This window comes from Paenibacillus sp. P32E (genome assembly GCF_001909085.1).
Classification (GTDB): Bacteria; Bacillota; Bacilli; order Paenibacillales; family Paenibacillaceae; genus Paenibacillus_AQ; species Paenibacillus_AQ helianthi.
This window is the reverse complement of record NZ_LVYY01000076.1, coordinates 1-114,510: the sequence shown is the minus strand read 5'-3', so window position 1 is coordinate 114,510 and position 114,510 is coordinate 1. Positions and strand designations below refer to the sequence as shown.

The following is a 114,510-nucleotide window of genomic DNA, read 5'->3' as shown; positions in this document are numbered from 1 at the left end:
ATTCGTCGCCCCGGTCCTGATCTTTGCCAGCTATTTCATGGGCAACACGATGGACATTGTCTTCACCACGATAGAGATTGTCGCGATCGCCGTCTCGGTCTTCATCGCCAAATCCATCATTCAGGATGGGGCGACCAACTGGTATGAGGGATTACTCCTGCTTGCCGTATACATGATTCTCGGCGTTTCTTTTTATCTCGTCTAAGACAAAAAAGCACATGGCGGACATAGGTCCTCATGTGCTTTTTTATAAATATAAGGATTATTTGTTGAACACCATACATTATCCTGCTTAAGATTACAGCATCTCGCGCTCTTCAGCTTTCTTATTCAGCGCATCGTACAGTACAGCCAGATTACGCTCCAGCTCGCTCAGTATCAGCTTACCCGAAATTTCCGGCACCAGGCCTGCTCTGACTGCAAAATCCACCTCTCTGGAGAAACCGTACATCTGGGTATCCAGCACTTCCTCATAGAGAGGACAGTAGCGTGTCGCCAGATTCTCCATCTGCACTTCAATGAGCTTCTGAATTTTATCTGCATCTTCTTGTAGAAGAGTGACTGCTCTTAGATTAAGCTGTTCCTGTAAATCCGATGAAGTCATGCATTATCCCCCCCATGTCCAAAAGTTACAGCTGCAATTGCTATTTAGTTTAATATTAGTCGAAATCGGAACCCAATACAAGAATGCAGTTTATAATCAAGCAGAAATGCACCATATTTTAGTTATATGTTTATAGAAAAAACGCCCTGCACAGGCAGGACGTCCTACGGGAATAATTGAATTATTCCGCTACCACTGTAAATTTCAATCCATGTTTGGCAAACACTTCGCTCATTGCCTTCTTTGCTTCTTCGGCATCTGCGCCATGAACATGCAGCTCGTAGCTTTGGCTGGATACAAGAGTTGTAAACAAACCAAGAATACTCTTAACATCAATGTACTTGTTCTCTGCTTGAAGAACGATAGATGAGTTGAACTGGCTTGCCGTTTGGGCAATATCCACGATTGCCGCATTGTTACTGGACATAGGAATCCCTCCGCAACTTGATTATGAAACTTAAGTCTTTTGTAACCAATTCCATGATACATTGAATCCGCTTACTCGTGCAAGGAATTTTCCTGAAAATAGAATGTAAGCCGCTAAATTCGCTTATGAACCCATTTTATTTCAGGTTTTCGGGGTTCAGACCTTTCAGTTCAGGAAGAACAAAAATCCCATCCTTGCGGATTAGCACATCGTCAAAATAGATTTCGCCGCCACCGTATTCTGGACGCTGGATGAGAACCAGGTCCCAGTGAATCGAGGACCGGTTCCCGTTATCCGTTACATCATAGGCTTGGCCCGGGGTGAAATGCAGACTGCCGGCGATTTTCTCATCAAACAAAATGTCTTTCATAGGGTGCAGGATATATGGATTGAAGCCGATCGCAAATTCGCCAATATGGCGGGCACCATCGTCAGAATCCAGAATCTCGTTCAACCGCGCGGTATCATTGCTTGTAGCTTCAACAATTTTCCCGTTTTCGAATTTGAATTTGACATTTTCGAAAGTCACTCCGTTATACAGTGTGGCAGCGTTATAGCTGATTGTTCCATTCACGGAGTCACGGACTGGAGCGCTATAAACCTCACCGTCTGGAATGTTTTTCTGTCCGGAGCATTTCTCTGCACCAATCCCCTGAATGGAGAAAGTAAGCTCTGTACCTGGTCCGGCAATGCGGACCTTATCCGTTCTTCGCATGAGGTCAGCAAGCGCGTCCTGAGCCTTATCCATTTTGGCATAATCCAGATTGCAGACCTCAAAGTAGAAGTCCTCAAAGGCTTCCGTGGTGGTATTGGCTAATTGGGCCATACTAGCATTGGGATACCGAAGAACAACCCATTTTGTGTGCTTGACGCGTTGTTCGCTATGTACCGGATGAGAATACAGGGAATTATACAATTTCATATTTTCTTCAGGCACGTCCGAGAGGTCATTAACGTTCTCCCCGGCACGTATTCCGATATAGCAATCCATTTGTTTCATCCGGTTCAGATCGATTTCCGCCCAGGCTTCAAGCCCTTCACGTGTTGCATATTTAAGCATGCTTCGCAGGACTGTACGGTCGGTAAGCTGCACAAATGCACGGCCTCCGGCTTTACCCACTTCCTCCACCACAGCTTTGATCAAATCTCTCTCGCTGCCGATCATTTCGACTAGCACGTTTTCGCCCGGCTGCACGTTTACAGAGTAGCTTACAAGGTTTTCCGCAAGCTTTTGAATCCTTGGATCCTTCATTCTTTTCTCTCTTCCTTCCTCATGCTAAATAGTAGACATACCGTTTCATTGTAGCACGCCTGTACTGGAGCGCAAGGCATGGGGGACACCGAAATTCAGCGGTAGCCATAAAAATTGACCTGTGTTAGATAAATTTCTTCTACGGTACTGCCACTTACGGTTTGGACTCCAGGACGGCTTACTTTTCGGCTGCTGGTCAGGCTCTTTGGAAGGTTGCGTTTCTTATCCACCTTAAGATAGTACACCGTCTTGACGGATACCTGCTTAAGCTTCTGCTGAAGTTCATTGTTCTTCTGCTCCCATACCAGCTGCAAAGACTCCAATCCCTTGTCCGCTGTCTTAAGGTTTATCGTGGACCCTTCTGGGCGGATGGCATCCATCTGATGCTGGAGCTCTGCAGCTAGCTGTCTCTTCGCTTCCGCTTCACTAAGCTCGATGCGCAACACCCTTGTTCCTCTTGCTGTACCGGCTTCTTCCGTCACCTTTTTTTCCAGATTCTCCAGTTCGTCGAGCTGGCGGATCGGATTAAGCGCAGGCAGCGGATTATCTCCCTGGGCAGAACCCTTCTCCGACAGCAGGGTCCATTCGCCATTATTCTTCTTGAGCTTGGAATAGTAGGCTGGAGTTCCTGCCGGGCTTGATTTCAGCGTTACCTTTTCTCCCCTGGCCGCCGTGCGAGGTGTCCCCCTATCCGGCAAAACAGTGTAAAGACTTACCTTGTTATGTTCTGCAACAGATCCTCCATAGTATAGCGAAGCTTCCGGAGCAGGTTTGCCGTTAAGCAGCAGGGAAGAAGCCCCTTCGAAGGATACCCCGTCGCTCCCGTCCATCCCTGCTAGCGCCAGATTCAGATTCTCAGCCGCAGGTTTGTTATTTATGGGTCCACAGCTCGTGCATAGTATCGCGGAGCCCAGCAGAAGAGTGCTCAGGACCATTTTCTTAACATTTGTTTTTCTCATAGTATTCAAGCCCTTCAGGTTAAGAGTGTTAATATTTCTTTAGAGTCTCCTACGCACTGAGGCTTATACGCCCAAGCCAAACACAAAAAAGAATCCTCAGGCTTACACCCAAGGATTCTTCGCACCAACTTCGGCTTTTTTATTATCAATTACGACCAGGTTTCTGCCGTTATTCTTCGCATCATATAGCGCCATGTCTGCCCGATAGAAAAGCGATTCCACGCTGACCTTCTCGTCGGTCCAGCTCCACTCTGCAATCCCACAGGAGACGGTAACACGCGGCTTGGTCTCACCCATTACCCGATTGCGGATGCGTTCCGCTACAAATACAGCCTGCTGAACGCCAAGCTGGGGCAAATAGACCGCAAGCTCCTCGCCGCCCCATCTCGCGGCAATATCTCCCTGACGGATAGATGACTTGACGATTTCGCTTACCTGCTTCAGAATTTTATCGCCCTGCTGGTGTCCGTATGTGTCATTGACCATCTTGAACTGATCGATATCGACAACAATTAAGGAACCGCAAAAATCTGTAACCTGCTTGTCCTTAATTACTTCGTCCAGATAATGCCTCGCATACAATCCGGTCAGAGTATCACGGTTTGCCAAACGCCGAACCTCGGCATGCAGACGTGCATTGCCTACTGCAAGTCCGATATGGCCAGCCATCGCCTGAAGCAGCCTGTAGCTGTCATAAGAGAAGAAATGCGGATCACGGTGGGTAAGCATAATTGCGCCGCGAACCTCTCCGCCGACACTAAGTGGAGTAGCGATGATTGAATTAGACCCGGTAGCATCCATCAGACGCGAATAGGTACCCGCCGAATTCTGATAATCGGATAGAATAAGCGCCTCGCCCGTGGCATACACCTTGCCTCCAAGACCTGCACTCTTCTCAATAATTTCGCCCAGCAGAGGATGATAGTTGCAGGCGATCGCCTCCAGCCCGCCCTTTTCTTCATTCATATGCAAAATACAGCAATAATCCGCATCAAACATATCAAGCAGCTCTTCAAAGGCATATTGAAAGATCTCCCCGAGCCGCAGGCTTTGGTTCAGACGCTGAGTGAGTTCATTGCTCATGCGCAGTTCTCGAATCAGCTGGTTGGAACGTTCATACAGTTTGGCATTTTCAAAAGCAGTCCCTGCAGTATCAGCTACCATGGTTAGAAAGCGCAAATCGACCTCCGGAAAAGAGGGCTTGTCCATCACCATATGAAATACGCCATATACCCCTTGCTTCCCGCCGAGCGGAAGGCCAATCTCAACGGAATGGCTATCATCGCGTCCGGCATACAAGGCAACTCGCCCATCCTTGAATGCCTTGGCGCACACATCATCATTGGCCCAGCACAGCGGGAGCGGTTTGACCTGAGGATGAGTGCTCCGGTGGTCCTGTGACATGAAGAGTTCCAGTCTGGCTCCCGGGTACATGGCCGAAATACTGTCAATAACCTCATTAAGCACAGCGTTCACATCTATATTGTCATGCATCCGCTGCACAATTTGGAAGAGCAGTGAACGCCTGTTGCTCTCACGCTCCGCATGAAGATGCACACCAGCCAAGTCAGACACGAACACATGCTCAAATCTGCGGTAAAAGCATGTCTCATAATGTGCCGCCATGGCTTCCGCAGTATGCAATCCGCCTTGTTCATATTGATCTTGCGGCATGGCGCAGCCGAGCAGAGCAAAGATTTCCCGTTTACCACGCGAGAATATCGGCAGAACTAAAAAGGACATTTGATGTCCATCAGCCTCTTGATGTGCCGTATATAGCTCTTTTGATTCGAGGGCAAAAGCTGCCGCAGCCTCCCATTGAACCTTCCAGCTTTGCTCCGAATGGCCTATAAAATTTGTATGATCAATATATTTCCCTTCAAAATTAAGCACACCCCAGTTCCAGGACTTCGCGAATGCCGGTCCAGCCAGACTTCGCCATTCCCTGAAGCTTTCCACAATCAAACTGGCAGCATAAGGGAAGTCATAGGATACAATATCCATTTCCCTGAGCCATGCGGCGGGATCTTGATTCTCTCCGCTTGATTGCATGGTGTCCTGTAACAGCACACGATTATCCTTGCATTCGTATGCTTCCCGCTCTGACATAAAGAGGATCCCCTTTGCATCTCAAAACAAGCAGAAACGACTTTGCCGCCCTCTAATAGGCCTGTAACGTTTCAACAAGAAAGAGAAGGATAATTTTAAAATAGCTTTCCGATAACATCTAATTAGTTATATTTTACTCCCTTTCTTTAGGTATTGCATTATATTTTCCTCAAAACCGGGATTTTTTTTAGGACCAAAGAACTAACGACAAAGATAGACAAAAACTCTTTTAAGTTGCTCTTGACTTTACCTGTCATTTTCATATAATATTTATTGTTGAACAAGACTGTAACAAGTCTTAATTGGGCGTAACGTTGTGTCACCCTCACGCATCTCGTTACTGCCAGGGCAGCGGCTGAACTTCCCCGGCAGTGTGAAACCATCTAACGCTTTCACGGATACGATTTGCGGCGCAAATAGGCCCTAACATGAAATTTCAATTATAAAGGAGTCTACTATAACATGGCACGTTACACCGGACCTAAATTCAAACTCAGCCGCCGTCTGGGCATTTCCCTTAGCGGTACAGGCAAAGACCTGAAACGCCCTTTCCCACCAGGACAGCACGGCGCTAACCAACGCAGAAAAGTAAGTAACTACGGAATGCAGCTTTTGGAAAAACAAAAACTGCGCCACATGTACGGTTTGGGTGAAAAGCAGTTTAAGACTCTCTTCACTAAAGCACAAAAGCTCCAGGGTATTGCGGGCGAAAACTTCATGTTCCTGCTCGAAAGCCGCTTGGACAACCTGGTATACCGTCTTGGTTTTGCTAACTCCCGCGCTGGTGCGCGTCAGCTGGTATCCCACGGACATGTTACCGTTAACGGCAAAAAAGTCGACATCGCTTCTTACCGTGTAAGCGTGGGCGACGTTATCGGACTTCGTGAAAGAAGCCGCGCTATGGCTTCCATCAAAGAAGCTCTGGAAAACCGTTCCCACCTTCCAGGCTATCTGGAATATGCTGATGGCTCTTTCGAAGGCAAATACATTCGTTTGCCAGAACGTGCCGAGCTGTCCCAAGATATCGATGAAAAGCAAATCGTCGAATTCTACAACCGTTAAGATTTCGCTTATTGCGAAAACGAGTAAAGCCTCCAGAGCAATCTGGGGGCTTTTTTCATTTCCATTGAACAAGAGTACAGCGGGGAGAAATTCCTTCGCTGGTTATTCAGCATGGCTAGACCAAGTGCAACTTAATGAACCTCCGCTTGCCCACCTGGATAATATCTCCGTTTACCGGCATGAATTCACCATTCATTTCTTCCTGTTTCACTTCGTTTAATTTTACTGAGCCTTGCTTAATGCTTCGTTTGGCTTCACCTTTTGAGCCTGCAAAACCAATTCGGGTCAGTAGCTCGGCCAGCTGAATCTTGCCATTCTCAAGCTCAGCAGCTGCAAGATTATAGATCTCGATATTCTCGGGCAGCAGCCGCTGCTGAAAGACAGTGATGAAATGCTGCTGCGCAGACTCCGCTACTGCTGAACCGTGGTATAGGCGTACAAAGGTATAGGCCAGCTTCATTTTGACATCCCTTGGATGTGCCTTCCCTGACGACAGAGCTTCCTTCAGTGCAGCCAGTTCCTCACTGCTGAGGTCCGTAACCATTTCATAGTATCTCAGCATCAGCTCATCCGGAACAGACATGGTCTTCCCGTACATTTCATTCGGATCTTCATCGATACCAATGTAGTTGCCGAGACTCTTACTCATTTTCTTAACTCCGTCGAGCCCTTCGAGCAAAGGCATCAGTATGACAACCTGCGGCTCTGCACCGTATTCCTTCTGCAGAGTACGCCCCATCAATATATTGAACTTCTGATCCGTACCGCCCAGCTCGATATCAGTCTTGTTCTCAACCGAATCCATTCCCTGCATCAGCGGGTAGAAAAATTCATGAATACTGATGGCCTGGCCGCCCTGGAAGCGTTTCGTGAAATCGTCACGCTCCATCATCCGGGCCACGGTTACTTTTGACGACAAATTTACTACTTCTGCAAAAGTCATCAGACTCAGCCAATCCGAGTTGCATAGTAACTGTGTCTGCTCAGGATTAAGAATCTTGAAAATTTGCCGCTTGTACGTCGCCGCGTTGCGTTGCACATCTTCTTCACTAAGCTGCTTGCGTGTCTCGGATTTACCTGTAGGGTCACCAATCCGTCCAGTGAAATCCCCGATAATCAGCTGGACTACATGCCCAAACTCCTGAAACTGACGCAGCTTGTGGAGCACAACCGTATGCCCGATATGGATGTCCGTAGCCGAAGGGTCCAGTCCCAGCTTAACGTTAAGCGGAACCCCCGTCACTACAGACTTCATCAGCTTGCCTCTCAACTCCTCTTCCGGCACAATCTCTACCACTCCGCGTGAGACCACTTCCAGCTGCCGCTCGACTTCCTGCTGCTGTGCACGGGTCAACTCTTCCCATTTCATAATTACGCCTCCTAAAAAATCTGTTAGTGCATCCTTCGTTCCATGTTCAAATAACGCAAAAAGAGCCTTTCACTCATCCCACAAGGGACGAGCAAAAGACTCGCGGTACCACCCTAATTAAAGATCCGCCGCGCTGGACGCAGCTGTAATCCTCCACTTCATTAAGATAACGGGATCATACCCGGTACCGGACTACTGGACAAGCCAGAATTCAGATTGTCTTTCCTCCGGTCAGCTCCAGACTGTAATTCAAAGGGGCCTGCTGCCGGTTCGCACCACCCACCGGCTCTCTGAAACACATGGCTTGCCTTCTACTGATGTCCTTCCACGCCTTTATGATATCTAATTGAATCTATTTGTATCACAGCCGCTTTTCAAAAGTCAACTACAGGCTGAAAAGCCGCCTAACGCAGGGGCGCATTCAAAATCGCCAAATTGTGCTATAATAGTTCCGTTAAAAGGAGGATTAACGTCGATGGTTGAGGAGAACAAAAAGAAGAACGTAAAGCAGCGTCCACCCCGTAGATCCTGGCTCCGCAGGTTCGGTTCCGTCGTGAAGTGGATGTTTATACTCGGCATACTCGGCATACTGTTTGCCGGTGGTGCTGTGGCAGGCTATGTCACTTCCATAGTGAAGGACGATCCTGTCCGCTCCGAAGAATTGATCCAACAGCAAGTCAGCCAGAATTCCATTACCGGCTTTGCGTATTTCCGCGATGGCCAACCGATTGGCCAGCTCCGGACTGAAGAGGACCGAAGACTTGTAGAATTCAACAATATTCCGCAGCTCGTGATTGATGCCGTTCTCGCTATAGAGGACAATAATTTCTACAATCATAAAGGGGTCGATTTCAGCGGCACTCTGCGTGCCGTTAAGCAAAAGTTGCTGAACGAATCCGTCCAGACCGGCGGGAGCACCCTGACCCAGCAATTGGCGCGGCGCGTGTTCCTAAATCTGGACCGGACAGAGGACCGCAAGATCAAGGAGATCCTGCTGTCTCTAAGGTTGGAACGCTATTTATCCAAGCAGGAAATTTTGACGGCCTATTTGAATAAGGTTCCTTTCGGAAACGGATCCAACGGCTACAATGTGTACGGTATCAAAGCTGCAGCTAAAGGGATTTTCGGATTAGATGACCTGGAAAAGCTGAATATTGCCCAAGCTGCTTATTTAGCCGGACTCCCCCAGCTCCCCTCCAAGTATTCCGCGTTTAATGGAGTTGGTGCATTTAATGAAACCGCATTTAAACGTGCCATGGAGCGCCAAAAGCTTGTACTTCGCCGGATGCTGGAGGAGAACAAAATCACTGCCTCCCAGTATAACGAAGCACTCCAGTTTGATATCAAGAGTTCTTTAGCGCCGCATACGAAGAAGGCTTACGCCACATATCCTTATTTGATGCTAGAGACGGAACGCAAAGCGGCCGAGGTCCTACTGTCCATCAATGAAGGCAATAACGGTGTGGTCGATCCGAATTCCCCTTCTACTGAAGATAACAGTGTGCAGCTGGAGGAAGCGCGCCAGCAGCTTATGACCGGAGGCTACCGCGTATATACAACGATTGATAAAAAGGTATACAGCGCTATGCACGGCATCTCCGAGGACAGCGGAAACTTCACAAAGGACAGCAAGGCGAGAGGCAAGGAACAGACGGCAGGCATGATGATCAACAACAAAACCGGGGCTATCCTGGGCATGATTGAAGGCAGAGACTTCAACATTGAGCAAATGAACTATGCTACGCAAATGGTTCGCCAGCCGGGTTCGACCATGAAACCGATAGCTGCCTACCTCCCTGCGCTGGACGCTGGATTCATTCAGCCTGCTGGCATTCTGGATGATGCGCCGATTATTCTCAAAGACGGAGGTAAAGGATTCCACATACCGAAAAATGCCAACAACCGGTATCAGGGTCTGGTCACAGCCCGTTATGCGCTTAACAAATCCTTGAACTTGCCAGCCCTGAAGCTGTTCAATGAAAAGGTTGGAATTGAGAAGGCATGGGCTTTTGCCAAGAAACTGGGCATTACCACCATACAGGATAATGATTACAACGCCCAGACCGGGGTTATCGGCGGGTTACGCTATGGGGTTACAGTTGAGGAATTAACAAATGCCTACTCCTCTATTGGGAATCAGGGGGCATTCAATGACGCCTATATGATCGAGAAGATTGTAGATTCCCAAGGTAAAATTATTTACCAGCATAAAGTAAATCCCGAGCAGGTCTACTCCAAGCAAACCGCTTATCTGATGACGGATATGCTGCGCACGGTTATTACCGAAGGAACAGCAAGTACGGTTAAGAAAAACTATAAGCACTTCAAAGATGTGCCGATTGTCGGCAAAACCGGTTCTACCCAAAATTATGGGGATGTGTGGTTTATGGGTTATACACCGGATGTGACCCTTGGCATGTGGGTGGGCTACAAGGAGCAAATTCATACTCTACAGGGCGATACCCAGAAACGGCAGGCACAGACCCTATGGACGAAAGTGATGAATGCCGTTATTGATAAGCAGCCTGAGCTTTTTGTCACGAAGGAATTCCCAAAACCTGAAGGAATCGTCAAAAAGACAGTGTCTGCATACAGCGGTAAGCTTCCTACTGACTTGACCGACAGGTTCACTACAGATGTATTCAATGCAAAATTTGTGCCGACCGCAAGTGATGACGGAATCTCCAAAGCCAAGTATATTAGCTATAATGGAGTGAACTATATCCCTCTGGATGGCACACCTGAGGACTTCCTCAAAGAAAAAATTGTCGTCAAGCGTGAAAAACCAATTCAGGATCTGGTAAAGGAACTGCTTGCCGCTTTCCCATCAATGAAGGAGCATGAACCGCTGGAATATTATATGCCTGAAGATGCCAAATCCGACTTCCCTACCGAGGTTGATCCCCGTGTGGATGATGGCAGTGCACCAACAGCTCCAAGCGGAGTCAATGTATCCTACAGTACGGGCAAGGCTGTCATTACCTTTAATCCGAGCGGTTCACCGGATGTAGTCGGCTACCGCTTGTACCGTTCGCTGAACGATGGTTCGTTCAAGAAGCAGGCTGTTCTGTCTGTTGGTGAAGGGACTACTTTTACACCAGGTACTCCGGCTAACGTAAATGCCTCATTCTATGTGGCTGCCGTAGATGTTGCCGGTCATGAGTCGGCATCCGGCAGTGTAGCAGGAGGAGTTACACCTACCCCGGAATCGACTCCACCACCGGCAGATATTCCGGATACAGAAGCGACACCCGACCCGGGAGCCGGGCCGTCAGCTACAGAGGATCCCGGGATGATTATTATCCCGCCATCGGGTGGCTCTGACGTTCCTACCGGATCGGGCACTAATGCCGCTGGTGAAGAAGTCAATGCCACAGGTAGAGGCAATGCTGCTGCTGGCGGAGGAAACGCTGCTGGCGGGAATGCCGGAGCTACAACACCTTAATATTGGTCTGCAGAAACTGTCAGACTCTCGAAACCCAAAAAACACCGCTACCGGTTCATGGCCGGCAGTGGTGTTTTTTGGTATACCTATATCGTTCTTTAATCCTCAATGGTGGACAGATCACCTGCGGGGAGATGCAGCTCCCAGGCTTTCAGAACGCGGCGCATAATTTTACCGGATCGGGTCTTGGGCAGCTTTTCCCTGAATTCGATTTCACGCGGCGCTGCATGAGCGGATAATCCCGTTTTGACAAAAGCCGCAATTTCCTCCTTCAGCTCGGCCGTGGGGAAATAACCATCCCGTAAAGAAATGAACGCCTTAATAATCTCTCCCCGCATAACATCCGGTTTACCGATAACCCCGGCTTCAGCTACCGCAGGATGCTCTACCAGCTTGCTCTCCACCTCGAAAGGTCCGATCCGCTCACCAGAGGAATTGATGACATCATCGATACGGCCCTGGAACCAGAAATAGCCGTCCTCGTCCATGTAAGCAGAATCTCCGGAGATGTACCAGCCGGGAATGCGGAAGTACTCCTCGTATTTCGCTTGGTTATTCCAGATCTTACCCATCATAGAGGGCCAAGGGGTCCGAATGGCCAGGTTGCCCATGGAATAAGGCGGTAACAGATTACCCCGGTCATCCAGTATAGCAGCTTCGATACCGGGCAGTGGCCGCCCCATGGAGCCGGGCTTGATATCCATTCCAGGGTAATTACAGATCAGCTGTGCTCCGGTTTCCGTCATCCACCACGTATCATGAATGCGCTGCCGATAGAATTTATCTCCCCAGCGCACCACTTCGGGATTCAGCGGTTCCCCTACTGACAGGACATGACGCAGACTGCTAAGATCCATCCCCTGCAGGCTTGCCTCTCCTGCCCCCATGAGCATGCGGAATGCGGTAGGTGCACTGTACCATACAGTAACCGCAAACCGTTCAATGGTCTTATACCAATCCTGCGGACTGAAGCGGCCACCACGCACAACATTGGTCACACCGTTCAGCCAAGGGGCAAAAATCCCATAAGAGGTTCCCGTGACCCATCCTGGATCGGCTGTGCACCAATAAATATCGTCAGGACGCAAGTCAAGTACAATCTTTCCTGTATAATAATGCTGAATCATTGCTCTTTGCACATGGTATACACCTTTGGGCTTGCCGGTTGAGCCGGAGGTATAATGCATAATCAGCCCATCCTCCAGACTAAGCCATTCGGGATCAAGCTCCACTGACGCTGCAGCGGTTTCTTCTTCATAGCTTACTAGCCCATGTTCAATATCTGCAGTGCCTCCTACCACAAAAATATGCTTCAGCGCAGGCAGCTCTTCACGTTTGACCCGATGCAGCAGCTCCGGTGTGGTTACTAGAGCTACGGCGCCGCTATCCTCCAGGCGGTCCTTAACAGCCGTTTCCATAAACGCCTCAAACAACGGTCCCGCTACCGCACCCACCTTGAGAATACCCAACAGACTGAAATACAGCTCCGGCTTGCGGGGCATAAAAATAAATACCCTGTCTCCCCGGCCAATACCGTGCGCACGCAACACGTTTCCGAAGCGGTTGGACCTTTCCCGCAGATCGGAGAACGTGTACATTTCTTCCCTTACCGCATCACTGTAGATCAAAGCCGTTGCTGCTCCGCGGCCTTCGAGCACATGCCGGTCAATCGCTTCATGAGCCATATTCACCTTGCCGCTCTCATGCCAGGAGAAGTTTTTCTCCACATCCTCCCACCGGAATTCGCTTACTGCCCGGGAATAATCCGCCATATTGGCTTGCTTCACGCGGCCCGGTAAAATTTCGCTGTGGACTTGCCCCATTACTCTTGCCTCCCTCACTCGTTTGATTTAAGCTTTAAGGGCGAGACTCTTCTCTTAAGCAATGCTGTCAATGGATCAATTGTGAATATTTTATGTCGGACCTAGTATATCACAGGAAGCGGTTACATTCTAGATTATAGTGACTGAAGGGAGCCTGGCCATGGAGCACCGCAAAATTCCTGTATCCCATATCCTTCATCAGCAAGATAGTATACTTACCGTTAGTGGACCTCTATCTCCAGACACGCTGAAAGGCCTGCAGATGCATCCTGATCTGGATGCCTTCCGTAAACCGCAGGAACAGTTGGAAGCGCTTATAGAGATTGCTGGATTGCCTGAGGGCCGTGTAATAGCTGCTGTTGCAGGCAACTTGATCGCAGGATATGTTACTTTTCACTATCCTGATGAACTGGAGCTGTGGTCCCAGGGCGGTATGGTAGATCTTATAGAGCTGGGTGCTATTGAAGTAGCGGATGGATATCGGGGGATGGGGCTTGCAAAGCTGCTGATTACCAGCGCTTTTGAGCAGGAACAGTTGGAGAATTGCATCGTATTTACAACCGAATATTACTGGCATTGGGATCTTAAAGGCAGTGGACTTGATGTATGGGCTTACCGCCAGATGATGGAGAAGCTTATGCAAACCGTGGACATGGTGTGGTATGCCACAGATGATCCGGAGATCTGCTCCCACCCTGCCAATTGCCTCATGGTCCGTATCGGCCGTGAAGTGCCGATGTCTTCGCAGGAAACCTTTGACCGGGTGCGGTTCAGGCAGCGTTTCATGTACTAACGCGGCAGATCCATCTCCGGAAGGAATGTTTTACATCGCCTTCAGCATATATTCAAGGATAGCATGGGAGCATTCGGCGGCGGTTACCGTAAACTCGTGATAATTCGCATGTGCCGAACCATCTGCTTTATCAGACATGGAGCGGATAATCACAAAAGGAATATCGTTCATGAAGCAAACCTGTGCAACGGCGGCCCCTTCCATTTCCGCGCATGCCCCGTTGAAATGCTCACGGAGCCCAGCCACAACGGCTGCGCTGGCAATAAATTGATCCCCTGACAACACTATTCCCGTAATCCACTTTTGCTTCAGACTCATACAGGCCTCTTCTGCCAACTGAACAAGAGCAGGGTCTGCGGGGAAAGAGGATACCGCCTGATAGGGGATCACCCCCCGCGGGTAGCCAAGAGCGGTAACGTCCATATCATGCTGAATGCAGTCCGTTGAGATCACAATATCCCCAATGCCCAGATCCGGATGTACCGCTCCCGCAACACCTGTGAACAACACACGTGCCACGCCAAAGGTATCGATCAGAATTTGTGTCGTTACCGCAGCATTCACTTTGCCGACCCCCGATTTACAGAGAACGATCTGTTTGCCGGAGATTGTACCAGTATAATAAACAATACCCGCCTTAAGAGTGCTCACTTTGTCATCCATGCTGTCGAGCAGCAGTTTAATCTCCTCGTCCATCGCTCCAATTAATCCAATGACTTCGTTCATATGTATCCTCCTACGGTCAAAATCAACGATATAAAACATAAAAAGCCCCAAAAGGAGCTTTCTACGCACTGATATTCAAACCTATTCGAATGCTTACTTGTTCACATGATTGACAGACAAACGGAGAATCGTCTCATGCGGCAAAATAACCCTCGGGTTCTCAACAGTTTCCTTCTTCATTAGCTTCGTCAGCAGTCTCATTGCTACAGCACCCAGATCGTACATTGGCTGTGCTACTGTGGTCAGCAATGGACGAACCATGGATGCCATGCGGATGTTATCAACACTGATAATTGAAAAGTCATCTGGAACCTTAAGACCTTCATCCTGAATACTGTGGATTGCTCCAATCGCCATCTCATCGGTTGCAGCAAATATAGCCGTCGGCTTCTTCTTAAGCCCCAGGAAATACTTCATGGCTTCGACACCGGATTCGTAACGATAGTTCCCGATGCGGACCAGGTCCTCCTGATACTCAATGCCTGCCGCTTCCAGTGCTTTCTTATAACCTTGAAAACGGGCATAGCCGTTGGCAGGGTCCTGCAGTGTACCGCTGATCATCGCAATTTCGCGGTGACCATGACGGATCAGTGTGTTCACAGCATCAAATGCCGCCGTCTCATGGTCGATGTCAACTGAAGGATAGGTTCCCTTCTCATCACGTGTAGCGCAAAGCACGATTGGCACAGCAGACGTCTGGAACGCTTGAATGTGCTCTTCAGTTACCGTCCCGCCCATGAAGAGCAGACCGTCCACTTGCTTCTCCAAAAGCGTATTGATAACACGAATTTCCTTCTCTTTGCGTTTATCCGCGTTACACAAAATAATGTTGTAATGATACATGTTGGCAATATCTTCGATCCCACGCGCAATTTCTGCAAAAATCGAGTTCGAGATATCGGGGATAACAACCCCAACGGTTGTCGTTTTCTTGCTGGCGAGACCTCTCGCCACGGCATTTGGACGATAGCCCAAACGCTCAATCGCTTCAAAAACTTTCTTCCGGGTCTGCGGTTTCACGTTCGGGTTATTGTTCACAACCCGTGATACCGTAGCCATAGATACGCCTGCTTCTCGAGCTACATCGTAAATGGTTACCGTCAAATTACTCTCTCCATTGCGATAAATTTTATCGTTCGACTAATTAAAATTATGATACGACACTTTGTACAATTGTGCAATGATAACGCTTCATTTTCCTTTCAAAATTTCTTTCAAAAGGCCGAGAACGCTATCGCTATACGGAATAAAGGCCTGCTGTTGCATCATTTTCTCCGAATGATTGCTTCTAATGAACTTGTCGCATTCATAGGTTTGTCTGATATGATTCTATCGTATCAAAAAGCGCGTGAAAAATCCAACATTCGTGAAAGATTTTCATTGATTTTGCAGAAAAAATTTCAGAATCCGCTTTATTCTGCATTTATTTTGCTCTTTCTGCCGATTGAACTGTCAATTGAGATATTCTTTTTCCAGTTTCGTCCATCCACTTACGATCAAGAAGATCCGCTGCCACCCGGTAGACATCCAGCAGTAAGTCTATGCGTCCCTGTATGCCGCTCCGGATCGCGTCCTCTACCTCGGACATACCACCCGCGAACAATCCAGCAGCAAAAGTTTCTTTAAGTACACTTGCCCATTCATTCTTGTCCGCAAACGAAATATGTCGCTTAGGCGGTGATTCCCCGAGTTCGTGGATCAGCTTGCCCAGATCGCTTTTGATAAATGGTAGAGGCTCGTAACGGCCGCATTCTGTACAGGTGTAGACTGGAACATGTGTTATTTTTATCTTTGCACTATAGATCAGCGTATGCATATGTATGGTCTTGATACCGCCGCAGTCACACGGTTTCTTCATTAATTGTTCCTTATGCATCTCCCACACCTCAGACTTAGTAATAAGATTCCCTGAACGGCTATCTTTAAGAAAAAAAACGAAAACTCTCCTGTTCAATTGCTATATTCGACCTGCTTCCCCTTAATCCCTTCCGATTTGCAAAAAATGATTTATTTGGCAATTAAGCAAAGTATTCCTACGCCCGGGATGACTTCATATTTCAAATTTGCTAGAATGAACTGAAGTCAAGATTGATGAAGGGAGCTGCAAAGCATGAGACTAACCGGAAAAAAGGTCATAGCACTCGTTGACGATGAGTTCGAAGATTTAGAGCTGTGGTACCCGGTGTACCGTGTCAGGGAGGAAGGTGCCGAAGTGCATCTGGCCGGACTGGAAAAAGACAAAACTTACGTTGGAAAATATGGCGTACCCGCCAAAGCCGAATATTCCTGGGATGAACTGCACGCCACCGATTATGACGGCATTCTGGTGCCGGGCGGCTGGGCTCCCGATAAAATCCGCCGATATAGCGCAGTGCTGAAGCTGGTGCAGGATTTCAACGCCGCCAAGAAGCCAATCGGCCAAATCTGCCATGCCGGCTGGGTGCTGATCTCTGCGAAAATACTGGACGGTGTGACAGTTACATCTACTCCCGGCATCCGTGATGATATGGAAAATGCCGGGGCGATCTGGAAAGATGAGGCTGTCGTCACTGACGGACATATCATCTCGGCCCGCCGCCCACCGGATCTTCCGCCTTACGGCAAAGCCTTTTGCGATGCGCTGGCGGGAGAATAAAATCAATAAGCCCTGCACCTTCAGCTAGAAGGTCAGGGCTCTTATTATGCTTATGCGGCTATTTGCGGATAGAGAGGGAAACTTGTTCTTTTATCGGATTGGGGTAGCTGTTAATCTTGAATGTTAGAGGCTCTGGCAGCGCTTCATTACCTATATTGTAATAATACAAAACAGGAATGGCTCCCTGAAGAGTGCTCTCCTTGCGCATAGGCACACTGATGTCTTCAAACCTTGTGGTATGCTGAGTCCCCGAGCCATCTGTAAAGTCCTCGTCCAAAATCATGTTTACATCGTCAATTGCCCTGACTCTTTGCTTAGACGGATAGACTTCCAGCAGCATGGTCCGCTTACCCGAAGCATCGGTATTAACAGAAACCTTTATTCGTTCATCCGGCCCTTTGATTACCTGCTTCTTATCCGTATCAATCACAAGCTCCATTGCATTTTTGTCCAGAGCCTGGATTCCATTGATTCTCAACTCCAGCGGCTCCTTGGAGGTATTAACGTTGTCAAAAACGAGCGTTCGAATCCTGTCTTGGGAAATCGAGCGTTTTGTATGTAACTCCGTAAGGTCATTGCTCCTGCCCAGCATTAGCTGGGGCGAGATCAATCCGAAGATTTCTTTGGAGTTCCGCTCATCATATTCTGCTTCCACATAAATGCCGGATGCCGCAATATACACGCTGTTTATTTTAATGTTCTGGCCTGCAAGAATCATATTTTGATCTATTTTGAGGGTTTGTCCGGCTTTGGCTAGAGCTTCTTGATTCAGAGCTACCGGCACGGACAGTTCTGCTGCATAGTCTTCTGTTGTGAAGCGCGCTACATCCCGTTCGTTCTCGTCATAGAGTCCCGCTTTTACGAACAATTGATCCGGCAATTCCGTATATTCTTCGTCCCACAAAATGTGCTGATATCCGCGCGTGATACCCGGCTTCGAATTTTGCGCACTCCTGGGCCCATACCGATCTACCATTGCATCCTCTTCGTTGACCATGGATATTCTAAACTTTCGCGTCTTCTCCAGTGTATGGTTCTGCAGAGAGTAGAGAATGATAATCCCCTTCTGGTCGGCTGCGATGCCGTCTACAGTCAGTCTGTATCCGCTCCGTTCCGCTGAAGTCCCGTTAACCCGCTGCACCAAGCCTGCATCAAGGGCTGATGACACCGTAAGATTACTCCCGACAGCCGTACGGAATACCTCAAACTCCCCCCAGTCGTGCACGGAGCCAAGCTGACTTTGAATAGTACTGTTAGGCAGCCCCTCACGCCCGCCAATCCACGGAACCGCAAACATCAGTACAATGGCCAGCACAGCTAATCCGCCCAGGAAGTAACCCCTTCTGCCCGGAATCCGCCCGCCTCTTGAACCATGGACCCCGCTGCGGATAGCCGTAAGCAGCTTAACCTCGGGTACCTCCGCTGCCTCCAGAGACAGCTCGTCAAAATAATCCTTCAGCAGCTTTTCCTCATTCTGAATCATGCTCCCATGCCCCCTTCCGTTTTAACTTATCACGCAGCTGCTTCAATCCTTTGTTCAGCCAGGTCTTGATGGTTCCTTCCGGCCGGTTCAGCACCTCGGCTATTTCGGATACAGTCATATCCTGGTAATATTTCAGCACCAGCACCTGGCGGTATTTCAGCTTCACGCCGTCCAGCGCCTGCTCCATATCCAGCTTGCGGTCACTGGTCATTTCCATAATCCTGCCGCCGGGGTTTACAGGTTCAACCGGGGTAAGCCGTTTCCTGCGCTTCAGCTCATCCTTGCAACAATTGATCAGGATGCGGGTCAACCAGGGGGCAAACCGCCCGGGGTCCTTGAGGCTGTTGCGTCTGATCCAGGCCCGGTATGTACTTTCCTGCAGTACTTCAAGTGCATCTGGTTCATTTCTCAAGTAACTGTAGGCGATCCCGTAGAGGATTTTCCTCTGCTCCGCGACCTGGCGGATAAACTGCTGTTCCTCCTCTTCCACAGCAAGCACCCGCTCCCCCTCCAAAAGATTCTCCATGCTCTGACTTCTCACCCTCTCTGCTCTTTATTAGAATTTCTATATATACTGACTACATTAGCAGGGAAACGGTTTTACTTTTTTTGAAAGCACAGCAAAAATAACCCCACAAAGTGGGGCGCTGGCTTCAATACCGGGGCTAATACTTGCAAAAAATCCGGCGGACCCGCCGGATTCTGCTCACTGTCACTATGGGTTCCCTTGAATACTCAAGAGGTTTTTTCTTTCGAGTCGGCACCTGTCCCAAGCGGAACCCCGCTCCGTCCAGCAAAGGCTGTCAGCAGCTCCTCTGTCTGTGTGCTGGTCCGGTGCTTGAAACAGAACTTGGCCGTTTCTCTGGCTTCAGAAGCCAGCGTGTTCAAGGCGCGGTGCTTCACCTTCAGCAACGCTTGAGGCGACATGCTGAGGTTGCTGATTCCCAGCTCCAGCCAAAGTGGCAAAGACCGTTCATCTGCTGCCATTTCACCGCATACACTAATTTCGATGCCCACACTCTGCGCTGCTTCCACGGTCATCCGGATCATCCGTAGTACTGCAGGATGGTATGGATGATACATATGGGCAATCTGTTCATTCATCCGATCTACCGCCAATACATACTGCACCAGATCGTTCGTGCCGATACTGAAGAAGTCAACCTCTTCTGCCAGAAGATCTGCAATCATCACCGCTGCCGGAACCTCAATCATAATGCCTACAGGCATGTTGCGGTTATACGGAACGCCAAGTTGATCGAGTTCTTCCTTGACCTCGTTCAAGACTGCTTTGGCAGCCTGTACTTCCTCAATGGAAGAAATCATCGGGAACATCATTTTCATATTCCCGTAATGACTGGCCCGCAGTATAGCTGTTATCTGGGTTTTGAACATGTCCTTACGGTCCAGACTGATGCGGATTGCCCGGTAGCCAAGAAATGGATTCTGCTCCTCGGGAAGCTGGAAATAATCCAGATGCTTGTCTCCCCCAATATCCAGTGTGCGGATGACCACCGTTTCGCTTCCTACTTTTTCCGCAACCAGCTTATAGACTTCGAACTGCTCCTCTTCCGTCGGGAAAGAAGTACGGTCCATATACAAAAATTCGGTCCGGAACAGTCCGACACCCTGCGCCCCGTATTTGAGCGCCATATCCAGCTCCTTCACGGAGCTGATATTGCCGGCCAATCGCAGCGGAACGCCATCTTTGGTCACGGCCTCCACGGTAGCGAGCAGTTCCAGCTGCTCTTTTTTGCGCTGCTGCTTCGCACGTCTGGATGCATAATCCTCCACGGTCTGTTCATCCGGGTAGAGCTGAACGACTCCGGCTTCACCGTCCATGACCAGCATATCGCCGGTCTGAATCGGAGTCAGGATCTTGTTCTCCAGCCCTGCTACCAGCGGAATACCGAGGGCCCGGGCCATAATGGACGAATGTGAGGTTTTCCCCCCCATCATGGTTACGATGCCAAGCACATAGGTAGGATTCAAATGGGCCAGCTGAGAAGGTGAGAGCTCCTTGGCCACCAGAATATAAGGCTGCGTATCTGATGGCAGTGTGACCTCCGGCGCTCCCAGGAGATGCTTCAGCAGACGGTTGCCGACATCCTTGATATCGACCGCCCGTTCCTTCATATATTCATCGTCCAGCAGATCAAACATGGCGACAAAGTGGTCAATTGCTTCCTTGACTGCCACTTCGGCCGCCTTGTACTGACGCTCGATAATACCGCGGATTTCACTCATGAATACCGGATCATCCAGAATCGCCAGATGGGCGTCGAAAATGCTGGATTCCTCCGGCCCGACAACCTCACGGAATTCTCTTTTGATAAACTCAATCTCATCCTTAGAGGTACGGATGCCTTCGTATAGACGTTCAAATTCCTTCGCCAGATCTACAGGGTTCACCTGTGTGTCCGGCAGGCTCCATTCCCAGTTCGGCAAGACAAAGGCCTTCCCGATGGCTACACCTGCTGCGGCGCCTATGCCTTGTATCATGCTTCAATCCCTCCAACATTGCTTTCATGTAAAACTACGGACATCACAGAAGACTGTCCTTTTTTAACATTTTTAAATGGAGCATAGCTCCAGGATTTTACACGGTCCGGGTTGGTGATGACCATCGGGGTAGCTAATGAGGCTGCATGGTCACGTAAAAAGGTCAGGTCAAATTTGACCAGCAGCTGCCCTGGCTCCACACTGTCCCCTTCCTTCACGAGCGCCTCAAACGGCCCTTTTAGCTGTGAAGTATCGATCCCTATATGCATAAGCACCTCCAGCCCCTCTGGTGTAGAAATGCCTACTGCATGCATGGTTGGGTATACGTGCATGACTTTGCCGAAGACCGGCGAGACGAGCTCTCCCTTTTCCGGGAAAAAGGCCACCCCGTCTCCAACCAGCTTCGCGGCAAAAATATGGTCAGGCACCTCTTCAATCGGCATCATCCGGCCCTGAATCGGCGAACTGAACAGCACTTGAGGCAGATCACGGAGCAGAAGCTTGTTGATCTCTTCACGGATCAGCTCCGAATAGGTCCCGAATACGACCTGAACATTTCCGCCGCCCAGCTTGATAATACCTGCCGAACCCAGGCCCTTCAGCGCCCCCGTATCTACATTTCTGTCATTGTGTACCGTTAATCTTAGCCTTGTGATACAGGCTTGCACCTGAACGATGTTTTCCTTCCCGCCCAGCGCTTCAAGGATCAATGGTGCCTGGTAAGGAATGTTACCCGCCCAGTCGCCAAGCTCCGAGCCTTCCTCACGTCCCGGAGTCGGAATCTGAAAGCGCCGGATTGCCCAGCGGAACACATTATAGTAGACAATGCCGTAGCCGATCCCAATCGGAATGAGCAGCCAGGCTCGCTGTGACAAATGCAGATTAAGGAAGAAATCAATGGCCCCTGCAGAATAGGAGAAGCCGTGATGAATGCCGAGCGCATAGGTCAGCACCATCGCCAGGCCGGACATGACCACATGAAGTGCGAACAAATAAGGAGAAGCAAACAAGAAAGCAAACTCGATCTGCTCCGATACTCCGGTCAAAAAGCAGACCAAAGCGGCGCGCAAAAACGTCTTCTTGATTTTGGGCTTCAAATCCTCACGCGCTTCCTGAATAATGGCAAACGCAATTGCCGGCAGCGCGAACATCATAATCGGAAACAGACCGGCCATAAATATACCCGCTGTAGGATCTCCGGCAAAAAAACGCGGCAAATCCCCCTGCACGACCGCGCTGCCGTCAGGTGTAGCATAGGTTCCCAGCTGAAACCAGAACAGATTATTCAAAATATGATGCAGTCCAAATGCCGTAAGCACCCTGTACAGAACCCCGTAGACGAAGACTCCGTATCCGCCGGTCATCTGAATATCCCGGAACATAATATCCAGGCCATGCTGCAGCACCGGTGACAGTCCAAGCATCACCCAGGCGAACAGCGCGGAGAATAGTCCCATGAACAGCAAAACAAAACGCGATCCTCCAAAAAACTGGATCGCCTCCGGCAGCTTGATATTTTTGAACCGGTTATGCGCCACACCGGCAACAATTCCGAGGATAATTCCGATTAGTGTTGCAGGCTGTACAGCCCCGTCTCCCATGTTGGAAACAATCCGGTCATAAGTGAACATCCCCGCGAGTGCCGCCATCCCCGCCGGTCCGGCCTGATTGGACAACCCCCACGCCACACCGACAGCAAACAAATAAGGCATGAAATAAAATATCCCCTGCCCCGCGTAAGTAGTCACTTCGGATACCGAAGAAAGTCCCCATGCAGACCACGGCAAGCTGCCCAGACTCAGCAGAATAGCCGCCGCCGGAAGCACCATGGTAGGAAGCATAATGGCTCTGCCCAACTGCTGCAAAGATCCGAGCCAATTCAAGGTGACCCTCTCCTTTCATTCTATATTGAATGGTAAGCGCTACAGCAGCTTTTGTCAAAAGATTCTGAGCGCAAAGTTACCGGAAAAGTGAGGAATTTCATGTGGAAGACTGGTGCCGGTTCACCTAATGTACTTGATTAATCAGAGTGATGAAAAGCGGTTTGATTCTGAGAATATTATACCCCTTCGTTGACTCCTTCCCCGGAAAAAATAAAAAAGAACGTCCCGCTCCAAAGTGAAATGGAGCAAAGGACGTTCCTCGTCTTCATTAAGTATAACAATACCGCCTGAAAAAACGACGGTTCCGGTGAAAATGATGCAGCGGATTCACATTTGCCGAACCCAGCGCAACCGTGAGGAAGGAAGAACCCTTAGGTTCAGAGGTCCCGCAGATTGGCTTCACCTTAAGCACTTACAACCGGCTGCGGCCTTTCATCGTGATCGCTTCCTCGACCTTAATGCAGCGGTCCATGATCGCAATCATATCGTGCTCAGCTGCGATGTCGGCAGCCTCCTGGCTGACAATGCCCTGCTGAAGCCAGAGGACACGCGCGCCAATGCCAGCGGCTTCCCGGGCTACGTCCGCGCAGTATTCACTGCGGCGAAACACATTGACAATGTCCACAGGCTCAGGGATTTCCGCCAGTGTATGATAGCATTTCTCGCCCAGAATCTCACCATCCACCGATGGATTGACCGGGATTATGCGATAGCCCCGGCTCTGCATGGCACCTGCCACCATATAAGAGGTGCGGTCTGTTTTGTCGGAGAGCCCGACTACAGCTATATTGCCCGCGGCAGCAAGGATTTCTCCAATCTGCTCCCGGCTTGGGTTCTCAAAGCTCATGTCTATTTCCCCTTTCTGTTTATCGTGCCGTTGTAATAGCCTAAGCTACATGGATGCTTCTTCCACCCGGCACGTAGTCATTTACTATTCCATCATACAGCGCAGCGCAAAAAGATCCAAATTATCAGTTTCAGCTAAAATCGCTTACTTTGCACAACCAAACCATGTGAACAGAATCGGGGCCCCAATAATCCTTAACCGTTATATAGGGTTCTCCAAATTTCTGCAGCCATCTTGTCTGTGCTCGTGTGTAGCCGCTGTCGAGGCAAAACTGATCCAGTCCTTGTTTGCGCAGATACGCCATCAATTCCTTAATCAGGGCTGAACCTACACCTTGCCCCTGATACCTTGGCAAAATGTATAAACTCCCGAGCTCGCCAACATCATCAAGCTGATGTCCGGTACATGATTGAATATCCTCACCACAGGGTGCAAATGAAATCGTGCCGACGACAGCCCCGTCTAGTTGGGCAACGAGGAAATAGGGATCTGAATGTTTGGAGTCCAGAGAAGCTTCAGCCATTAATTTCTTTTTTTCAACTTCATGTTGAATATCTTCTTGCAAATGTCCCAGTCCTTCTTGTTCAAAGGCATCCGAGATCGAAGCTTTAAAAAGCTGAAGTACCGACTGTATATTATCCTGAGTAAGCGAATTTATGCTTAATTGACTAACTTCAGTCATAGTTATGAACACCTCTGTTCAATTATCTCTATTCTACCCACTCCACATTTGCTCCAAGCGACCGCAGATGGTCGAAGTACTGCGGATATGATTTGGCAACATGGTGAGCATCTTTGATCCGCAGGGGCTGGCGGGCGCGGAGGCCAACTACGGTCAGCGCCATGATCACCCGGTGATCATAGTGTGCATTGATTGTCACACCGCCCTCAACGCCCTCCGGCTTACCGTGGACAATGATCTCATCCCGCCGCTCCTCTACACTTGCTCCGGCCCGGGTAAGTTCAGCCAGATAGTCAGTAATGCGGTCGCATTCCTTGTATCTCAAATTCTCTACATTATAGAAACGTGAGGTTCCTTCAGCAAAAACGGCAGCTGCCACCATCGCGAGGACCGCATCCGTTGCCGCATCACCATCGAATTCCACAGCCTTTAGAATACCGTTGCCCTGTACATGCACCGTACCATTCTCATGGGTAAGCGGTACTTCCATCATGCGCAGTACATCAACAATCGCTCTCTCCCCTTGCTTGCTCTGTTCGGCAAGCCGGTGGATTTTCACATCCGATTTCGTGACTGCCGCCGCTGCAAGGACAGCTGCCGATCCAGGGTAATCCCCCTGTACTGTATAGGATTTGGCTTCATAGGCCTGGCCGCCCGGCACCTTAAATGACATATAGTCCTCAGCAGCGTGAACGACAATCCCTGCCTGTTCCAGAACCTCCAGCGTCTGTCCTACTACCACTTTAGACTTCAAGTCATCCAGCACAATAATTTCGCTGTCTTCTTCAAGCAGCGGAGTCAGGAACAGCAAGGCGCTTAAATACTGCGAGCTGACCGCACCTGATACTGTGATCCGTCCACCCGCCGATTTGCCACCGCGAATCGTGATCGGTAATCTGCCGTTATTATGTTCTACCTCTACACCTAGCTGACCAAGCGCAGTAATCAGATCGTCATGCGGCCGTTTGCCCAAGGAATCGGGATACGTATTCACAAAGGTGACCTCAGGACTGAGGGCAGCCACAGCCATCAAAAACCGCAGCACCGCACCGGCATTGCCCACGTTCAGTTCTTTCACATCGCGGGGATGACGGCCAAAGCCCTGAATGACGATTTTCTCCTCATCCTCCGTAAGCACAGCTCCCAGATCGGCAATGCATCTGCGGATCGCATCACTGTCTTCGCTGTGTGCCGGGTGATAGATTGTGCTGACTCCTTCCGATAATGCGGCGACCAGCAGGTAGCGTGTAGTGTAATTTTTGGAAGACAGGGCTCCAAATTCCCCTTGCAGGGTGGGTGTAGGCCTAACAATAACATCCATGATCTAAGCTCTCCTTATTGTATAGAATATATATTATGTATTGCTCGGTTTGACAGGGTAATCCGCAATTGTGTTATCATGAAGGCATTCTTCTAATGAAAAGAGGTCACAACCATGAATGAGATTCCCCAAATCACAGCAGGACAATTGCGGCAGCGTCTGGAGTCAGGTGAAGACCTTGTACTGATAGACGTCCGTGAAGACGACGAAGTCGCTTTCGGGATGATTCCCGGAGCACAGCACATTCCTATGGGTGAGATTCCGCAGCATACGGACGAGCTGCCTAAGGAAGCGGAGCTCATCTTCATTTGCCGCTCTGGCGCGCGCAGTCAGCGTGTCTGCGAATACTTGCAGCAGTTCGGCTTCAAGACATCCAACCTCAGCGGCGGAATGATTGACTGGAATGAAACTGCGGATGCCTAAGTCTATCACACATACGCTTAAAAGCTCAACCGCGGTAGTGCATTAAAATATACTCCGACACTTCTGCCACACTCCGCTTCGTTGTATCGACCGTGCAATGTGCGAAACGGTAAGCATCCCTGCGCTGTTCCAGAATCGCACGTACCCGTTCCTGTGCATTGCCGGCGAGCAGCGGCCTGTTCTCATCTCCGCTGACGCGGGCGATAATCTCTTCCTCAGTAGCTGTCAGCGCGACTACAAGTCCTTTTTGCAGCATGATTTCCGCATTCCCCGGAGCCAGCACGGCGCCGCCGCCTGTGGAGATAATACGGCTTTCCCCTTCCAGCATTTCCTTCAGCACAGCCGATTCGATCTTGCGGAAATATTCCTCCCCGCCTTCAGCGAAGAGTTCGGCAATACTCCGTCCTTCATTCTGTATGATCACATGATCCAGGTCAATCAGTTCATAGCCCAGCTCCTCAGCCAGCAGTGCGCCCACCGTCGACTTCCCCGTGGCCATCATCCCGACCAGAATGATATTTTTATTGGCGTAATTCATAACGACCCTCCAACCGCGACATTTGTCATATCATAACACAGGGTGAAAACATTGCACAAACGCTAAATCTCTGAGCAGAAACGGCTTCGCGATCATCAAATAGAGACCCCTTCCGCAAAAAAAGGCCCGAAAGCCCCCGCATTCACACGAGTAGCCATTCGGGCCGCTGTCTGCGGCTTATGCCTGAATTTATTCAGACAACCAGTTGTGGTGGAAGACGCCTTCCTTATCCACACGTTTGAAGGTGTGAGCACCGAAATAGTCGCGCTGTGCCTGAAGCAGATTCGCAGGCAGGCGTTCTGTACGGTAGCTGTCATAGTAAGCCAGGGCACTGGAGAAGCCTGGAACCGGAACCCCTTGCATTACTGCAGCGGACACCACTGTCCGCCATGCGGACTGGTAGGAGTCCATGATGTCCTTGAAGAACGGATCAAGAAGCAGGTTCTTAAGCTCCGGATTGTTCTCGTAGGCATCGGTGATGTTCTGGAGGAAGCGGGAGCGGATAATGCAGCCGCCGCGCCAGATTTTGGCCAGGCTGCCGTACTTCAGATCCCAGTTATATTCCTCGGAAGCTACACGAAGCTGTGCAAACCCTTGAGCATAGGATACAATTTTGCTGGCGAACAGAGCTTTGCGGACATTCTCAATGAACTCGGCTTTGTCGCCCTGGAATGGCTCGGTTGCCGGGCCGCTCAGCACTTTGCTCGCTGCAACACGTTCTTCCTTCATAGCAGACAGGAACCGTGAGAATACGGATTCGGTAATCATGGACAGCGGCACGCCGAGATCCAGTGAGCTTTGGCTTGTCCATTTGCCTGTACCTTTTTGACCGGCAGCATCGAGGATTACATCCACCATCGGCTTGCCGGTTTCTTCATCATATACTGCAAAAATGTCCTTGGTAATCTCGATCAGATAGCTGTCCAGCTCACCGTTGTTCCAGTCCGCGAAAATGCTGTGAAGTTCTTTGGCATCCAGTCCAAGAACATCCTTCAGCAAATGGTAGGCTTCGCCAATCAGCTGCATGTCGCCGTATTCGATACCGTTATGCACCATTTTTACATAGTGTCCGGCACCGTCAGGTCCAATATATGTACAGCAAGGCTCTCCGTCCACTTTGGCCGAGATTGCCGTAAGAATAGGTTCAACCAGCTTATAGGCGCTTTCTTGACCGCCAGGCATAATGGAAGGTCCTTTGAGTGCACCTTCTTCACCGCCGGAAACACCTGTACCGATGAAGCGGAAGCCTTTTTCCTCCAATTCCTTATTGCGGCGAACCGTGTCAGGGAAATAGGCGTTGCCCCCGTCGATGATGATATCGCCCTGATCCAGATGTGGCAACAGCTGCTCGATTGTAGCATCGGTTGCTTTACCAGCCTGAACCATGATTAGAATTTTACGCGGCACTTCCAGCGATTCAACAAATTCCCCGATGGAAAAAGTACCTACAAGGTTTTTGCCTTCCGCTTCGCTGATAAGGTCATGAGTCTTCTCCGGGGAACGGTTATATACCGATACTGTGAAGCCTCTGCTCTCGATGTTAAGAGCCAAGTTTTTACCCATTACTGCCAAGCCAATCACACCGATTTGTTGTTTTGCCATCTGGTTCTCCACCCTTTGCATCTTATATTTTTGTGAAATCCATTTCTCGCAGTATTAGAATACCATCCTTTATCAGAGACAGCAAAGTTCAGCCTGCTTGAAAACGATCAATTTCATTGACAAATTCCTGCGTAAATCGTGGAAATTGCTCACAACGAGTATTTTAACGTTTTTGCCGCCAGAAGTGAACCCCCGTTCAAAACCGAAACCGGTCCTTGCCCAAACGAGTATGCGGGTGCGTGAAAGCGGGATAAAAATCTAATGGTTGTGAGCGACGCCAAATAAGTGCGCATACAACCGTTAGTAAAGAAACCTCCGTTAATGGGGCTGATTAAGCGCTTTGACCATTAGCGCAGCAATGTTCCAAACAGTTCGCTCATTCGAGGCAAATCCGTTGATCAAGCACCACTTCCAGGTTGAGCCGGAAATCCTCCAGCTAACTCTTGTTATTCTTAAGCCGATGTTTTATATTGACATAAGAGCAGGTCAATAATAAAAGAGGTGAACGGACGAGATGACTCCACGCACGAAGGAACAAAACGAAGATATCCGGCTGCGGCGTCTGGCACAAATCCGTAAAGCGGCTGCCGATGTCTTTTTGAATAAAGGGCTTTTACTGGAAATCCGCGATGTGGCCGCGCAGGCGGGACTCGGCTATGGCACGGTGTACCATTATTACAGCAATAAGGGCGATTTGCTCCACGATCTGCTATGGGACGCGTTGGAGCGGTCCGGGGAAGGGCTGGAGGCCGCGTTAGAGGCTCCGCTGAAGCCCCCGTTGGCGGCTCCACTAAAGGTTCCGCTGGAGGTCACGCGCGCTTCGGCTTCGTTGGAAACGCCGGCGGGCGGGCATTTGGGCTTAGCTGCTGCGGCGGACACGGGAAACTCGGCTGCGGCGGATTCCCGAAGCCGAAACCCCGAAACGGCCGCTGCCGCAGAGCTTGGCCCCGTCGCCGCTGCCAGTGTCCGGCTGCTGCAGCTTTGGGCGGAGGACCACGCCCTGTACCTGCTGCATAAGCTGGCCGGTGAGGGCTTTGCCTCGCTGCCTGAAGCACGCTCGGCCCTGCTCTCGGCCGCTTTCCGCCGGGAGGTGCTCGCGCCGCTGGCCAAGCTGCTGGAATCCGGGCGTGCGGCGGATGGGGCTGCCGCTCCCGGAGGAGACACGGCGGAGCTGCCGTATCGGCTACAGCGCGCGGAAATGCTGCTGGCCGCCTTGGTCGGCTGCGCCTCGCTTTCGCTTCGCCGCGGAAAGCTGCATGAGGAGGCCAGGGATATCGTCCTGTTTTTAAAACTGTAAAATGGAAAAGGAGCGAACAAATACAAGATGATTATTTTAAAATCACCCAGGGAAATCGAAGAAATGAAGCCGGCGAGCCAAATCATCGCGGACTGCTACCGCGAGGTAACCAAACTGATCCAGCCGGGGATCACCACCCGGGAAATCAATGACTTTGTTGCAGGGCATATCACCAAGCTGGGCGGCAAGCAGTTTACCAAAGGGTACAACGGCTTCCCCGCCGAAACCTGCATTTCGGTCAACGATGTGGTGGCCCACGGTATTCCTTCGAACCGGGTGCTTATGGACGGCGATTTACTGAAGCTCGACATTGTCGTGGAATATGGCGGATGGTTCGGCGATTCGTGCTACTGCTATGCGGTGGGCACTATCCGGCCGGAGGCGCAAAAATTAATGAAGGTGGCAAAGGAATGTCTGGAGCTGGGGATCGCCCGGGCACTCCCCGGGGGCCGGCTCGGCGACATAACGTCGGCGATTCAACAGCATGCGGAAGCGAACGGGTTCTCAGTCGTACGCGATCTGCTGGCGCACGGGATCGGGCGGAGTCTGCACGAGGAGCCGAGCTACGAGCATATCGGCGTAGCCGGCAAAGGCATTCGGTTAAAGGAAGGCATGGTGTTTACGATTGAACCGATGATCAACGAAGGTACGTTCCATATCACGATTGACGACGATGAATGGACGGCAAGAACGGCCGACGGCAAGTTGTCAGCGCAATATGAGCATACGATCGCTATCACGCCGGACGGACCGCTGATTTTAACTGCCCAGTAAGTAAACAAGACACCCCTTAAGCGGGATGCCCTGGCCTAATCTGAATTACGGCTGTATCACCATTCAAGCATATTCAGTTCCCTTGTCAATACCAGAAGCCTGGCTTTGCATGCTGCTATCCGTTCCGTATCCTTGGCCTGAATGGCCTTGTGGAGCTGGTCCAGAACCTCATCCACCTCTAGCCTGCGGTCGCGGATCCGCTCTTCCCCATCCACAGAGAAGAACAGCTTTGTCAGCTCCTGATCAGAGAGCAGCGGGCCTTTCTGGTAGAGCACGCGCTGCTGGTAGCCGGAGATTTCCACCAGCCGGATCACTTCGCCGAACAAAATATTTTCAATAATGATCTGGCGGTCGCGAAACCGCTTAACGACGGCATGCCCCCGCATATCACCAATCAGCTTCTCCATCCACTCAGACAGGCGCGCATCACGGATCATATAATCTCCCACCAGTTTGAAGCCTTCCTTAATCCGCTGGAAACGCAGCTTCACAAGCTTGCGGCCGGTGCGCACCGAGATAAGAAAAACCGTTTCATTCTCGCTCCAATAAAGGGAATAGCCTTCCTTAATCAAGTCCTTGATCAGATCCTGGAGATGCTGTCTGTCAAAGCGCAGCTCCAGATTGCAATACTCGACTTCGTCGTTTTTGTTCACGGCACTCCCCCCTAACTGCTTTGTTACAGCAAAGCCAGCTTCATTAGCTTAACTTAGAGCAGAACCGACTGCCGGACCTCAACCTGCTTTATAAAACTTTGCGTTCGTCTTGCTCTTATTTTATACTTCATTTTATGTAGCGGTAACTTGGTTTATTGACTATTTTTACCCGCTTTCCACCTTTTCCAAACGCTTTACTTCAGTTTTGCTCCAAATAACTTGTCTGTAATGCAAGTACAGAGGGCTATGCAGACTTTAATCTGCTGTTTTATGATATCTCACCATTATTCATACGAGGAGACGCTGCAATGCCATTTCAAGGATTTACCACTGATGATTTTGATGTATTTCAGATTGACGGTCTGGATCCGCGCATGAATGCGCTGATCGCAAGAGTCCGGCCTAAGCTGAACGAGCTGGGCGATGAAGTCGCCCCTCTATTATCCTCACTTACGGGGGAGGAAATGTTCCCGCATGTAGCCAGACATGCCCGCCGGACCGTTCATGCGCCGAATGATACCTGGGTGGCATGGGGTCCGAATAAAAGGGGATACAAGGCGCTGCCGCATTTTCAGGTTGGCATGTTTCAGAGCCATCTCTTTATTGTGTTTGCCATCATTTATGAAAGCACTAATAAAGTGACTTTTGCTGAAGCGCTGCTCCGGAACATGGACGACATCCAATCAGAGCTTCCAGGCGGGTATTTCTGGTCCACAGATCATTTGGATTCAAAGGGAATACCGCATGCCGGCATGGGTAAGCCCGCATTCACCGAGCTCTCGCGCAAGCTTAAGGAGGTTAAGAAAGCCGAGGTCACGTGCGGACTTCGCATCGATAGAGAGGACCCGCTGTTATCCGATGGCGGTAAACTTCTCACCGTAGTCCGGCAGACTTTCGAGACTCTGCTTCCGCTCTACCGCATGTCCTTCTAAATTTCCGTGCGTTGTCATTCTCTGCTTAGTGCCTGTTCTGCCCGCTTCTAGTCGGCAAAAAAGCCGCTGCTTCCGGAATTCTCCGGTGGCCAGCGGCTTTTGCAGTTTTTAAATACTATATCTAATCACATCTAGCTTGTCCAGGTCTTCCGCCCGGTTCTATGGACAATAAGCAGATGCAGCCCGAACAGCAGCACCATAACAAAAGCACTGGCCAGAAAGGGAGCGCTGTGCCCTACTGAATCCCAGAGTTTCCCTGAGATCACAGGACCAGCCACCATACCGGAGCCCTGCAGCGTCAGGAACAGTCCCCATACGGTTCCTCTCTCTCCCTTAGGTACCTGCTTGGCCAAAAAAGCATTCCAGGCCGGGAGAATCAAGGCATAGCTGATCCCTACAAGCGCTACTGCACAGAAGGCGAGCGGCAGCCAGCGCACCTGTGAAAAAAAGGCTAGCGAGCCCGCGGCGAGCAGGAATCCGATGTTCAGGAAAATGGTTGTTCCGATCCGGTCCACCAGTTTGCCGGCCGGAATCAGTGCCAGTACGGTAATGCCGCCCCCTGCAATCAGCAGCAGGCTGAATTGGTTCGGCGTCACATGCAGCTCGGAACGGGCAAACAGGGTGACTACAGGGGTCATGAGGCCTATCGCAAAGGCCTGCAGAAAGAGTGCAGGAAACAACAAGCGGCTGACCTTCAGCGAGGTTCTGACCTGATGCCATGTCCGCTTCAGACTTTCCAGCGGTTTCATCCGTCTGCCCACGACCGCCGCTCCCTCTTCTCCCCGATCCCGCACAACCGCATGAGGCGCATGACTTCCTATCCTTGACGGCAGCAGCAGTGCAACGGCCGCGACAGCTGCGGCACAGCCCATAAGCACCAGAAACACGGCCCGGTAGCTCTGTCCGCCATGATCCATCAGAAAGTTGACTGTGATGGGGCCGATCCCGGTTCCAGCTAGTGAGGCCATCTCCACAGCACCCATGGCCGCCCCGCTGCTTCCGCTTTTCGTCGAACCGGCCAGCTCGGTAATACCAGTCATGGTACAAGGCCAGAGCGGTGAGGTGCCAATGCCCAGAATCAGACAGGCAACAGATAACCAAAGTGCATCTTTGGCATAAATGATCAGTCCAACCGCCACCAGAATCAGCAGCAGAGCCCCTGTCATCGTCCAGCGGTATCCAATGCGTTCCATGACCCAGCCCGACGGGCTGCGGAACAGATTGTCTCCCAGGTATTGCATTGCAAACGAGAAGCCAACGACTGTTACTGAAAGTCCAAGGATATTCTCCATATAAACCGGCAGAAGGGCTACCAGTAGTGATCCTTTTACAAATTCCACCAGAAAAATAATTACCCACATCTCCATAATGAACGGAGAGGCTAAATTGATATGCATACGTTCAGCTACTTTGCCAGACATTCCATCACATCCTAGTATTATGGTGATTGATTTGTTATACTGATGCTTGCTTGAAAAAATTACTCTTCACGAAAGGTTGTGACAGCATTAAATGGATCAACATGTAACTCCCCTCTTCACCGCTCTCAAAAAGCATGCCGCCGGAAATCCAGTTCAATTTCATATTCCCGGGCATAAGAAGGGGCTAGGAACCGATGCCGAATTCCGTGAGTTTATCGGCGATAACGCTCTATCCATAGATTTGATCAACATCGCACCGCTTGATGATCTTCATCAGCCTACCGGCGTAATTCTTGAAGCTCAAAAACTGGCTGCGGAGGCTTTCGGCGCCGACTATACCTATTTTAGCGTACAAGGCACGAGCAATGCCATCATGACTATGATCCTCTCTGTCTGCTCGGAAGGAGACAAAATTATTGTACCGCGCAACATTCACAAATCCGTGATGTCAGCGATTATTTTCTCCGGAGCCAAGCCTGTTTTTGTCTCTCCTGTACAGGATGAGAATCTTGGGATAGACCACGGTATTACCACCAGCGCACTCGAGAAGGCCTTAAGGCGCCATCCCGATGCCAAGGGTGTACTTGTTATCAATCCAACATATTTTGGCGTTTGTGCCGATCTGCGTTCGATTGTCGACCTGGCCCACAGTTACGGCGTTCCCGTACTGGTGGACGAGGCACATGGAGTATTGATTCATTTTCATGAGGATCTCCCGGTATCGGCCATGCAGGCCGGAGCGGATATGGCAGCCACCAGTGTACACAAGCTTGGCGGCTCCATGACACAGAGCTCGGTGCTCAACCTGAATGCCAAGACCGGCCTGGTCAACCCGCAGCGGGTTCAAACCATTCTCAGCATGCTGACTACAACTTCAACTTCATACATCCTGCTGGCATCCCTGGATACCTCCAGACGTAATTTGGCCCTGAACGGCCACGAGATGGCTGCAAGAACCATTGCCCTATCGAACTATGCCCGTGATACCATTAACAGCATTGAAGGCCTCTACAGCTTCGGCAAAGAAATTCTGGGTACGGAAGCAACGTTCAATATTGACCCGACCAAGCTGAACATCCATGTGCGCCATCTCGGCATCACCGGTTACGAAACCGAGAACTGGCTGCGCCAGAAATACAACATTGAAGTTGAGCTTAGCGACATGTATAACATTCTTTGCCTGATTACGCCAGGAGATACCCAGGAATCGGTAGATAAGCTCATTGCCGCACTGAAAGTACTCTCTGCCATTCATTACAGCAAAGGTGAAATCTATGAGCTCAAGGTGCAGGTGCCGGAAATTCCGCAACTGGCACTGATTCCGCGGGATGCATTCTATGCCGATACCCAGCTGGTTCCTTTCCGTGAATCCGCTGGCTACATCATCGCAGAATTCATTTACGTATATCCTCCGGGGATTCCGATTCTGCTCCCAGGTGAAGTAATTACCCAGGATAACATCGATTATATCATCGATCATGTGGAAATCGGGCTGCCGGTCAAAGGTCCGGAGGACCGCAGTATCACGAACGTCAAAGTCATCGTGGAGGCGGACCCGATCTCCTGATCGCCTCCCCTTCATACATTCAACATACAAAAACCCGATACTTCTTCAGTATCGGGTTTTTGTATGCAAGCCTCGCAGGTCTTGTCCAATATCGAGAGGCCCACTTTGCTTCATGAAATCTATTCTTGCTGGGCAAGCAGCTCGTTGTAAGCTTCTTCAACAGCTTTCCATTCAGCTTCATCTTCAATGTTGTAAAGCACCATTTCTTCATCTTCTTCTTCCATGCGCAGAATGATGCCGTCTGCCTCAGGGTTTTCGCGTTCCAGCAGCAGTGCATATAACTTCTCGCCTACGTCGAACGTTTCCACCAGCACCATTTCCACATCTTCGCCCTGCTCGTTCGTCAAGGTCAGCACAAACTCCTCGTGCTCATGGTCGTGATCATGTCCGCAACCGCATGCTTCACCATGTTCATGGCCATGCTCATGTTTGTGATCGCTCATTGTAATACCTCACTTTGAATTGAATTATCCTACATTTGGTATCGTAACACGTAAGATAAGCAAGGTCAATTTGAGGGTGCTCTGAATTGATCAATCCAGCGCAGTGATTACTTTCTCTGACACAAGTACATAATCCGTACCTTTGGAAGGTTTGATATAGAAGCCAACCCGGTATTTTCCGGAATCCTTGAAATCATAGGTGAACTCCGAAGTCGGAAACCAGAAGTCCTCTTTCTTCGAGCCGCCCAGTTCCTGGGACTGGATATCCTTCACGTTGCCCGACGGGTCCGTGATCGCAACCTTTACCGCCGCAACATCCTCGGTCAGACTGTCTACCTGGGTCAACACCTTGATCTTTAGCTTGCCTACATTCACATTGCCAAAAACATTATCACCTTTAAACAGAACAATATGCACATTGGGTCTCAGGATGCTCAGTTTACCAGAACCATCCCAGCTGACAATACCCCCTGCTTCTCTGGCGGGAATGTAGGCTTTGCCGTCAATCAAGTAACCGCCATCCGATATTTCCTTGCCGTTGCTCCATACTCTGATCTTCTGATTAACGGCATCTGCAAATAATAATGAACCGCCCATTAAGGAAAACACAACCATACACAGCGCTATTTTTTTCCATCTCATCACTAGAGACCCTCCAAGTAATTCATGCTGTTAATGTATACTGTAAAAATTGCGACAAGTTGCGGAATGACAGGGAATTATTTCATTCCTTTTGTGAAGAATGATACGATAGAATAAATAGATTCGGCTATGAATTCCAGGAGGGTTTTTCACCATGACAATTGACTTGCAAATGTTGGGCACAGGGGATGCCTTTTCCACAAAATACTATAATAACAACGCGTTGCTTCAGGTTAACGGATATACACTGCTGATCGACTGTGGAGTGACCGCACCCAAGGCTATGAAGGCACTAGGGAAATCTTTCCATGAGGTGAACGAAACACTGATCACTCATATTCATGGCGATCATATCGGCGGATTGGAAAATCTGGCCCATACCATCAACCGGGAACCACACGGCGGCAAAATGACACTGCTGCTGGCAGAGACCCTGATAGAACCGTTATGGCAGCACCCTTTGCTTCATAAACTTCATGAGGAGGGTAACCGGTCCCTGTCCGATGTTTTTGATATCAAACCGCTTGAACCGGGTATCCCCTATCCTTTGTCGCCCGCACTAACTGTGGAGCTGATTCGTACACCGCATATCCCCGGAAGGGACAGCTATTCACTACTGCTGAATGAGAAGGTTTTTTACAGTGCGGATCTGACCTTTCAGCCTGAGCTTCTGCTCAGCCTTGTCCGTAAGCGCGGGATCGCAAGAATTCTGCATGATTGCCAACTTCGCGGACATGGGCAGGTCCACACTACCCTCAAAGAGCTGATGTCCTTGCCGGAGGAAGTACGGAAACTCATTCTGCTGATGCATTACAGCGATGAGAAGCCGGGTTTTGAAGGCCTGACGGGAGAAATGGAGTTTTTGGAACAGCACAGGATCTATAGCCTTTAATGGAGTTTGACATACAAAAACGGCCGGGCAGCAGCGTCAACGTACGCCTGTCCGGCCGTTCCTATCTATACCGCCTTAAAACTGCGGAAGCTGATCCAGATTGTTGGTGGGATCGCCGTCCGCATCTCCGCGGATATACATCTCGCCATCTTTACCTTTGAACACATTCACTCCGGCAATAGTGCCTGCCTGAACCTCCTGCAACGCCTGCTGATAATCCAGCACCCGCCCTGAAGAGGTCTGGAAGCTGGTCAAATCTCCGTCACCGTTACGCTGAGCCGCAATAAACCGTTCGCGTGTACTGCTCATTTGGAATCTGCTCCTTCGCATTTGGATTGTCCATGGTCAGACTCACCTTAGCGTGTCCTCCGAAGCAACATAGTATGTACCCACTTGCCCGTTTACAGCGCCTTTTCCATCCGCACATGCAGGATACCGGCATCATAGAAAGGCTCCTGGGAAATTACCTTGTAACCCAGCTTCTTGTAAAACTCTTCTGCGTGGCACTGGGCGTCCAGAATGGAGGCTTCAAGACCGATCTCCCGGGCCAGCTCTTCCAGCGCCAGTAAAAGAACCCTTCCGTACCCCTTGCTGCGATAAGCTTTATGGACGGCTATCCGCTGCATTTTGGCCGCTCCGGCTTTATAATAGATCAGTCTTCCAGTTGCTACCGGAATCCCCTCATCCACAAGAAGCATATGATGGGCGTTGTCCCCCACTACATCATATTCATCAAGTTCCTCTTCCACTGGAACCTTCTGTTCTTCTACAAATACCTTTTTACGGATATCCAGCCCCATTTGGAGTTGTTCATCTGTAGTTACATGTACAATTTCTGCTGCCATTGTCTTTTGGGTCTCCTCTCCATAGGTCAAAATGATAGTTGACCCATTATACAGAAATTCCATTTCTCTGTACAGAGCAAGAAAGCAGGCCTTCCAGACGCCGCTATTGCGTGGAATAGACATCTTCCGGGATTGAACGGCTATATACATCCTCTAGTACCGGGGACAGCCTGTTGTCGGCCGGGTTAAGCGGCCCTTCCAGGTCAGACATCCGGTGGAGCTCCACCACTCCGGGCGCCTCATCCCGAACCGCACATCCCGCCATTCCCATAAGCACAAGCAAACAGACTGCGGCTCTCACCAGTAATCTTCTGCTCATAAGCATACTCCTCCTATCCTTTAGCTTTTTACAGCTTTGACGGTTTGGAGTGCTGCTAAACGGGGGATCACAGATTTACATTTCCCACTACATGCACCAGGTACATCAGGAAGCCGATACATCCTGCAAGTGCAAAATAGGCTGCACCGAATTTCCAGCGCGAGCTAGCCGGCACCTCATAATATTTATCGTTCTCAAATACCGTATATTGGACCTCACATTGTGCATTCAAGTGCAGTCCGTTCTCTGCAGTCACCTGGTCAAGTCCGGTCAGTTTGACCTTCTCAATGATGCACTGTACAGGAAGTCTGGCGGTTCCGTAATAATCCAGGCTTTCGTAACGGATGCCGAGATATTGCTGGCGCTCCAGATCACTGTAGGTAGTAAACGGCAAGTCCCTTTTGTGTTCGGGCCCCGGAATCAGATACCCTTGTTCCCGCAAATGCTCTACAGGAATCAGGAATCTGAAAACAACCGTTCTCACCTGACTGTTCTTGCGCCGGCTGATATATTTCTTGTACAAATCATAGGCAAACAGCACCCAGATAATCAGGAACAGGATCGACTTCAGGTACAGAATCACACCCAAACCGCCAATCAGCCCTACCAGCCAGAGCCAGCGCGTGACCGCAGTCGCAATACGCCCTCCATCCAGTGGATGGATCGGCAGCAAATTCAGAAGGTTGAGGAGAAATCCGATATAGGCCAGCGAATACAACAGCGGACTGTGATAATAATAGGCGAATGCAAAAACAACTGCCGCTCCTGCGCTGCCCAAAAGCGGACCGCCAAAGGCTACATAAGCCTCCATTTTTGCATCCAGCGGCTGTTTTTTCATGGTAATTAAAGCCCCCAGAAAAGGGATGAACAACGGAGCACTCACCGGCAGACCAATCCTCTTGGCGGCGATTACGTGTCCGAGCTCATGGACAAACAGCAGCAGGACAAATCCGATGGCGAATTGCCAAGGATAGATCAGTGCATAGGCCCATACGGAAACCATCATGGATATCAGCGGACCGGCGATTTTCCCCAGCTTTAAAAGTGACAGTATCGCCTTTCCTTTCAGGAGCAGCATAGCTGCCCCGCCTCCCAGCCATTTTAGTCCGGCGGAAGTTTTTTTCTTTTGTTCATTGGGCTCTGGCAAATTCTTTGCTCCTTTTCTTCGTTTGATTCAAGATTATCATGTTGACGGCAGTGATTCCACTATTCCGGAGGGAGCAGGAGAACGAGACAAAAAAAACCTCCAGCAACCGATTACCATCAATCAAGCTGCGGAAGGGAACGGAATTCAGACTCTATTAATAGAAGAAACCGGCACCGCATCATGGGCATTCCATAGCTCCTCTCTAATCCGGAGAACCGTTCCCGAAAAAAATATTGCCTTTACCTTACATCCTGTGGTATTATAAATTTCGTTGCAGGACGGTAGCTCAGCGGGAGAGCACTATCTTGACAGGGTAGGGGTCATGGGTTCGAACCCCATCCGTCCTATAGAGAAAAACCCTTGATATTCAAGGGTTTTTTGTTTGTTTAGGGATAAGTTGGAGTGTGGCAAGAGGAGTAAAATAAGTCTTTGGTCAAGAATAGTTTTTTTAGAGAGATTTTAGGGTAAGCATTACTTTATCAGTGGGTTTTACTCTTGGATAAATTAAATTCATGTAGATGAGAAAAGCCGACCGCAATGGGTCGGCTTTTCTATGTTTTGTTCATTACAGCGGCTTTAATTGTTCGAAGAAAATAAAGAATTAGTCTTCCACTGTAAGATTAAACTCTCGTTTCCCGTAAGCGTAGTCTTACTTTATCACAATTTATTTATATAAAATCTTTTTGCCATATTTCTTTTGAATATTCTACTAAGAATCCTATGGAAAGGTAAAACTGTTGATCAGAACCGACATACATCTTATCCGCGCCTTTTTTCTTGACTCTATCAATTCCTTCGTAAATAACTGCTCTTCCAAGACCCATTTTTCTGTACTTGGGTATAGTTCCTACCGGTTCTAATATTCCTATTTGATTCAATTCGTCGTACCAGACGTTGGCAAATGAAGCAACCTCATCAAACTGATCAACTATGGCTAAATCCAATTCCGGCAAATAACCAGGCGCCTTTCTTAAAGATCTAAAGCAACGTTCCGCATCATCATCATCTGAAATATCTTGCTTATAGTAACCAAAGGCTCTTCCATGTGCAAAGCCTTTCTGATAATCGTTAATCTCATTCGCGTCGACAATCCTAAATCCATCTGGCAGTTCCGCTTTAAACTCATCAGCCAGGTTCATGCTGGACATAGCTTCTCTCCATTCGAGTAGCATATAATCTCTGTTTCTCAAAATTTCCTTAAGCTGCCATGAATCTTCGTTTACTCTAAGAGCGATGGACCATCCTGACTCATTCTGTAGAGCTAATTTCTTTTCCGCATGATCGACCAACTCATTAAGGAATTCATTTGAGAATTCTTTGTCCGCAAGCTGGAAAAATGCTGCGCCCGTTTTTCTCCCTATCCTGTCTCCTTCCGAATTCACAATTGCAACTATGTCATCGTTCTCATCTTCCCATAATCCAACAGTTTCTGGCCAAGTATGAAAGGTATCATGCATGATTTGTCCCCAATATCGATTGAAGATCCAACGGTCTATTAACCAATTTTTCCGAAAGGGGGTATGTTGACAGGAGTTTTTCAAAAAATCTCTAATTCTTAAAAAATCACGATCTTTAAATTCTTTTCTGATATATTTCATAAGGTCACTCCTTTTCAGAAAATGTAACAAAGATACAGATGCCAATCCTGCTTTAGCCATTTTATGCAGGTTATTTTATCATTCCCTGTATGTTGAATGGATTGTTGCTTCATATACCTTTATAACCTTCTAAATCAGTACAGAGGTAAAGTTTAGATAATCCTAATTTTCTTATCTCTCTGATGGCATGTTCTAATAGGACAGCTCCCAGTCTATTTCCTCTTAAGAATTATCCAAAACAGCAATTTAAAACCTTGGTAAGTCAAATAGCTTCATCAAAATATTCCAATACTTTAACCATTATTGACAACTCCTATTTGGGACATATTTACAACTATACAATGGGTTGAGATATCGTTCTAGGTATATTTTGAATAAAACCATTTGTCCATATACGATTTGTACTTCTGGGAAGCACAAATAGACCAAAATATAATTTGGTCGGATTAATTATTTGTATCATTTTATGGATGAGTTAATTTCCATATAAGGCTCACATCGAGGGTAATTTTCACTGAAGCATGACCTAGACGTTCAGATACGACTTTAGGATTAACACCTTGTAACCGCAGTAGGGTTGCATGCGTATGTCGCATACCATGAAACTTCATTTTCTTTAGACCAACTTTCTCTAGGGTAGGGGTCATGGGTTCGAACCCCTCCGTCCTATACGCAAAAAGCCTTGATATTCAAGGATTTTTTGTTTTTTATGGATAGAAAATAGACATGCCAAAGAAACCGTTGACCCTTTGTGGTCACGGAGCGTATAAATCTGCACAAATAAAATAAGCGGCCTCCCTGATTTTCGGAAGATCGCTTATTTATCTAAATCGAAACTGAAGAAGCTCAAGCTTCATACTTTGATATTTAAGGGGAATACTCATAAATGAGGAATACTGATGATGAGCAACAGTTGATAAACAGCAGATTTAGTCTATGCAGCCTCCACTAGTCCGTCACCAGCGAGCATTAGCTTATCGAAGTTTTAAGATCAAAATGATACGATTAAGAAACGCCAGCAGTACACTTATTGTTCTCACTGCCAAATATCCGTTTGAATACAAAATCTACCCGTGGGTCCAGCAAATCCATCGCCATCCGCTCCATCCGTTATTATTACAGACTGAACCCTTATTGGAGAATTTATTGCTCAAATATCAATCTTGGGTATTGGATGATCATGGTTTCATTCCACGCACTACAAACAGCATATAAATTTGAAAATCCCATACTCTTTTCTGGCTTATGACTAGGTCTTTACGCTTATCATAACGTTGGTGGATCAGCAATCCGAGCTCCCCAGCATGTTCATATTCTTCATCAAGTTGGTTTAAACCAATCTCTAGTCCTTCTATGGCCTGCTGTCGCTCTAACTCTACCATTCTTAGCTTTTGCTCGCTGGAAGTGCTCGAGTTATCCAGGACCACCGGCAAAGTAATTGCGTCCACTTCAATATGAACAAAACCAAGTTCTTCGAATAGCAACGGTAATAATGAAGGGTCTAATGCATAATTGCCAATTCCTCTTGAAGAATCTTTCCTGGACCAGATTTCATGAATCGGTTTCCATAACTCCTGTTCCCTGACTGACATCTGTGCTTGTGAAGCAGACAACGGCGTGGAGATAATGCTTTTCTCAGGTCGAGAACTCATCACTGAGACCGTACCTCCTGATCTACATATCCGCTGTTGTTCAAGCAAGAAATCACGATTGGGAACATGCTCAATCACAGTATGCGATATGCACGCATCAACAGAATCAGAGGGGAGCGGAACTTTAAGTATATCTCCTTGGATGTATGTAATATTATTCATACCTTGCTCTCGAGCTTCTTTACTGGCGTACTCAATAAAAGCAGAATCGCGATCAATGCCCATGAGAGAAACATCATGATTTAGCCACTTCGATATTTTTCTGGTCAATGTTCCAGGACCACATCCAAGATCGACAATACTCATTCCAGGCTGTAGTCCCAATGCTTTGATAAAACAATCCCTTCGTTCATCGCTAAATCTGAGCTCCCTTGTATAGTCCAAAGTCTTAGGGCCTTGAACAAGGGTTGACCAATAGTTATCCATAACTTCACCTCTATCTTGAAAACTGAAATACAGTTCCACTAGAAGATTATATTATTAAAACTCTTATTTTAAAATGTTACCTGCATCATCAGGAAAACCAAATGCAAGGGCTGAATGCTATCACGGCCCTCAGCATCCCATATTCCCCTTTGAAAACATGAAAAAAGACACTATTTAAGGTATCTACTTCACTCCATATGGAGCCGAGAGGAGTCGAACACCTGTCCGAAGATAACGGCACATAAGCTTCTACGTAGTTACAGTTTTGATGTCACTCTAGAAGCCCCCCACAGGCAAGATACTTCTTGGTGGATGCAGTAGGTAAGCAGGAAGATCACCGCCTAGATGTCGCAAAAGAAAGGGAGCATCCGCTAATAGGATGCTCCCACATTTTTACTTCCTCAAAGCACTGATCTCCTGCTCTGTTAATCCAGTGGCCTTTGTAATAGTCTTTATGTCTATATTCATAGCAAGCATATTTTTGGCCACTTTCTTTACACCTGCCATTTCGGCACTTCCCAACATGGAAGCTTCGTCATGCAAGTACTTCTGTCTGGCCTCATACAACCGTCTGGCTTCTGAATCTTGACTCAAATATTGCAGAGTATCCATTGCCTTCTCCAATCCAGGCTCATTCATCTTCAGCACCTCCCAGTGTGATGTATCGGCACCCTTTAAGAACAACAGCCAATTGATCAGTCCACCCTCAGACGGAACGCTATGCTCATCTAACTTCGGCAACTCCAGGAAATGCACCTCAATATCGTCAATTAAGGATATCCCCGTCCGGTCTTCCCGCAGATGAAATACGTTATGATATTGCTCATTCTTCAAGAACGAATAGTTTAAAATGTTAATCGTCACCCATTTCTTCAGCTCCGGATATTTGTCTCCCTCGCTGAGTTGACTCGCATATCGTTTGCTCCAATAAAAGAGCGTCCGTTTCTCGATGTCGTACTTATTAAACAACTGCATCTCTATATCAATCAGCTTGCCTTCAGAAGTCTTGGCGTAAACATCGAAGATGGACTGTTTGTCGAGTGGATCATCTTTATCCGTATAAGGATTCATCAGGATGATCTCAGTCAACGGCGGCTCGCCAGCTTCCGTAAAAATGCGGTTAAGAAACGCCAGCAGCACATCCTTGTTATTCTCGCTGCCAAATATCCGTTTGAATACAAAATCCACACGTGGGTCAAGCAAATCCATCGGCATCAGCTCCATTCATTATAATTATAGCATTTCCCGAAGGTTTTGAACCCAACAAAGATGCGTAGAACCCCTCAGATTGAATCATGTTGTCGTTTTGAAGCATTGCTGTAAACACGTCTACAGTATGAGTAGTTGAAGAACTGAAAAGCTTTGAGAGCTTTAGAGAAGTAGTTTAAGCTTAGTAATGCCGATGGTGACGTATGGAAGGCGGAAACAAACGCCGAAGGCGAAGCCTTCCGTTATAAAACTTCCACTCTTAGTTTGTTTAGTGTAATATGGCACGCTAGAAAAGAGCGATATCATCACTACCAACGCGGGGTATGGAAGGTATTGTGGCTACGCCCTGCGGGAATTATCGAGCTTGGGGCATCCGCGCTGCATAAGCAGGCGTTCCGAGGCGTGGCCGGCCAGTTGGTGACTGGGGAGGATAAGGAGTTTGTACATCTGGAGTCCCGGCTTCGCGCCAAGGAAGGATGAGGAATTGGACTAAATGCGGCATGCTACGGAGTCCAGTATTTTCAGAGTTTATCTTATAACCAGAAAAAGCCCGCCGACTAGTTAGGGTTAGGGCATTCGACGGAGCAACTGACACTGCTACCCGATTAGAGCAACTACGAGTGAACCTAGCTTCATTACCATTTTCTCTATTTAGTAAATCCGCCAACGTTGGATGCTGGTGGAATGAACATAGGTTCGGTTATTAGTTTTGAAGATTAAATCAAGAATGATTTAGAGATGATTACCAGCAATATGAACAGAACCAGAATTGCAGTGGTAGAAGTAAATCCTCCACCCCAACCTCAAACGGTGAGATACGGTTTACTTTCTCCACGTCTATACCTTTCAAGATTTACTGATCAGGAATAACCTATTACATGTTCCATATCAGTAAAAGAAAGGGGGAATAAACCATGAACTTTCGCAAACAAGCCAAATTACTACAGGGAAAAACCATACAGGTGACAACCACTGGCAGTATTTATACCGGAACTCTCTTATCGGTTGGCACAGATTTTCTTATTCTAAGTTCCATCATTAGAGGGCGTAGAAGACGTCGCATCATTCGATTGGCAGAGATTATTCTGCTGTCTAGGTTATTCGGCTAAAAAATATCAGTTACAGAAACTAGGGGATCTCCCGAGATCTCTTGTATAAACAGGAATAACCCGTCAGGCACAAGCCCGGCGGGTTATTTTATGTATGCTCTGAATTCAAATCGTTCCCGGATAAACCGTCCACCGGCTATCTTGATACTATTCGGGGAATATCCCTCTACTATCCCGCCATAATCCATGATATGTTCCTTCTGGATCATCTTCAGGCTGGAACCATACAGATACCTTAGACTGTGCCAGGGCAGCAGCCAGAAAGTCGGTATCGCTCTCCATGACTTTGTATGTTTTATTCATCTCCCCGATACCCAAACTCCCCAATCTTCTCTCCGTTTTCAAACACCTCTATAAAACGTAAGTGACCTTCTTCGGCTGAGGCGGCAATCATTCTCGCTGTTGCCTCTTGGATCGTTGCCCCCGCAATTGTCTCTTCAGGCTTGTCGTCGCGAAAAACATATCAATAACCGCGTACACCGCATCGTCAATCTTAACCTCGGTATGTCCATGTACATCCCTTCGTTTTACTTTAATATAGCCTATTGGTAATATTGTGAAAATACGTTTGGAAGTCAGGTTGTAAATATGGAATTTGAGGTGTTAGAACCTGTGAAAGAGCTAATTTCCATATAAGGCTCTGCCAAGCTGTTCAGCTGTTTCTTTCTGCATACTGGGTGTTGCATGCGTATGGCGCATACCATGAAATTTCATTTTCTTAGACCGACTTTCTCTATGGTTTTATTAAATGCCCTCCTAATGTTGCTCTTGTTGGTCGGTAACAAGCGCTATAACTCTCGATGAAAAAGATTCATTAAGCTCTAACCGGCAGTTTAGCGTCGTGTCTATGTTCTAAAATATAGAGGAGAATTCGTATCATCTAACGAATAAGTTGGCGAAGTTGCTAAGCTGAGCAATAGTTAAAACATTTGAGGTGGGAAACAATGCTTAATAATCAAGTTATTTATTGGATAGGTGGTTCCTCTTGTGCTGGTAAAAGCACACTAGCAAAAATGTATGCAGAAAAGTACGAATTGGAGCTATATTCATGTGATGAATATTTTGATAGACATTTGCAGGATGTTTCAACTAGTGAGTACCCGGCGATGCATAAAGTTTCTACGATGAGCCCTAATGAAGCTTTCTATACAAGGGAAGTCCAAGAACAGCTAAGTGTGTATATACAGGTTTTTATTGAGGACTTTTCGTTTGTCATAAAGGACCTCGCAAAGAGAAAAGATAAACCTGTTGTTGTTGAAGGCAATCAATTATTACCTTCGCTCGTATCAGCACATTTAAATGAACATCATAAAGCTATCTGGATTATTCCGACAGAGCAATTTCAAAGAGAACAATATTCCAAAAGGGAATGGATACAAGGCATATTGCAAAACACTGAAAACCCCGCTTTAGCTTTTAACAAATGGATGTCTCGCGATGCATTATTTTCAGAATTCGTCCAAAAAAGTGCCTTTGAATTACAGCTAAATGTATTAGAAGTAGACGGCAGTAAAACTCTACAGGAGAACTTTAGACTGATTGAAAATCTCTTCAGTGAAATCATACATGATTGAACTATCGGGAATCCTTAGTTGATGCGTCTACTATTCGTTAATTTACTGTATACATAGGTAGGCAGCCAACATCCAGAATATCAGCATCTCAAGCTTTGCAAATTGTAGTGAAAGTCAAGAGATATGATTCAAGAAATCAGCAATGATCTTATATATTTTGTTTATTTAATGGCTAAGTCCTTGCACTATTACTGGAGGTATTTATATGGCTAAATTACAGGACCATTATGACACCAATAAATTTTTAAATATGGAATTTATTTGTCGTGACAATAGACCCGATCAGGGCTGTAGCTTTAAAATAACAAATTTTGAACACGGAAGTGTCATTGCTAGTGATATAGGGTGGACAAACGCTACCTTAAATAAATTTATTGAAATGCTTACTAATTTCCCTATGCCTTCATATGAAGGCTATTTTTCTCATTATGATGAATCATTTGAATGGAAATGGGAACAGCAATCTGAAACCGAATTATATCAATTATCAATTTCCGTCTCAGGAAAAGTATTTTCTTATTATGCGAGTATTAAAGACTTCCAGGAATTTGGCACGCAGGTTTCTCAGGAAACTGAAAATGCTCCAAATTTTGATTCATGAACCTTTTGAAGAGTTTATTTTAAATAATCTTTTAATACCGCCCCAAGCTCGGCTGTATACTTGGTCAGCCTTAAGCTTATCTCTGTACGCATCACATCACGGGTCAGGCCAAAGCGTTCCTGATATCCCCGGCAAAAGATTTTGTAATACACCAGGAATTCCTCCTGTTCATCTGCCAGTACCCGGATATTCCGCTGCTTCAGCTCTTTTTGCAACTGATAGGTATCCCGCATGATACGGCGCTGGATGGTTTGACCGGCCATTAAATAGGCGCGTTTGAGGATATTGCCGGAGTTCTCGATCTCCTTCAGGCTTTTGCCAACCATTGTATCTATGTAAGGGAGCAAAATGAGGTCACGTACCATCGTCCGCTCTCCGATCGTTATCATTTTATCTCCGGGATCCCGCTGCTGCTCCTCGTACTGTTCCACATGCTCCGTCATAATCATCTTGGTTTTCCAGCGTTCGTTGCCTTCAAGTTTACTCATTTATAATGCCCTCCAATCTGTTCAGCTCTCTCCAGGGCAACTCCGGATTCAAGTAAAGATGATGCTCTAATAAGGGCCTGGTTTCCGTACCGGGCTTTAATTCCGTCGATGGCCCGTTCCTTATTGTAAGAGCGGACCCGGTCATCGAACAGCGTAAGCTGGACCACACGGTCATCCGAAAGGTGGGACAACGTGATGGCTAAGCGCCCTACAGGCAGTCCGGACCAATGGTCCACGAACAATTTCAGCGCCGCTGCGGCTACTTCATGCGTCAACGATGAAGGCTCGGGCAAGGTCATCTGGCGCTCGTAGGCGTGTGAACGCTCTCCGTCCGTCTCCAAAACGGAAACAGATACCACAGCCCCCATGTAACGATACCGCCGTGCCCGCTGGCACACCTCGATGACGAGCTCAAGCAGCACAACCTCGATATCTATAAGCCGGGTGTATAAATTCCAGCGCAGCGCCTTGCCATGCCCCACGGATTTGATCTGATGACGGATCCCCGTGACCACAGGGCTAGGATCTAGCCCACGCGCAGTTTGCCAGTAATATTCCGCCTGGATATCACTTTGCTTGCCCATAGTTATACGCATTCGTTGTTTAAACTCCGGCAGCTCCATCCGGGCAATATCTCCGATTGTGGATATACCCATACGCCAGAAATTCCTGGTCATTCTAGACGCCACCATAAACATATCCTGGACCGGCAGTCTCCACAGGGTGGACTCTAATTGGTCGAAGGTAAGTTCGTATATTCCCTCTTTCGTCTTTTTGGCATAATTATCTGTAGCCATCTTTGCCATAACTTTAGTAGATCCAATGCCTACCCGGGTCCAGACCCCTGTCGACAGCAGAACATGGTGCTGGATTTTTTGAATCATATATTTCAGTGATCCCCCAAAATAAGCGAGTGAGCCTGTGATATCCAGAAACTGCTCATCGATGCTGTAGGGTTCCACCAGATCCGTATAGGTCCGATAGATTTCTGATATCAAAAGCGAGACCTTAATGTAAGTTCCCATGCGGGGACGTATGACGATTAGCCCAGGGCATTTTGTCATAGCCTCCCCCACTCGCGATGCCGTTGTTACTCCCTGAGCTTTGGCAATGGGGCAGGCTGCCAGCACAATCCCGTTCATACGGGTAGGGTCTCCGATTGCGACAGGTTTATCCCGATGTTCGGGATGAGCTGCTTTTTCGACGCTTGCATAAAAGGATTGGCAGTCGGACAGTAAAATAACGCGATTCTTAGGCATAGCGCTTCTCCTCTACCCGCTGCCAAGCGAGAATATTAGCAACAATGAACACTCGAGGTGCCCCGGCGGCAAGACAATGGGCCCGGATCCGCCCGTCCCTGATTCCCAAAACCTCAATCTTCCGCTGAGATATGTTCCCCGACTTATCCATATATACAATTTCAATCATTTGACCGTTTCGAATCTGCATAAGATCCGCCTCCAGAACAGGAACATTTGTTTGTATTATAACCACGATCGAGATTTTTAAGCAATGGTAAAATAGAACAAACGTTCCTAATTCCCAGCAATCACCTAACTTAGGATGGCATATTAGGCCGGCAGAACTCTTACGCCCTTCACAAAGCAGGGAGCGCGCGCCGTTCATTACAACAACTGCATAAGTTTCCCCATACCAAATACCCCGCCAATTCTGGCAGGGTACAGGGGTTACTTAATATTTAATTTATTATCATGACTGCCTAATTTATTTGTAGTATGAAGTAGTCAGGGGGATAAAGACGGAGGAGCCCTCTTGAACATCCCCGGTTACAAAAAGTTTACTTACTCCCGAAATATTCACTTCTATCGTTATGAGTCCCTCCTCAGCGGTAATGTTCTGTTTCTTAAGCACCGTGTCGGTATCACTGTCTATAATGGAAAAGTCTTTAATATCGTCGCCGATCGCCGCAACCTGGAGATACAGCTTCTGATATTTTTTATTGGGGTAGAGCATGAAGGAAGAGCCACGGGTTCCATTGCCGTTATCGAAATGGACATCTTTATAATCCTTGTCTTTATACACCGTTTTGTCCGGATCTTTGGTGTGATAGGACGAATCAAATCCGGCAGCAATGGATACTCCCTCTGTTTGTTCTCCTAACAAGATGGTGTTGGCTGCGGCATTAAAATTAACGGTAACGCCTAACAGATCCGATACGGCTCTAACAGGTAAGTACGTTGTATTGTTATAAGTAATCGGAGCTACGACTGCACCGCTGCTATTCTTAAGCTGGACGGGCTGGCCATCGACCTTGAATTTGATTCCGGGATTGAGGAAAGCCTTGATCTCTTGCAGGTTGGCACCGGCATATACACCTGTCCCCATCCCTCCAAGTACAGCAAAAACAGTTAGCGCGGCTGTTATTTTCTTTTTCACTTGGTCAAACTCCTCTCCGATATTTCAAATTTCGATTTCCTATATTGGAAGTATAATGAATCATCCCCTGGTATGCAATATTTTCCGGGTCTCTCCTTTTCGTAGCTGTATCAGAACCCAATATATGGTACGATTACAGTCCATAAAGATAATTACCATACTGCGGACGAACCTCTTTCGCGAGCCGCATAGCATATCTCAAATATTACGGGAGGTATGTTTTATGACACGGTTACTTGATGCAAGGACTTCGCAAAATGTAAGTATTGCCGGCAGCATGAATGGTGTGGGACTAACAGCCAACCAGAATGTGCTAATCGGACAGATTGGACTAACCACCGCAGGAGCGGAAGGTCCAATCAGAGTACAACTTAACGGTGTTGCATCTTTTTTTGTGTTTTCAGGAGGATTTATCACGTTAACCCTGTTTGCAGTTAGAGGGAGTATAGCTACTGATCCCCTAGTCGCTTCAAATAGACTTCAATTAAATCCCGGGGCAACAACACCGACTAATTTATTTCCGCTTTACTTAATATGCTCTGATTACAATCCCGCTCCAGCAGATGAGATCATCTATTCCTTATTTGTGAACAGCTCGATAAACGTTAACCGTGTAGGTCCCGAAAGTTTCAATGGATGCGCCTATTCAGATTAGGTAATTTCTTGAAAAGAAGAAATCCGCCAGCCTATGGCTGACGGATTTGGTCTGTCGATGCAGCATCGACGCTTACAGCAGAATAGTCTTCGAGATGATTACCAGCAAAATAAACAGAACCAGGATTGCACCGGTAGAAGTAAATGCACCATATCCGCCGCCGTATCCGCCAACATTTTCACCCATAATGTAATTCCTCCTTAAAATAGAGTACGGCTTAGGATATGCGGATTTCACCCCTGCGCTTGGGCATACCGGTAAAAGATGTGCTTCAGCGGTTGGTAGAAATTAAATAATAACAAAGATGTAACTTTAATGACTGTTAAGGATTGCCAAGGAGGTTTAATAATAAATACATAGTATTTTAGAGATAGCGGTAAGGGAAGTGAAAGATATGAAGAAAAAGGACATCCAGCTTGCACTTGTTGCCAGCATATGTCAACGTGTCCATCTGGTTAGCGGAGAAACGTATACTGGAAAATGTGAAATCAATCCGGCTGCCGACGTTTTGGAGATTATAACGAATGAGGGACGGCTTAAGCTCCCCTACTGGACCATAAAACGTTTCGTACAGCTTTAACCCTGAGGTGAAATTCATGAGCAAATCCAAACGTTCCGATCAGGCCATCGTCTCCCTTTTACTCGGTCTGGCTTCTTCTTTGATTATCGCCTTTTTTGTCATCCGCTATATTATTCAGCATGTCTCGTTTGCCCCTTAAGCTCCACGAACCGTCTCCTGATGGAGAGTACACCATAATTCATCCAGGTCATAAAATCCACCTCGTGTACACATCACGCATACGATCCGCATTGCCGAATTTGGCGTAATATTAAAAAAAAGACCCTGCCGCTAACCGGCAAGGCCAAGTACATACAACAGGTGTTACTTCTACTATAACGCATAATTATTAAGAGAGTGTATGAACCCCCGGCTTCCTTTTAACGTAATGATGAAGATATTTATTAAACGGAGATGATGATTTTGCAGCAGGAAAACAGGATTTGCCCGACATGTGGAGGCAGCCATTTCACGAAAGGAGTAATGAAAAGCAGTAATGCCAACGTTAGACCGATCGGCAAACCTTTTTCATTTGGCTCTCCGGTGATTTTCACCTTTTGCAAACAATGTGGCGAAGTCGCTTCCATAAAAATTGAAAACCCCGAGAAATTCTAACCTGCTGCTCAGCTGTCATTCTCTGTCCGAAGTAAATCGATTCCTTGTGTAAGGATAATCTGATTACCTGGCCGATCTGCCCAGAAGATTGAATCTCCCACTCTCTCCACACCTTGACCCGCACCATAGGTTGGCGGTTTAATTCTGTTCACAAATTTGAATTCATGACCGTCGAACCTGTAATGATCCATGCCCTGAGCATATTCCTTGCCATATTCATTCGATCCATGGAGATTGGCATAGAGATTATCTTTTATAAAAAAGATTCCCTGGTAACCGCCCTCACCACCAAATTGCCCTGACAAAGGGTATACCGCCTGTTGGTGAAAATCCCTGTCAAATCTTTTTATTTCATTTCTATCATGATAGACCACCCAAAATGATCCTTTATACTTGGCTATGGATTCTGCTGTACCCTGACCGATATTATATTGCTCAATTTGCTTCAGATCTGAAAGTCTATACTTCACAATTCGACTAATCCGCTCCTCTTCCGGCGGAGAGGCGTTGAAGTTATAAACAGTAGCGTACAGAAATTTATTTGAAACCAAACAATCTCCAAAGGACATGAAGCGTTTCTTGCCGTCTTTGCCTGTATAAGCATTTTTCTTTTCCGTTATGTATTTCCCAGCCACTCCATACACTGAAATTGTATTGGAAAGAGCAAAGTCTCTATCCCGGTCCGAAGTGATATAAATCCTTTTTTCATCTGCACCTACGCCTTGCCATGCGCTGAAAGGATTTCTCATTTTAATCGCAGTAATTTTGTCATGATAAGCATTTGCCTGGGAATTCACAGCAAACCATCCGCTGATCCCAGCAATTACACAAGCTACAGTCATCATTCTTCTCACAGGAACTACCTCTTTTTTTATTTTAGAATATACGGTAACAACAACAGCCCGAGTCCAACAGCTGCAAAAATGGCTGCACCCATAGCAGAAACTACAAAGTAGGCTCTAGGCGGCTCCTTCACTGCTTTCCAGCCCTGGGTAATCCGCCAAAAGGAGTAAGGCCGGATTGCAGCATAGGCTGCCGCCGCCGTCCAGACTGCAAGAAATGCTGTGAATACCCATGAAATAGCGTTTGGCATTGAACCACTCCTCCTATTCATCCCATCAGCCACTAAGAAAAGGCCATACTCCGCATAAATACCCCCGCCTCTTCAGGCAGGGTCCAAGCTTCCATCCGGTGTAATCTCACTATAGCCCAAATGGAACAATATGTAAATGGGGAATCGGCGTTTCATTCCCGTCCGCGACCAGGGTCCTCTCTGCCTCTCATTAATTTCTTGATTCAGGTGATTGATTTCTGCAGGATTTTATCTTACAATGGGTTCATAAACGCGCGTTTACGTAAAAAAGGGGGGCACTATGCGCAGCGAAGATATAGCAAAGCTCGCCGGGGTATCCCGAAGCACGGTTTCCCGCGTGATCAACAACTATTCCAACGTCCCTGAGGAGACCCGGGCCAAGGTGCTGAAGGTCATTGAGCAGCATCAGTATGAGCCGAACAGCTTCGCCCGGGCTCTGGCCGGCAAGAAGACCGACACGATCGGACTTTTCGCTATCAGCATGAACGAGAAAGAGAACACGACCCGGATCTATCAGAACAATTACTTTGCGCCTTTCGTTGATGCCGTTGTCGACACTTCGAATGCCCGCGGCTGTTATGTGCTGATACACACCGTATATTCTCCGGACGATTTCCTGAAGGTGAAGCAGGCTTTCCTGCAGAAACGGATTGACGGCGGCATTATCGTCGGCACCCAGAAGGATATTGATATCGTGCGTGAGATGGTCAGTCTTGAATTTCCGCTTGTGCTGATCGATTACGACATTTCAGAGATTATGTCAGAGCATCTCGACCGCAACCATCTGGCTATCGTGAATTCCAAGGACTACGAGGGTACGGTTGAAGCCATTGAGTACCTGATCAGCCTGGGCCATGAAGAAATCGGCATGATCTGCGGCCGCATGAACACCTATTCCGGGCGGGAACGCTACATGGCCTACGAGGATACGCTGAAGAAGCACGGACTGGTGCTGAATGAGAGATTCGTCCTGAAGGGTGATTTTCTCAAAGAAACCGCCTATGAAGAGGTCAAGAAGCTGCTTGCTTCCGGTGAAGCTCTGCCGACCGCCTTCTTCTCCTCCAACGACGATATGGCTATCTCTGCGATGGAAGCGTTCTCTGAACATGGGATTTCCGTACCTGAGGACATCTCCATCGCCGGCTTCGATGATGTGCAGATGGCCTCACGCATTCATCCCAAGCTGACCTCCGTCCGTCTGCCGATTTACGAAATGTCCAAGGCTGCGGTTGAGAAAGTAATCGAGCTGTGCGATTCCCGTCAGCCGACCTTCAGCACCATCAGCTTCCCGGCGCGGCTGGTCGAAAGAGATTCCTGCCAGCCGCCAAAGAAGTAAGGCAATCATTGATTACCCAAGCAGAAACGGCTTATATTTCGAGAAACTCCCTTTCCCCCGAGGGAATTTTTTCTCAACCTTGTAAACGCGCGTTCACAATTGAAAGGAGAGTTTTCTCTAATGAAATTCGGAACCTTTGACGACACTCGCAAAGAGTATGTAATCAACACTCCCAAAACGCCTTACCCATGGATCAATTACCTCGGCAACGAGCAATTTTTCGGCCTCATCTCTAATACTGCCGGTGGTTACACCTTCTACCGCGATGCGCGGATGAGAAGACTTACCCGTTACCGGTATAACAATATTCCGCTGGACACAGGCGGACGCTACTACTACCTGTATGACGACGGTGATTTCTGGACCCCGGGCTGGATGCCGGTAAAACGCGACCTTGATTTCTACGAATGCCGCCACGGGCTGGGCTACACTTCCATTACAGGCGAACGCAATGGTATTTCTGTGAACCAGCTCGCTTTTGTACCAATGGGCCATAATGCTGAAGTCCATCGTCTGGTCGTTAAGAACACTGGCTCTGCGAAGAAATCCGTGAAGCTGTTCTCTTTTGCCGAATTCTGTCTCTGGAATGCCAATGATGATATGACCAACTTCCAGCGTAACCTCAGCACCGGCGAAGTTGAAGTGAAAGATTCCGTTATCTATCACAAAACCGAATACCGTGAGCGCAGAAATCACTACGCTTTCTACTCTGTAAATAAAGAAATTGCCGGCTTCGATACAGACCGCGAATCCTTCGTGGGTATGTACAATGGTCTGGACGCTCCGCAGGCAGTCGCTGCCGGTGAAGCCACCAACTCCGTTGCCAGCGGCTGGTCGCCCATCGGCTCCCATGCTCTGAACATCACGCTGGAACCAGGTGAAGAACAAAGCTTCATCTTCGTACTCGGCTACATCGAGAACCCTGAAGATGAGAAATGGGAATCCCTGAATGTCATCAACAAGAAGCCTGCACAGGCTGTAATCGAGCAATTCGCTACGGATGCTCAAGTGGATGCCGCCCTGGCTGTTCTGGCTGCACACTGGGATAACCTGCTGTCCAAATATCAGATTCAGAGCAGTGATGACAAGCTTAACCGCATGGTTAATATCTGGAACCCGTACCAGTGTATGGTTACCTTCAACATGTCCCGTTCCGCTTCCTATTTCGAATCGGGGATTGGCCGTGGTATGGGCTTCCGCGACTCCAATCAGGACTTGCTCGGCTTTGTTCACCAGATTCCAGAGCGCGCCAGAGAACGTATTCTTGATATCGCTGCTACCCAGTTCCCTGACGGCAGCGCGTACCACCAGTACCAGCCGCTCACCAAAAAGGGCAACAATGAAGTCGGCTCCGGCTTCAACGATGATCCGCTATGGCTGATCTCGGGAACGGCTGCCTATATTAAGGAAACCGGCGACTACTCGATCCTTGATGAGCAGGTTCCTTTTGACAGCAATCCGGATCACACAGCTACCCTGTTCGAACACTTGAAGCTGTCCTTCGAGCATGTAACGAACAACCTCGGACCTCACGGCCTGCCGCTGATCGGACGCGCGGACTGGAATGACTGTCTGAACCTGAACTGCTTCTCCACCGAGCCGGGCGAATCGTTCCAGACGACTGAGAATATCGCAGGCGGCGTAGCGGAATCCGTGTTCATCGCAGGTCTGTTCGTCTTCGTCGGACCGGACTATGCTGAAATCTGCCGCATGCGCGGACTGGACGATGTAGCTGCAGACGCGGTTGCGAAGATCGAGAATATGAGTGCCATCACTCTGTCACACGGCTTCGACGGCGACTGGTTCCTGCGTGCATATGACCACTACGGCGACAAGATCGGCAGCAAGGAGAACGAAGAAGGCCAAATCTTCATCGAACCGCAGGGTATGTGCGTAATGGCGGGTATCGGTGTTGAGAACGGTCAAGCTGCCAAAGCGCTGACTTCCGTTCAGGAACGTCTGGATACGGATTACGGTATCGTATTGCAGCAGCCTCCGTACTCCAAGTACTATCTGAACCTGGGTGAAATTTCTACGTACCCTCCGGGCTACAAGGAAAATGCCGGTATCTTCTGCCACAACAACCCTTGGATTATGATTGCTGAAACCGTGCTGGGCCATGGCGACAGAGCGTTCGATATCTATAAGAAAATCGCTCCGGCTTACCTGGAAGATATCAGCGAAGTTCACCGTATGGAACCTTACGTGTACTCGCAGATGATCGCTGGTAAAGATGCCGTACGCCACGGGGAAGCTAAGAACTCCTGGCTGACAGGTACCGCTGCATGGAACTATGTAGCGATCACACAGTCCATTCTCGGTATCCAGGCTGATTTCGCCGGTCTGAAAGTAGATCCTTGTATCCCTGCTGAGTGGGGCGGCTTCGAAATCACCCGCGTCTTCCGTGGAGATACTTATGTAATTCAGATCAAGAACCCGAACCATGTCTCCAAAGGCGTAGCCAGCCTCACCCTCGACGGCGCTGCTGTTGAAGGCAACATTATCGCTCCTGTCGGGGATGGTGCCGTGCATCACGTGGTTGTAGAACTGGGCTAATCCGCTTCCTGCTCCGCGGGTACAGCCTATCCATTTAAGAGTTTCACTGCGGGTCTTTTCCTTGTAAAAGGAGGGGCCCGTTTTTGTGCGAATCATACTTCATGGCGCTAGCCCAACAATGAAAACAGCGGCAAGCCAGGACGAATATAGTCCTAGACTGCCGCTGTTTTATTTGAGCCAATGTCCCCGTTAACCGAATGAACTGTTCGATGATATCATATTACAATTCTAAAGTTTTAAAGAGAAATGGTTTACCTTTTAGGTAATTTCTTATTATGGCTTGGGCATAAGGCTGTTCTTCCTTAAGCCCCTCTGTTTCCCTCGGGTCAGGGGCATGGTGACAATAATTTTCGATCATGACCATCACAGTAAAACTCTCCAACGCTGGGAGCCAGTCAGCTTCTAATCTCATAATGGTCTCGTAACCGTTAATTACTAATTCCCTTTGCAATGGATGCAGCCCTAGAATTGTATGAGCTATATCATAAAGATAATAACCAAATCCACATCTTCCAAAATCGATTGGACGGGGTTCACCATTATGAAAAACAATATTGCCTTGGTGCAGGTCCCCATGAATTAATCCATAATTTCTGCTATCTCTTTGATGCCGGGTAATCCAAGAGAGTATCCTCTCAGCGGCCAATTGATACAATTGGAACTCTACATCTGTCAGGAACCGATCATAATATTTATTCAAACGGTTCATAGCTCGCCTAAAGCTCTGCTCTCCCCAATTGGGCCGCACGAAATTAGGTGTCAACTCAAATTCCTGTGATGTTTTATGGAGTTGTGCTAAGAGAATCCCCTCTTTAAAGATTTGCTCATCAGCAAGTCCTCCACTCGCGTTCGTTCCCTCTACCCAACGCATCAACGAAGCGTAACTATAGTAACCATCCTCCAGATCGATTCTTAGAGTTTTGAAACCGTTGCGGTCTAATATTCCTTGGGGGATGGCAATATCAATCTTCTTATTCAAATACTCAAGCCAATCGATCTCAGATATTATTTCTTCTTCACTCATTCCCGAATGAATACGGAGTAAAAAGGATCCTTCCTTACTTGTATCAATTTGAAATGTACATGTATCGGAGAATTGGATAAAACGTATGTGCTCCCAGTCCAAGTTGTAATGTTGCAGCACCTTCAAAGCTGATAGCTTCGACTGCGAGATTGCCTGCTCTATTTCATTTTCAGATGCCATCATAAATAACCCGCTCATCACCTTTCTTCAACACTGGGTACACCATTAGAGTTTAGTACATATCGGGATAATTCTCCTAAATCATCAAGAATCACGTCCGCATCAACATAACCTGAAGTATCTGTTTCATTTCGTTTCCAAGCTGCCTTCATACCAATCCGCCCAACTCTGGTGGACGACGAAAAAGTGTTGCCTGCTCAAAACTATAGGCGATGCTGATTAGCGTGGGCTCACTGAAAGCCCTCCCGGAAAAGACAACACCAAATGGCCCCTGCGTTGAATCTCCATCCGCATCTATTGTTCCTTTTGCTGAATAACCGGCGGGCACGGTAATAAGTGGATACCCTAACCGGGCAGCTATATACATACCATCAATGTCACCGGGTAACATTAATGCGTCTAAACCGTGTTGATCGAGTGCATTGTCAATCCCTTGCGCTACAGCCAGATGATTATATTCTTGACGCTTAAGCTGATAGGTTGTCTCGATTAACGCATTTTGTTCCGAGCGAATGAGATTATCTTGGCCAAATTTCAATGCGGACGCAGCGTGTTTCTGATTATATTCAATCAGTTCTTGAAGAGAATGCACGGGGATATCCGGGTTCAATTTCGATAAATAGCGATTCAGTCCTGTTTTGAATTCGTAGCAGATTACCTCATTGTTCCATGAATGCTCCTCCAAATGGAGGTCCACAGGATCGATAACTGTAGCACCTTGCTCACGCAGAACTTCAATGGTGGCTTCCATGATAGAAAGTCTTTCTTCATCCAATGACCGATAGTAATGTCTGGGAATCCCAATACGGGCTTTACGCAGAAAGTCCCGGTCGAGATAAGCTGTGTAATCATGAAAAGTACGATGCGGACTATTCCATGTTGCCTTATCGTTTTCGTCAACCCCGGCGATTGTCCCGAGTAAAGTCGCTGCATCAGTGACTGTCCTGGAAATGGGTCCTGGTGTATCCTGACTTATGGAGATCGGGATAATACCGCTGCGGCTCGCAAGCCCTACCGTAGGCTTTATTCCGACGAGAAAATGTTGGCTGGCCGGCCCAATAATCGAACCCGCGGTTTCTGTTCCGATCGCTGCTGCCGCCAGGTTTGCTGCTACCGCTGCAGCCGATCCTGAACTTGACCCGCTGACGAAGAGCTTGCCGGGTCCATACGGATTCAATACATACCCGCCTCTGGAACTGTATCCAGCCGGCATACGGTTAGACATAAAATTCGACCACTCAGTCATATTGGCCTTACCTAGAAGAACTGCGCCGGCAGCGCGGAGCTTTGCGGCAATGAACGAATCTTCGGGAGCAAACGACTCAGCTAATGCGATTGAACCAGCGCTCGTATGCATCCGGTCATGCGTATCGATGTTATCCTTAAGCAGGAGTGGAATTCCGTGCAGCGGCCCTCTACTACCTGTTGAATTTCGCTCAAGGTCAAGATTCCTGGCTATTTCAAGCGCATCCGGATTGATCTCTAATACGGCATTGATCAAAGAATTATAACTATGTATGCGTTCTATATATGCAAGTACGAGGGCTTCGGATGTACACTCACCCGAAGACATTGCACTTTGCATGCTCACCATATCGGCTTCCAGTATCCAAGCTTGTAAGTTGATGCGCATATATCTAAATACCCCCACTACTGGTATATTTTCGTACAACCGTAATGGTAACATGCTGCCTTGCCAAGGGTATAGGGAAAGTTTTAATTAAATAATAAAGTATCGTTATCATAAGCTTCTGGACCTAACAAATACAAGTACAAAAACCACCCGTTCGTCCGCTGCTCAGCGGTACGCCGGGTGGTTGAGGTTATTTGGAAATTGTCTGATGCACACAGTTCAGAACATGCCCTAGCAGTCTACGCCTTGCTTTCCGGGATCCACACCTTCATCTCGCCGCTGCCGCGGTTGCCCCACAGGTAATAGGGAATGGCTGTGATCTCTGCGGCTGCCACAGGTGCCTTCGCTTTGCTGTATAAGCCTCCGCTCCAGCCTGCCTGCTCTATCCGGCTGCCTTTGCCTTTTACCACTACTGCACCACCCAACAGCGAATCTTCAAAGTGCTCAGTGAACGAAATTGCTCCATCTATCGCAATCGAGCTCAGCGGCGCGCCGTTATCGGCCTCCTCCAGGCAATAGACCAGCGGGCCCCGCTGGATGGCTGTCTTCCCGGCATCTGCACGCAGCTCAGGATGGGCGTAGACCCGGTGCGCTTCCATAGGCAGCTTCAGCTCGACGATATCCCCGGCGTTCCAGACTCTGCGGATCACGCAGTACCCCTTCGTTAGGTCCTCATCCATATTAAGCTTTTCGCCGCCCACCCGGATCTCCGCGCCGTTGCTCCAGGAAGGAATGCGCAGAGCGATGCCGAACTCTCCCGGCTGAGCCGGATTCACCTCCAGCGTGACTGTTCCTTCCCACGGGTAGCTGCTCTGCTGACTGACCCTTACTTCTGTTCCGCCCAGTGTTGTCTTCAATTCACTGCCAATGTACAGGTTGGTATACAGCGTGTCGCCATGAACCGTATAGATATACTGATTCAGCGAGGTCAGCAGACGGGCCACATTCGGAGGGCAGCAGGCGCAGCCGAACCAGCCCTGACGCTCGGATTTCACATGATGTTTATCCGGATTGCAGGTACAGGCCTTAGGCCATACCTCAAGCGGATTCACATAGAAATAGTGTTTGCCGTCCTGCGCCATAGAGCCAAGAACGTTATTATAGAGCGCCCGCTCCATCACATCCGCATAGCGCGCATCCGGGTCCGCTTCGAGCATCCGCCGGGCAAAAAAGATCAGCCCGATTGAAGCGCAGGTCTCTGCATAAATCGTGTCATTGGGCAGGTCGTAGTCGAAGGTGAAGGCCTCACCCTGATGTGTGGAACCAATACCTCCGGTAATATACATCTGCTTGCCCGTCATATTGTCCCATAATCTCACACAGGCATCGCGCAAGGCTTCATCTCCGGTGATCGCCGCCAGATCTGCCATCGCCGTATACATATAGACCGCCCGGACGGCGTGCCCCACCGCCTTACTCTGCTCCCTCACCGGGAGATGGGCCTGATTATAGGCTGGATCCATGCTGTCTGTCGGTGTTCCGCTCCAATGCGTGACCCGGTCACGGGCTTCCCATTCCTGCCGCAGGAAATTCGGCTCCTGGCCTCTCTGATCAATAAAAAAGCTGCTTAGCTTCAGATATTTCTCCTCACCTGTCAACCGGTATAGCTTCACCAGGGCAAGCTCGATTTCCTGATGTCCGTCATAGCCCTTCAGCTTGCCTTCCTCCGGTCCAAATATGGAATCGATATGATCGACCATCCGGCGCATGATATTCAGCAGCTTGTCCTTGCCCGTCGCTTCATAATAAGCAACCGCAGCTTCAATAAAATGGCCTGCACAGTACAGCTCATGACAATCCTGCAGGTTCGTCCAGCGTTTGCCGGGTTCCTTAACAGTAAAATAAGTGTTCAGATAGCCATCCGGCTGCTGCGCTTCGGCGATCAGGTCAATGACCACGTCAGCCCGGGATTCCAGTTCCGGGTCACGCTTCAGACGGAGCGAGTAGCCTACCGCCTCCAGCCACTTGGCGACATCGCTGTCCTGGAACACCCAGCCGTGAAACTGCCCTTTTTTTCTCCCCGCGGCAATTTCGAAGTTGGCAATCGCATGGCTCGGCTCCGCATCCGGTACACGGTCATGAAGCGCTTCATATTGATATGGAATGACCACATCCTGCACCAGACGGATATAACGACCCCAGAATTCATCCTGAATGGTTACGGACGGTTGGCCCGCTGCTTGATGAATCTCCGATATTTTGTTCATGTTCCACTACTCCTCCATGTTTATTTTCTTCTCGCTAATTGCAATTATAGACGGTAAAATAAATAAAAAACAGGATCAGAAGCAACCCTGTTTTTGTACTATTTCACACTAGGATATTTGCAGTGTGTCCAACAAATAACCGATTATTAAGGAGCAGAAAATGGCACATAATCCATCCTATATTCATCTGGCGGCACCGCCCTTTCCGTATTTCCTGGAAGGCGACCGTACCTTGTATCAGCCGGGGGATCAGCATCCCAGCCGCAGCCGCATGGGAAAATTCGATCTGCTGCTCGTTGAACAGGGCTGTCTGTTCATTGGGGAAGAAGATAAACAGTGGGCGGTGCCGGCTGGGTATACTCTTCTCCTGCTGCCCGACCGCTACCATTATTCGGTCAAGCCCTGTGAAGAGACAACTTCCTTTGTATGGCTGCATTTTCACACCGTAGGTGAATGGATTGAGGCCGAAGGTGAACCGGTATATGCCAGCCGGGAACATCACTTCCAGCAGTTCCTCACCCACCCCTATACCATCCGTGTGCCGCAGTTCGGTCCGCTGCCTGATCCCTTGGAGCGGAGCGGCCAGGCCGAGCTGCTGCTTCAGCTGAACCGTGGAAGACGTTCCAGCGCGGTATGGCAGCAGCAGCGCATCTTCGAGGATATGCTGCGGATGCTGGATCTCGCGCAGCAGGATACGGGAGGAAGTCCTGCCGCAGAGATTGCCGAGCTGACCGAAACCTATCTGCGTAATCACTATTCAGAGCCGCTGACCAATATCAGCCTGGCGGATGCGCTGCATTTCCACTATAACTACCTGACCCGCTGCATGAAGCGGGTCTACGGGCTGACTCCCATGGAATATTTAACAGATTACCGGCTGGAGCAGGCCAAACTGCTGCTGCTCAAGACGGAGATTCCCATCGCCGGCATTGCCGAACGCACCGGGTTTGAGAGTACGGCCTATTTCTCGCGGCGTTTCGCCCACAAAGTTGGCATTTCACCGCTGCGCTTCCGCAAACGTTATTCCCGCTAAACTCCGCGTCCTGGAATATTCCGGCTCAGCTAGAAGAGGCGAAGAATGCGCCAAAGATTAGGAAGCAGGACTAGCGTCCCTCCCCGCTAACCCGGAATTCATGCAGGTCCCGGTTATAGGACAATCCCCGGATTCGGACGGAGTGGGGTGTATAGGCTCTAATGGGCCCCCCGGGCTCCACAATCCCTGCTCCGCTTTTTACGGCTACAGTTACATTGATCTCCGACAGCGCGGCAGCCAGCAGCTCCATATCACTCACCAGCACTTTATAGATAAAGCTCATTCGTATCACTCCTGCCTTGCGTGTAAATTTCAAGTATGCTTGTCATAAGGCTTCGTCACCCGAATAAAACTTCTTCCGCCGGACATGCTAAATTACGTTCATAATCTTATTGTAGAGGGGTATGTAATCATGGGAGTTCTTAACGGCAATCCTAAAGACGAACCTTTGCACTACGGCGAAATTTTCAATCTCTGGACGTTCTCGGCTGCAGCCAAAATGGCCATATCCACTTATCAGGCTTATCATTACCATGCCGGGGACAAGGATCTCAAAAAAATCATTGATGACCTCATGGATCAGGCCCAGCATGAAATCAAAGACTGTGACAAGCTGCTGAAGAACAATGGGTTTACACCTCCGCCATCTCTGCCGGACCGCCCCTCTGTCAAGATGGAGGATATTCCGGCTGGAGCCCGGTTCTCCGATCAGGAAATTGCCGCAGCCCTTTCAAGCGGTGTCTCACTGAGTCTCGTCGTATGCAGCCAAATCATGGGCATGTCCATCCGCGAAGATATCGGTATGATGTTCATGAAGATTCATGCACAAATGGCTGCACTCGGCTTGGCTCTGCTGAAGCTCAACAAGGAGAAAGGCTGGCTGGTCCCTCCCCCGCTCGAACTCAAGAAGCGGGAACCCGTTCACGCCTAAGATTTCAGACTGTTTATCCTGCGCAAGCAGGATTTTTTGCTTTTCAGCTATTTTTTTCCATGGATGCGCATATTCATTAAGACATGTTCTCCCTGAAGACATGCCTTAAAATCTGGAGATGTTGAATATGCGATTTTTACCAAAGTATGCCATCATCCTGCTGTCCAGCTTGCTGATTGCCGCAGGCACGAACTTCTTTCTGGTTCCCTACAAAATACTTGATGGGGGAATTATCGGCATCGCCCTCATTATTAATTATATTTCCGGAGCAAAAATCGGACTTGCCATCGTCTTTTGCAGTCTCCCGGTCTTTTTGCTTGCCTGGATCAAAGAGCGGGATATCTTTTACAGCAGTGTGATGGGGCTTATGGTTTCCTCCTTTCTGATTGAGCTTCTGGGACCGCTTCAATACTACTTTCTGTATTATGTGGAGCTTGGTTCGATCTCCAGCGCGATCATCGGCGGGTTCCTGATGGGCAGCGGTCTTGGGCTCATGCTTCGCTTCAATGCGAGCACAGGCGGTACCGATCTGCTGGCCAAGTTCATGAAGCGCTACATTCCGCTTAATGTGGGGGTCATCATTTTTCTGACGGATATGCTGATTATTGGTGCAGGCGGCCTGCTGATCTCCAAGGAAACTTTTTTTCATTCCATCCTGACCATCCTCTCCGGCGGAGTGGCAACCGGTCTATGTACCCTTGAAGACGGAAAGCAGAACTAAATACACATATACACGATCATACGTTCCCATTATAATAAAAGCAAGACCCTGCGCCCGCTGTACAGCAACCAGCCGCTGGTCGATGCGGAAGATCCCACACGGCGCAGCGGCATTGGGCCGGCAAAATCGGCGGCTGCAGCGAGGAAAAGCGCTATTGCAGCATGGACAACAACAGCCGGGGAATCGCAGCGAGTGCAGCTGCTTCTATCTGCACATCGCAGATCATCACATCCGGCCGCACACGCAGAAGTTCATCCCTCGCTTCAAACGGATCTCCCACCTTCGGGCGGACCACCCTCTTTGGGCTTCTTCTCCCGGGCCGGCACAAACGGAAGCTTCTGCTCAGGAGCCGATAATTCAATCGTCTGAGGCGCTGTCTCAGGAGCTCCATGCAGAGCCGGAAGAACAGCAGCTGTATTCTCCGTTTCGAGCTGTTCCATAGCCATTTCACTTACATAAGGAGCATTTCGCAAAAATGCCGCAACCGCTTCCCCGCATTCCTGTGTCTCCAGCACAATTACAAAACCATCCCGGCGGATCACCTCTGCGCTGTCAGGGTTCTCTATAATATCTTCAGGCAAGTAGGTAAAACTGCAGTCCATGGTCTCACCTAGTTGATGAATTACCGTGAATGCGCGGATATTCTCCAGCTGACAGTTCTCTTCAAAACGCAGAAACGCTTTGAAACGCGCGGATGCCCCTTTGGACAGATCAGCTTCAGAGTGTACAATGTCCGTTCTCAGTGCTATTTCCTCCGGTGTCCTCACCTCTAATCTACCGGCAGACCCGGTTTTCAGAAACTGTAAATAGGCTTTCAGTTCTTCAGCCAGCAACGCACAGTCTCCGTCTGCGTGATCTCCATTCTTGATCTTGATCGTCTCCAGCTTGGTAAAATCAATACCTTGCAGAATGAGGTCCGACAGCTCAGATGCATTATATGGAGCATCGGGGTGGACACGCAGATAAGAACAAATCTTCCATAATATGGACCAAAGAAGAAATATTCGTATAACCCATCACAGCAGCGAGCCTTTGATTGTATGCATAATCCGGAAGATAAGGTTAATATTCTCAGGTTGAAGGGTTTCGTGCTGCTGCAGCGATTGCAGGGTCTCAAATATAAACAAATCAAGCAGTGAATCCTCCGGAAAAGAGCCTGACATTGTATTCTCCTTTCGGCCCATCAAGTGGGAAGTGTTATCAGATTCTGTGATATTTCTCCATTTTTTATATCGAAAAATGGAAATAAAAAGTGAATATCTATTTCAATATTTTAATAAATTTTTATTATTTAAGTGAACATTATGAATATAGGTTGATCTTTTGAGAAATTGCAGCGACAATCGAATATATAACACTCCAGGGGAGGATCGAACGAAGTTGGATAGCACAAGCAACAACAGCAATACTTCTGCGCATGATATTATCGACCTGTGCCTGCTTGCGGGCAAAATCATGCTGCAAAGCGGTGCGGAAACCTACCGCGTGGAGGACACCATGAGCCGAATGGCAGCATCGCTCGGTTTTCCGGGAGCACACAGCTATGTGACGCCAACCGTCATTATGTTCACCACCAGCCGGACGGAACCGGTGAAGCTGTTTCGTATCGCGGAGCGGACCACAGATCTGCAAAAGGTATCCGAGGTCAACGACATCTCGCGGCGCCTGAGTGAACGCCAGCTTACCGCCAATGAAGCCCGTGAGCGGCTGGGTGTAGTGGACGATGCAGCTCATGCTTATCCGGCGTGGCTGCAGATTGTAGCCGCCGCCTTGACCGGGGCCTGCTTCACCGTGATGTTCAAAGGCAGTTTGTGGGATGCGCTGCCGGCCATCCTGGTGTCCGGACTGGGATTTGCCGCAGCAACATACCTTCACCGGCTGGTACAGATCCGTTTTTTCGCGGAATTCACTGCTTCCTTCCTGATTGGACTACTCGCATTCCTCTCCGTGAGGCTCGGTATAGGTCAGGAAATGGACAAGATTATTATCGGTTCGGTCATGCCGCTGGTGCCGGGACTACTCATTACGAATGCAGTCCGTGATCTGATGGCTGGACACTTAGTCTCCGGCCTCTCCAAGGGAGCCGATGCATTCCTGACGGCGTTTGCGATCGGAACAGGCATCGGGCTTGTGCTGTCACTTTTTTGATCCCCTATGTGAAAGAGGTTAACCGTTCATGATTTTGCAACTGATAACCAGCTTTATTGCTGCTGCCACCTTCTGCATTCTGTTTAATGCGCCGGTCCGAGCATTGATACAATGCGGTTTTGCCGGGATGGTGGGCTGGATGCTGTATCTGCAGCTTGATGAAAGATGGGATACTGTGGTCGCTACCTTCGCGGCTACGGTAGTGGTCGGGGTGATCAGCCAGGTCTTTGCCCGTATCTACAAAATGCCGGTCATTATCTTCAGCGTCGGCGGCATTATCCCGTTGGTCCCGGGAGGTCTGGCTTATGATGCCATGCGCAAGTTCGTCGAGAACGACAACAATCTGGCCATCCAATTTGCTGTTCAGGCTCTGCTCCTCTCTGGAGCCATCGCAACCGGACTTGTGCTCAGTGAAGTGCTCGGACAGATGTTCCGGCGAAAGCATGTCCGAAGCACTTAAGCCCGCCGCACTTGGCAAACCCATTACTATAGTTCGCTGCCCGAAACATAAAGAAGCTGCTCACAACGTCATGAAGATGACTAGTTGGAGCAGCTTTTTTTCTTATGCAAGGCGATAAGGTGAGCCTTAACTCCCCCTGTACCCCCATCAGATTATTTTTTGATAGCTTGCAATGTCCAGCCATCTGCCAAATTTGTTACCGATCTCTTTGAACAGCGCGCTTTGCTCATATCCGTGTCTGGTGAAGAGCCGGCGGCTTGGTTCATTATCTGAGCATACCGTTGCCACCAGAACATGAAAATCAAGCTCGGATGCCCGTTCCTCAATGAAGCTCAGCGCTTTGCCGCCGAGTCCTTGTCCACCGCTGCTGGGTCTCAGGTAGATGCTGATCTCACCGGAGGTATCGTAGGCCTGCTTGTTCTTATGTCTGGCAATCAGAACATAGCCCTGCATTTCACCGTCCTGCAGAATGGCGTAGGACTTGAAACGCGGGTCACCGCTTAACACCGACTCGCGCATAGAAGCCGAATCCAGCGGCACGGTGTGAAAAGAAACCGTAGTATTCAATACGTAATAATTATAAATATCTACTACTTCAGCCAGGTGCTCCTCCCCAATTTCCATAAAAGACAAACCGTTCGCTGCTATTCCCCCCATGATTAATCCTCCCAGATCGCTGTTTCCAATTGATCGACAAATTTGCGGAGCTTTCCGGCAATTTTCAGGTTAATGGCCCCGTTCTGATACATTTGCTGCACCGTATTCCGCTGTTCCTGAATCGCCTGCAGCTTCAGCTCAAGCTTCTGGTCATCGACAACGCCATCCTTAATCCAGCCGTCCCCCTCGATAAGCCGGGACTCCATCTGCTCATATTTGTCAATAACCTTCTGTGAAGCCAGACGGTTCTCTTCACTCATTCCGGCGCTAACGGCAGAGATGGCAGCCTGGCACATTGAAATCTTGGCCATACGGGCACTCTCGGCATTCTGCGCTGCCAGCCGCCCTTCATCGCCGTTCAGCCTGCCGGAGAATAACCCCGAGAACAAGCGCTGAATTTCAGTGAGCGAAAATTTGATCTGGGTGTCGAGCCGTTTGCACATCAAGGCTTCCTTGTGATCCAGCAGTTCTTCCATCTTCGATGCTACGGGAGCCGCGACGGAGCCGTTCTCGAGCATCCGGCGCAGTTCCGTACGCTCAGCAGCAATCGCATTCCGCTTCGCCTGGACCCCCAGCTGCCGGAAGTGTTCCGCTTCCGGATCGTCACCCATTTTCGGAGCGCACAGCTTATCAATTTTGTCTGTGAATTCCAGCAATACCGGCTGATTCCCGGGCAGCGGATTCTCCGAGACCAAGCTTCGCAGCATACTCATTCCAGCGTCAATCACTACCGATCTTGCCGACAGCTCCGAATTGACCGTAACACTCTCCACCACAACCGTGTCTTCCTCTTCCGCAAGGAGCGGCAAAAATATGCTTGCAATCAACAGTGACACTAGAATGACACCTGCCGCAAGAGCGATAATCAGGTCCCGCTGCGGGAAAGGTGAACCATCACCCAAAACCAGCGGAATCGAGAAGGCACCTGCCAGTGTAACCGCTCCCCGCACACCCGAAATCGATGTAATGAGCTGCGACTTTAGCGGAGATCGCGGTGTCTTGAGCCTCCGGCTCTCAAACAAAGAGTATGCATACACCCACAGAAACCGCAGCACAATCAGCAGCGCTGAGATCGCCAGCACATAACCGGCCACCATGAAGTTGTTCAAGGAACTATCGTTGTAAATCACTTGAACGACGTCCGGAACCGATACCCCCAGCATCAGGAAGACCAGACCATTCAGAACCAGCAGCAGCACCGACCACGTGCTTGCAGAGACAAGCTGGAGCTTGTATTGCGGCGATACAGCCCTGTCCTTCTCGATGGCATACATTACGCCCCCTGCCACTACAGCAAGAATGCCCGAGACGCCAATCTCTTCACTGACCAGATAAATAATAAAGGGCGTAAGGATCTGCAGAAGCACGTGAATGGTAACATCCTCCATACCGAAGCGGCGGATAAACACACTAAGCCGGATCAGCACAAATGACAGCAGCGCTCCAAGCAGCAATCCTCCAGCCGCGATACACACAAAGCTTATCGTCGCCTTGGGAAGCGAGAACATCCCCGTAACCGCCGCAGCAATGGCAAACTTGAAAGCGACCAGCCCCGATGCGTCATTCATCAGCGACTCTCCTTCAAGGATGCGGTGGATACTCTTTGGCAGATGCACCTTCCCGGCCAGCGCACTGACTGCAACAGCATCGGTAGGCGAGAGAATGGCAGCCAGCGCAAAGGAAGCAGCGAGCGGTATGGACGGAATCATCCAGTGGATGGCATATCCGGCGACAAATACCGTTGCAAAGACCAGCCCAAGGGACAGCAGCAGGATAGGTGCCCTGAGATTCCAGAGCTCGTCGCGGGGCGTCCGCCGCCCGTCATTGAACAGCAGCGGAGCAATAAACAGCACAAAAAACAGTTCCGGTTCAAAGGTCATATGGATTCCCGTCGGGAACGCGGCCGCAATAACACCCAGTCCAATCTGAATCAGGGGAATCGGCACAAATGGGATGAACCGGTTCACGATATTGGAGACCGCGATCAGTCCCAGCATTAACAGTACAGCAAGAAACGTCTCCAAACCCTCAACTCCCCTGATGTAAAATCATGTAATCGGCTTTACCATTGCTAATGGGTTAACCTACCTTTCTCGGGATGACCGTTGCTTCCCTCCTCTTCATATTCAAAAATATCCTCAATGCTGAGCTTGAAGTATCTTGCCAGCTTAAAAGCCAGAATGATCGACGGGTTGTATCTCCCATTCTCCAATGAGCAGATCGTCTGTCTCGACACCTCCAAGGCCTCCGCAAGCTCTTCCTGCTTAATGCCCTGCTGCTTTCGGATTGCCTCAAGCTTGTTCTTCATCGCTGTTCCTCCAGGTCATGTAAAGCTAGCTTTACATAGAACAATATCATTTTCACCGCTAAATGTAAAGCATGCTTTACAAAAAACTGAAATTGTTCATCGTTTAGATAGTTGACAAAAATATTTATTTGTGTTATAATATAATGTTTTGGATTTGAAACCACTTCAAAGTTTATGTATGATATGCATTAGCCTGACGGCACATTCTTATCTATTGTAATGGAGGGATATTATGCATATCGCCAAAGGAATTGAAATGCTGGAGATTACCGTGCCGGTGATGGGCGGAACAGACACGTTCTGCCCTGCCTTGATCTGGGACGAAGCAGGAGCTGTACTAATCGATACCGGAGTACCGGGGGCTGAACAGAAGTTCAAGGAAGCGGCCGCCGAAGCTTCTGTACCTTGGGACCTTGTGCGGACCATCCTGATCACACACCAGGATATCGATCATATCGGCAGCCTCCAGGCTCTCCTGGAACAGAGCCAATCCAAGATCACCGTATTCGCACATGAAATCGAGCGGCCTTATATCGAAGGCGACAAGATGCTGCTGAAGCTTACTCCTGACGCAGTGGCTGCCGCCGAAGCCATGATTCCGCCGTCAGTACCAGAGGAGTGGAAGCGTGCTTTTCTCCATGTACTGGCCCATCCGCCCAAAGGAAGAGTAGATCAGACACTCACCGGAGGGGAGTATCTGCCCATCGGAGGGGGAATTACCATCATTCATACTCCGGGCCACAGCCCTGGTCATCTGAGCTTATATCATCACGCCAGCCGTACGCTGATCGCAGCCGATGCACTGACCGTGCGCGGCGGCCAGCTCAGCGGTCCCGATGCGGCAGCTACACCCGACATGGCTACAGCGCTCCAGTCTCTGCACAAATTTGCTGAGTTTGAAATCGATCAGGTGATTTGCTATCACGGCGGCCTCTTCCGTGGTGATGTGAACCGGCGGATTGCCGAACTGGCCCAGGGAGACCATTAATTCCGTACTACGGGAGGGATGCCCCGGTAAACATAATAAGCAGGAGCGGGACCGTGTACACCGGTCTGACTCCTGCTTGTTATTTTAATAACGATCCAGCTTAAGGTTTGCGGTCATTTACTCAGGACTCCGAAACTACCGTAAACCGCTCACCGATATGCTGCGGCTGTTCGAGCTCATCCACAATGGCAATAGCATAATCCGCATAGCTGACATAGCTTTCGCCTTTGGAATTGGAGAGCAAATGATCCTTGCCTTTCTCATAGGCACCCGTTCTGGACCCTACGGCAAAGTTCGCAGATGGACTGACAAAGGTCCACTTCAAGTCCTTAGTGCCTTTGAGAATCTCTAGATTCTTGCCCTGGTTCAAGGCCGTTGGCTTCACAAAATCAGGGAATCCCGGGGTATCCACCACTCTCACGGTTTTGGCTTCATCCACATACAGGCTTCCCGCTCCGCCCACAACGATCAGGCGTGTATCCGGCGCAGCCTTCAGCGCTTCAATCAGCACATTTCCGGCATCCACATGCAGATGCTCTTCCCCAAATGGGGCGCCAAAGGCATTAACCACAGCATCAAAGTCCTTCAAATCCTCTCCTGTCAAAGCAAAAACATCTTTCTCCACGACTGCGGCCTTGCTGCCCGCTACTTTGGAGGCATCCCGGACGAATGCCGTAACTTCATGCCCCCTGTCCAGCGCTTCCTTGGTGATTTCGCTTCCTGCCTTGCCGCTTGCTCCAATAACTGCAATTTTCATGATAAGTACCTCCTAAGTATAGTAGTGCATCAGGCCAGCTGCAGGATATCCTGAACGATCTCCCGGTCCACATCCAGATCAAACTTGCGGCCCCAAAAGCATTCTGTTCCCTTTTGCCGGATTCGTTCGTAATCCTCAGCCCGGAGTGTTCTCGGGAATTCCGGTCCGGTGTCCCAATCGGTATAGCGTTTGATTTCATTAACAACCCTATGCTTAAAGCTGCTGTTCAAGATAATCGAATGAAAAAAGATTTCGTCTCCGCAAAAGGAGTTTTTAAACAAACGGACGTAACCGGGATTACTACGGATATACTCCAAAATGTACTCCATACACTCTCCTGTAACCGACATCCAGTTCGAACCCTTGTACAGGGCATCCGGCAGATTCTTCAGGCTGCGCTTCAGCACCGGCACCGACATCACCAGGTTAATGTACCGGTTGCGGATCTCCGAGACCGTTTTGGCCCGCGAGACGAGGAATCTCGGATAATACACAGACACTCTGTACATACACCCCCACATTTCCGCATCATTCGGCAGCTGTAGATGTTTGACGAACTCTTTACCCTGATTGTCCTTGAAAAAGTCAACGATCGTCCGGTTCGGAACCAGCGGCAGATCCTGCCCGCTTATAATATGAATATAATCGAAGTGCCCCTGCTCACTTATCAGCTCAAAGGATTTGAGGATGCACTCAATTTGACCGTAATGGCCCCACTGTACATCCACAGGCTGCTTCACAAAATGAATGTCTTCCCGGTGGATAATCTGCGCCTCGATCCCGCTTTTGCGGTCCACATGGAGAAAAAATTCCACATGTTCGTCCGTTAATGATTCCAGCAGCAGGTTGATCTGCTCCGGGTTCTTATGACAAAGGACAACATATGCCATTTTGAAATGATTCAAAACATCCATCCTTTCGCTCATTTATTTCCACATATTATAGGGGAATGCGCGAAGATGAACAAGTTTTGCTGTTCTTTACGGCTTCACCAGCAGCTTAACACCTATATTCCATGGGTCGATAACCGTTACTATGCCATCCGCCACATCCACTCTGTATCCGGCGGAACGCACCCGTTCAGCTACGGCATCACGTTCCGGAACACTTGGCAGCAGCAGGGTAAAATAGTCAATGCCCGCCGCATCGGCCGGTGCTGCCGGAGCACCTTGTCCTGCCCAAACGTTCAGTCCCATATGATGGTGATACCCGCCGGCCGAGATGAACATCGCCGCATCACCGTACGCAGCCGTCTGCTCGAAGCCCAGCGTATCGACGTAAAATCTCTTGGCCTCGCCAAGATCGCCCACATGGAAATGAACGTGCCCGATCACGGTACCTGCAGACAGTCCGGTCCATGCCAGACCTTCTGAAGCGGCCAGCAGACCATCCACATCCACCGGATCTGTTGTCATCACAACGTTCCCGTTGGCCTCATACTTCCAGGTATCCCGCGGACGGTCGCGATAGATCTCAATTCCGTTATTATCCGGGTCCTGAATATACAATGCCTCACTGACGAGATGATCGCCCTGGCCGACATGAATTCCCGAATCAATCAGATTGCGCAGCACCAGTCCAAGGCTCGGACGGTCCGGTACAAGAATGGCGAAGTGATACAGTCCTGCGGCAGAATTGCGTCGGAGCACCCGCGCATTCTCAATCTCCCGCAGGACCAGGAGTACATGCTGGCCGTCCGCCGTCATTTCCACTTCACGCCCAGTCTGGCGGAGCACCTTCAGTCCAACTACATTCTGATAAAAATCAAGCGAACGCTCCAAATCGCTTACCCGAATCTGCACAAGTCCAATTTCCAAAGTTTGCGGCAGTGTTGCTGCTGTTGTCATATAAACCCCTCCTGGATTTAACTAAGATATCCAATTCCTGCGATTGCGGTTAGTCTTAACAAGTTCCAATATTACCATTCATGATTGTAACAGTTTCAGTTACATATTAACTAACTTTAGTTTAGTAGCATTCCATAAGTTTGTCAATTACCTTCTCATAAAAAAAAGCCGACCCCATCGCGGTCAGGCTTGATCCGAATTGAACTGGATACCATTCCAGCCAGCTACAACTTGTATTCATGCGTCCTTGCCCCGGTATTCTGCTGTTCTAAGCTCCCGAATATACGGCTCCAATTGGGGCATTTGTGAGTCTATGGCCTGTTGCACAGCCCGCTCAATATCATATGGAACCCTTACGAACTGCAGATTCAGCGATGCCTGATCACGGCTGCCGTAATCTCCCTCCAGAACGGTATACGAGGCCTGTGTAATATCCAGCGGATTGCCGACACTCCCTGCATTAAATAAAGTTTTTCCTCCCGGATGCTGAAGATATGCCCCGTGGATGTCCCCGTATCCGGCCACATCCGCCGGCAGCTGTTCGCCACACAGCTCTGAAGGTTCAAACAGCGATAAACGCAGCGCCAGATCGTCCCAGGGCTGGATACGCTCATTTACGCTCCGCGGTGAAGCATGGAACAGGCGGATGTATTTTCCGCTCATCCAGAACTCGATGGAGAATGGCAGCTTGCTCAAATACGCTATTCGCCCGGGTCCGAGGAGGGCCTGGTGCCATTGTATCGCCTCAAACTCACTTTCATTTGCGATGTATTCATCCCAATTGCCCCTGACCACTTTCTCACAATGCTGCCGAATCAGGTCAACCGCCAGATCCGAATTGGGTCCCTTGCCTACAAGGTCCCCCAGACAGAAGATCCTGTTGATCTTGCGCTGCCGGATATCCGCCAAAACGGCCTCCAGAGCGGTTACATTGCCATGAATATCAGAAATAATGGCGATTTTCTCCACGTATGTACCCTCCGATGCTGTACTGATATGTAGTATCTCTTCGTTCAATTAAGCCTTTTATCACCGCTATAGACTCTTCTTTCAGACGTTGCGGCTTGAATCCATTCCATTAAATCTACCTTACTGAATAGAAACTGGTCATCGACCTTGATGAATGGAATCCTTGTGCCCCCAAAGGAACCCTCATTTCTTAAAGGGGAATTTTCCGCCTTCATAAGGTTCTTCACCTGATCTTCGCTGATTCCCAGTAAGATAGCAGTCTCTTGAAGTGTGAGCATGGGCTTATTCTCCAAAGCTTGTGCTTCGGCTGCCTGCCCGCTGCTTGCCTGCCGATCATTGCTGATAACCACACAGCCGATAATAATAGATAATCCCAGAATCAGGCTAGCCGCTAGAAGCGATAATTGATTTTTCATAAGCATCTCCTTGGTTCAGGTACCGCAGTATTCTATAAGCCAGCAGTCCTTATATTCCCCTTCATGCCATTCATGCTCCGGAAGCAGCTTTTTACGCACAAACCCGTTTTTCTCATACACCCGCAGCGCCCGGTGGTTCCAGCATTGCGGGTCCATGACAATTTTATCCACCCGCTTTTCCAGCAGGAAGATAACCGTCTCCCGCACCAGCAGCGAGCCAATGCCCTTATTCCAGAGTCTTGGTTCACCGATAAACTGGTCCATTCCGTAAATCGAACCTGCAGAATCCGTATATCCATACTCTGCCCGCTCATCGTCATCAATGAGATAGAACTGAACGTAGCCTATATCCTCCGACCCGTAACGGACAATAGCGCGGATCATCCCCTCCGGGGTATCTTCGTAAAAATGCTCCTGCACCATTGCCAGATCATGCGGACGGTCACGGCCTTCATAATACTCCAGGACAACCGGATCCGACAGCCATTTCACCAGCAGCTTAGCGTCTTCCGGTTCCAAATTTCTAACACTGAGGTCTTTCTTATGATAAAAGATCAGGGCATAACACTCCTTTCCATATATGTTTGCAATCCGCGTTACATCCGCTTATCAATAATATGCTTGTTCTCTCTGATCTCTTTGCGCAGCAGCCGGATTTCGTCAATCAGTATATCCAGTTTGTCTGAAGTCCGGGATCCGTCCACAGCCTTTCTGATTACGATCAAAAGCGCCACCAGACCCATCAACCATAAACCGAGTGCAAAAATCAACATCAATCCTCTCCCTTCAGCGAATACATGGTGTTAGTCTACTGCACTTGGAATATTGTGTAAAGCAATAGACAGCCTTAGCCAGCTTGCCGTACATGTTCTCATACAAAAAAAGTGACCCCGCCAACGTCCGGCAGGGCCAAGGTCTATTTATAAGGGGGTCATGGGATTACTATAAGCCCTGAAGCTTAAAAGCGTATGAAGAACAAATAAAGGTTTGCTGAAATTGTCGAATCCGGTGCTACGCACAATAAAAAGATCCTGCCGAGGCACAGCAGGATCTAAGCAAAAATCTATCCACTGGGGGGTGGAGAACTCAACTATACTCCCCGAACCTTAAAATTACATAAATTCCCGCTAAATGTTTTCTTAAATTTTATTTACCCATTCGCGTTAAATTTAGCAGCCGGATACTCTTATGGCCCGCTTCCACCCGAAGCGGCTGTCCAGCCAAGCCTGTTCTTTTTCACATATACATACGGCAAATCTGCCTTTGGCACAACATATAAATCCCCGTAGCGCGGATCGTTTTGAATTCGGCCTTCAAATACTTCTCCAGTAAAAGCAAGTACCGGATGCTTGAGGAGCAGGCTTTTTCTGACAGCAAGCTCCGGGCGGTGGAGTTCCTCCTGTGCTTGTGATCAGGCTGATTTTACCATAATGGCTTTAGGCTCGCACGTCTAAGCACAAAATAAGGTATCCCGCAGTCATCAATATGATGATGGGGATACCTTTACTGAGACGCTAAACCCATTACACTTCAAGACACCGGAATCTGATTCACAATCTGATCCAGTGTAACCTCCTGCAGCACATTTTCCATCGCTTGCTGAGCGAGAGAAAAAACAGGGATTATGGCTCCGGCAATATTCTGGCCAACCGGGCAGCTGGGATTCGGATGCTCGTGAATAGAGAACAACGAATCCGCCTCTACCGCATTCACAGCTCTATAAATTTGCAGTAATGTTATTTCGGCCGGGCTTCGCGTAAGCTTCGCTCCCGCTACACCGGGACGGACCTCAACCAGCCCTGCCTTATGCAGCATGCCTGTAATCCGCCGGATCACCACCGGGTTGGTGTTGACACTGACTGCGATCCATTCCGAGGTGCTTTTGCCTTCCTTGTTGCTATCGATCAGCGTCAAAATATGAATAGCCACCGCAAACCGGGTGCTGATGTTCATGGAAATCTCTCCTTAGTGCGTTACCCCATAGATGCAACTATAATAGTTACATTCTATCCGGTTGTCAATACCTGCAGTAGCTCGGCAACCTCAACAGGGTACTTCTTGGTCAGCCTTGATTTGCCCAGGTTGCTCTTCACAATCTTCATCAGCCGGGCATCTCTGCTCTCCGCATATTTACGCAGCATGGCAAATCCAGGCTCCGGCAGTCTGGCGGCAAATACACTCAGACTATATTCCAGACCCTTGGACAACACGCGAAAATGCTCCGGGTCGGCGGACCTTGAAGTCTCTCTGCCGATTCCCTCCATAATCCCGTCTGCCACCTCCAGACAATACAGAACATTGGGCTCAGGCTTCAGCAGCGGCGGATGTGCCAGTGCTGCAACAAAAGCGCGCTGCTCAAGCAGTGTAGACCCCGCACGCCATCCTTCTAGCAACTGCTTAAGCAGCACAAAATCATACTCGCCAATGGATTGCAGCCCCATTGCTGCGGCCTCACGAATCCTCCATCTGGCGTCATTCATCGCCGCTCGCAGGAATCCTTCCGCCTGGCTCCGCCGTCCGGCAGCCCCATGGGCATAATGGGCTCCGCAGGCCCAGACTGCACAGAACACCAGGAATTCCTGCGGATCACCTGCAGCAGCTTCAGACTCAGGGATCTGCGCCCAGGCAGTGATTAGCTCCCAGGCATCCTCCGTCACATCAGGTTTGGCACAAAGGCTGGCAAAGCTGCCCGCCAGTGCGAGGTTGGCCCTCGGTCCGGGCAGGCCGCTCTTCTGAAGCATATCATGGGTAAGCACCGGCCATTGATCACGGTTGTTCATCTGCTGCTGTAGTGTTGCCGGTAGGTTTGGACTTTCTTTCATCTCATTGCCCCGTTTCCCTGCGCTTCTACTGTCTGCAAATGATTCCCTGCACATCATAGGGGTAATCTATTTGCTTCTTGACAGCAAGCATGGCAGCTTCTCCTGCCAGAAGCGACATTATATATAGTCCCAGATCAATGGAGGCAGAAACTCCGCCTCCTGTAATGACCTTGCCGTCCTGTACAATCCGCGTCTTCACTGTCTGTTCGCAATACGGCTCCAGCAGTTCATAAGCGGAAGGGTGAGTCGTAGCCCAGCGGTCCTGCAAAAATCCGGCCGCTCCCAGCAGCAATGAACCCGTGCACACGGACACCTTATAGGGGACCTCTTCGGCTCCCCGAAGCCAGGAGATGAAGGGTTCATCGTCCAGCAGCTTTCTCGTCCCCATTCCGCCCGGTACAAAGACCAGGTCATATTGCCCCAGATCCGGCTGAACCTTGCCGATCTGAACAACCAGTCCCTGCTCATCCTCCACCTGTCCGGTGAAACCGCAGATGTCCATCTCCAGCCCTTGGCCTGCTTCATAGGCCCCCAAACGGCGAATCACATCATAAAAGCCGGCAAAATCCAGAAAAGTGATACCATCAAAAAGTACAAAAGCTATACGCATCTTATCCTTCTCCTTCCGGCAATTCCACGAATTATTCGCTGTCATACGCCTGCAAAGCCACAGGTAAGGCTTGAATAACCCCGTTACCAGCAGCCGGCAAGCCCAGCAGGACTGCACTGATAACCTCTTCTCTCGTGGCTCCAAGCGCCTTGGCATGCTTCACATGAAAAGGCAGACCGCTTTCAAGACGCATCGCCGCCAACACCGAAATATAGGCAATTTCTTCTGTCTTCGGATCCAGATGGCTTGCAGCATCCAATTTCTGAACCGTCTCCATCCAGGCTTGCTGCTGCTGTGGAGCTTCCTTCATAAAAGTCGCAAAGGCATTACTTACTTGCGGTGTATTGTCCATTTGATAGCCTCCATTTCGTATAATGAGCCTTTCAGGCACTTGTCAGGATAATCGGCTTACCCTTGGTGACTACGATCGTATGTTCATACTGGGCTACCCGGCTGCTGTCCTTCACACTCAGTGTCCATCCATCCGACTGCTGCTCCACGAAATCCGTTCCTGTTGAGAGGAACGGCTCAACCGTGATGACCTGCCCTTCTTGCAGCACAGTGGTTACACGCGGGTTATAGAACGGAAGGATCTCAAAAGGCTTCTCATGCAGCGATCTGCCTATGCCGTGGCTGCAGAGATTCCGCACTACTTTGTACCCGCGTTTGCGGGCTTCCAGCTCCATCATGCGGCCGATCTCGTTAACCTTCATCCCCGCTCTCAGGTGATTGATAACACTCATCATGGTCTCTTCGGTGCTGCGGCATAGATGGACAATCTCTTCATTGAACGGCGGCAGTTGAAAAGACACCCCAGCGTCCCCGTAATACCCGTTAAGCTCGGCGGAAACATCAATGTTAATCAGATCACCCGCCTGAATAACCCTGGAGCCCGGAATTCCGTGAGCTACCTCTTCATTGATACTGATGCAGGTGCTTCCCGGAAAATTATAGGTGACCTTGGGAGCAGACTTCGCGCCGAACCGCTCCAGAATCGCTGCTCCCACCCTATCCAGCTCAGCGGTTGTCATACCTGGAACTACACTTTTTCTCATTTCCGCTATAGTGTAACCTACTACTTGGCCTGCTGCCTTAAGACCTTGCAAATCCTGTGCTGTATCACTAGTCATCTGCCCACATTCCTCTCGGTTCATATCACTTCACTGGCAAATCTGAATTTGTTCTTATACTAATTCCTGTATAGAGTGATCGGAGTTCAGGGTAATCCTGTCACCGGAAACAGATCACTCTGCATGAAATCCATTTCGCATTGATGAATCCGAAAGCATTCTAGCAGCCGCTCAGCAGAACAGCCAGCGGAACCGGCACGATCAGCAGCAGCCTTTTCATGGGTTCCACCTCCAAATTCTTATGTATTCTCCAATTATATCAGTCTTGTGAACCAAATAACATTCTATCACTTTTGCAAAAAAAAGAACCTGCAATGTCTGCAGATCCTTCCCATTAAGTTCTGGTTGATACGCCATTTTATATCTGTTTCATCAACCAATTCTGTTTGCCTATCAATTTCATAAGCGCAAGCTGCTGCTCCCCCCACAGCATATCCTCTTCCTCGTCCTTAACATAATCCTTAAATAGATCATAGGAAATCGGATCGCCAATCATGGTTTCAAGGATCTCGCCAACTTGGCCTAAGCCGCTTTTTGAAAGCTCCACATCATATGTAAGCCATTCTTCGATATCTTCGTATACCGGAGCTTCCTTCACTACACCGTTCTTGACGACGCCGCCAAGATCAATAATACGGTCAATGAATTTCCCGACAAACTGCATCTCTTCCTCTGCGTGTTCTGCATATTTCTCCCCAAGTTTTGACAAACCCTGGCTGGCAAAAATTCTGGACTCTATTCTGTGTCCGACAGACTGCTGCGAAAGCATGGTTACTAACATCTGGAATAACTCGATAGTCTTTTCATTTTTAGCCATAATGAATTTCTCCTCATATACTATTTTTTATAAAACTAAATTTGTTATAATTGTATTTTGCACAATCTTTTTATATATTCAAATTACTCCTTAAGTGAATCACTGTCAAGAGTGAATTAGCTTCAACCTCCTTGAACATCCAGCCGTTCGTAAAGTATATGACAACGTAGTTGAGTAACTGAAAAAATTGTATTTTCTATACTCATAGTGGCTTCGATAGTCATGTTATCCCTCGCGTATGTGAAACTTGTCCTTTTGATGCATCTAAACAAAAGGCCGATCCGTTATATCTCAACGGATCGGCCTTACGGAATGGCAGACAAATATGTATTCAATGCAGGCTGACTATTACATTTAGCGAATGGCCCCTACCGCTCTCAGCCAGGCATCGGTAATGAGAGCATGTCCAGCCGGTGAAGGATGAACCCCATCCGGTGCCCAGAACGCAGACTCCGCCTTCACAGATGCCGCAGCAAACAATCCATCGAGCGGTACCAGCACAGCACCATACTCACGGGCCAGCTCACGCACCACATGGATTTTCGGGTCCAGATCCTGGCGCCAGCCTTTGCGGTCCTCAGGAACCGGCAGCACAAAAGGCTCAACCAGAACCAGCTTGGCGCTTGTTGCTGCCAGGGTGCGTTCGATCAGATCGCGATAGGAAGCTTCGAACTGTGCAGCCGTAGTCTCCTCACCGGAATCAAACCGGCGCCAGGTGTCGTTGATGCCGATATAGATCGAAACCACAGTCGGCTTCAGCTCCAGGCAATCCTTGTCCCAGCGCTTCTGCAGGTCTGCCGCACGGTTGCCGCTGATTCCGCGGTTGAAAAAGCTCAGTTTCTTTTCGGGATATAGCAACCCAAGGCGCGCCGCTATCATCAGTGCATAGCCCACACCCAGCGAGGACGGGTCTTCATAGTTTCGGCCCCAATCGGTAATACTGTCGCCCTGGAACAAAATGATATCGTTTTCTTGAAATTCCATACTGAAAAGCCTCCTATAAAACAACAGTTATAGTATAAACAAATCTATTATAGCAAATAGATTTCGGGTGAGCACCTAATGAACAGAATTAATAGTTCCGGTGGTGAATTTGTTCACGTTCAGTTCAGCGGTGAGCAAGGCCTCATGTAGCTCCTGACCGAGCCCCTCCCTTTCTCTTCTGAAATATAGAGCTCTCACGAAATTCTTGCTGTTGACCCGGTTGATGTATTGGCTGCGGCTGCCTGGCTGGCTGCCGGAGGCCGCAAGACTACCAATCCATTCAGCTATACGTTTGCGCGCAAGCAGATTGCCGCGGATCATGGTGTCCACAATCGTAGCCATCCGTTCATCCTCTTCGTCTCTGAAGATGTATACTCCGTTGTGGAGCTTCCTCCGAACCACTTCCAGGACCTCAAGTTGTAACGGCTCATCACATTCCGGACATTGCACCAGTTCATCCAAGGCATCCGCCCCATGGGCCGCCGAGTGGGCCCAGCCGCCTTCTTCAACATAGCCGCGCAGGTCCTTCTCTTCAATGTAATAGCGAAGAAGCGCTGTCTTCACCTTCAGAAAACCAGCAGCATCCAGAAAAGGCCGTTCTCTGTGCCGCTGGATAATAAGTCCAATAACCAGTGTAGTAAAGGTTCTGGTAAACACTGTATCCTCCCCTTGGCCCCCTATGCCATGGAACAAATGCTGCTCATCCAGCAGGACCGCCGTTATCCCGCGAAGCTCGTCAGAAGAGAACAGCCGCTGCTCCAGAATCCATTCATAGAATGCCGGATAGATCAGCTCGTCCCTTAGCTCCGGCTGAGGATCTCCGATATACTCCAGCATCAGGGAGATGAAACGCTGATGCTCTTCGCCTTCACGAAGCCTGTAGTGCTCCGTTTCTATTCTTTGCAAATCGGTCATTAACTGAATTCTGACACTATTCATGGTTTCACTCCATCCATTGATTTACTATGTAAATTAACACAATACCGTAACCCTTTCCAGATCAAAAAAACCTCCAAGCCTAAACGCTCCTTACAGCATAAGGATCGGATAGGCTTGAAGGTCATATAGGACTTTGTAAAATATGATAATTAGTACGCCAGGCTGAACAGGCCTTTGATGTGGGACAAATAACGGATATTGCTCGCTTCCTTCATAAGGGTTGCAGGCAAGCCTTTGAGTGGAGTATTGCTGGCGCCGATAATCGCCACTCCGTCTTTGCGTCCCAGGCTGGCAAGCGTACCTGAGTTGATCGGACTGAACGTTTCAGATGCGGAGTTATTCAGATAAGCATACAGATTGTAGCCGATCAGCTCGCCCATCTGCCAGGCGATTTGTGCGGTCGGCGGGTATGGACGTCCATCTGCTGCGAAGACAACGGCGCTGTCACCTGCCACAAAAACATCCGGGTGCGAGGTCGACTGCAGAAAATCATTGACTGTGGCACGGCCGCGGTTCACTTCAAGACCCGATTCACCAACAAGAGGATTGCCTTGAACCCCACCGGTCCACACGAAGGTATTAGCCACAATCTGCTGGCCATCCTTCAGATCGATCACATTGCCGGCCACATTGGTTACAGGAAGACCAGTCAGGAAAGTTACCCCGCGGGCAGTCAGGCTGGTTACCGCTCGTTCAATCAAGTGATCCGGCAGCACTGGAAGGATTTTGGGCCCAGCCTCCACCAGCATCAGCTTAATATCTTGAGCATTCACACCATACCGTTTGGTCAGCTTCGGCAGCACATCAGCAATCTCGCCTACCAGTTCCACACCGGTCAGTCCGCCGCCGCCAATCAGAATGGCCGCATCGGCAGGATTGTGCGTCTTGGAATATTCACGAATGCGTTCTTCAATATGGGCATGGATTTTTGTCGCATCCGCAGCGGATTTCAGCACCATGCTATACTCTTCCAGCCCCGGGATGCCGAAGTATGCCGTAGTGCTGCCAAGCGCAACCACAAGGGCATCATACGTGAGCGCCGTACCGTCGGATAGCTGCACCTGCTTGTTGTCAACGGAGAATGACTTCACCTTGGCAATTTTCAGATCAATGTCTTTTCCGGCAAATAGCTTGGTAAGAGGCATAGTAACAGCTTGTTCCGAGGCACTCCCTGCGGCCAGACGATGAAGCTCGGTAATAATCTGATGCGTCGGATACTGATTGATGACTGTGATTTTAGCTTCAGCCTTACTCATATATTTGCGCAAGTTAATAGCACTCAGAAGGCCGCCATAGCCAGCTCCGAGAATCACGATATGTTTTGACATGATAATGTTCCTCCGTCCTTATTTTTGTGGATTACGTTCGCCGCTGACCTGCAGGTATGCATTCATGAAACGGAGCATTTTTTGCACCTGGGGGTCCTTAATCATTCGCATCATGCCGAACAGGCTGATCGTTTCACTGCTCTCGCTGGCACGATCTTTGGCTTCGATCACTGTAGCCGCCATCGTTTTAACGGAATCTACTACAGGCTCCGCAAGCTCCTTGATAGCACCCACTGTATCACTTTTCAGCACTTCATCCGATGCAACAGCCTGCACAAAATCAAGTGATTTGGTTAATGCACCAACCAACTGTGTAATCTGGGGAAGCTGCTCCACCAGTGTTGTTAGGGATTCCTGCACCTCAGGCTTCAAGAGCTGATCCAGGAGATCTTCTTTGGTAAAAGCTTTGGTTTGAGTAATGGTTTCTGACATAATGAGCGCTCCTTTACAATAGCTTTATTTCATATAGAAGATGGACTACAGATGAACGAAATAATTAATCTCTAAATCAATGTGATTATTATAACATTCTCTATGTAAAAAATGTCACAATCTTTTTGCCTCTATACCCTTATTTTGTGATTAAAATCACTTCTTTTCTTCGAATTTCGATATATCCCTCATTTTTGTAAAAAAATTTAGTGCAGCGTTACTTTTAGTCATTGACGAAGGTAAAATGCCGTGATATGTTTAGCAAGTAACAAATAGTAAGTTTATTTATTAATATCAGCTATTAATAATTATTAACCACTACATACACAATGGAGGAACGAACATGAGTACTTTTTCAGAATTGGTTCAAGCACGGAGATCCGCAAATAACTTCGTAGAGGGCATCGAGATTCCCCAGGGCGAGCTGGAGGAAATGTTCTCGCTGGCCCGTCTTGCCCCTTCAGCCTATAATTTGCAGCATGCGCATTATAAGGTGGTTGCCAATGAAGAGCTGAAAGAAAAAGTCCGTGAAGCAGCCTATGGCCAATATAAAATCCACACAGCTTCAGCCGTTATCGTCGTGCTTGGAGACAAGCATGCGTATCTGCAGGCATCAGAAATCTATAGCGGCCTGAAAATGCTAGGAGCCATGAGTGAGGAAGAATTTGACGGCACCATTGATGCCATCAATGGCGCCTACATTGGAAATGACGCTTTTCAGCGCGATGAAGCGATCCGCAATGCCTCCCTGTCCGCGATGCAGTTCATGCTGATTGCCAAGGACAAGGGCTGGGATACATGCCCGATGATCGGTTTCGATTCTGAAGCCCTCAAGGCGACCCTGAGCCTGCCTGAGAATTTGGTACCGGTCATGCTTATTACCATCGGCAAGGACAACAAGCACAAGATCAGACCCCGCGGCTACCGCAAGCCGGTGAATGAGTTTGTTGAGTTCTTTTGAGGGATGCACGCAGCAAAAAGAGCCATCCGGGACGCAGCACGGATGGCTCTTTTTTTTGCTTAAACAGTAGTAATTAATACGCTCTACACTCTGCGGAAACGCCACAGGATACTTTGAAAATCACCATGCAATGCAGGCAGCGGCAATCCCGCATACATCAGATGATCGCCTCCGTATACACCGCCGCCTTCCAGCCATTCATAATCCGCATCCGGATCAAGACCCTTAAGTCGCAGGTAATACAGCTTATCATTAGGCTCAGCCAGTGTACGGACATAGACCACTACAGCCTCTGACTGATCTTCTGCCGCAATCAGCCACGCCGTCTCATTTCCTTCAAAGGGGCTAAGGAGCCGGTATTGCTCCCCAAACTGAACCAGCGGACGCAGTTCTTTGTACAGCGCCACCTGTGCTTTTACCGCCGCCTTTTCTTCTTCTGTGAACTTCGTCAAATCCAGCTCATAGCCAAAATTGCCTGACATGGCCACATGGCCACGGAGTTCCAGGGATGTATTGCGCTGAACCTGATGGTTCGGAACCGCAGATACATGACTGCCCATAGCGCTCAGCGGATAGACGATACTTGTGCCGTACTGGATTTTGAGCCGGCTGACTGCATCGGTGTTGTCACTCGTCCAGGTCTGCGGCATGTAGAAGAGCATCCCGGGATCGAAACGTCCCCCGCCTCCAGAGCAGCTCTCGAACAGCACATCCGGGAATTCCGAGGTAATCCGTTCAAGCACACTATACAGACCAAGCATATAACGGTGCGCCGTTTCGCGTTGTCTTTCCGGCGGCAGCTGTGCAGATCCGATTTCAGTCATATTGCGGTTCATATCCCATTTGACATAGGTGATTGGCGCTGACCGCAGCACAGCAGCAATGCGGTCACCGATCGCCTGGCAGACATCCTCGCGTGAGAAGTCCAGCACCAGCTGTGTACGGGCCAGCGTTCTGCGGCGTTCCTGTACATGTAGACACCAATCGGGATGCTGCCGGTACAACTCACTGTCCGGCGAGATCATCTCCGGTTCAAACCACAGGCCAAACTGCATGTCGAGCTTATTCACCCGCTGCGCCAGATCCTCCAAACCCTCGGGCAGCTTGTTCGGATCAACCACCCAGTCCCCAAGTGAGCTGCTGTCATTGTCCCGGTGGCCGAACCAGCCGTCATCCAGGACGAACAGCTCCATGCCCAGCTCACTGCCCGCCCGGGCGATATCTTCAATCTTATCGGCAGTGAAATCGAAATATGTAGCCTCCCAGTTATTGACAAGCACAGGACGCGTACGGTCACGGAAGGTGCCGCGGGCCAGCCGCGTACGATACAGCTTGTGATAGGTTCTGGACATTGCGCCAAGGCCAGCCGCAGAGAAGACAAGCACTGCCTCAGGAGTCTGGAAGGATTCTCCCGGCTCAAGCAGCCAGTTGAAATCAAAGGGATTGATGCCCATGGATACACGGGTTGTCTTATACGGCTCAACCTCTGCCTGAGCGGTAAAACTGCCGCTGTAGACCAGACTGACGCCATATACCTCCCCATGATCTTCATCTGCCCCCTTGGAAAGAAGGGCTATAAACGGGTTATGGGCATGGCTGCTTGCCCCTCTGCGGCTCTCCACTCCTTGCATTCCGGAAGCGAGCGGCCGGCGTTCTACATAGCGTTCTCTTGCCCATGAGCCTGACAAGTGCAGCAGATCGTAGCTGGAATCGCGCAGGTCTACGCTCATGCTGAGTCCGCGCAACAGCTTCAGCTCCCCTGCACCTTCATTTATGAAACGCACTGAACGCGTAATCGCATTCAATTCATTAAACACAGTGTAACTAAGGATGATCCGCAACCCGGCTACCGCATCTAGCAGCTCCAGCTCCAGAGTCTCCGCTTCATCCTCATGCTCGGCATAAGTCGCGGGGAGGCCTTCAAGTGCAGGTTTGCCGCGATAAATCCGATGGGTATCGTACACAGCCTCGGAGGCTGTCGTCCCGTCAGGTGCCTGAATCTGGTAGGCGGGATGCCTGAAATCCCCAACACCATAAGATGGATATTCCTGCGAAATCGTGTCAAAGGAGATCGACATATCTTCAGGATAAGGGCTTGGCGAGAAGGAGCAGCGCTCCGTCCGCTGCAGGATAGAAGATAGCGCGGTTGCCCGGATGGCTCTCCCCCAATAGATATGAACCGGGACTCCTGTGGGCAGGAGCTGGAGAACATAGCTGGTTGCACGGCTCTGAATATGAAATATACGTTCCCCTGAATGAAATTGAATTCCCATCTGATCCTCCTAAAAATTAGCTGGCGAGGCTCCGCAGTAAATCTTCCAACTGGCACCGGAAGCATCGGCCTGGATTTGTTAGCATTCAATCTTTACGAAACACTTAATTCATAAGCATACATTTCATTTTTGTTAGCAAAATACATATGAAAGTTCAACGAAATGGGCTTATCCCGCAAGTATAGACTGAATTTTGTTAGCGCTATCTTAGTATACTATGAAATCGTTTTAATTTCATTAGTGCCAGCGATCATTTTGCATACTGCAGGATGGCAATTGCCGCCCGTTCCCTCCGCTCCGCGTCCTCACTCTGCAAAGCAGCCTTCAATATTGCGAGAGCCTCGGCAACCAGCTCATCGTCCACCTTTCCTGTGTTCCCACTGACTAGACTTTCTGTTGTTGACTCTGTGATCCATAAATCAAGCCGGGCGCCGGGCAGTATCCCTGTGTATTGCGAAACAACCGCCGCCTCTATTAACCACTCACTCAGCGTGTGATGAAGCATCGCAAGAGGTACGCTTTTTAGCCAGGTTACTCCCCGTCTGTGGCATCGCCCATCTTCAGCCGAATCGAATGTACCCGCATAAAAATAATCGCCCAGATCGCCCAGGTAAGCCCACTCTTCATCCGCTATCAGCACATAATCCCCATCCTGCATGTCGTGAACGAAGATTTGAAGATGATCCAGCGCGGCATCCAGCTCAGCTCCTTCCGCAGTCCCGGCAAGAATCAGACGCTTACGCATTTCCTCCTTACCTGCATACTCCAGATCCCCCACACCGGTATAACCGATGCATACATAATTGTCCTCTAAAAACTCCTGAACCCGCTCCACACCCAGCGGCTCCGTTTTGACCTGAAACAGCTTCATCGTTGGTCATCCTTCCCTTGAATCTCCGCAAGCTTATGTATAAGTAATTATACCTCAAGAAACTAAGGATACCGGAGTATAATAGCGCTTACATTAGATTGTTTTTCAAAACAGCCCCAAATTTAAAGGTTTCGCCTTTTTACGAATCCGGGAAATGACGGTATAATTCAGGTATCAACTCAAGGAACCATACACTGCTGAAAGGAAGCCGGCGGGCAGAAACATTCTCTCCGAAAATAATCTTTGGCAGATGTACTCCCTGAGATTGAGACTATATCTTTGATCCTGTTGCTGAAACTTTCAATCCATCCCGGGACGAAAGGGTATGAGCTTCTTAAAGCTCAAACATTGAACCATGAAACCAATCGTTAGCCAGCGGATGAATTAGAGAAGAATCATAAGCAGGATAGGCAAATTGAATGCCGCCTCGGACGATTTCTACCCGGCTGAGAACAAGGATAGGATAAGGAGTCTGAGAATAACATGGGTATAGTATCTACACCATAAACCCCTATTATTGATGCAAATCAATAATAGGGGTTTATGTGTGTTCCAGTCTTAGGTTCAGCCTAATAAATCCATGGGTACTGTGCAGGTCCGCTTAAGCACGCAGCAGCCGTAGCATAGAGTCCGCTCCCTTCTGAAATTCATAAGGGACCAACCTCTCTTCAGCAGTCCAGCCTTGGTCCTTAACCGCACAGAGCAGTCTCTCCAGCTCCTTGTATCTTAGGCAGGATAAGTCCACCAGCGGAAAGATCCGAATCTCCGACTTCGTAACTCTCATCAATTCCTCAATGGTCCTGAGATGGAAATCATAGTCCAGCCGGTCCCCGTACATAAACAGAAAATGTGCGGACAATGTGAGATCAAAGGTCTGGTCGGCAAACGGAAGCATCGGCAGCTCTACCGGAACATACCGTTCACCAAATTGTTGCCGGTCCAGGGTGCTGATCGTTAAGGCTGACGTCCTTGCCTGCTGTAATTCCTGCACTGAAGCGAACTCTTCCCACACAAAGCTGTCCTTGACCTTACCCACCTGCTGCACGGTGTGATCGATATCTCTCAGCCCTTTGTCCCTCAGCACTTCAGCGGAATAATCATACGCAATATCTGCGGCAACTGATGCCGCACCAAGCTTGTTTGCCCCGGCAGTAAAAGAGCAGGCTCCCGCCGGGCAGTCCAAAATACTCCGTCCCATCAGCTCCTCACGCTGAAGATCGAACATCCGTAAATACTCCTCAAACGTGCGGCCAATAAAAACAATACGCTCCAAATCCAGTTTGTTTCTGCTCATCTCCGCTCAGCTCACCTTTCCTGGTTCCTATTCTCGGCTAAATGACCGGCAGCACCGCCAGTTCCTGCCTGATGAAATCATACAAGCTGCGGATGGCCGGTTTCAAGGGGTAATCACCGATCCGGCAAATGATGCCGCAGGTCATGTCCACAGCTTTACTCTCCAGCCTTCGGAGCACAGTTCCGGGAGGGACGGGGTCAAGAGTAACCTCAGGTACAAGCGCAATTCCGAGGCCGCTCTGCACATAGAACTTCAGTGCAGACATGCTGCCGATTTCCATCGTATTCAGCGGCGGTCCGGCAGATTCCCTCAGCACGCTCTCCAGTTTTTTGCGGTAGGGGCATGTAGGTGCTGTAATCAGCAGGCGGTGGCCGCGCAGATGATCCGCAGTAATGACGGGTGCGGAAGCCAGCGGATGGTCTTCGGGCATTAACAGCACAAATGCCTCTGTAAACAGCGGTTCAAAATGCAGCTCCTTCCCCAGCTCCGGAGCGGAACAGAGCACAACATCCAGCTCCCCGCGCAGGAGCCGGTCACAAAGCGCACCTGAACCGGAGATATCCACGGACAGCTCCATTTTGGGAAACCGTATCAAGAATTTCTTCAGGATGACAGGCAAACGGTAGCTCGCTGTGGGATCAGCAGCGCCGATACGGACATTCCCTGCTTCACCTGATTTTAAATCCGTAATGCTGCTCTGGAGCCGTTCCATATCCTTTACAATTCTGAGGCTCTGTTCATGAAACAACCGTCCTGCTTCGGTGAGTGTAATACCTTTGCCCCGTTCCAGCAATTGAACACCCAGATCCGACTCCAGCTTCTGAATTTGCATCGTGACCGTAGATTGGGCATAATTCAACTCTTCCGCTGCCCGGTTGAAGCTACCGCTCTGGACGATTGCTTGAAAGGTTTTTAGTGTTTTCAGATCCAGCTTCATTCCCTCCCTTCACCTCAAGCCTACGCATACTTAATTCAACCAAATTGAACTCTTCCTTCAATTCATTCAATTATACAAAATCGAACGTGTTATATAAACTGTTGATAAGGATAAAAACACAATCAAGGAGTGAATACGAATGGAATTGTCAGGAAAAGTCGCACTGGTTACAGGTGGAGGGACGGGGATTGGCCGAGCGACAAGTCTCGAACTGGCTGCACGCGGAGCCATAGTCGCCGTCAATTACTCCCGTTCGGAAGCGGAAGCGCTGGAAACGGTTCAGCGGATCATTGAAAAAGGCGGACAGGCCCTTGCGGTTCAAGCAAATGTAGCCCGGGATGCAGAGGTACGGAATATGGCTCAGCAGATCGCCGGAACCTTCGGAACCATCGATTTGCTCGTGAATAACGCGAGTATCACCAGACACATTCCTATGGACGATCTGGAAGCGGCCACGGAGGAGGTGTGGGATGAACTGTACGATGTCAACGTCAAGGGTATGTTTTTCTGCGCTAGAGCAGCGGCGGTATATATGAAAAAGCGCAAGCAGGGAGCTATTGTCAACCTCGGCAGCATTGCGGGGAATACAGGAGCCGGCTCCTCTCTTCCCTATGCTGTATCCAAAGCGGCCATTCATGGTTTAACCCGATCCCTGGCCCGCGCGCTTTCTCCGTACATTCAGGTCAACTGTGTAGCGCCGGGGGCAGTCGCTACCCGATGGTGGACTGGGCGGGAAGAACAAATGCGCCAGCTCGCGCCGAATCTGCTGCTCCAGCGGATAGCCGAACCGGAGGATATCGCACGGTTCATCTGCGCCGCTCTGGAGCAGGAAGCCATGACCGGGCAGATCATTACGGTGGACAGCGGACAGACATTATAAATACGAAGCAGAGTCAGCATGAGTACTTCGTGTGAAGTAAAGCTGTGAGCAAAAGCCGTCAATGATCAAAAACGCAGAGCAGTGATCCTCCGATAACAGGATGATCACTGCTCTGCTATTTTTCTAGCTATAACCCTCTCAGATAAACCTCTTCTAATTCAGGTATGCGGGTGAGTTACGAAGGTTCATTTCCCCACACCAGATTGCCGGAAAGATACGCTGGAGCTTTGGTCCAGTCTGCATAATTGGTCCCCGCCCCATTGAAGGAGTAGTCCCCTGTCTGCGTATAGGTGCTCCAGTTCGATTTTACAGCCTGCATCTGGATGTCAATGCTTGTCCCAGCCGCCAGAGATCCTGCTGCGCTGGTAAATCCAATTTCCAGGTAGTAGTCTGCGCCTGTCTTGGCAGACGGCATTTTGACAAAGCTGCCTGTCACATTCGCACTGCTGACCTGGGACCAGTCACAGAAGAAGTTCTGTGTCTGCTCACCGTCAATGGTGTAGTAGTATCTTAATTTCACATCTGACAGCGAAATACTGCTAGTCCCTGTATTGACCAGCTTAAACTTTGGATTGAGGGATTGCACCGACGCTGCTGTTGCACCATTATACATCTGTACTTTAAGTGCTCCGGCAGGTGGGGCTGTTGTATCCACGACACTTACGGCCAGGGATTGCGCAGCTCCGGCACTGAAATTGAAGCTGAGCGTAGTCGTGCCCACCGCCTGTGCTGCCAGATACTCCTTCTTGATCGTTACGGTTGTCCCGCCCAGTGTATAATCCGTTCCGGACACCAGGGTGGCAGCACCGTTCTTGATCGAGCTAAGGCTGTTGCCATTCAGTGTCAGTGTGACTGGAACATCTGCCTGATTCGCTGTCTTCTTGTCAAAGCCCGCGGTGACCGGTGTAATCACCGAATTGGCCGTTCCAGTTGTATCAACGACGGCTACGGTCAGCATTTTTGCAGCACCTGCACTGAAATTGAACGTTAGCTGGGTAGTGCCCACTGCCTGGGCAGCCAGATAAGCCTTCTTAATCGTTACCGTTGTCCCGCTTACACTGTAATCCGTTCCAGCTGTTAGGGTTGCCGCACCGTTCTTAATGGAGCTAAATGTAGTGCCGTTCAGTGTCAATGTGACTGGGATATCGGCCTGGTTTGCAGTCTTCTTATCAAAACTGGCGCTCGTTGGTGTAATCGACGCGCTGGTAACTGGAGGATTTACCGGATCCGCATAAAGTGTGCCTCTACCGTTCGTCCCAAGATAGACACGGCCGTATACTCTGGGGTCACCGGTAATTGCCATGTTGATTTTGGCATATTGATGGGCGTCATCATTAATCCGTACCCATGATGCACCGGCATCATCGGAACGGAAGACACCTCTGACGCCATCGATTTTGGCTACCGTATAGAGGGCCATGTAGCTCTGGCCCGGAGCGGCCATGCCAAAGCCGATCAGATCGCCTTCCTCAACGTTCGTCAGCTTGGTGAAGCTTGTACCTGAATTAGTAGAGTGCCATATGCCATATTTGCCCTCAACCGCATTGCCGCCTGCAAACCAGATATCGCCTTCGATGCCGGGCACGGCTTTCATACTGATCTGTGCCTGATTTGGCTGTAGACCAGCTACGTTATTTGTTGGGAACCCCGTTGCCGCAGTAGCGCTGAAGGTAGCTCCGCCATCTGTACTGATATAGAAGGTTCCGGCATAGAACGCATAGAATTTGTTCGGGTTCACCCGATCAGATGCCACTTTGGCGCCTGCCGGAACGCCTGTGCTTGCGGTCCAGGAGTTGCCTGTAGTTTTGGAATAGTAGACTCCGATATCCGAAGTGCTCCACAGGATGGAATTGCCGTTAGCCGATACCGCAACCTGTCCTTGTCCTGCAGTCGTCTTGGTTCCGTTCGAAGGCTCGCCATTCGGCATATACCAGTTGACACCGCCGTCATTGGAGATTCCGATTGACTTCATGCTCGGAGACTTCTCCTTATCAGCACCTCCTACACGCACAACATAGGCAGGACTCAGCTCCGCATAATCGATACCTGTTGTTGTTGCCCAGGACGGGCTCGTCTGGAACTTGACGGGTGCCAGGGTTACATCTTCATAGCGGAATCCGGAAACGTCGCCAAGCGCCGTAATCAGGTGGGCGGTTCCCGATGGAGGGCTGATCAGGCCAAGGACTGCCGTTTCTTCCACTCCTTTGGCCATCACTGAAATATTAACTTTGCCCCCGGTATCCCAGGAGCCCAAATTGTTCGTTCCGTAGATGGTGGCTCCGGTCCCGTACATCATACGATTCGAGTTGAAAGGGTCAATCTCCAGATCCCCCATCATCCAGCCTAGCTTCGGTGATGGATCTATGGAAGTAGGGTTGGTGACGCCATGATCAAGCCAAGGTGCTGCGGTAATGTCCATAGCAAATTTATACGTGCGCTCAGGATAGCTGCCCCAGTCCCAGATCCGGCTCCAGGTCGCACCGCCGTTCGTACTGCGGAAAATCACCTCGTCCGGCCACCATGCATTCAGACTTGAAACCATAACGGTGTTCGGGTGCTGGGCGTCTACAGCCAATCCGCCGAAGCCATACCAGTTATCCGTTCCGGTGCTTGGGCTGATATTGGTCCAGGCTCCGCTGGCGGTATTGAGCTTCCACACTTCGCCCTTGCTTCCATCATAAGGGCCGACACCATTACTGTAGGTGATGTAAAGGTCTCCTGTGGATGACAGCACCCCATGATGGGGCAGGAAGCCGGTTGGCTGTCCGGGAACTGCTGTCCACGTTGCTCCCCCGTCGGTACTGCGGTAGACGCTGCTAGCAGTATCGGCAACACCGACATAGATTGTTTGAGTGGCGCTGCCTAGTGTGCCAGTGCTTTTATCAAAAGTAATCCAGGATAATCCGACCAGATCATTGCCGTAATCCAGTGTCGGATTCTGAATATAGGTGCCCACATTCGGGAAGGAGCTTACCTTCGACCAGGTTACCCCCGAGTCTATACTCTTCCATAATCCGTTGCCGCTGCGTGCTCCAAAAAAGAGAATGCTGTTCTTGTTGGGGTCGATAACCAGCCGCTCCCCTGCGGACCGGCCGGGCATATTGCCCCCAACCTTAAACGGCAGCGGAGTAGACTGCCAGGCATTCCCCCGGTCGCTGGAGCGCATAATCTGCCCGTTATCATCCCAGCTGTTGGTATAGGTGCCTGTAGCCATATATACCTTGTCCGGATTGATGGGGTCCGTGGCGAGCGCATCCACACCGTTCTTGTTCCAGTCTACCCAGCCTACTGCATTACTGATGGATACCCAGCTGCCAGTAGCCTGATTCCAGCGGTATGCACCGCCGATATCGGTGCGTGCATAGATTAAATTCGGTTCACTCTGATTAAAAATAATGCCGGGCACAAAAACTCCGCCCGCGCCGGTGGCAACACTTTTCCAGCTGTAGGCTTCACTTGCCGCTGCACGGGTAATCGCTGGAAAGGCGGTGAATAACGAGCTTGTCATAGCGGCCAGAAGCACAACCAGGCCCAGTTTCCGGATACGTTTACGTGTCACAATTTACGCCTCCTATGATTTGATTTTTCCCAGTCCATTCCTTGTGGTTCTTGGGCTTTTCCCGTTTCCTTGCCCTCCTTCCTGATCCCCGATCTGATCCGGCAAACAGCAGCATGTACATCTGATAACGCTTACATTATAATTGGTAAATATTATAATATGATATGGAAAATGGTTGATTTTGCGGGAAAATTGTCGTCTGTTTTTGTACCATTTTCTCGCTAATAATTACATATTAAGTATATAAAGATAAAACTGTCCCGCCCTGGGCGCCTCAAGTCATCCCGTTTCGTTATGCTTCCGAAACAGCATACTGCGTATCGCTTTCAGGCATCCGTTTCAGCGAGAAAGAGAAAGATGATTCTATTCGTGAAACATATACATTCTTATGTACTAAAAAAAGCTATTCCTTGCTGCAATATAGCTCTACAGCAAAGGAATAGCTTTAGGATCAACGTTGCCCGGTCTCTTGTCGTGTGTACCCGCTTAGCGCTATGCCCGTCCCCGCAGCAGCCCAATTGCCGCCAGCAAAAAAGACAGCAGAGAAATACCCAGTGCAATGTACAGCAGCGGGGAAACACTGGACGTTGAATTCTGATTCTCCATAATCGCATTGTGCTCATCCATGCTCATTGAATCCTTGGCACCCGTGTCCATATTCGCCGAACCGTGAGAATGGCTGCTGCTCCCTGAGGCTGCTTGCACAATCTCGGTGATGGCATGAGGGGTATCCGTTCCTTCATCACCGGACCACTGGACCAGACTGCCGTCGGCATAATGCTGGTAGGCATCCCAGGCGATTTCGCCTGCGGTATCCGGGTTCTTGGCCGTGAAGTAAAAGCGCTGAAACTGCCCGGCCTCTATCCCTGCTCCGGTCGATGTCCAGCTGATTTTATTGCCGTCAATCGTCACTTTCCAACCCGGTACAGCCTCGTACTGTTTGAATTCCGCCCCTTTGGGAATGCGCAGGTCGATCTGCACAGTGGCAGCCTCTTTTTCTGAAGGCACTTTCAGAGTATATGTCTCCCATGCACCTGTGGTTGATTCTGCCGGAGCCACGGTCACATGCGCACTGGCAACTGCTGCGAACAACATCAGGGCTGCGGCCGTGGGTGCGGCTAAAACTGCGATTTTACGGAAAAGTTTATTCAAATTACATGTCCCCCTTTTCATGAATCACTGAATCTTCCGGTTCGTTCTATTTTTTCTTGGGGAAATCCCTTTCCCGGGAAGCCAGTCCCTGTTCCAGGGCATACCGCGTCAGCTGTGTGCGGTTCTGCAGCTGCAGCTTCTGGAGGATGTTTTTGAGATGGTTTTTGACCGTATGCTCCGAAATGCCAAGTGTTCCCGCAATTTCCTTATTCGTAGAGCCGGAGGAGACACAGCCCAGTATTTCCTTCTCCCTCGCCGTTAATGCCTCCCGCTCTTCCTTGACGGAAGTGACAGCAAATTCCTTCAGAATCTGAAAAGCCAGCTCCCGGCTCAGCGGAACCTCCTCACTGACAATCGCCAGCAGGTATTCGATCCAGGTGGACGGAGCCAGATTTTTCAGCAGATACCCTTGTGCCCCCTGCTTCAGCGCTTCGAATAAATAGGAGATTTCGTCGGAAACAGTTACGATTACGATTTTGACATAGGGATATTCCTGTTTGATCCGCCGTGTGGTCTCCAAGCCATCCATCTCCGGCATCTGAATATCGATCAGGATCAGATCGGGCATCCACTGTCCGGTCCACTCTATTGCCTCAGCACCGCTCCCCACGGCACCGATGACCTCAAAGCGCTCATCCATCGCCAGAATCTCACACATCGCCTCACGGGCATGGGCATGATCATCCACTACAAGCACCCGGCAGCGGTTCATACGGAGGTCCCCCTTTTCGCAATCTCTACTATGGTCCCGGAATCCCCGGATTTCAGCGTAAGCGTCCAGCCCATGCCTTCCGTACGTTCCTTCATGATCTGCAGCCCATAGCTGCCGCTTACGGCAAAAGGGTCCTCATGCCGGATTCCGGCACCGTCATCGGAGACTGCAACCCGCCAGCCCTGCTCATCCGCCCGGCCGGAAATCGCAACCTTGCCCGCCCGGGTATGCTTGCGTACGTTAATCATCGCCTCACGGATACAGGAGAGCAGCTCCGCTTGTTCAGAAGGACTGAAGATTTCCTCCCTCAGATCCCAGTCCAAGGCTACGTCAATTGAAACCTCACGGGCAATCTGTGCGAGCTGCTCCTGTACCGACAGCTTAAGTAGAGACGCCTGCGGACCCGTAACCGGAACCTTCAGATTGGATATAGCCTGCCGGACATAGCGGTTGACCTCATGTACGGTTTTTTTCAGCTGTCCAATCATTTCTCCGTTCATCTCGCCCTGCTCGTGCTTCTGTTCCAGGCGGTCAATCCGTACCGACAGCAAGAATAAAGACTGCGCCATTCCGTCATGCAGCTCTTTCGCCAGCGCCTCCCGGGCCTCCATTGCCGTCTTAAGCACACGTTCCTGTTCCAGCTCCTGTACATTCTTTTCCATGAGGGAGAACAGCGGTAACAGCAGGACTATACTGAACAGGAACACCAGTACAGGGGTTAAGTAATTGCCCATGTTCATGGAGAGATAAGGCATCAGGAACTGATGGCGCACAATCTCCCAAATACCGACCATGACGGTTGGCAGCAGCAGAATAAGCAGCTTAATTCTTGTATACGTTGCTGTCCCCTCCCCATTCTTAAGAATTACATTAGCATTCTCCCGCTAACCCGGGCATGACTCTTTAGGGCTATGACTAGGTTGTAAATGTTACAAAAATAAGTATTTAAAATTCCATAAAAACAGATGCGGCTCGCACCACATCCGTTCATTCCGTATATTATCCATTCAATCCGCCGTTCACTGCTATTGAGCGGTCTACAAAGGCGAGGTGTACCGGCTATACCGCACATCCATTTCCTTCAGGTCTGTGCCCTGATGAAGAAGGAAAAACGAATTCACACCTTCCGCTCCCCACCAGTTGATACCCAGTGCCACACCGGTTGCTGTCCTTGCCGCAAAAAGCAGTGAGAACATCTCCGGGAGGATTTCGCCTCCGTCATCGACGCGCCAGACTGAATAATCATCTTCCTGGATGACAGCAGGATAGTCCGCGAAGCTGAGCTCTGCATTCTTTTGCAGAACCAGACTAAAGAGCATATTCTTATCCTGTCTAACGAACTGGACCAGATACAAATGCAGCTCACCGGACGGGTCTGACGAAGCCGACAGGTCTGCCAATTTCCAGATCGATTGAATCTTCCGCTGCTTACGCGCAAAGATTTCCTTGCGCACTGGATGATCGGCTCCCAGCTGCTGCGGTTTGTCTCCTGCCGGCTCTACCTTAAGCAGCGACCCGGGAGCAAATACTGCAGAATCTGCCAAGTAGTAGGTTTCATCTGATGCGGCACTGCCTTCCTCAACAGTAAAAACATATCCGGACAGATTGGCAAAATTATTCGCCAGATCTCTGCCGTCGCTGTTTGCAGTGCCACGCTGCCACTTCTCAAATCTCACAGTGAGTAACTGACCGCCTTGACCAACAGCCATATTTAGCGATTTCATTTCCGCCAGCTTGCTGTCATCTTCCGATGCCGCCAGGATGCGCTTGCCTGTACGGTCTGCAAATCCGAAGCTTGCGTTCAGACTCGCGGGATCTAGTGTTGCCGATGGTGATGGCAGCACTGGCGGATCGCTCTGTTTTGCCGAGGCTACTGGTGACGTCCCCGGATTACGCCCGTCCGTAGAGTCCGCTTCCTGCAAAGAGCATCCGGTGATCAGCAGAAAGACCGTTACAGCAATCCCAAGCCGCTTCAGCATTGAAGTACCTCCCAGATCCGTCTTATTTAGTTAAATATACCCATGCTCAGGTAACGTTCACCTGTGTCGGGAGCGATGCACAACACCCGTTTGCCGGTCCCCAGCCGCCGTGCTTCCTGCAGCGCCGTCCATACCGCCGCTCCACCGGAAGGCCCAATCAGGATTCCCTCTATGCTGGCCAGGCTTCTAACCATTTCCAGTGCATCCTCATCGGAGACCTGGACAATTTCATCATAAACCCCGGTATTCAGAATCGCAGGTACGAACCCCGGGCTGGTTCCCACCAGCTTATGAGGTCCGGGCGTTCCGCCGGAGAGCACCGGCGAGCCCTGCGGCTCCACTACAACAATGCGGATATCCGGCAGTTGCTGGCGCAGCACCTCTCCGGTGCCCGTAATCGTGCCTCCCGTCCCTGAGGTGGCTACGAACACATCGAGCCGTCCATCCATTTGCGCCATAATCTCCGGGGCTGTTGTGGTCCGGTGAATATCGGGATTCGCTTTGTTCTCGAACTGCTGCGGAATGAAGCTGTCCGCGATTTCCTTACCCAGCTCCAGTGCCTTGGCAATGGCTCCCGGCATCCGCTCCGCTGCAGGAGTCAGAACAACTTCTGCTCCATATGCTTTTAGAATATTGATCCGTTCCTTCGTCATATTATCCGGCATTACCAGTATGGCTTTGTAGCCTTTGGCCGCGGCATTCATGGCTAGTCCGATGCCGGTATTTCCGCTCGTCGGCTCGATAATCGTACCGCCCGGTTTCAAGCTTCCGGCAAGCTCGGCCTGGAGAATCAGATTATAAGCTGCGCGGTCTTTCACGCTGCCACTCGGGTTGAACATTTCCAGCTTCACGTACAGCTCGGCATCCTGAGGCCCGGTCAGACGGTTCAAGCGGACCACCGGCGTATCGCCGATCAGTTCCGTAATATTGTTGACTACTCGGGATGACATGGATAAGCCTCCTCATTACTTGTGCTATTTATCACCCCATTGTAGCGCTCTAAGGCGGCTCTTGTCGATTGCCTGGAGCAAGGCTTCAGAGGAACGGAATATTTGTATACTCCCGCTTGAAGTACAAATAGATATATTATGGCCTGCATCAGGCTTCCCGCCCGTATGCACTGCGAAGTCAGACTGCACCCATCCGCTAGAAGTCACCGCTTTATTGCTGCAAGTCCACAAGACCCTGTGCAAACTGCCGCGCACGTTTCAAGTCGTTCTCATCGGGATGTCCTTTTTTATCCAGATTGAATCCGAGGGGACTGAACTCACCGGAGCAGTTGAACTCTGCTACGATGGTGCAGCCCTTCAACTCCAGCTTTTCTGTGATCAGCTCTTTCTTTTTAAATTCGCCGGACCCGGATGTGCAAAAAATAAATACTTTCTTGTCTGTGGCAGGCATTTTCCGGATGAATTTGAATAGCTTGTTATGAAGCTTGGATGCATAAATCCCTGAACCAAAACCGATTAGATCATAACCTTCCAGCACCTCCGGCCGGACATCCTCCACCTTCGCCACATCTGCGTTCATAACCTCTGCCATCACCTTGGCCAGCTTTTCCGTATTCTTTCTGTGGACCGACTTGTAGATAATCAATGTTTTCATAAGTGCACCTCTCTCTTCAAACCTATATTATATAATATGAATGAACCAATAAATATTCATTCATTTATAGAAAAAAATAATGCGCATGAAGCTTAAGCTGCATTCACCCGCATGGTTCATCTTCTGACCCGTATTCATTTCATTTATTCCGGTACATCTGTCAGACCTTTCATCACAAACTCGACGAAATAATCCAGGATATGCGGAAAATGCTGTATGCCAATCTCCTCTTTGTGGATATCGATATAAGGAATGGCACTGAGCAGCGCGTGTATCAGATCATCGTCCAGATCTGCTCTTATTTTACCTTCTGCCTTCCATTTCCTAATCAGCTCGAGCGTACCACTGTTCGTGAATTCATCAATACTCTCGATGCCGCCTTTTTCATAAAATTCCTTCTCCAGCTTGCTGAAAAGCTCCCGGTTGTACCATTCCTTCAAAATCGGATTCGAAATCATGCCGCTGTAATTCAGAGCCATAACTTCCTTCAACAATTTCACAGGCTCATCGTCCGGGTTCACCGTCTCCATGATGCTCTGCTTCAGCTTCTCATTTTCTTTCAGATAGATCTCTATGAACAGCTTCTCTTTCGAGGCGTAATAATTGTAAAAGGTGCCCACTGCCACCCCGGCCAGCTTCGTAATATCGGACACATTGGTATCCTTGAAGCCTTTGGAGCTGAACAGCTCTTTTCCGCGATTAAAAATCTCCGTTTTTTTGTCTTCCATGGATGTAAACCCCCAAGATCATGAATGAATATAAATATATTCATTCGAATTGTAGCATAGCAATCTCTTACTTTCAAGCTGGGGGTCTGGAGATAGGATGTTTTTAGTTGGCAGGCAACAACCGCCTCTTCCATAAAAGAAGAGACGGTTGTGTCTGGAACTAAAGCACCTCTATAAACCGGACTACGGATTAACGGTGATCGTAAAGGTAGACGTCGTATTTTTAATTGGCGTCACGGTGTTCGTAATCTTCAGATTATTGAAGACTACCGAGCCAACAGCCGGGCCTTGGCCGGGCTCAGCCGATTCGTTGGCCCAGATGCCTACACCCGACTTGGCGTCAAAAGCGTCTCCGCTCTTTTGCGCGCCGGAAATGGTAATGTTCGTGAAGATCGTATCGGCTACCGGGAATTGCGGCGAAGAACCGACATAGTTGGTTTGGAACATGATGCCATGGTAGGTGGGATCAATAATGTCGACATCGCTGACCCGTATACCCTGGAAGATTTTTGAGGCTGAGAAGACCCAAATGGCCGGGAAGGTCTGGGAGCCCCAGAAATGTCCGCCTGCCCGGACAATCGAAATATTATGGAAATCCGTTGTCGGTGAAGCCCCAAACCCGTTCATCGGATATCCGAAGTCTAGCGAGCTGATCGTAATCCCGGAATAGCAGAGTGTGTCGGCAATGTAAATGTTGCGGAAGGTGTTGGCATAGCCGCCATAGACCGCCACCCCGGCTGCACGCCAGGTCAGGATTGAGGTCAGATTCTCATACACATTATCCCTCATATCAGAACCGCCGGAATCAATCGCCGAGAATAGCGCAAAGCTGTCGTCGCCCGTAGCCCGGGCTTCATTGTTGGAGACAAGATTGTTCGTACTGCCGTTAGTCATATTGATGCCGTCGGCAAAGGTGTTGCGGATGCGCGAGTTTCGGATCACCATGTAGTCGGTGTTCGCCCCCCAATACATACATACCTGATGTTCGGTCCAGATGTTGTCGATGGTAATGTTCGATACATTGGAGAAGTCGAACACTTTGCCGGGACCGTCGATCCGTGAGGTATAGTTGCCGAAATAGGCAAAGTTGGCAAAAGTGGACCCGTTCGCAGAAGCTTCAGCCCGGAAGCCGACATCCGTGTTATCCTGGTTAGCCGGTGCCATAAAACGTGTATACCAGGGTCCTGCGCCAATCACCTTTACCGCCTTGCCATACACCTGAAATTTGCTCGCTGTCTGATATGTTCCGGCAGGGAGATATACCCCTAGTAGGCTGCCGGTAGTGTCCATACGGACTTTGTCGAGCGCATTCTGCACATCCTGGTGCGTGAACCCGGCCGGAACAGTGAATCTGGCCGGGTCCGGGTTGGCAATCGGCGATACCTGCTCCAGACTGATGAAGTCAATCGCATACTGTGAGGTGTTCGCAGCATCCTTTTGCAGGCGGATCGTGCTTCCGGCCGGAATCGTGCTGTCGAACATCATATTGGCTTCGTCATAGATGTGGCGCGGCGAGCCGGCGCTTGGCGAATTGCCGGGGCTGGTCTCCGAGCCATACAGCCAGGCGTATTTAGAGGTCAGGCTGATGGCCTTCGTGAACACCCCATTGACATACACGTTCAGCGTAGCATTGGTTCCATCACCACTGGCTGAATCAGGAATGGAAAAACGGGTGACGAGCGTGTTGGTGCTGGCTTTGGTGGTGAATTCCACATAGCTGCCTGTCGAGTTCAACGTAACGGCTCTTCTGCCCGAGGCTTCACCTGCCAGATCGCCGATATTACGGTTCGGTGCAAGCTTGACGGCTCCACCACCGGCTACTCCGTCCTCTGCCTCATACATGTCGTAAGGCATGTTAGCCCCGCGGCCGATGTACAGCGGCTGGGTCTGGATGTTGTTGGCCCTTTTTACTGCAAGCTCATTGGCATCTGCGGCAATTTCACTCTTCACTGTGTATTTACCATTTGCAGCCGTCCAGGTGCCAAGTGTAACCGGTGTTGTCGTAGCTCCGCTGGCAATGGCCCCGCTGTAAGAGCCGGTCAGTGTTTTGACGACGGTATTCGTTGCAGTATCCGTCACGGTTAGCGTAAGGTTATGCGCCCCACTGGAGGAAGCGGCTGTTCCCTGGTTTTTGATAGCGATCTGGAAGGTTACGGTATTGCCTCCGGCCGGATTGCCCGGCGTCCAGCTTACCGGAGCAGCGATCAGATCCGAGCTGGATACCGGATTCACTGTAAGGGAAGAAGGATTCGTGTAGCTGTTATTCCCCTCATTGAGCTCGATGACCGCATTGCTCTCATCAACCTTGGCGCTCAGCGCATACGTTCCTGCATCCTTAGCACCAATGTTCAATGACACATTGCTTGAAGCGCCGGCGGCCAGAGAACCGACCGGCGCGGTTCCTACCAGGGTTGTGCCCAGGTAGAAGCTGACATTTGTCGCGGCGGAAGCAGCGCTTCCGGCGTTTTTGACAGCGGCAGTTAATGTAATGGCATCTGTCTCAACCGGAGCAGACGGCGACCATGACATTGATGTTACAGTCAGATCCGGATTGGCTGCCGGAGTACCGATAATCTGCAATTCAGCCACCTGTCCGGCACTTGAACCGGAATTGGTAGTGATTTTCAGCTGAAGCTCACTCACCGTGGCAGTAACCGGAATGGTCACGGAATTACCGTTAGCCGGATTAAATGTATACATAGCTGCTTGAACCAGACTGGTGAAGGTGGAGGCTGCCTGATTATGCCCGAGCACCTCAATCGTTTGGGTACGTGTAGACCAGGCGGAAGCGGGATTCAGCTTTACGATAACCGAGGTCACACTGGCATTAGCACCAAGATTGACGCTCAGAGTATTGGGATAGCTTCCGCCCGCACCTTCCCAGTAAGTTGCCACATCGCCGTCATTGGCATTTGTTGGCACGAACGTATAGATGGAGGAAGACGCATTAATACTTTTACCAACAGCCAGATTGGACCCCGGGCCTGTGCTTGGTGTGGCTGTTGGCGAAGCAGATGGCGTTGGTGTTGGTGTCACCGTTGGCGTTGCCGTAGGAGTCGCTGTTGGCGTTGCTGTAGGAGTCACTGCTGGCGTTGCTGTAGGAGTCGCTGTTGGCGTTGTGGTGGGTGTGATTCCCGGCGTAAGGATCAGTTGGTCCAGATTTACGTTGCCGGAATCCGTGGGATCATATTTGTAAGCAATCGTATTGGTTCCGGCAGCTAAGCTGAGTGTTTCCACTTTGGTTGACCAGGTATCCCAATTCGCCAGATTATTGAGCGAAGTCTGCTTGACCTTTGTGCCGTTAACGTACACACTGAGCGACTTGGTGCTGCCCGAGGCATTGGCGTATCTCAGGGCGGCGTCGTAGCTGCCTGCAGAAGCGGCTGTAACCGTAAAGGCTGTGGATGCTCCCTGTGTAAGATATCCATCAACAAAAGCTGATCCGGTATAGCCGCTGTGGTCGGTATTGGTTTTGGCTCCGCCGGATAATACTGCTGCTTCCGCTTCATAAGTCCCGTTAGGGGAAGCCGACGTGCCGTACACCTCGAATTCTGATACTTGTGCCGCCGGCCAGCCTGTATTCGCGGTGAAATTCACTTTAAGATAGCGGGCTGTGGCAGTCGTGAAATGAATGGTTACCGTGTTCGAGCTGCTGGAAGGATTGAATGTGTAGCTGGCTGAGTCCGCAAGATCGCTGTAAATGGAGTCATCGGTGCTGCCCTGAACCGAAAGCGTTTGCGTTCTTGCCTCCCAGGAGGCCGGGAGCTTTAGTACCACCTGATTCACACTGCTGTTTGCGCCAAGATCCACTTTGATCCATTCGGGAAAAGCATTACTGGCGCTCTCCCAATACGTTCCCTGATTGCCGTCATTTGCGTTTGATGCAATGTACACATCTCCGACTGAACTTGCCGTAACCGTCTTGCCTGCTGCCAGATTCCCCGCCGCCGAGCTGACAGCCGGAAACAGCGCCAGCTGGCCTACGAACAGAACTGCGACCAGGCAGTACACGAGAAATGTTTTTCTGGCAGATGCTTTATTTCCTGTTAACATGGACAACCACCTCCCATAATTATAGGATCCGTCAAAAAAGTATGCGCTTACAAAAATTCCTTTTAAGCTTGGCCTTCTTCCTGGATTTCACGTCCCTCCCCTGTTGTAGATAATCTGTTAATTAGCCAGTTATCTGTTCTCCTGCTCCCTGGGAACCCTGCAGACCACAAACCGCAAGCGCAAGACATATTGACCGAGCCTGGAGACTCCCCCAATAACTAACTAATTATGGTAATAATATAAGATATCGCTAGATTTTGATCGAGGGCCGATTCTATGAATAGTATGTGCAATTATACGATTCGTGGGTATTCTGAAGATATTATTGCAGCCCCAGCAGCTCACGGAGTTCTGCAAATGTACTGACAATGGCTATAGGCCTATTTCCATCCTTGGCATAGCCTGCAAAGGATGGAACCAGATCGTATGCCATCCTGCCGCGCTTGCTCCGGCGATATCCTTCGGCCACAAATCCCCAATGTAGAGAGAGTCTTGGGCCTTCATCCCTGTAAGGGCATTAGCTAATTGAAAAATACGTGGATCAGGCTTCGAGAAGCCTACCGCGCTGGAAATCATTATTCATTCTTCAGGGACATAGCGGTTCAATCCGAGTGTCCGCAGCTTACCCTGTTGATGCTCTTCATTGCCATTCGCAATGATGCGTGCCGGTACAACATCACGAATTCCTGTTCATCGTTGCGGAAGTACTTACTACTATCGGAAAGTGATTCTGAGATCAGCCACTCAAGACTTGGCGCGATGGAGTGGAATTACAAGAAACTGGAACGTCCGATTCACTTCGTGTATCAAGTCATCGAGCGAACGATGGAAGCCGATGGGCAACTCCTGCTGGTGACTCGGATAGAGGTTCAGGTGTTTTTCACGACGCTCACGTGTTCGGTAATAAATGAGACGTTTCAGCTCTACGGACTGATCCAATTGAAAACGGACAGGGTTCATCTCTACACCCTTCGAGGTGAGTTTATGAAATACGGGTTTATTATTTCATTTCACGGATTCAGGTAAAATAAATAGAGTATGTCATTTACAGTAATATACAAACTATGATAATGTGTGTTTCGATCAATACTTGTGATTAAGTCGGGTGAACTCAGATGTGGGAGTAACTTCTATAAACTCTCAAACCAATTAAAATAGAAATACGATAAATGTTGGGGAGAATACATAGGAATTTCCTATAAACAGCATTTTTTGGGGGCTTTTGAAGAAAGGCGGCGCAAGATGTACAGAATGCTTTAAATGAACTATTTGCAGAGAAGATTCAGGAAATGCTGAAAGCCTAAATGGATACCCATTTAGGTTAGGAAAGCATGAGGTGAAGGGGAAACTCACTCTCAAATATTCGCAACGGCTAAAGCGCAGAACGGTAGTCGTGTATTGGTGAGTTCTGGCCACTAGTGGTCAAGAAGTATCAATCGAGCGTAACAGATATCGAAGAGCAGATCATATCACTGCATGCCAAAAAAATCAGCACCAAAAAAATTTAGGATCAGTTGAGGCAGCTTTATGGTACTGAAGCTCCCTCTACGCTCATTTACAACGTGACGAAGATCGTTCCTCATTAAAGCCTTTTGCTATCTTTAACTGGAAATCCAGCCTATGGGGCTGTCTTTGCTTAGATTCTGTGGAGGTATAAGTAATTAAAAATGACTAAGCGTGGATATTTATATTGATTATCTAAACTAAAGAATATGTAACAAAAATAATTTAGACAAAGTGGCGGGATCAGAACAATACTTTGTTCAATTGAAGGGTGATATGGGATTGAAGAGAACAATGCTTATTGTATTCATCTTTTTGTTTGGATGTATTCCAATTGTTAATGCGGCAACTAGTACTAATTATATATATGATGAATTCGGTAAACTGGATTATATAACCCATCCTAATTCTGGTGATATTGTAAACTTTGAGTATGATCGTTCAGGGAATCTTATCACCAAATCTAAAGTAAAGGACGCATCCGCGAGGAATATGACTAGTCTGTTGCTAAATGGCAGTGGTCTAGGAGATGATCAGAATAAAGATGGCATAGCAGATGGATGGACAAAAATCGGAAATGTCGGAGTTGATGCTTCAATTAGCACAGACTCATACTATGGAGGCAGTGCACAGCAATTAAAGATCACTAACAACGGATGGGGAAGTTTGTACCGATCGCTAGGCCCAATAAGTGCGGATCGTTATTTTATTGCATTAATTGACTACAAAGTGTCCTTAGGTAATACAGTATCTTTTCGAATAAACGACACTTCAACTAATTGGGGGAATGACTTAGGCATTACTGGTTTTATCATAGACAATAAGTGGCACACGACATATATAAAATTTAAATCAACAGGAGCCCCTATTACTGTAATAGGCGCTTATGCCGACCCTGGAAATTCGGATATTAAACTTGATGGATTCCGAATTTACGAAATTACCGCTAGGACCTTTAGTAAAATTGGGATTGATCCTGAGCTTTCATCGAGCAACATACCCTATCAGTTCCCACAAGAACTATTTCTAAATGGAATCGGGAGCTTCGAGGCTAATTCAAATGGAATGACGGACGGATGGACAGCATATGGAAACAAAGGGATTAACCTGTCCTATTCTCCTGATGCTTTGTATGGAGGCAGTGCGGCTAGAATTCAGATAAGAGATGATGGATGGGGGACTTATTATCGAACTCTTAGGCCAATTGATGCAAATAGATATTTCATTTCTCTAATCGATTATAAAGCAACGACTGATCATAGAATTTCATTTCGAATAAACGACACGGATAGTAATTGGGATATTAGCTTGGGCATGACTACTTTCATAGCTGATAATAAATGGCACACAGCTTATATCAAATTCAAGTCAACCGGCAAACCTATAACCATAATCGGCGCTTACGTCGATGCCGGAGTGAGTGATTTCATATTAGACGGTCTTAGGATCTATGAGATCTCCCCAACAACTTACAATAAAATTGGAGTCGAGCCGGAATACACCGATGGGATCGGTAACAAATTTCCATTCAATAACTTCTTATATGCTCAGCTGAATCCGTGAAACAACCAAAGCCCTTCCTCTTGGCCTACAGCGATTCGTATTGCAACCAAAGATGGGAGCCGATTTGTTTACAATGAGGCATAGGGAAACAGAGCTTGCCGTAGAGCAAGCCGATTTCGAACATAAGTTCCTTACTCTTTAGCCGGACAAGGTTACATAAATGTGTTAAAACGTCTGAAACCAGGTGAATCCAGCATCTCATTGCCGCAGGTAACGGCATTGCTCCCCAATCAAGGGTATTCCTACCTTCCATTCTGCCCGCTAGCCCGTTTGCAGTGAGATCAGAGGTATTTCCTCTTAGGCCCGTTTAGTTCATTTCGTTTCCTATGGTCTGTTTCTTCACGTCTATCTCTCTCACTTTTCAATCGGAGTGATCCACAGTTTTTTTTCACAGTATAATTTCCTTTACAACAAAAAAACCGCCCCTCCTGCCCTAGTGCAGGAATTGACGGTTTGGATTATTCATACAGATTGCCGTTCGCCAGCAGAGCCAGCTTGTTCTGATCCAGCACACTGAGGCTTCCTTTTCTGCGCTCAATGATACCTTCCTCTACAAAACGGCGCACGATCCGGTTCAGATGCCGGTAGCTGGTTCCGAGCAAATCCGCGGTTTCAGCAAGTGTAGCTGTACGGATCTCTTCCACGCGCTGGCCGCCGCTGTCTGCAAACAGGGACAGCAGATAGCTGGCAAAGCGGTTTTCCAGCGGATATAGCAAATTTAGCGCCGTAGTCTGGCCAAGCGTATACATTTTGTGGCTAAGCTCTCCTACCAGATAACGCAGAAGTACGGTATTTTGCTCAAACTCCTTAAGAACCAGCTCGCGTCCGGCAACCAGCAGTAGGCTTTCGTCCACCGACACCACTTCATTCTTGACCGGATATTGCCGCAGCAGCTCCACATCCCCGATCAGCGACATCGGTCTCGCAAAACGCACCAGCAGCGATTTTCCGTTTGGCAGCAGTGTATGAATCTTGAGCCTGCCCTGCACCAGAATATACAGATGCTCCAGGTGGTCACCCACTGAACAAATAGCCTCCCCGTCACTGTACCGCCGCAGCTCCATTCCGGAAATCGCCCCGCTGCTGAATATATCCTTCAGACCATTTTGCCCGGCCAGAGCACTGACCTGATCACGGTCTGCAATCCACTGCATCAGCCGCTTCCTCCCCACCTCTGTCACGAATGAACTAAATGTAACACAGCAGCGGAGAATCAGCCAACACCCGGCTCACAACATAATGAAGGTATCTTTGCATCTTGGCGGATCATTCTACTTGTCAAAATAATGCTCCAGGGCCCGCTCGGCACGGAACTTCGCCACATTGAAGGCTGGCCATTTCCGCTTGGTTGTCTGCTGACCTTCCCACTTTTCGCGGAGGACCGCATCCAGCTTGCCGTTCTCCTGCTTATTGAAGCTGATCAGCAGCGGGAGGACGTCCGGTGACAGCCGGGATAGATAGCTGGTGTCAAGGACGCCGCTCTTCTGATAGCGCTGGATATTCTGCTTGGCGATAATATGATCCATGCCGATATAGTTCACCAGTACATAGGATAGCAAACCTAAGGCGAGACAGCACTGCGCGAGCGGGAACTGTACCCGGCTGATCCGTACCGCTGCTAACACCAGTAACAGTCCGAGAAAGATCATAAATGCATGCACCAGAAACCGGATATACGTGTAGCCATAGGCCTCTTCATACAGCATCAGCCGGGAATAGGCAGAATACAGCATGATTACAGAACAGAGTACGAGGATATAGAGCAGAATATGAACAGTTGTACGCAGCAGGCTTCTCTCCGGGCGATCCGAATGCAGGGACAGCAGCAGCAGAACGAAGTTGATCGAAGTCACCAGAATCAGCTCCAAAAAACCGCTCCGCGCATAATCGGCATACGTGCTGCCCTGCGGCAAAATGCCATCCCAGGCACCGAAGAGGTAGGAAAATTGTACGCTGACGAACAGCACATACACCGTATTGATGACGGTGAGAATGGTAGTAAGGATCACCGGGTCCACTTTCAGCGCCAAAGGCTCAGGAAGCAGCTCCAAGGCAGAATCCGGGACAGGCAAGATTTCCATATTCAGCTCCGGCTTAGGATTCCATATATACACCTTGTGATCGACAAAGCCCCAGAGGAGGCCGAACATGCCCAGTCCCAGCAGGATCACCCACAGCAGACGCGCAATCCCTTCGCCAAAAGAAATCCGTGCCAGCATCTGCGGGAATTTCGCCAGCATTTCATGGAATACCCCGTCTGCCGAGGAGAGCAGTGAGGTTACAATCAGCAGCAGCGGTAAAGAGATTCCCAGTCCGATTAACACCTTGATCAGCACTTGCTTCCGTTCGTCCTTAATTTTCTCCCCGCCGAAGATTCTGCGGATGATCTGTGGAGCTGTTCCCCAGTGCCGCAGACTTTGGGCAAAAAAATGTTCAGCAGCCGCTCCTATAATTCCGATCCTGCTCCAGGAGGGCTGCTTATAGCTCAGCATATAGGTCATATGTAATAAAATCAGCGCCGGAATAACCAGCAGGTTCAGTCCGAAGAAAACCCAATTTGCAAATAACGCATAGGTCAAGGAAAGAAGCACAATTGCTCCGAGCCAGACATAGCTGACCACAGAAGGCTTGCGCAGCTTGTCTTTGGCAAAATAGAACACAAACCCGTAAAACAAACACACAAAGATCGGATAGGATACCCCTGGCACTGTACCGTAAAATAGATACTGGTTCAGGACCGCCAGCAGGAAAGCCGCCCCCAGAGCCTGGAGAGCCCGTTCCTGTTTCGTTGCGGATGGATCATTCATGGTAAATACCTCCATCTTCTTACTTTCATATCCTGATTTTAGCTGATAAAATAAGAAGAAAAAGAGAAAGAATATACGGTTTATTTCCTATTTTAAAAAGGAGACCCGACTCATGAAGCTGCACAGCCAATTTCTGATGCTCCACTCGCACCATGGAGGACCCGCTGAAATCTCTATTACTCTGGATGAGCTGGCCGCAACCTTTAACTGCACTCACCGCAATGCGCTCCATATTGTTCATAAAATGGCGGGGCAGGATTGGATCACCTGGACCCCCAGCCGCGGCCGGGGAAAACGTTCAAAGCTGGTGTTTCTTGTGGAAGCAGAGGACATTGCCCTGCAGTCTATGAAGCAGGCCATCAGCAGCAAAGACATTGGAAGTGCGATTGAGGGTATACGCGGACATGCAAGGTCCTCCTCGCTTCAGGATACGCTGCAGGGCTGGCTGCTAACCTATTTCGGACATCATTCAGAAATCCGCAGCAATAAGGTCATTGATACACTGCGGCTTCCGGTCACCCAGCAGCTTCACACCCTGGACCCGCTGTATATGAATCTGCTGGCCGAGTCCTTCGTCTCCAGCCACGTATTTGACGGATTAGTTGGAAGAAGCGGGGAGCGGGGCATTGTTCCGGGCCTGGCCCACGCCTGGGATGTGGATGACAGCCGCACAGAATGGACGTTTCATCTGCGGAAGGAGGTCCTGTTCCATCACGGAAAAGTACTGTCCGCCGAAGATGTGGTCTATTCGCTGCAGCGGCTGATGCAGACCCCACAGCGGACGCTTTACAGTTCTATTTTCAAGGAGATCACCGGGGTCGAAGCATTGAATACCACTACGGTGCGCATTGTGCTGCGGAATCCAAATGAGCTGTTTCTCGCGTTCCTCTGCACCAGCCGGGCGGCGGTGGTTCCACGTGAGTTGGTGACTGCAACAGGGAGCGCCTTTGGCCGCAGACCGGTCGGTACCGGACCCTTCAAGCTGGTAGAGCTGAATGAGGATCTCTGCGTGCTGGAGGTATTCCCTTATTACTATCAGGGCCGGGCACATATAGACCGTGTGGAAATTCTTCATGTCCCGATCGGCAACGGGCAGATACAGCCGGATACGGTTTCCGCCTTTCATATTATTCACAATCCTTCGGCAGGGGACTCCTCTTCGTGGAGCCAGATTCATTCCGAATCCTGTGTGCGCAAGTTTGTCACCTGCAACACAAAGAAAAACGGACCCTTAAGCGATCCCCTGCTCCGTGCAGATATTCTGTCTTGCCTGAATGAAACAACACCAGCACCTGCCCCTGATTTCCAAGTCACGCAGCCAGGGGTTTTGCAAATTGCCACTATTCCGCAATATCTCGGGGATGCCGAGCATATTGCTTCCCGGCTGTTACGGCACGGGTATGCCTGCAACGTTTTGGCGGTCTCGCCGGAGGAATTCAAAGGTCCCGTGCGCCTGCAGGCCGATCTCATTGTCTTCTCCCTGCTCCGGGATCAGGACGAGCAGCTCCGGCTATTCGATCTGTATACGACGCTGTCTCAGCATGTGGATCCCGGGACAAGGGCGGATATTGAAGGCACACTGAACCTCATCTCAAGGGAGCCCGATCCCGCATCAAGAACTGGCAGCTTCACACGGATTGAGGACAAGCTGACAAGGGATCATCAGCTGTACATTCTGTACGAAAAGCCGGTGCAGACTGCATATCTCCCTTCCGTACGCGGTGTGACCTTCAACAGCCAGGGCTGGGTAGACCTTCGCCATCTCTGGTTTCCGCGCGGCATGTAAAACAGCCCCGGCGGAGGTTCCGCCGGAGCTGTTCGTTCGTGTGACTGTTGGGGTCAGCTTCCGGGACAACTTCCCGCTTGAGTAAAGCCTCTATACCTTGCCAGGGAGATTGTCCACAAGCCCTTTGCCGATTACATTGGCGGAAGGCGGTTTCTTACCAACCTCTCTGGCCCACACGGAGAGCTGACCGATATGATGAATTTCGTGGGCAATCATATGGCGCATGATTTCGCCCCAGGCATTGGCTGCCATCGATCCGTCTGGCTGCTGTTCCGTAAAGACATTCCGCTCCATCCCTTCATTCCAGCTCAATACAAAAGGCTCCACCTCCAGCCGGAAGCGTGCATCAAGCTCTCTCACCTTCTCCAGACTGCTGAACTCGGCAAAATCCTCCTGGAAATCAGGCTTGCCTACCATTCCCATGGTCCAGCTCCACTCCACATCGGCAATATGAAACAATGTCTTCAGAATTCCGCCAACCCCGCCAACCCGCGGCTTGAGCAGTTCCTCCTCCGTCAGGTCCTCACACCACTTGTACCATTCCTCCCGAACCATCCAGTTATAGCGGAAAAACGTCTGCATGAAATCCCTCCAATAAAAAGATATGAGAACGGCAAACAATTGTTAAATAGATCACATTTGTTTCCAGTTTATCACATCAGAGCAGGGAGACGGGATGTAAAAAATACATATAGCCGACTTTACAGCCTACACAGCTATTTATTTCACCGATCACAATTGCAATCATGATCATGCCAAAGTCCGGAGCATAACCGGAGCCCAGGGTAGAGATCAGAAGTGGCATAGTCTTCGTCTCCGGGGGCTGCCGTACAATCAGCGGCCAGAGATAGTTATTCCAGCCCGACATGAAGGTAATGATGGCACCGGCAAGGCAATACCAAGCAGGAAAGACCTTTTTTCACAGTAGGGTAAGACGAGGGATTACTCCCTCGGACTCCCCGTCAAACCGTGCATGCGGATTTCCCGCACACGGCTTTCCTTCGTCAGTTCCCCATCTTCAGGAGTGAGTTTCCTTCATCCGTCGCCGGATTGCTTATTTCACTCCTGAATTAGGAACGTGTGGTGAGTAAGCTTGTTAGAAATACCATTCCGGCTGATTCCAGTACTTTGTTTGGTATCAGCCGGTTTGACACCGTAGATCTCTTTTTGCGCATAAAGGCTCGCACCCTCATTCGCGTCCATTGATCCAGACGTTCAAAC

Annotated in this window: 114 protein-coding genes, 1 tRNA gene, 5 pseudogenes and 1 other annotated feature (1 of these 121 only partly in view); of the genes and pseudogenes, 32 read left to right on the top strand and 88 right to left on the bottom strand. The window is 49.3% G+C overall.

Annotated elements, in window-relative coordinates:
* On the top strand, positions 1–205 hold the 3' portion of the coding sequence (cax, locus tag A3848_RS29350) for a calcium/proton exchanger (protein WP_074088572.1). 866 nt of this gene lie to the left of the window's left edge; 205 of the gene's 1,071 nt are visible here — the last part of the coding sequence; its start codon lies off the left edge, out of view; the stop codon is at positions 203–205.
* Positions 206–298: 93 nt separating this feature from the next.
* On the opposite strand, the gene A3848_RS29345 is transcribed toward cax, so the two are convergent.
* From A3848_RS29345 to A3848_RS29325, 5 genes are all read right to left on the bottom strand, one after another.
* Positions 299–604, bottom strand: a complete 306-nt coding sequence (locus A3848_RS29345; RefSeq protein WP_074088571.1) for an Fpa/YlaN family protein — start codon at positions 602–604, stop codon at positions 299–301.
* Positions 605–785: 181 nt separating this feature from the next.
* Positions 786–1,031: an HPr family phosphocarrier protein gene (locus A3848_RS29340; protein WP_074088570.1), complete on the bottom strand. Its 246-nt coding sequence runs from the start codon at positions 1,029–1,031 to the stop codon at positions 786–788.
* A 136-nt stretch (positions 1,032–1,167) separates the two neighbouring features.
* Positions 1,168–2,283, bottom strand: a complete 1,116-nt coding sequence (locus A3848_RS29335; protein WP_074088569.1) for an aminopeptidase — start codon at positions 2,281–2,283, stop codon at positions 1,168–1,170.
* A 95-nt stretch (positions 2,284–2,378) separates the two neighbouring features.
* Positions 2,379–3,242, bottom strand: a complete 864-nt coding sequence (locus A3848_RS29330) for a hypothetical protein (protein WP_074088568.1) — start codon at positions 3,240–3,242, stop codon at positions 2,379–2,381.
* A gap of 102 nt (positions 3,243–3,344) precedes the next feature.
* Positions 3,345–5,351: a sensor domain-containing diguanylate cyclase gene (locus tag A3848_RS29325; protein ID WP_074088567.1), complete on the bottom strand. Its 2,007-nt coding sequence runs from the start codon at positions 5,349–5,351 to the stop codon at positions 3,345–3,347.
* A 462-nt stretch (positions 5,352–5,813) separates the two neighbouring features.
* On the opposite strand from A3848_RS29325, the gene rpsD reads away from it, so the two are divergent.
* A complete protein-coding gene (rpsD, locus tag A3848_RS29320) occupies positions 5,814–6,413 on the top strand; it encodes a 30S ribosomal protein S4 (RefSeq protein WP_025704015.1) in 600 nt (199 codons plus the stop codon).
* Between the two features lie 115 nt (positions 6,414–6,528).
* Here the strand turns inward: rpsD and tyrS are convergent, their stop codons facing one another.
* Positions 6,529–7,782: a tyrosine--tRNA ligase gene (tyrS, locus tag A3848_RS29315; RefSeq protein WP_074088566.1), complete on the bottom strand. Its 1,254-nt coding sequence runs from the start codon at positions 7,780–7,782 to the stop codon at positions 6,529–6,531.
* 80 nt (positions 7,783–7,862) lie between these two features.
* Positions 7,863–8,119 (bottom strand) — a binding site (T-box leader).
* Between the two features lie 138 nt (positions 8,120–8,257).
* Here tyrS and A3848_RS29310 point away from each other — a divergent pair.
* The gene (locus A3848_RS29310) at positions 8,258–11,227 is read left to right on the top strand and encodes a transglycosylase domain-containing protein (RefSeq protein WP_074088565.1); all 2,970 of its coding nucleotides are present in this window, start codon (positions 8,258–8,260) and stop codon (positions 11,225–11,227) included.
* A 98-nt stretch (positions 11,228–11,325) separates the two neighbouring features.
* Here A3848_RS29310 and acsA read toward each other — a convergent pair whose 3' ends face one another.
* A complete protein-coding gene (acsA, locus tag A3848_RS29305; RefSeq protein WP_074088564.1) occupies positions 11,326–13,050 on the bottom strand; it encodes an acetate--CoA ligase in 1,725 nt (574 codons plus the stop codon).
* A gap of 160 nt (positions 13,051–13,210) precedes the next feature.
* Between acsA and A3848_RS29300 the strand changes: the two genes are divergently transcribed.
* Positions 13,211–13,843, top strand: coding sequence for a GNAT family N-acetyltransferase (locus tag A3848_RS29300; RefSeq protein ID WP_074088563.1), 633 nt, complete (start codon positions 13,211–13,213; stop codon positions 13,841–13,843).
* A 30-nt stretch (positions 13,844–13,873) separates the two neighbouring features.
* Here A3848_RS29300 and A3848_RS29295 read toward each other — a convergent pair whose 3' ends face one another.
* The 3 genes from A3848_RS29295 to A3848_RS29285 all read right to left on the bottom strand — a co-directional run bounded on the left by A3848_RS29295 (position 13,874) and on the right by A3848_RS29285 (position 16,427).
* The gene (locus A3848_RS29295; RefSeq protein WP_074088562.1) at positions 13,874–14,569 is read right to left on the bottom strand and encodes a 5'-methylthioadenosine/adenosylhomocysteine nucleosidase; all 696 of its coding nucleotides are present in this window, start codon (positions 14,567–14,569) and stop codon (positions 13,874–13,876) included.
* A gap of 93 nt (positions 14,570–14,662) precedes the next feature.
* A complete protein-coding gene (gene ccpA / locus A3848_RS29290; protein ID WP_074088561.1) occupies positions 14,663–15,673 on the bottom strand; it encodes a catabolite control protein A in 1,011 nt (336 codons plus the stop codon).
* 319 nt (positions 15,674–15,992) lie between these two features.
* Positions 15,993–16,427, bottom strand: coding sequence for a hypothetical protein (locus A3848_RS29285; protein WP_074088684.1), 435 nt, complete (start codon positions 16,425–16,427; stop codon positions 15,993–15,995).
* Positions 16,428–16,679: 252 nt separating this feature from the next.
* Between A3848_RS29285 and A3848_RS29280 the strand changes: the two genes are divergently transcribed.
* The gene (locus tag A3848_RS29280) at positions 16,680–17,204 is read left to right on the top strand and encodes a type 1 glutamine amidotransferase domain-containing protein (protein ID WP_074088560.1); all 525 of its coding nucleotides are present in this window, start codon (positions 16,680–16,682) and stop codon (positions 17,202–17,204) included.
* 58 nt (positions 17,205–17,262) lie between these two features.
* Here A3848_RS29280 and A3848_RS29275 read toward each other — a convergent pair whose 3' ends face one another.
* The 7 genes from A3848_RS29275 to aroA form a co-directional block, all read right to left on the bottom strand.
* Complete coding sequence (locus A3848_RS29275; RefSeq protein ID WP_074088559.1) at positions 17,263–18,687, bottom strand: DUF4179 domain-containing protein; 1,425 nt, start codon at positions 18,685–18,687, stop codon at positions 17,263–17,265.
* Complete coding sequence (locus A3848_RS29270) at positions 18,674–19,213, bottom strand: sigma-70 family RNA polymerase sigma factor (protein ID WP_074088558.1); 540 nt, start codon at positions 19,211–19,213, stop codon at positions 18,674–18,676. Before A3848_RS29270 ends, A3848_RS29275 begins: the two co-directional genes overlap by 14 nt.
* Before the next feature lie 209 nt (positions 19,214–19,422).
* Positions 19,423–21,189 carry a phosphoenolpyruvate--protein phosphotransferase gene (gene ptsP, locus A3848_RS29265; RefSeq protein ID WP_074088557.1) on the bottom strand — a complete coding sequence of 589 codons (1,767 nt, stop codon included), beginning with the start codon at positions 21,187–21,189 and terminating at the stop codon, positions 19,423–19,425.
* The gene (locus tag A3848_RS29260; protein WP_074088556.1) at positions 21,186–23,072 is read right to left on the bottom strand and encodes a glucose PTS transporter subunit IIA; all 1,887 of its coding nucleotides are present in this window, start codon (positions 23,070–23,072) and stop codon (positions 21,186–21,188) included. The genes ptsP and A3848_RS29260 overlap by 4 nt, the downstream gene beginning before the upstream one ends.
* A gap of 412 nt (positions 23,073–23,484) precedes the next feature.
* Positions 23,485–23,919, bottom strand: a complete 435-nt coding sequence (locus A3848_RS29255) for a CoA-binding protein (protein WP_074088555.1) — start codon at positions 23,917–23,919, stop codon at positions 23,485–23,487.
* A gap of 130 nt (positions 23,920–24,049) precedes the next feature.
* Positions 24,050–24,601, bottom strand: coding sequence for a GNAT family N-acetyltransferase (locus A3848_RS29250; protein ID WP_074088554.1), 552 nt, complete (start codon positions 24,599–24,601; stop codon positions 24,050–24,052).
* A 28-nt stretch (positions 24,602–24,629) separates the two neighbouring features.
* Positions 24,630–25,922: a 3-phosphoshikimate 1-carboxyvinyltransferase gene (gene aroA / locus A3848_RS29245; protein WP_074088553.1), complete on the bottom strand. Its 1,293-nt coding sequence runs from the start codon at positions 25,920–25,922 to the stop codon at positions 24,630–24,632.
* A gap of 114 nt (positions 25,923–26,036) precedes the next feature.
* Between aroA and A3848_RS29240 the strand changes: the two genes are divergently transcribed.
* A complete protein-coding gene (locus A3848_RS29240) occupies positions 26,037–26,345 on the top strand; it encodes a rhodanese-like domain-containing protein (RefSeq protein WP_074088552.1) in 309 nt (102 codons plus the stop codon).
* Positions 26,346–26,370: 25 nt separating this feature from the next.
* Here A3848_RS29240 and A3848_RS29235 read toward each other — a convergent pair whose 3' ends face one another.
* Positions 26,371–26,883, bottom strand: a complete 513-nt coding sequence (locus A3848_RS29235; protein WP_074088551.1) for a shikimate kinase — start codon at positions 26,881–26,883, stop codon at positions 26,371–26,373.
* A 189-nt stretch (positions 26,884–27,072) separates the two neighbouring features.
* Positions 27,073–28,485 (bottom strand): NADP-dependent phosphogluconate dehydrogenase, encoded by a 1,413-nt coding sequence (gndA, locus tag A3848_RS29230; protein WP_074088550.1) that lies wholly within the window; start codon positions 28,483–28,485, stop codon positions 27,073–27,075.
* Between the two features lie 514 nt (positions 28,486–28,999).
* On the opposite strand from gndA, the gene A3848_RS29225 reads away from it, so the two are divergent.
* Together A3848_RS29225 and map (A3848_RS29220) are read left to right on the top strand one after the other, a co-directional pair.
* Entirely contained in the window at positions 29,000–29,782 is a 783-nt protein-coding gene (locus tag A3848_RS29225; protein WP_074088549.1) for a TetR/AcrR family transcriptional regulator, read from the top strand.
* A 27-nt stretch (positions 29,783–29,809) separates the two neighbouring features.
* Positions 29,810–30,556, top strand: a complete 747-nt coding sequence (map, locus tag A3848_RS29220; RefSeq protein ID WP_074088548.1) for a type I methionyl aminopeptidase — start codon at positions 29,810–29,812, stop codon at positions 30,554–30,556.
* Positions 30,557–30,612: 56 nt separating this feature from the next.
* Here the strand turns inward: map (A3848_RS29220) and A3848_RS29215 are convergent, their stop codons facing one another.
* Entirely contained in the window at positions 30,613–31,209 is a 597-nt protein-coding gene (locus A3848_RS29215; protein ID WP_074088547.1) for a hypothetical protein, read from the bottom strand.
* A 308-nt stretch (positions 31,210–31,517) separates the two neighbouring features.
* On the opposite strand from A3848_RS29215, the gene A3848_RS29210 reads away from it, so the two are divergent.
* Entirely contained in the window at positions 31,518–32,141 is a 624-nt protein-coding gene (locus A3848_RS29210) for a YktB family protein (protein ID WP_074088546.1), read from the top strand.
* A 131-nt stretch (positions 32,142–32,272) separates the two neighbouring features.
* Here A3848_RS29210 and A3848_RS29205 read toward each other — a convergent pair whose 3' ends face one another.
* Positions 32,273–33,562 (bottom strand): MFS transporter, encoded by a 1,290-nt coding sequence (locus A3848_RS29205; protein ID WP_074088545.1) that lies wholly within the window; start codon positions 33,560–33,562, stop codon positions 32,273–32,275.
* Between the two features lie 91 nt (positions 33,563–33,653).
* Here A3848_RS29205 and A3848_RS29200 point away from each other — a divergent pair, with 91 nt between their 5' ends.
* Positions 33,654–35,129, top strand: a complete 1,476-nt coding sequence (locus A3848_RS29200; protein WP_074088544.1) for an aminotransferase class I/II-fold pyridoxal phosphate-dependent enzyme — start codon at positions 33,654–33,656, stop codon at positions 35,127–35,129.
* Between the two features lie 119 nt (positions 35,130–35,248).
* On the opposite strand, the gene A3848_RS29195 is transcribed toward A3848_RS29200, so the two are convergent.
* Both A3848_RS29195 and A3848_RS29190 read right to left on the bottom strand, forming a co-directional pair.
* Positions 35,249–35,572, bottom strand: coding sequence for a DUF1292 domain-containing protein (locus tag A3848_RS29195; protein WP_019911532.1), 324 nt, complete (start codon positions 35,570–35,572; stop codon positions 35,249–35,251).
* 90 nt (positions 35,573–35,662) lie between these two features.
* Entirely contained in the window at positions 35,663–36,214 is a 552-nt protein-coding gene (locus A3848_RS29190) for a flagellar hook assembly protein FlgD (RefSeq protein ID WP_074088543.1), read from the bottom strand.
* Positions 36,215–36,368: 154 nt separating this feature from the next.
* Between A3848_RS29190 and A3848_RS29185 the strand changes: the two genes are divergently transcribed.
* A complete protein-coding gene (locus A3848_RS29185) occupies positions 36,369–37,106 on the top strand; it encodes an MBL fold metallo-hydrolase (protein WP_074088542.1) in 738 nt (245 codons plus the stop codon).
* Between the two features lie 75 nt (positions 37,107–37,181).
* On the opposite strand, the gene A3848_RS29180 is transcribed toward A3848_RS29185, so the two are convergent.
* The 4 genes from A3848_RS29180 to A3848_RS29165 form a co-directional block, all read right to left on the bottom strand.
* Positions 37,182–37,415 (bottom strand): DUF3892 domain-containing protein, encoded by a 234-nt coding sequence (locus tag A3848_RS29180; protein ID WP_074088541.1) that lies wholly within the window; start codon positions 37,413–37,415, stop codon positions 37,182–37,184.
* Between the two features lie 92 nt (positions 37,416–37,507).
* Positions 37,508–37,951 (bottom strand): GNAT family N-acetyltransferase, encoded by a 444-nt coding sequence (locus A3848_RS29175; protein ID WP_074088683.1) that lies wholly within the window; start codon positions 37,949–37,951, stop codon positions 37,508–37,510.
* 103 nt (positions 37,952–38,054) lie between these two features.
* Positions 38,055–38,270 (bottom strand): hypothetical protein, encoded by a 216-nt coding sequence (locus A3848_RS29170; RefSeq protein ID WP_074088540.1) that lies wholly within the window; start codon positions 38,268–38,270, stop codon positions 38,055–38,057.
* A 67-nt stretch (positions 38,271–38,337) separates the two neighbouring features.
* Entirely contained in the window at positions 38,338–39,348 is a 1,011-nt protein-coding gene (locus A3848_RS29165; protein ID WP_143192483.1) for a site-2 protease family protein, read from the bottom strand.
* Between A3848_RS29165 and A3848_RS32565 the strand changes: the two genes are divergently transcribed.
* The gene (locus tag A3848_RS32565) at positions 39,275–39,682 is read left to right on the top strand and encodes a hypothetical protein (RefSeq protein WP_178382098.1); all 408 of its coding nucleotides are present in this window, start codon (positions 39,275–39,277) and stop codon (positions 39,680–39,682) included. The two genes, A3848_RS29165 and A3848_RS32565, sit on opposite strands and share 74 nt — an antisense overlap.
* A 10-nt stretch (positions 39,683–39,692) precedes the next feature.
* Positions 39,693–39,764 (top strand) — tRNA-Val (locus A3848_RS29160).
* A 321-nt stretch (positions 39,765–40,085) separates the two neighbouring features.
* Here A3848_RS29160 and A3848_RS29155 read toward each other — a convergent pair.
* The 5 genes and pseudogenes from A3848_RS29155 to A3848_RS29140 all read right to left on the bottom strand — a co-directional run bounded on the left by A3848_RS29155 (position 40,086) and on the right by A3848_RS29140 (position 44,302).
* On the bottom strand, positions 40,086–41,015 hold the full coding sequence (locus A3848_RS29155) for a GNAT family N-acetyltransferase (protein ID WP_074088538.1): 930 nt from the start codon (positions 41,013–41,015) through the stop codon (positions 40,086–40,088).
* Positions 41,016–41,512: 497 nt separating this feature from the next.
* A pseudogene (locus tag A3848_RS29150) lies at positions 41,513–41,644 on the bottom strand (tyrosine-type recombinase/integrase); the annotation flags it as partial.
* Between the two features lie 372 nt (positions 41,645–42,016).
* Positions 42,017–42,107 (bottom strand): annotated as a pseudogene (locus tag A3848_RS33530) (PD-(D/E)XK nuclease family transposase); the annotation flags it as partial.
* A gap of 86 nt (positions 42,108–42,193) precedes the next feature.
* The gene (locus A3848_RS29145) at positions 42,194–43,093 is read right to left on the bottom strand and encodes a class I SAM-dependent methyltransferase (protein ID WP_074088537.1); all 900 of its coding nucleotides are present in this window, start codon (positions 43,091–43,093) and stop codon (positions 42,194–42,196) included.
* 393 nt (positions 43,094–43,486) lie between these two features.
* On the bottom strand, positions 43,487–44,302 hold the full coding sequence (locus A3848_RS29140; RefSeq protein WP_256702592.1) for an Rpn family recombination-promoting nuclease/putative transposase: 816 nt from the start codon (positions 44,300–44,302) through the stop codon (positions 43,487–43,489).
* A gap of 333 nt (positions 44,303–44,635) precedes the next feature.
* On the opposite strand from A3848_RS29140, the gene A3848_RS32560 reads away from it, so the two are divergent.
* Positions 44,636–44,782, top strand: coding sequence for a hypothetical protein (locus A3848_RS32560; protein ID WP_178382103.1), 147 nt, complete (start codon positions 44,636–44,638; stop codon positions 44,780–44,782).
* Positions 44,783–45,018: 236 nt separating this feature from the next.
* Here the strand turns inward: A3848_RS32560 and A3848_RS33360 are convergent.
* Together A3848_RS33360 and A3848_RS29130 are read right to left on the bottom strand one after the other, a co-directional pair.
* Positions 45,019–45,105 (bottom strand): annotated as a pseudogene (locus tag A3848_RS33360) (YjcZ family sporulation protein); the annotation flags it as partial.
* 453 nt (positions 45,106–45,558) lie between these two features.
* Positions 45,559–45,714, bottom strand: coding sequence for a hypothetical protein (locus A3848_RS29130; RefSeq protein WP_256702591.1), 156 nt, complete (start codon positions 45,712–45,714; stop codon positions 45,559–45,561).
* A gap of 641 nt (positions 45,715–46,355) precedes the next feature.
* On the opposite strand from A3848_RS29130, the gene A3848_RS29125 reads away from it, so the two are divergent.
* Both A3848_RS29125 and A3848_RS29120 read left to right on the top strand, forming a co-directional pair.
* Positions 46,356–46,985 (top strand): hypothetical protein, encoded by a 630-nt coding sequence (locus A3848_RS29125; RefSeq protein ID WP_074088534.1) that lies wholly within the window; start codon positions 46,356–46,358, stop codon positions 46,983–46,985.
* Positions 46,986–47,190: 205 nt separating this feature from the next.
* Positions 47,191–47,586: a hypothetical protein gene (locus tag A3848_RS29120; RefSeq protein WP_074088533.1), complete on the top strand. Its 396-nt coding sequence runs from the start codon at positions 47,191–47,193 to the stop codon at positions 47,584–47,586.
* A gap of 14 nt (positions 47,587–47,600) precedes the next feature.
* On the opposite strand, the gene A3848_RS29115 is transcribed toward A3848_RS29120, so the two are convergent.
* The 4 genes from A3848_RS29115 to A3848_RS29100 all read right to left on the bottom strand — a co-directional run bounded on the left by A3848_RS29115 (position 47,601) and on the right by A3848_RS29100 (position 50,471).
* Positions 47,601–48,074 (bottom strand): YhjD family protein, encoded by a 474-nt coding sequence (locus A3848_RS29115; protein ID WP_074088532.1) that lies wholly within the window; start codon positions 48,072–48,074, stop codon positions 47,601–47,603.
* A complete protein-coding gene (locus A3848_RS29110; RefSeq protein WP_074088531.1) occupies positions 48,071–49,333 on the bottom strand; it encodes a DNA polymerase IV in 1,263 nt (420 codons plus the stop codon). The genes A3848_RS29115 and A3848_RS29110 overlap by 4 nt, the downstream gene beginning before the upstream one ends.
* Positions 49,326–49,523, bottom strand: coding sequence for a hypothetical protein (locus A3848_RS29105; RefSeq protein ID WP_074088530.1), 198 nt, complete (start codon positions 49,521–49,523; stop codon positions 49,326–49,328). The genes A3848_RS29110 and A3848_RS29105 overlap by 8 nt, the downstream gene beginning before the upstream one ends.
* Before the next feature lie 276 nt (positions 49,524–49,799).
* The gene (locus tag A3848_RS29100; RefSeq protein ID WP_074088529.1) at positions 49,800–50,471 is read right to left on the bottom strand and encodes a stalk domain-containing protein; all 672 of its coding nucleotides are present in this window, start codon (positions 50,469–50,471) and stop codon (positions 49,800–49,802) included.
* Between the two features lie 223 nt (positions 50,472–50,694).
* On the opposite strand from A3848_RS29100, the gene A3848_RS29095 reads away from it, so the two are divergent.
* Positions 50,695–51,126 (top strand): hypothetical protein, encoded by a 432-nt coding sequence (locus A3848_RS29095; protein ID WP_074088528.1) that lies wholly within the window; start codon positions 50,695–50,697, stop codon positions 51,124–51,126.
* A gap of 72 nt (positions 51,127–51,198) precedes the next feature.
* On the opposite strand, the gene A3848_RS32740 is transcribed toward A3848_RS29095, so the two are convergent.
* Positions 51,199–51,312, bottom strand: a complete 114-nt coding sequence (locus tag A3848_RS32740) for a YjcZ family sporulation protein (RefSeq protein WP_208619445.1) — start codon at positions 51,310–51,312, stop codon at positions 51,199–51,201.
* Between the two features lie 208 nt (positions 51,313–51,520).
* On the opposite strand from A3848_RS32740, the gene A3848_RS29090 reads away from it, so the two are divergent.
* Both A3848_RS29090 and A3848_RS33260 read left to right on the top strand, forming a co-directional pair.
* Entirely contained in the window at positions 51,521–51,706 is a 186-nt protein-coding gene (locus A3848_RS29090) for a hypothetical protein (RefSeq protein ID WP_074088527.1), read from the top strand.
* 16 nt (positions 51,707–51,722) lie between these two features.
* A complete protein-coding gene (locus A3848_RS33260) occupies positions 51,723–51,845 on the top strand; it encodes a hypothetical protein (protein WP_256701823.1) in 123 nt (40 codons plus the stop codon).
* A 244-nt stretch (positions 51,846–52,089) separates the two neighbouring features.
* On the opposite strand, the gene A3848_RS32555 is transcribed toward A3848_RS33260, so the two are convergent.
* The 3 genes from A3848_RS32555 to A3848_RS29075 are packed head-to-tail and all read right to left on the bottom strand — an operon-like array spanning position 52,090 to position 53,393.
* On the bottom strand, positions 52,090–52,272 hold the full coding sequence (locus A3848_RS32555; protein ID WP_178382102.1) for a hypothetical protein: 183 nt from the start codon (positions 52,270–52,272) through the stop codon (positions 52,090–52,092).
* 36 nt (positions 52,273–52,308) lie between these two features.
* Positions 52,309–53,154 carry a hypothetical protein gene (locus A3848_RS29080; RefSeq protein WP_074088525.1) on the bottom strand — a complete coding sequence of 282 codons (846 nt, stop codon included), beginning with the start codon at positions 53,152–53,154 and terminating at the stop codon, positions 52,309–52,311.
* Between the two features lie 17 nt (positions 53,155–53,171).
* Positions 53,172–53,393 (bottom strand): DUF6199 family natural product biosynthesis protein, encoded by a 222-nt coding sequence (locus tag A3848_RS29075; protein WP_074088524.1) that lies wholly within the window; start codon positions 53,391–53,393, stop codon positions 53,172–53,174.
* A gap of 280 nt (positions 53,394–53,673) precedes the next feature.
* On the opposite strand from A3848_RS29075, the gene A3848_RS29070 reads away from it, so the two are divergent.
* Both A3848_RS29070 and A3848_RS29065 read left to right on the top strand, forming a co-directional pair.
* Positions 53,674–54,729: a LacI family DNA-binding transcriptional regulator gene (locus A3848_RS29070; RefSeq protein WP_074088523.1), complete on the top strand. Its 1,056-nt coding sequence runs from the start codon at positions 53,674–53,676 to the stop codon at positions 54,727–54,729.
* A 120-nt stretch (positions 54,730–54,849) separates the two neighbouring features.
* Positions 54,850–57,285, top strand: coding sequence for a glycoside hydrolase family 94 protein (locus tag A3848_RS29065; protein WP_074088522.1), 2,436 nt, complete (start codon positions 54,850–54,852; stop codon positions 57,283–57,285).
* Positions 57,286–57,505: 220 nt separating this feature from the next.
* On the opposite strand, the gene A3848_RS29060 is transcribed toward A3848_RS29065, so the two are convergent.
* The 3 genes from A3848_RS29060 to A3848_RS29050 all read right to left on the bottom strand — a co-directional run bounded on the left by A3848_RS29060 (position 57,506) and on the right by A3848_RS29050 (position 62,329).
* Positions 57,506–58,489: a phosphotransferase enzyme family protein gene (locus A3848_RS29060; protein ID WP_256702590.1), complete on the bottom strand. Its 984-nt coding sequence runs from the start codon at positions 58,487–58,489 to the stop codon at positions 57,506–57,508.
* 148 nt (positions 58,490–58,637) lie between these two features.
* Positions 58,638–60,122: an amidase family protein gene (locus A3848_RS29055; RefSeq protein ID WP_074088520.1), complete on the bottom strand. Its 1,485-nt coding sequence runs from the start codon at positions 60,120–60,122 to the stop codon at positions 58,638–58,640.
* Between the two features lie 239 nt (positions 60,123–60,361).
* Positions 60,362–62,329 (bottom strand): glycoside hydrolase family 127 protein, encoded by a 1,968-nt coding sequence (locus A3848_RS29050; RefSeq protein ID WP_074088519.1) that lies wholly within the window; start codon positions 62,327–62,329, stop codon positions 60,362–60,364.
* Positions 62,330–62,489: 160 nt separating this feature from the next.
* Here A3848_RS29050 and A3848_RS29045 point away from each other — a divergent pair, with 160 nt between their 5' ends.
* Complete coding sequence (locus tag A3848_RS29045; protein WP_074088518.1) at positions 62,490–63,362, top strand: helix-turn-helix transcriptional regulator; 873 nt, start codon at positions 62,490–62,492, stop codon at positions 63,360–63,362.
* Positions 63,363–63,432: 70 nt separating this feature from the next.
* Here the strand turns inward: A3848_RS29045 and A3848_RS29040 are convergent, their stop codons facing one another.
* On the bottom strand, positions 63,433–63,645 hold the full coding sequence (locus A3848_RS29040; protein ID WP_074088517.1) for a hypothetical protein: 213 nt from the start codon (positions 63,643–63,645) through the stop codon (positions 63,433–63,435).
* Between the two features lie 129 nt (positions 63,646–63,774).
* On the opposite strand from A3848_RS29040, the gene A3848_RS29035 reads away from it, so the two are divergent.
* A complete protein-coding gene (locus A3848_RS29035; protein ID WP_074088516.1) occupies positions 63,775–64,293 on the top strand; it encodes a DUF3231 family protein in 519 nt (172 codons plus the stop codon).
* Between the two features lie 127 nt (positions 64,294–64,420).
* The gene (locus tag A3848_RS29030; protein WP_178382101.1) at positions 64,421–65,014 is read left to right on the top strand and encodes a YitT family protein; all 594 of its coding nucleotides are present in this window, start codon (positions 64,421–64,423) and stop codon (positions 65,012–65,014) included.
* A 151-nt stretch (positions 65,015–65,165) separates the two neighbouring features.
* Here A3848_RS29030 and A3848_RS33255 read toward each other — a convergent pair whose 3' ends face one another.
* The 3 genes from A3848_RS33255 to A3848_RS32550 all read right to left on the bottom strand — a co-directional run bounded on the left by A3848_RS33255 (position 65,166) and on the right by A3848_RS32550 (position 66,198).
* Positions 65,166–65,294 (bottom strand): hypothetical protein, encoded by a 129-nt coding sequence (locus A3848_RS33255; protein WP_256702589.1) that lies wholly within the window; start codon positions 65,292–65,294, stop codon positions 65,166–65,168.
* Entirely contained in the window at positions 65,278–65,847 is a 570-nt protein-coding gene (locus A3848_RS29025) for a hypothetical protein (RefSeq protein WP_074088514.1), read from the bottom strand. Before A3848_RS29025 ends, A3848_RS33255 begins: the two co-directional genes overlap by 17 nt.
* A gap of 183 nt (positions 65,848–66,030) precedes the next feature.
* Positions 66,031–66,198, bottom strand: coding sequence for a hypothetical protein (locus tag A3848_RS32550; RefSeq protein ID WP_178382100.1), 168 nt, complete (start codon positions 66,196–66,198; stop codon positions 66,031–66,033).
* A 196-nt stretch (positions 66,199–66,394) separates the two neighbouring features.
* On the opposite strand from A3848_RS32550, the gene A3848_RS29020 reads away from it, so the two are divergent.
* Both A3848_RS29020 and A3848_RS29015 read left to right on the top strand, forming a co-directional pair.
* On the top strand, positions 66,395–67,162 hold the full coding sequence (locus A3848_RS29020; RefSeq protein ID WP_074088513.1) for a threonine/serine exporter family protein: 768 nt from the start codon (positions 66,395–66,397) through the stop codon (positions 67,160–67,162).
* A 28-nt stretch (positions 67,163–67,190) separates the two neighbouring features.
* The gene (locus tag A3848_RS29015) at positions 67,191–67,622 is read left to right on the top strand and encodes a threonine/serine exporter family protein (protein WP_074088512.1); all 432 of its coding nucleotides are present in this window, start codon (positions 67,191–67,193) and stop codon (positions 67,620–67,622) included.
* Between the two features lie 147 nt (positions 67,623–67,769).
* On the opposite strand, the gene A3848_RS29010 is transcribed toward A3848_RS29015, so the two are convergent.
* From A3848_RS29010 to A3848_RS29000, 3 genes are read right to left on the bottom strand one after another with little or no spacing between them, the layout of a single operon-like run.
* A complete protein-coding gene (locus tag A3848_RS29010; RefSeq protein WP_074088511.1) occupies positions 67,770–68,279 on the bottom strand; it encodes a GNAT family N-acetyltransferase in 510 nt (169 codons plus the stop codon).
* Between the two features lie 2 nt (positions 68,280–68,281).
* Positions 68,282–70,303: a Na+/H+ antiporter gene (locus A3848_RS29005; RefSeq protein ID WP_074088510.1), complete on the bottom strand. Its 2,022-nt coding sequence runs from the start codon at positions 70,301–70,303 to the stop codon at positions 68,282–68,284.
* 47 nt (positions 70,304–70,350) lie between these two features.
* Positions 70,351–70,587 (bottom strand): helix-turn-helix transcriptional regulator, encoded by a 237-nt coding sequence (locus tag A3848_RS29000; RefSeq protein WP_074088509.1) that lies wholly within the window; start codon positions 70,585–70,587, stop codon positions 70,351–70,353.
* A 232-nt stretch (positions 70,588–70,819) separates the two neighbouring features.
* On the opposite strand from A3848_RS29000, the gene A3848_RS28995 reads away from it, so the two are divergent.
* Positions 70,820–71,575, top strand: a complete 756-nt coding sequence (locus A3848_RS28995) for an MBL fold metallo-hydrolase (RefSeq protein ID WP_074088508.1) — start codon at positions 70,820–70,822, stop codon at positions 71,573–71,575.
* A 121-nt stretch (positions 71,576–71,696) separates the two neighbouring features.
* Here the strand turns inward: A3848_RS28995 and A3848_RS28990 are convergent, their stop codons facing one another.
* The 17 genes from A3848_RS28990 to A3848_RS28915 form a co-directional block, all read right to left on the bottom strand.
* Positions 71,697–72,332, bottom strand: a complete 636-nt coding sequence (locus A3848_RS28990; RefSeq protein WP_074088507.1) for an NAD(P)-dependent oxidoreductase — start codon at positions 72,330–72,332, stop codon at positions 71,697–71,699.
* 29 nt (positions 72,333–72,361) lie between these two features.
* The gene (locus tag A3848_RS28985; protein WP_167374708.1) at positions 72,362–73,237 is read right to left on the bottom strand and encodes a beta-1,6-N-acetylglucosaminyltransferase; all 876 of its coding nucleotides are present in this window, start codon (positions 73,235–73,237) and stop codon (positions 72,362–72,364) included.
* 75 nt (positions 73,238–73,312) lie between these two features.
* Complete coding sequence (locus A3848_RS28980) at positions 73,313–74,179, bottom strand: VOC family protein (protein ID WP_074088505.1); 867 nt, start codon at positions 74,177–74,179, stop codon at positions 73,313–73,315.
* Between the two features lie 237 nt (positions 74,180–74,416).
* On the bottom strand, positions 74,417–75,148 hold the full coding sequence (locus A3848_RS28975; protein ID WP_074088504.1) for a metallophosphoesterase family protein: 732 nt from the start codon (positions 75,146–75,148) through the stop codon (positions 74,417–74,419).
* 44 nt (positions 75,149–75,192) lie between these two features.
* A complete protein-coding gene (locus A3848_RS28970; RefSeq protein ID WP_074088503.1) occupies positions 75,193–75,564 on the bottom strand; it encodes a helix-turn-helix domain-containing protein in 372 nt (123 codons plus the stop codon).
* A gap of 15 nt (positions 75,565–75,579) precedes the next feature.
* Entirely contained in the window at positions 75,580–76,119 is a 540-nt protein-coding gene (locus A3848_RS28965) for a GNAT family N-acetyltransferase (RefSeq protein WP_074088502.1), read from the bottom strand.
* Positions 76,120–76,160: 41 nt separating this feature from the next.
* The gene (locus A3848_RS32545) at positions 76,161–76,337 is read right to left on the bottom strand and encodes a hypothetical protein (RefSeq protein WP_178382099.1); all 177 of its coding nucleotides are present in this window, start codon (positions 76,335–76,337) and stop codon (positions 76,161–76,163) included.
* A 757-nt stretch (positions 76,338–77,094) separates the two neighbouring features.
* Positions 77,095–77,517, bottom strand: a complete 423-nt coding sequence (locus tag A3848_RS28960) for an Rrf2 family transcriptional regulator (protein ID WP_074088501.1) — start codon at positions 77,515–77,517, stop codon at positions 77,095–77,097.
* Positions 77,518–77,570: 53 nt separating this feature from the next.
* Positions 77,571–78,386 carry a hypothetical protein gene (locus A3848_RS28955; protein ID WP_074088500.1) on the bottom strand — a complete coding sequence of 272 codons (816 nt, stop codon included), beginning with the start codon at positions 78,384–78,386 and terminating at the stop codon, positions 77,571–77,573.
* 25 nt (positions 78,387–78,411) lie between these two features.
* Entirely contained in the window at positions 78,412–78,996 is a 585-nt protein-coding gene (locus A3848_RS28950; protein WP_074088499.1) for a DJ-1/PfpI family protein, read from the bottom strand.
* Between the two features lie 31 nt (positions 78,997–79,027).
* A complete protein-coding gene (locus tag A3848_RS28945) occupies positions 79,028–79,348 on the bottom strand; it encodes a carboxymuconolactone decarboxylase family protein (protein WP_074088498.1) in 321 nt (106 codons plus the stop codon).
* Between the two features lie 31 nt (positions 79,349–79,379).
* Positions 79,380–80,126, bottom strand: coding sequence for a type I methionyl aminopeptidase (gene map, locus A3848_RS28940; protein WP_074088497.1), 747 nt, complete (start codon positions 80,124–80,126; stop codon positions 79,380–79,382).
* 358 nt (positions 80,127–80,484) lie between these two features.
* Positions 80,485–80,943, bottom strand: a complete 459-nt coding sequence (locus A3848_RS28935) for a ferritin-like domain-containing protein (RefSeq protein WP_074088496.1) — start codon at positions 80,941–80,943, stop codon at positions 80,485–80,487.
* Between the two features lie 354 nt (positions 80,944–81,297).
* Entirely contained in the window at positions 81,298–81,927 is a 630-nt protein-coding gene (locus A3848_RS28930; protein WP_074088495.1) for an SGNH/GDSL hydrolase family protein, read from the bottom strand.
* A gap of 75 nt (positions 81,928–82,002) precedes the next feature.
* Positions 82,003–82,866 carry a DUF2785 domain-containing protein gene (locus A3848_RS28925; protein ID WP_074088494.1) on the bottom strand — a complete coding sequence of 288 codons (864 nt, stop codon included), beginning with the start codon at positions 82,864–82,866 and terminating at the stop codon, positions 82,003–82,005.
* A 149-nt stretch (positions 82,867–83,015) separates the two neighbouring features.
* Positions 83,016–84,194, bottom strand: a complete 1,179-nt coding sequence (locus tag A3848_RS28920) for an NAD(P)/FAD-dependent oxidoreductase (RefSeq protein WP_074088493.1) — start codon at positions 84,192–84,194, stop codon at positions 83,016–83,018.
* Positions 84,195–84,212: 18 nt separating this feature from the next.
* A complete protein-coding gene (locus A3848_RS28915) occupies positions 84,213–84,626 on the bottom strand; it encodes a helical membrane plugin domain-containing protein (protein ID WP_074088492.1) in 414 nt (137 codons plus the stop codon).
* Between the two features lie 343 nt (positions 84,627–84,969).
* Here A3848_RS28915 and A3848_RS28910 point away from each other — a divergent pair, with 343 nt between their 5' ends.
* Positions 84,970–85,587, top strand: a complete 618-nt coding sequence (locus tag A3848_RS28910) for a nitroreductase family protein (protein WP_074088491.1) — start codon at positions 84,970–84,972, stop codon at positions 85,585–85,587.
* An 83-nt stretch (positions 85,588–85,670) separates the two neighbouring features.
* On the opposite strand, the gene A3848_RS28905 is transcribed toward A3848_RS28910, so the two are convergent.
* The 4 genes from A3848_RS28905 to A3848_RS28890 all read right to left on the bottom strand — a co-directional run bounded on the left by A3848_RS28905 (position 85,671) and on the right by A3848_RS28890 (position 90,956).
* On the bottom strand, positions 85,671–87,860 hold the full coding sequence (locus A3848_RS28905; protein WP_074088490.1) for an alpha-galactosidase: 2,190 nt from the start codon (positions 87,858–87,860) through the stop codon (positions 85,671–85,673).
* A 250-nt stretch (positions 87,861–88,110) separates the two neighbouring features.
* On the bottom strand, positions 88,111–88,731 hold the full coding sequence (locus tag A3848_RS28900) for a hypothetical protein (RefSeq protein ID WP_074088489.1): 621 nt from the start codon (positions 88,729–88,731) through the stop codon (positions 88,111–88,113).
* Between the two features lie 601 nt (positions 88,732–89,332).
* The gene (locus A3848_RS28895; RefSeq protein WP_074088488.1) at positions 89,333–90,025 is read right to left on the bottom strand and encodes a class I SAM-dependent methyltransferase; all 693 of its coding nucleotides are present in this window, start codon (positions 90,023–90,025) and stop codon (positions 89,333–89,335) included.
* A gap of 37 nt (positions 90,026–90,062) precedes the next feature.
* On the bottom strand, positions 90,063–90,956 hold the full coding sequence (locus tag A3848_RS28890) for a LysR family transcriptional regulator (protein WP_074088682.1): 894 nt from the start codon (positions 90,954–90,956) through the stop codon (positions 90,063–90,065).
* Positions 90,957–91,101: 145 nt separating this feature from the next.
* On the opposite strand from A3848_RS28890, the gene A3848_RS28885 reads away from it, so the two are divergent.
* Positions 91,102–91,842 carry an SDR family NAD(P)-dependent oxidoreductase gene (locus A3848_RS28885; protein WP_074088487.1) on the top strand — a complete coding sequence of 247 codons (741 nt, stop codon included), beginning with the start codon at positions 91,102–91,104 and terminating at the stop codon, positions 91,840–91,842.
* Positions 91,843–92,017: 175 nt separating this feature from the next.
* On the opposite strand, the gene A3848_RS28880 is transcribed toward A3848_RS28885, so the two are convergent.
* The 11 genes and pseudogenes from A3848_RS28880 to A3848_RS33525 form a co-directional block, all read right to left on the bottom strand.
* Positions 92,018–95,350, bottom strand: a complete 3,333-nt coding sequence (locus A3848_RS28880; RefSeq protein ID WP_371916106.1) for a X2-like carbohydrate binding domain-containing protein — start codon at positions 95,348–95,350, stop codon at positions 92,018–92,020.
* Between the two features lie 543 nt (positions 95,351–95,893).
* Positions 95,894–96,553, bottom strand: coding sequence for a YcnI family copper-binding membrane protein (locus A3848_RS28875; protein ID WP_256702588.1), 660 nt, complete (start codon positions 96,551–96,553; stop codon positions 95,894–95,896).
* A gap of 46 nt (positions 96,554–96,599) precedes the next feature.
* Complete coding sequence (locus A3848_RS28870) at positions 96,600–97,265, bottom strand: response regulator (protein ID WP_074088484.1); 666 nt, start codon at positions 97,263–97,265, stop codon at positions 96,600–96,602.
* Positions 97,262–98,059 carry a sensor histidine kinase gene (locus A3848_RS28865; RefSeq protein WP_074088483.1) on the bottom strand — a complete coding sequence of 266 codons (798 nt, stop codon included), beginning with the start codon at positions 98,057–98,059 and terminating at the stop codon, positions 97,262–97,264. Before A3848_RS28865 ends, A3848_RS28870 begins: the two co-directional genes overlap by 4 nt.
* Before the next feature lie 243 nt (positions 98,060–98,302).
* Positions 98,303–99,244 carry a hypothetical protein gene (locus A3848_RS28860; protein ID WP_074088482.1) on the bottom strand — a complete coding sequence of 314 codons (942 nt, stop codon included), beginning with the start codon at positions 99,242–99,244 and terminating at the stop codon, positions 98,303–98,305.
* 26 nt (positions 99,245–99,270) lie between these two features.
* Complete coding sequence (gene cysK, locus A3848_RS28855; protein WP_074088481.1) at positions 99,271–100,194, bottom strand: cysteine synthase A; 924 nt, start codon at positions 100,192–100,194, stop codon at positions 99,271–99,273.
* 211 nt (positions 100,195–100,405) lie between these two features.
* Positions 100,406–100,849 (bottom strand): flavodoxin domain-containing protein, encoded by a 444-nt coding sequence (locus A3848_RS28850; RefSeq protein WP_074088480.1) that lies wholly within the window; start codon positions 100,847–100,849, stop codon positions 100,406–100,408.
* A 143-nt stretch (positions 100,850–100,992) separates the two neighbouring features.
* Positions 100,993–101,577 (bottom strand): TetR/AcrR family transcriptional regulator, encoded by a 585-nt coding sequence (locus tag A3848_RS28845; RefSeq protein ID WP_074088479.1) that lies wholly within the window; start codon positions 101,575–101,577, stop codon positions 100,993–100,995.
* Between the two features lie 183 nt (positions 101,578–101,760).
* Positions 101,761–105,630 carry a galactose-binding domain-containing protein gene (locus A3848_RS28840; RefSeq protein WP_074088478.1) on the bottom strand — a complete coding sequence of 1,290 codons (3,870 nt, stop codon included), beginning with the start codon at positions 105,628–105,630 and terminating at the stop codon, positions 101,761–101,763.
* 322 nt (positions 105,631–105,952) lie between these two features.
* A complete protein-coding gene (locus A3848_RS33250; RefSeq protein WP_256702587.1) occupies positions 105,953–106,099 on the bottom strand; it encodes a hypothetical protein in 147 nt (48 codons plus the stop codon).
* Positions 106,100–106,107: 8 nt separating this feature from the next.
* Positions 106,108–106,206: pseudogene (locus tag A3848_RS33525) on the bottom strand (HAD family hydrolase); the annotation flags it as partial.
* A gap of 183 nt (positions 106,207–106,389) precedes the next feature.
* On the opposite strand from A3848_RS33525, the gene A3848_RS32540 reads away from it, so the two are divergent.
* Positions 106,390–106,656: a hypothetical protein gene (locus tag A3848_RS32540; RefSeq protein WP_074088476.1), complete on the top strand. Its 267-nt coding sequence runs from the start codon at positions 106,390–106,392 to the stop codon at positions 106,654–106,656.
* Positions 106,657–107,415: 759 nt separating this feature from the next.
* Positions 107,416–108,696: a hypothetical protein gene (locus A3848_RS28825; RefSeq protein ID WP_143192482.1), complete on the top strand. Its 1,281-nt coding sequence runs from the start codon at positions 107,416–107,418 to the stop codon at positions 108,694–108,696.
* Positions 108,697–109,154: 458 nt separating this feature from the next.
* Here the strand turns inward: A3848_RS28825 and A3848_RS28820 are convergent, their stop codons facing one another.
* The gene (locus tag A3848_RS28820; RefSeq protein WP_074088474.1) at positions 109,155–109,850 is read right to left on the bottom strand and encodes a Crp/Fnr family transcriptional regulator; all 696 of its coding nucleotides are present in this window, start codon (positions 109,848–109,850) and stop codon (positions 109,155–109,157) included.
* A 117-nt stretch (positions 109,851–109,967) separates the two neighbouring features.
* A complete protein-coding gene (locus A3848_RS28815; RefSeq protein ID WP_074088473.1) occupies positions 109,968–111,503 on the bottom strand; it encodes a DUF4153 domain-containing protein in 1,536 nt (511 codons plus the stop codon).
* Between the two features lie 112 nt (positions 111,504–111,615).
* Here A3848_RS28815 and A3848_RS28810 point away from each other — a divergent pair, with 112 nt between their 5' ends.
* A complete protein-coding gene (locus A3848_RS28810; RefSeq protein WP_074088472.1) occupies positions 111,616–113,289 on the top strand; it encodes an ABC transporter substrate-binding protein in 1,674 nt (557 codons plus the stop codon).
* A gap of 90 nt (positions 113,290–113,379) precedes the next feature.
* Here the strand turns inward: A3848_RS28810 and A3848_RS28805 are convergent, their stop codons facing one another.
* Positions 113,380–113,871: a DinB family protein gene (locus A3848_RS28805; RefSeq protein WP_074088471.1), complete on the bottom strand. Its 492-nt coding sequence runs from the start codon at positions 113,869–113,871 to the stop codon at positions 113,380–113,382.
* 76 nt (positions 113,872–113,947) lie between these two features.
* Positions 113,948–114,178, bottom strand: a pseudogene (locus A3848_RS33245) (hypothetical protein); the annotation flags it as partial.
* Positions 114,179–114,510 lie beyond the last annotated feature (332 nt).

What these genes read in the sequence shown, in the direction of transcription:
- A3848_RS29345 (WP_074088571.1), bottom strand. Translation starts at nt 604, where the DNA reads ATGACTTCATCGGATTTACAGGAACAGCTTAATCTAAGAGCAGTCACT.
- A3848_RS29340 (WP_074088570.1), bottom strand. Translation starts at nt 1,031, where the DNA reads ATGTCCAGTAACAATGCGGCAATCGTGGATATTGCCCAAACGGCAAGC.
- A3848_RS29335 (WP_074088569.1), bottom strand. Translation starts at nt 2,283, where the DNA reads ATGAAGGATCCAAGGATTCAAAAGCTTGCGGAAAACCTTGTAAGCTAC.
- A3848_RS29330 (WP_074088568.1), bottom strand. Translation starts at nt 3,242, where the DNA reads ATGAGAAAAACAAATGTTAAGAAAATGGTCCTGAGCACTCTTCTGCTG.
- A3848_RS29325 (WP_074088567.1), bottom strand. Translation starts at nt 5,351, where the DNA reads ATGTCAGAGCGGGAAGCATACGAATGCAAGGATAATCGTGTGCTGTTA.
- rpsD (WP_025704015.1), top strand. Translation starts at nt 5,814, where the DNA reads ATGGCACGTTACACCGGACCTAAATTCAAACTCAGCCGCCGTCTGGGC.
- tyrS (WP_074088566.1), bottom strand. Translation starts at nt 7,782, where the DNA reads ATGAAATGGGAAGAGTTGACCCGTGCACAGCAGCAGGAAGTCGAGCGG.
- A3848_RS29310 (WP_074088565.1), top strand. Translation starts at nt 8,258, where the DNA reads ATGGTTGAGGAGAACAAAAAGAAGAACGTAAAGCAGCGTCCACCCCGT.
- acsA (WP_074088564.1), bottom strand. Translation starts at nt 13,050, where the DNA reads ATGGGGCAAGTCCACAGCGAAATTTTACCGGGCCGCGTGAAGCAAGCC.
- A3848_RS29300 (WP_074088563.1), top strand. Translation starts at nt 13,211, where the DNA reads ATGGAGCACCGCAAAATTCCTGTATCCCATATCCTTCATCAGCAAGAT.
- A3848_RS29295 (WP_074088562.1), bottom strand. Translation starts at nt 14,569, where the DNA reads ATGAACGAAGTCATTGGATTAATTGGAGCGATGGACGAGGAGATTAAA.
- A3848_RS29285 (WP_074088684.1), bottom strand. Translation starts at nt 16,427, where the DNA reads ATGAAGAAACCGTGTGACTGCGGCGGTATCAAGACCATACATATGCAT.
- A3848_RS29280 (WP_074088560.1), top strand. Translation starts at nt 16,680, where the DNA reads ATGAGACTAACCGGAAAAAAGGTCATAGCACTCGTTGACGATGAGTTC.
- A3848_RS29275 (WP_074088559.1), bottom strand. Translation starts at nt 18,687, where the DNA reads ATGATTCAGAATGAGGAAAAGCTGCTGAAGGATTATTTTGACGAGCTG.
- A3848_RS29270 (WP_074088558.1), bottom strand. Translation starts at nt 19,213, where the DNA reads ATGGAGAATCTTTTGGAGGGGGAGCGGGTGCTTGCTGTGGAAGAGGAG.
- ptsP (WP_074088557.1), bottom strand. Translation starts at nt 21,189, where the DNA reads ATGATACAAGGCATAGGCGCCGCAGCAGGTGTAGCCATCGGGAAGGCC.
- A3848_RS29255 (WP_074088555.1), bottom strand. Translation starts at nt 23,919, where the DNA reads ATGAGCTTTGAGAACCCAAGCCGGGAGCAGATTGGAGAAATCCTTGCT.
- A3848_RS29250 (WP_074088554.1), bottom strand. Translation starts at nt 24,601, where the DNA reads ATGACTGAAGTTAGTCAATTAAGCATAAATTCGCTTACTCAGGATAAT.
- aroA (WP_074088553.1), bottom strand. Translation starts at nt 25,922, where the DNA reads ATGGATGTTATTGTTAGGCCTACACCCACCCTGCAAGGGGAATTTGGA.
- A3848_RS29240 (WP_074088552.1), top strand. Translation starts at nt 26,037, where the DNA reads ATGAATGAGATTCCCCAAATCACAGCAGGACAATTGCGGCAGCGTCTG.
- A3848_RS29235 (WP_074088551.1), bottom strand. Translation starts at nt 26,883, where the DNA reads ATGAATTACGCCAATAAAAATATCATTCTGGTCGGGATGATGGCCACG.
- gndA (WP_074088550.1), bottom strand. Translation starts at nt 28,485, where the DNA reads ATGGCAAAACAACAAATCGGTGTGATTGGCTTGGCAGTAATGGGTAAA.
- A3848_RS29225 (WP_074088549.1), top strand. Translation starts at nt 29,000, where the DNA reads ATGACTCCACGCACGAAGGAACAAAACGAAGATATCCGGCTGCGGCGT.
- map (WP_074088548.1), top strand. Translation starts at nt 29,810, where the DNA reads ATGATTATTTTAAAATCACCCAGGGAAATCGAAGAAATGAAGCCGGCG.
- A3848_RS29210 (WP_074088546.1), top strand. Translation starts at nt 31,518, where the DNA reads ATGCCATTTCAAGGATTTACCACTGATGATTTTGATGTATTTCAGATT.
- A3848_RS29205 (WP_074088545.1), bottom strand. Translation starts at nt 33,562, where the DNA reads ATGTCTGGCAAAGTAGCTGAACGTATGCATATCAATTTAGCCTCTCCG.
- A3848_RS29200 (WP_074088544.1), top strand. Translation starts at nt 33,654, where the DNA reads ATGGATCAACATGTAACTCCCCTCTTCACCGCTCTCAAAAAGCATGCC.
- A3848_RS29195 (WP_019911532.1), bottom strand. Translation starts at nt 35,572, where the DNA reads ATGAGCGATCACAAACATGAGCATGGCCATGAACATGGTGAAGCATGC.
- A3848_RS29190 (WP_074088543.1), bottom strand. Translation starts at nt 36,214, where the DNA reads ATGAGATGGAAAAAAATAGCGCTGTGTATGGTTGTGTTTTCCTTAATG.
- A3848_RS29185 (WP_074088542.1), top strand. Translation starts at nt 36,369, where the DNA reads ATGACAATTGACTTGCAAATGTTGGGCACAGGGGATGCCTTTTCCACA.
- A3848_RS29180 (WP_074088541.1), bottom strand. Translation starts at nt 37,415, where the DNA reads ATGAGCAGTACACGCGAACGGTTTATTGCGGCTCAGCGTAACGGTGAC.
- A3848_RS29175 (WP_074088683.1), bottom strand. Translation starts at nt 37,951, where the DNA reads ATGGCAGCAGAAATTGTACATGTAACTACAGATGAACAACTCCAAATG.
- A3848_RS29170 (WP_074088540.1), bottom strand. Translation starts at nt 38,270, where the DNA reads ATGAGCAGAAGATTACTGGTGAGAGCCGCAGTCTGTTTGCTTGTGCTT.
- A3848_RS32565 (WP_178382098.1), top strand. Translation starts at nt 39,275, where the DNA reads ATGGATATCAGCGGACCGGCGATTTTCCCCAGCTTTAAAAGTGACAGT.
- A3848_RS29165 (WP_143192483.1), bottom strand. Translation starts at nt 39,348, where the DNA reads ATGCTGCTCCTGAAAGGAAAGGCGATACTGTCACTTTTAAAGCTGGGG.
- A3848_RS29155 (WP_074088538.1), bottom strand. Translation starts at nt 41,015, where the DNA reads ATGAAATATATCAGAAAAGAATTTAAAGATCGTGATTTTTTAAGAATT.
- A3848_RS29145 (WP_074088537.1), bottom strand. Translation starts at nt 43,093, where the DNA reads ATGGATAACTATTGGTCAACCCTTGTTCAAGGCCCTAAGACTTTGGAC.
- A3848_RS29140 (WP_256702592.1), bottom strand. Translation starts at nt 44,302, where the DNA reads ATGGATTTGCTTGACCCACGTGTGGATTTTGTATTCAAACGGATATTT.
- A3848_RS29130 (WP_256702591.1), bottom strand. Translation starts at nt 45,714, where the DNA reads ATGAATAAAACATACAAAGTCATGGAGAGCGATACCGACTTTCTGGCT.
- A3848_RS29125 (WP_074088534.1), top strand. Translation starts at nt 46,356, where the DNA reads ATGCTTAATAATCAAGTTATTTATTGGATAGGTGGTTCCTCTTGTGCT.
- A3848_RS29120 (WP_074088533.1), top strand. Translation starts at nt 47,191, where the DNA reads ATGGCTAAATTACAGGACCATTATGACACCAATAAATTTTTAAATATG.
- A3848_RS29115 (WP_074088532.1), bottom strand. Translation starts at nt 48,074, where the DNA reads ATGAGTAAACTTGAAGGCAACGAACGCTGGAAAACCAAGATGATTATG.
- A3848_RS29110 (WP_074088531.1), bottom strand. Translation starts at nt 49,333, where the DNA reads ATGCCTAAGAATCGCGTTATTTTACTGTCCGACTGCCAATCCTTTTAT.
- A3848_RS29105 (WP_074088530.1), bottom strand. Translation starts at nt 49,523, where the DNA reads ATGCAGATTCGAAACGGTCAAATGATTGAAATTGTATATATGGATAAG.
- A3848_RS29095 (WP_074088528.1), top strand. Translation starts at nt 50,695, where the DNA reads ATGACACGGTTACTTGATGCAAGGACTTCGCAAAATGTAAGTATTGCC.
- A3848_RS32740 (WP_208619445.1), bottom strand. Translation starts at nt 51,312, where the DNA reads ATGGGTGAAAATGTTGGCGGATACGGCGGCGGATATGGTGCATTTACT.
- A3848_RS29090 (WP_074088527.1), top strand. Translation starts at nt 51,521, where the DNA reads ATGAAGAAAAAGGACATCCAGCTTGCACTTGTTGCCAGCATATGTCAA.
- A3848_RS33260 (WP_256701823.1), top strand. Translation starts at nt 51,723, where the DNA reads ATGAGCAAATCCAAACGTTCCGATCAGGCCATCGTCTCCCTTTTACTC.
- A3848_RS32555 (WP_178382102.1), bottom strand. Translation starts at nt 52,272, where the DNA reads ATGGAAGCGACTTCGCCACATTGTTTGCAAAAGGTGAAAATCACCGGA.
- A3848_RS29075 (WP_074088524.1), bottom strand. Translation starts at nt 53,393, where the DNA reads ATGCCAAACGCTATTTCATGGGTATTCACAGCATTTCTTGCAGTCTGG.
- A3848_RS29070 (WP_074088523.1), top strand. Translation starts at nt 53,674, where the DNA reads ATGCGCAGCGAAGATATAGCAAAGCTCGCCGGGGTATCCCGAAGCACG.
- A3848_RS29065 (WP_074088522.1), top strand. Translation starts at nt 54,850, where the DNA reads ATGAAATTCGGAACCTTTGACGACACTCGCAAAGAGTATGTAATCAAC.
- A3848_RS29060 (WP_256702590.1), bottom strand. Translation starts at nt 58,489, where the DNA reads ATGGCATCTGAAAATGAAATAGAGCAGGCAATCTCGCAGTCGAAGCTA.
- A3848_RS29055 (WP_074088520.1), bottom strand. Translation starts at nt 60,122, where the DNA reads ATGCGCATCAACTTACAAGCTTGGATACTGGAAGCCGATATGGTGAGC.
- A3848_RS29050 (WP_074088519.1), bottom strand. Translation starts at nt 62,329, where the DNA reads ATGAACAAAATATCGGAGATTCATCAAGCAGCGGGCCAACCGTCCGTA.
- A3848_RS29045 (WP_074088518.1), top strand. Translation starts at nt 62,490, where the DNA reads ATGGCACATAATCCATCCTATATTCATCTGGCGGCACCGCCCTTTCCG.
- A3848_RS29040 (WP_074088517.1), bottom strand. Translation starts at nt 63,645, where the DNA reads ATGAGCTTTATCTATAAAGTGCTGGTGAGTGATATGGAGCTGCTGGCT.
- A3848_RS29035 (WP_074088516.1), top strand. Translation starts at nt 63,775, where the DNA reads ATGGGAGTTCTTAACGGCAATCCTAAAGACGAACCTTTGCACTACGGC.
- A3848_RS29030 (WP_178382101.1), top strand. Translation starts at nt 64,421, where the DNA reads ATGCGATTTTTACCAAAGTATGCCATCATCCTGCTGTCCAGCTTGCTG.
- A3848_RS32550 (WP_178382100.1), bottom strand. Translation starts at nt 66,198, where the DNA reads ATGGGCCGAAAGGAGAATACAATGTCAGGCTCTTTTCCGGAGGATTCA.
- A3848_RS29015 (WP_074088512.1), top strand. Translation starts at nt 67,191, where the DNA reads ATGATTTTGCAACTGATAACCAGCTTTATTGCTGCTGCCACCTTCTGC.
- A3848_RS29010 (WP_074088511.1), bottom strand. Translation starts at nt 68,279, where the DNA reads ATGGGGGGAATAGCAGCGAACGGTTTGTCTTTTATGGAAATTGGGGAG.
- A3848_RS29000 (WP_074088509.1), bottom strand. Translation starts at nt 70,587, where the DNA reads ATGAAGAACAAGCTTGAGGCAATCCGAAAGCAGCAGGGCATTAAGCAG.
- A3848_RS28995 (WP_074088508.1), top strand. Translation starts at nt 70,820, where the DNA reads ATGCATATCGCCAAAGGAATTGAAATGCTGGAGATTACCGTGCCGGTG.
- A3848_RS28990 (WP_074088507.1), bottom strand. Translation starts at nt 72,332, where the DNA reads ATGAAAATTGCAGTTATTGGAGCAAGCGGCAAGGCAGGAAGCGAAATC.
- A3848_RS28980 (WP_074088505.1), bottom strand. Translation starts at nt 74,179, where the DNA reads ATGACAACAGCAGCAACACTGCCGCAAACTTTGGAAATTGGACTTGTG.
- A3848_RS28970 (WP_074088503.1), bottom strand. Translation starts at nt 75,564, where the DNA reads ATGAAAAATCAATTATCGCTTCTAGCGGCTAGCCTGATTCTGGGATTA.
- A3848_RS32545 (WP_178382099.1), bottom strand. Translation starts at nt 76,337, where the DNA reads ATGTTGATTTTTGCACTCGGTTTATGGTTGATGGGTCTGGTGGCGCTT.
- A3848_RS28960 (WP_074088501.1), bottom strand. Translation starts at nt 77,517, where the DNA reads ATGAACATCAGCACCCGGTTTGCGGTGGCTATTCATATTTTGACGCTG.
- A3848_RS28955 (WP_074088500.1), bottom strand. Translation starts at nt 78,386, where the DNA reads ATGAAAGAAAGTCCAAACCTACCGGCAACACTACAGCAGCAGATGAAC.
- A3848_RS28950 (WP_074088499.1), bottom strand. Translation starts at nt 78,996, where the DNA reads ATGCGTATAGCTTTTGTACTTTTTGATGGTATCACTTTTCTGGATTTT.
- A3848_RS28945 (WP_074088498.1), bottom strand. Translation starts at nt 79,348, where the DNA reads ATGGACAATACACCGCAAGTAAGTAATGCCTTTGCGACTTTTATGAAG.
- map (WP_074088497.1), bottom strand. Translation starts at nt 80,126, where the DNA reads ATGACTAGTGATACAGCACAGGATTTGCAAGGTCTTAAGGCAGCAGGC.
- A3848_RS28935 (WP_074088496.1), bottom strand. Translation starts at nt 80,943, where the DNA reads ATGGCTAAAAATGAAAAGACTATCGAGTTATTCCAGATGTTAGTAACC.
- A3848_RS28930 (WP_074088495.1), bottom strand. Translation starts at nt 81,927, where the DNA reads ATGGAATTTCAAGAAAACGATATCATTTTGTTCCAGGGCGACAGTATT.
- A3848_RS28925 (WP_074088494.1), bottom strand. Translation starts at nt 82,866, where the DNA reads ATGAATAGTGTCAGAATTCAGTTAATGACCGATTTGCAAAGAATAGAA.
- A3848_RS28920 (WP_074088493.1), bottom strand. Translation starts at nt 84,194, where the DNA reads ATGTCAAAACATATCGTGATTCTCGGAGCTGGCTATGGCGGCCTTCTG.
- A3848_RS28915 (WP_074088492.1), bottom strand. Translation starts at nt 84,626, where the DNA reads ATGTCAGAAACCATTACTCAAACCAAAGCTTTTACCAAAGAAGATCTC.
- A3848_RS28910 (WP_074088491.1), top strand. Translation starts at nt 84,970, where the DNA reads ATGAGTACTTTTTCAGAATTGGTTCAAGCACGGAGATCCGCAAATAAC.
- A3848_RS28905 (WP_074088490.1), bottom strand. Translation starts at nt 87,860, where the DNA reads ATGGGAATTCAATTTCATTCAGGGGAACGTATATTTCATATTCAGAGC.
- A3848_RS28900 (WP_074088489.1), bottom strand. Translation starts at nt 88,731, where the DNA reads ATGAAGCTGTTTCAGGTCAAAACGGAGCCGCTGGGTGTGGAGCGGGTT.
- A3848_RS28895 (WP_074088488.1), bottom strand. Translation starts at nt 90,025, where the DNA reads ATGAGCAGAAACAAACTGGATTTGGAGCGTATTGTTTTTATTGGCCGC.
- A3848_RS28885 (WP_074088487.1), top strand. Translation starts at nt 91,102, where the DNA reads ATGGAATTGTCAGGAAAAGTCGCACTGGTTACAGGTGGAGGGACGGGG.
- A3848_RS28880 (WP_371916106.1), bottom strand. Translation starts at nt 95,350, where the DNA reads ATGACAAGCTCGTTATTCACCGCCTTTCCAGCGATTACCCGTGCAGCG.
- A3848_RS28870 (WP_074088484.1), bottom strand. Translation starts at nt 97,265, where the DNA reads ATGAACCGCTGCCGGGTGCTTGTAGTGGATGATCATGCCCATGCCCGT.
- A3848_RS28865 (WP_074088483.1), bottom strand. Translation starts at nt 98,059, where the DNA reads ATGGTCGGTATTTGGGAGATTGTGCGCCATCAGTTCCTGATGCCTTAT.
- A3848_RS28860 (WP_074088482.1), bottom strand. Translation starts at nt 99,244, where the DNA reads ATGCTGAAGCGGCTTGGGATTGCTGTAACGGTCTTTCTGCTGATCACC.
- cysK (WP_074088481.1), bottom strand. Translation starts at nt 100,194, where the DNA reads ATGTCATCCCGAGTAGTCAACAATATTACGGAACTGATCGGCGATACG.
- A3848_RS28850 (WP_074088480.1), bottom strand. Translation starts at nt 100,849, where the DNA reads ATGAAAACATTGATTATCTACAAGTCGGTCCACAGAAAGAATACGGAA.
- A3848_RS28845 (WP_074088479.1), bottom strand. Translation starts at nt 101,577, where the DNA reads ATGGAAGACAAAAAAACGGAGATTTTTAATCGCGGAAAAGAGCTGTTC.
- A3848_RS28840 (WP_074088478.1), bottom strand. Translation starts at nt 105,630, where the DNA reads ATGTTAACAGGAAATAAAGCATCTGCCAGAAAAACATTTCTCGTGTAC.
- A3848_RS32540 (WP_074088476.1), top strand. Translation starts at nt 106,390, where the DNA reads ATGGAGTGGAATTACAAGAAACTGGAACGTCCGATTCACTTCGTGTAT.
- A3848_RS28820 (WP_074088474.1), bottom strand. Translation starts at nt 109,850, where the DNA reads ATGCAGTGGATTGCAGACCGTGATCAGGTCAGTGCTCTGGCCGGGCAA.
- A3848_RS28815 (WP_074088473.1), bottom strand. Translation starts at nt 111,503, where the DNA reads ATGAATGATCCATCCGCAACGAAACAGGAACGGGCTCTCCAGGCTCTG.
- A3848_RS28810 (WP_074088472.1), top strand. Translation starts at nt 111,616, where the DNA reads ATGAAGCTGCACAGCCAATTTCTGATGCTCCACTCGCACCATGGAGGA.
- A3848_RS28805 (WP_074088471.1), bottom strand. Translation starts at nt 113,871, where the DNA reads ATGCAGACGTTTTTCCGCTATAACTGGATGGTTCGGGAGGAATGGTAC.